General features: G+C 62.4%; 99 protein-coding genes and 1 riboswitch (2 of these 100 running past the window's edge). Of the genes, 65 read left to right on the forward strand and 34 right to left on the reverse strand.

The features are described from left to right. The 6 genes from CLU91_RS19875 to CLU91_RS19900 form a co-directional block, all read left to right on the forward strand. Positions 1–125, forward strand: partial view of a rod shape-determining protein gene (locus CLU91_RS19875; protein ID WP_010393186.1) — the 3' portion only. Its footprint begins 919 nt before the window's first position; only the last 125 of its 1,044 coding nucleotides appear in the window; its start codon lies beyond the left edge, outside the window; its stop codon occupies positions 123–125. A 111-nt stretch (positions 126–236) separates the two neighbouring features. Continuing rightward, positions 237–1,250, forward strand: coding sequence for a rod shape-determining protein MreC (gene mreC, locus CLU91_RS19880; protein WP_100875506.1), 1,014 nt, complete (start codon positions 237–239; stop codon positions 1,248–1,250). Beyond that, positions 1,247–1,759, forward strand: coding sequence for a rod shape-determining protein MreD (mreD, locus tag CLU91_RS19885; RefSeq protein WP_100875507.1), 513 nt, complete (start codon positions 1,247–1,249; stop codon positions 1,757–1,759). Before mreC ends, mreD begins: the two co-directional genes overlap by 4 nt. Before the next feature lie 12 nt (positions 1,760–1,771). Beyond that, complete coding sequence (gene mrdA, locus CLU91_RS19890; protein WP_100875508.1) at positions 1,772–3,742, forward strand: penicillin-binding protein 2; 1,971 nt, start codon at positions 1,772–1,774, stop codon at positions 3,740–3,742. Between the two features lie 8 nt (positions 3,743–3,750). Continuing rightward, complete coding sequence (gene rodA / locus CLU91_RS19895) at positions 3,751–4,866, forward strand: rod shape-determining protein RodA (RefSeq protein WP_100875509.1); 1,116 nt, start codon at positions 3,751–3,753, stop codon at positions 4,864–4,866. Further along, the gene (locus CLU91_RS19900; protein ID WP_100875510.1) at positions 4,866–5,909 is read left to right on the forward strand and encodes a septal ring lytic transglycosylase RlpA family protein; all 1,044 of its coding nucleotides are present in this window, start codon (positions 4,866–4,868) and stop codon (positions 5,907–5,909) included. Before rodA ends, CLU91_RS19900 begins: the two co-directional genes overlap by 1 nt. A 52-nt stretch (positions 5,910–5,961) precedes the next feature. Here the strand turns inward: CLU91_RS19900 and CLU91_RS19905 are convergent, their stop codons facing one another. Genes CLU91_RS19905 through argS form a run of 7 tightly spaced genes read right to left on the reverse strand, consistent with a single transcriptional unit; the run spans position 5,962 to position 12,154 of the window. Continuing rightward, positions 5,962–6,657 carry an SPOR domain-containing protein gene (locus CLU91_RS19905; protein WP_100875511.1) on the reverse strand — a complete coding sequence of 232 codons (696 nt, stop codon included), beginning with the start codon at positions 6,655–6,657 and terminating at the stop codon, positions 5,962–5,964. Continuing rightward, positions 6,651–7,409 (reverse strand): type III pantothenate kinase, encoded by a 759-nt coding sequence (locus CLU91_RS19910; RefSeq protein ID WP_100875512.1) that lies wholly within the window; start codon positions 7,407–7,409, stop codon positions 6,651–6,653. The genes CLU91_RS19905 and CLU91_RS19910 overlap by 7 nt, the downstream gene beginning before the upstream one ends. A gap of 4 nt (positions 7,410–7,413) precedes the next feature. Then, positions 7,414–8,211, reverse strand: coding sequence for a biotin--[acetyl-CoA-carboxylase] ligase (locus tag CLU91_RS19915; RefSeq protein WP_100875513.1), 798 nt, complete (start codon positions 8,209–8,211; stop codon positions 7,414–7,416). A 10-nt stretch (positions 8,212–8,221) separates the two neighbouring features. After that, positions 8,222–8,983, reverse strand: a complete 762-nt coding sequence (locus CLU91_RS19920) for an SDR family oxidoreductase (protein WP_100875514.1) — start codon at positions 8,981–8,983, stop codon at positions 8,222–8,224. Positions 8,984–9,020: 37 nt separating this feature from the next. Next, entirely contained in the window at positions 9,021–9,692 is a 672-nt protein-coding gene (locus CLU91_RS19925) for a thiol:disulfide interchange protein DsbA/DsbL (RefSeq protein WP_100875515.1), read from the reverse strand. A 9-nt stretch (positions 9,693–9,701) separates the two neighbouring features. Continuing rightward, positions 9,702–10,424, reverse strand: a complete 723-nt coding sequence (locus CLU91_RS19930; protein WP_100875516.1) for an SPOR domain-containing protein — start codon at positions 10,422–10,424, stop codon at positions 9,702–9,704. A 20-nt stretch (positions 10,425–10,444) separates the two neighbouring features. Continuing rightward, positions 10,445–12,154, reverse strand: coding sequence for an arginine--tRNA ligase (argS, locus tag CLU91_RS19935; RefSeq protein WP_100875517.1), 1,710 nt, complete (start codon positions 12,152–12,154; stop codon positions 10,445–10,447). Positions 12,155–12,530: 376 nt separating this feature from the next. Here argS and rsmB point away from each other — a divergent pair, with 376 nt between their 5' ends. The 8 genes from rsmB (at position 12,531) to CLU91_RS19975 (ending at position 20,757) form a co-directional block, all read left to right on the forward strand. Then, positions 12,531–13,952 carry a 16S rRNA (cytosine(967)-C(5))-methyltransferase RsmB gene (gene rsmB, locus CLU91_RS19940; RefSeq protein WP_100875518.1) on the forward strand — a complete coding sequence of 474 codons (1,422 nt, stop codon included), beginning with the start codon at positions 12,531–12,533 and terminating at the stop codon, positions 13,950–13,952. Between the two features lie 97 nt (positions 13,953–14,049). Continuing rightward, complete coding sequence (locus tag CLU91_RS19945; RefSeq protein ID WP_232730809.1) at positions 14,050–14,556, forward strand: DUF4390 domain-containing protein; 507 nt, start codon at positions 14,050–14,052, stop codon at positions 14,554–14,556. Continuing rightward, complete coding sequence (locus CLU91_RS19950) at positions 14,556–16,853, forward strand: sensor histidine kinase (protein ID WP_100875520.1); 2,298 nt, start codon at positions 14,556–14,558, stop codon at positions 16,851–16,853. Before CLU91_RS19945 ends, CLU91_RS19950 begins: the two co-directional genes overlap by 1 nt. Before the next feature lie 98 nt (positions 16,854–16,951). Then, positions 16,952–17,671 (forward strand): response regulator, encoded by a 720-nt coding sequence (locus CLU91_RS19955; protein WP_100875521.1) that lies wholly within the window; start codon positions 16,952–16,954, stop codon positions 17,669–17,671. Then, positions 17,668–18,069: a GTPase gene (locus CLU91_RS19960; protein ID WP_100875522.1), complete on the forward strand. Its 402-nt coding sequence runs from the start codon at positions 17,668–17,670 to the stop codon at positions 18,067–18,069. The genes CLU91_RS19955 and CLU91_RS19960 overlap by 4 nt, the downstream gene beginning before the upstream one ends. A 155-nt stretch (positions 18,070–18,224) precedes the next feature. Then, positions 18,225–18,482, forward strand: coding sequence for a BTH_I0359 family protein (locus CLU91_RS19965; RefSeq protein ID WP_100875523.1), 258 nt, complete (start codon positions 18,225–18,227; stop codon positions 18,480–18,482). 77 nt (positions 18,483–18,559) lie between these two features. After that, positions 18,560–19,339 carry a class II glutamine amidotransferase gene (locus CLU91_RS19970; protein ID WP_100876821.1) on the forward strand — a complete coding sequence of 260 codons (780 nt, stop codon included), beginning with the start codon at positions 18,560–18,562 and terminating at the stop codon, positions 19,337–19,339. Positions 19,340–19,476: 137 nt separating this feature from the next. Then, positions 19,477–20,757, forward strand: a complete 1,281-nt coding sequence (locus CLU91_RS19975; protein ID WP_100875524.1) for an EAL and HDOD domain-containing protein — start codon at positions 19,477–19,479, stop codon at positions 20,755–20,757. Between the two features lie 97 nt (positions 20,758–20,854). On the opposite strand, the gene CLU91_RS19980 is transcribed toward CLU91_RS19975, so the two are convergent. Beyond that, positions 20,855–21,226: an SPW repeat protein gene (locus tag CLU91_RS19980; protein ID WP_100875525.1), complete on the reverse strand. Its 372-nt coding sequence runs from the start codon at positions 21,224–21,226 to the stop codon at positions 20,855–20,857. Between the two features lie 112 nt (positions 21,227–21,338). After that, the gene (gene metH, locus CLU91_RS19985; protein WP_198521369.1) at positions 21,339–25,133 is read right to left on the reverse strand and encodes a methionine synthase; all 3,795 of its coding nucleotides are present in this window, start codon (positions 25,131–25,133) and stop codon (positions 21,339–21,341) included. Between the two features lie 515 nt (positions 25,134–25,648). Between metH and CLU91_RS19990 the strand changes: the two genes are divergently transcribed. Further along, the gene (locus tag CLU91_RS19990) at positions 25,649–28,120 is read left to right on the forward strand and encodes an IPT/TIG domain-containing protein (protein WP_157814743.1); all 2,472 of its coding nucleotides are present in this window, start codon (positions 25,649–25,651) and stop codon (positions 28,118–28,120) included. Positions 28,121–28,257: 137 nt separating this feature from the next. Continuing rightward, complete coding sequence (locus CLU91_RS19995; RefSeq protein ID WP_100875527.1) at positions 28,258–28,665, forward strand: tautomerase family protein; 408 nt, start codon at positions 28,258–28,260, stop codon at positions 28,663–28,665. On the opposite strand, the gene CLU91_RS20000 is transcribed toward CLU91_RS19995, so the two are convergent. The 3 genes from CLU91_RS20000 to def all read right to left on the reverse strand — a co-directional run bounded on the left by CLU91_RS20000 (position 28,666) and on the right by def (position 31,193). After that, positions 28,666–29,568, reverse strand: a complete 903-nt coding sequence (locus tag CLU91_RS20000; RefSeq protein WP_100875528.1) for a LysR family transcriptional regulator — start codon at positions 29,566–29,568, stop codon at positions 28,666–28,668. It abuts the gene before it with no gap. Positions 29,569–29,598: 30 nt separating this feature from the next. Further along, a complete protein-coding gene (fmt, locus tag CLU91_RS20005; protein WP_100875529.1) occupies positions 29,599–30,555 on the reverse strand; it encodes a methionyl-tRNA formyltransferase in 957 nt (318 codons plus the stop codon). Between the two features lie 95 nt (positions 30,556–30,650). Further along, a complete protein-coding gene (gene def, locus CLU91_RS20010) occupies positions 30,651–31,193 on the reverse strand; it encodes a peptide deformylase (protein ID WP_100875530.1) in 543 nt (180 codons plus the stop codon). A gap of 304 nt (positions 31,194–31,497) precedes the next feature. Between def and dprA the strand changes: the two genes are divergently transcribed. The 3 genes from dprA to CLU91_RS20025 all read left to right on the forward strand — a co-directional run bounded on the left by dprA (position 31,498) and on the right by CLU91_RS20025 (position 36,087). Further along, on the forward strand, positions 31,498–32,601 hold the full coding sequence (gene dprA, locus CLU91_RS20015) for a DNA-processing protein DprA (protein WP_100875531.1): 1,104 nt from the start codon (positions 31,498–31,500) through the stop codon (positions 32,599–32,601). Between the two features lie 94 nt (positions 32,602–32,695). Continuing rightward, positions 32,696–33,160, forward strand: a complete 465-nt coding sequence (locus CLU91_RS20020; protein WP_096233791.1) for a DUF494 family protein — start codon at positions 32,696–32,698, stop codon at positions 33,158–33,160. Positions 33,161–33,423: 263 nt separating this feature from the next. Then, positions 33,424–36,087, forward strand: coding sequence for a DNA topoisomerase III (locus CLU91_RS20025; RefSeq protein ID WP_100875532.1), 2,664 nt, complete (start codon positions 33,424–33,426; stop codon positions 36,085–36,087). A gap of 67 nt (positions 36,088–36,154) precedes the next feature. Here CLU91_RS20025 and CLU91_RS20030 read toward each other — a convergent pair whose 3' ends face one another. From CLU91_RS20030 to CLU91_RS20040, 3 genes are all read right to left on the reverse strand, one after another. Further along, a complete protein-coding gene (locus CLU91_RS20030; RefSeq protein WP_100875533.1) occupies positions 36,155–36,880 on the reverse strand; it encodes a hypothetical protein in 726 nt (241 codons plus the stop codon). Positions 36,881–36,956: 76 nt separating this feature from the next. Continuing rightward, on the reverse strand, positions 36,957–38,369 hold the full coding sequence (locus tag CLU91_RS20035) for an alkaline phosphatase (protein WP_100875534.1): 1,413 nt from the start codon (positions 38,367–38,369) through the stop codon (positions 36,957–36,959). 29 nt (positions 38,370–38,398) lie between these two features. Then, the gene (locus CLU91_RS20040; protein WP_100875535.1) at positions 38,399–39,850 is read right to left on the reverse strand and encodes an alkaline phosphatase; all 1,452 of its coding nucleotides are present in this window, start codon (positions 39,848–39,850) and stop codon (positions 38,399–38,401) included. 200 nt (positions 39,851–40,050) lie between these two features. Here CLU91_RS20040 and CLU91_RS20045 point away from each other — a divergent pair, with 200 nt between their 5' ends. The 4 genes from CLU91_RS20045 to CLU91_RS20060 all read left to right on the forward strand — a co-directional run bounded on the left by CLU91_RS20045 (position 40,051) and on the right by CLU91_RS20060 (position 43,709). Next, a complete protein-coding gene (locus CLU91_RS20045; RefSeq protein ID WP_198521370.1) occupies positions 40,051–40,920 on the forward strand; it encodes an MBL fold metallo-hydrolase in 870 nt (289 codons plus the stop codon). Between the two features lie 20 nt (positions 40,921–40,940). Further along, positions 40,941–41,597, forward strand: a complete 657-nt coding sequence (locus CLU91_RS20050) for a DsbA family protein (protein ID WP_100875536.1) — start codon at positions 40,941–40,943, stop codon at positions 41,595–41,597. Between the two features lie 93 nt (positions 41,598–41,690). Then, the gene (locus tag CLU91_RS20055; RefSeq protein WP_100875537.1) at positions 41,691–43,151 is read left to right on the forward strand and encodes a catalase; all 1,461 of its coding nucleotides are present in this window, start codon (positions 41,691–41,693) and stop codon (positions 43,149–43,151) included. Between the two features lie 171 nt (positions 43,152–43,322). Next, positions 43,323–43,709 carry a hypothetical protein gene (locus tag CLU91_RS20060; protein WP_157814744.1) on the forward strand — a complete coding sequence of 129 codons (387 nt, stop codon included), beginning with the start codon at positions 43,323–43,325 and terminating at the stop codon, positions 43,707–43,709. A gap of 54 nt (positions 43,710–43,763) precedes the next feature. On the opposite strand, the gene CLU91_RS20065 is transcribed toward CLU91_RS20060, so the two are convergent. The 4 genes from CLU91_RS20065 to CLU91_RS20080 form a co-directional block, all read right to left on the reverse strand. Beyond that, positions 43,764–47,342, reverse strand: a complete 3,579-nt coding sequence (locus tag CLU91_RS20065; RefSeq protein ID WP_100876824.1) for an ABC transporter permease/M1 family aminopeptidase — start codon at positions 47,340–47,342, stop codon at positions 43,764–43,766. A gap of 10 nt (positions 47,343–47,352) precedes the next feature. Continuing rightward, positions 47,353–48,246, reverse strand: a complete 894-nt coding sequence (locus CLU91_RS20070) for an ABC transporter ATP-binding protein (protein WP_100875539.1) — start codon at positions 48,244–48,246, stop codon at positions 47,353–47,355. Between the two features lie 169 nt (positions 48,247–48,415). After that, complete coding sequence (locus CLU91_RS20075; protein WP_100875540.1) at positions 48,416–49,612, reverse strand: ABC transporter permease; 1,197 nt, start codon at positions 49,610–49,612, stop codon at positions 48,416–48,418. Between the two features lie 3 nt (positions 49,613–49,615). Beyond that, positions 49,616–50,395, reverse strand: a complete 780-nt coding sequence (locus CLU91_RS20080) for an ATP-binding cassette domain-containing protein (RefSeq protein WP_100876825.1) — start codon at positions 50,393–50,395, stop codon at positions 49,616–49,618. A gap of 148 nt (positions 50,396–50,543) precedes the next feature. On the opposite strand from CLU91_RS20080, the gene CLU91_RS20085 reads away from it, so the two are divergent. Beyond that, complete coding sequence (locus tag CLU91_RS20085) at positions 50,544–50,975, forward strand: hypothetical protein (RefSeq protein WP_100875541.1); 432 nt, start codon at positions 50,544–50,546, stop codon at positions 50,973–50,975. Positions 50,976–51,062: 87 nt separating this feature from the next. Continuing rightward, positions 51,063–51,707 (forward strand): 2-polyprenyl-3-methyl-6-methoxy-1,4-benzoquinone monooxygenase, encoded by a 645-nt coding sequence (coq7, locus tag CLU91_RS20090; protein WP_100875542.1) that lies wholly within the window; start codon positions 51,063–51,065, stop codon positions 51,705–51,707. Between the two features lie 102 nt (positions 51,708–51,809). On the opposite strand, the gene CLU91_RS20095 is transcribed toward coq7, so the two are convergent. After that, on the reverse strand, positions 51,810–52,232 hold the full coding sequence (locus tag CLU91_RS20095; protein WP_071079492.1) for an OsmC family protein: 423 nt from the start codon (positions 52,230–52,232) through the stop codon (positions 51,810–51,812). A 225-nt stretch (positions 52,233–52,457) separates the two neighbouring features. Here CLU91_RS20095 and rplM point away from each other — a divergent pair, with 225 nt between their 5' ends. The 5 genes from rplM to erpA all read left to right on the forward strand — a co-directional run bounded on the left by rplM (position 52,458) and on the right by erpA (position 55,440). Further along, positions 52,458–52,886, forward strand: a complete 429-nt coding sequence (gene rplM / locus CLU91_RS20100) for a 50S ribosomal protein L13 (RefSeq protein WP_010393282.1) — start codon at positions 52,458–52,460, stop codon at positions 52,884–52,886. 9 nt (positions 52,887–52,895) lie between these two features. Further along, on the forward strand, positions 52,896–53,288 hold the full coding sequence (rpsI, locus tag CLU91_RS20105; protein ID WP_010393285.1) for a 30S ribosomal protein S9: 393 nt from the start codon (positions 52,896–52,898) through the stop codon (positions 53,286–53,288). Positions 53,289–53,463: 175 nt separating this feature from the next. Then, positions 53,464–54,501 (forward strand): N-acetyl-gamma-glutamyl-phosphate reductase, encoded by a 1,038-nt coding sequence (gene argC, locus CLU91_RS20110; protein WP_100875543.1) that lies wholly within the window; start codon positions 53,464–53,466, stop codon positions 54,499–54,501. Between the two features lie 90 nt (positions 54,502–54,591). After that, positions 54,592–54,981, forward strand: a complete 390-nt coding sequence (locus CLU91_RS20115; RefSeq protein ID WP_100876826.1) for a bactofilin family protein — start codon at positions 54,592–54,594, stop codon at positions 54,979–54,981. A gap of 96 nt (positions 54,982–55,077) precedes the next feature. Continuing rightward, positions 55,078–55,440, forward strand: a complete 363-nt coding sequence (gene erpA / locus CLU91_RS20120; RefSeq protein WP_029496047.1) for an iron-sulfur cluster insertion protein ErpA — start codon at positions 55,078–55,080, stop codon at positions 55,438–55,440. A 168-nt stretch (positions 55,441–55,608) separates the two neighbouring features. Here erpA and CLU91_RS20125 read toward each other — a convergent pair whose 3' ends face one another. After that, a complete protein-coding gene (locus CLU91_RS20125; RefSeq protein WP_232730811.1) occupies positions 55,609–56,739 on the reverse strand; it encodes an anhydro-N-acetylmuramic acid kinase in 1,131 nt (376 codons plus the stop codon). Positions 56,740–56,827: 88 nt separating this feature from the next. Continuing rightward, positions 56,828–58,195, reverse strand: coding sequence for a M23 family metallopeptidase (locus CLU91_RS20130; RefSeq protein WP_100875544.1), 1,368 nt, complete (start codon positions 58,193–58,195; stop codon positions 56,828–56,830). Positions 58,196–58,349: 154 nt separating this feature from the next. Here CLU91_RS20130 and tyrS point away from each other — a divergent pair, with 154 nt between their 5' ends. From tyrS to CLU91_RS20185, 11 genes are all read left to right on the forward strand, one after another. Beyond that, positions 58,350–59,615 carry a tyrosine--tRNA ligase gene (gene tyrS / locus CLU91_RS20135; protein ID WP_100875545.1) on the forward strand — a complete coding sequence of 422 codons (1,266 nt, stop codon included), beginning with the start codon at positions 58,350–58,352 and terminating at the stop codon, positions 59,613–59,615. Further along, positions 59,612–60,061 carry a D-aminoacyl-tRNA deacylase gene (gene dtd / locus CLU91_RS20140; RefSeq protein WP_100875546.1) on the forward strand — a complete coding sequence of 150 codons (450 nt, stop codon included), beginning with the start codon at positions 59,612–59,614 and terminating at the stop codon, positions 60,059–60,061. The genes tyrS and dtd overlap by 4 nt, the downstream gene beginning before the upstream one ends. A 19-nt stretch (positions 60,062–60,080) precedes the next feature. Next, the gene (locus CLU91_RS20145; RefSeq protein WP_100875547.1) at positions 60,081–60,719 is read left to right on the forward strand and encodes a YbhB/YbcL family Raf kinase inhibitor-like protein; all 639 of its coding nucleotides are present in this window, start codon (positions 60,081–60,083) and stop codon (positions 60,717–60,719) included. A 3-nt stretch (positions 60,720–60,722) separates the two neighbouring features. Continuing rightward, the gene (locus CLU91_RS20150; RefSeq protein ID WP_100875548.1) at positions 60,723–61,367 is read left to right on the forward strand and encodes a histidine phosphatase family protein; all 645 of its coding nucleotides are present in this window, start codon (positions 60,723–60,725) and stop codon (positions 61,365–61,367) included. A gap of 119 nt (positions 61,368–61,486) precedes the next feature. Beyond that, positions 61,487–62,539 carry a tRNA dihydrouridine synthase DusB gene (gene dusB, locus CLU91_RS20155; protein ID WP_100875549.1) on the forward strand — a complete coding sequence of 351 codons (1,053 nt, stop codon included), beginning with the start codon at positions 61,487–61,489 and terminating at the stop codon, positions 62,537–62,539. 169 nt (positions 62,540–62,708) lie between these two features. Next, a complete protein-coding gene (locus CLU91_RS20160; protein ID WP_008445162.1) occupies positions 62,709–62,942 on the forward strand; it encodes a helix-turn-helix domain-containing protein in 234 nt (77 codons plus the stop codon). Between the two features lie 107 nt (positions 62,943–63,049). Beyond that, positions 63,050–64,636: a bifunctional phosphoribosylaminoimidazolecarboxamide formyltransferase/IMP cyclohydrolase gene (purH, locus tag CLU91_RS20165; protein WP_100875550.1), complete on the forward strand. Its 1,587-nt coding sequence runs from the start codon at positions 63,050–63,052 to the stop codon at positions 64,634–64,636. Between the two features lie 190 nt (positions 64,637–64,826). Next, a complete protein-coding gene (gene ruvC, locus CLU91_RS20170; protein WP_100875551.1) occupies positions 64,827–65,366 on the forward strand; it encodes a crossover junction endodeoxyribonuclease RuvC in 540 nt (179 codons plus the stop codon). Positions 65,367–65,397: 31 nt separating this feature from the next. Further along, the gene (gene ruvA / locus CLU91_RS20175; RefSeq protein WP_034784779.1) at positions 65,398–65,976 is read left to right on the forward strand and encodes a Holliday junction branch migration protein RuvA; all 579 of its coding nucleotides are present in this window, start codon (positions 65,398–65,400) and stop codon (positions 65,974–65,976) included. A 6-nt stretch (positions 65,977–65,982) separates the two neighbouring features. Further along, positions 65,983–67,038, forward strand: coding sequence for a Holliday junction branch migration DNA helicase RuvB (gene ruvB / locus CLU91_RS20180; RefSeq protein WP_100875552.1), 1,056 nt, complete (start codon positions 65,983–65,985; stop codon positions 67,036–67,038). Between the two features lie 14 nt (positions 67,039–67,052). Beyond that, positions 67,053–67,520 (forward strand): YaiI/YqxD family protein, encoded by a 468-nt coding sequence (locus CLU91_RS20185; RefSeq protein ID WP_092613064.1) that lies wholly within the window; start codon positions 67,053–67,055, stop codon positions 67,518–67,520. 51 nt (positions 67,521–67,571) lie between these two features. Here CLU91_RS20185 and CLU91_RS20190 read toward each other — a convergent pair whose 3' ends face one another. The 4 genes from CLU91_RS20190 to CLU91_RS20205 all read right to left on the reverse strand — a co-directional run bounded on the left by CLU91_RS20190 (position 67,572) and on the right by CLU91_RS20205 (position 74,152). Further along, positions 67,572–68,711 (reverse strand): OmpA family protein, encoded by a 1,140-nt coding sequence (locus CLU91_RS20190; RefSeq protein ID WP_100876828.1) that lies wholly within the window; start codon positions 68,709–68,711, stop codon positions 67,572–67,574. 13 nt (positions 68,712–68,724) lie between these two features. Then, positions 68,725–70,500 (reverse strand): Ig-like domain-containing protein, encoded by a 1,776-nt coding sequence (locus tag CLU91_RS20195; RefSeq protein WP_232730812.1) that lies wholly within the window; start codon positions 70,498–70,500, stop codon positions 68,725–68,727. Between the two features lie 275 nt (positions 70,501–70,775). Continuing rightward, on the reverse strand, positions 70,776–71,204 hold the full coding sequence (locus CLU91_RS20200) for a DUF2147 domain-containing protein (RefSeq protein WP_442906609.1): 429 nt from the start codon (positions 71,202–71,204) through the stop codon (positions 70,776–70,778). Positions 71,205–71,344: 140 nt separating this feature from the next. Further along, complete coding sequence (locus tag CLU91_RS20205; protein ID WP_100875554.1) at positions 71,345–74,152, reverse strand: valine--tRNA ligase; 2,808 nt, start codon at positions 74,150–74,152, stop codon at positions 71,345–71,347. A 170-nt stretch (positions 74,153–74,322) separates the two neighbouring features. Between CLU91_RS20205 and CLU91_RS20210 the strand changes: the two genes are divergently transcribed. Together CLU91_RS20210 and CLU91_RS20215 are read left to right on the forward strand one after the other, a co-directional pair. Then, positions 74,323–76,707: an ankyrin repeat domain-containing protein gene (locus tag CLU91_RS20210; RefSeq protein WP_100875555.1), complete on the forward strand. Its 2,385-nt coding sequence runs from the start codon at positions 74,323–74,325 to the stop codon at positions 76,705–76,707. A 468-nt stretch (positions 76,708–77,175) separates the two neighbouring features. Continuing rightward, positions 77,176–78,225, forward strand: a complete 1,050-nt coding sequence (locus tag CLU91_RS20215) for a porin (protein WP_100875556.1) — start codon at positions 77,176–77,178, stop codon at positions 78,223–78,225. On the opposite strand, the gene CLU91_RS20220 is transcribed toward CLU91_RS20215, so the two are convergent. After that, positions 78,222–80,303, reverse strand: a complete 2,082-nt coding sequence (locus tag CLU91_RS20220) for a putative bifunctional diguanylate cyclase/phosphodiesterase (protein ID WP_232730813.1) — start codon at positions 80,301–80,303, stop codon at positions 78,222–78,224. The genes CLU91_RS20215 and CLU91_RS20220 overlap by 4 nt on opposite strands. Before the next feature lie 238 nt (positions 80,304–80,541). On the opposite strand from CLU91_RS20220, the gene CLU91_RS20225 reads away from it, so the two are divergent. From CLU91_RS20225 to CLU91_RS20280, 12 genes are all read left to right on the forward strand, one after another. Then, complete coding sequence (locus CLU91_RS20225; protein WP_100875558.1) at positions 80,542–81,273, forward strand: Crp/Fnr family transcriptional regulator; 732 nt, start codon at positions 80,542–80,544, stop codon at positions 81,271–81,273. Between the two features lie 53 nt (positions 81,274–81,326). Then, positions 81,327–83,231 (forward strand): PAS domain-containing hybrid sensor histidine kinase/response regulator, encoded by a 1,905-nt coding sequence (locus tag CLU91_RS20230; protein WP_232730814.1) that lies wholly within the window; start codon positions 81,327–81,329, stop codon positions 83,229–83,231. Positions 83,232–83,259: 28 nt separating this feature from the next. Next, on the forward strand, positions 83,260–84,066 hold the full coding sequence (locus CLU91_RS20235) for a response regulator (protein WP_100875560.1): 807 nt from the start codon (positions 83,260–83,262) through the stop codon (positions 84,064–84,066). Between the two features lie 39 nt (positions 84,067–84,105). After that, the gene (locus CLU91_RS20240) at positions 84,106–84,360 is read left to right on the forward strand and encodes a hypothetical protein (RefSeq protein ID WP_099760686.1); all 255 of its coding nucleotides are present in this window, start codon (positions 84,106–84,108) and stop codon (positions 84,358–84,360) included. Positions 84,361–84,443: 83 nt separating this feature from the next. Beyond that, positions 84,444–84,559, forward strand: a riboswitch (TPP riboswitch). A 79-nt stretch (positions 84,560–84,638) separates the two neighbouring features. Then, positions 84,639–86,552, forward strand: coding sequence for a phosphomethylpyrimidine synthase ThiC (gene thiC / locus CLU91_RS20245; RefSeq protein ID WP_100875561.1), 1,914 nt, complete (start codon positions 84,639–84,641; stop codon positions 86,550–86,552). 20 nt (positions 86,553–86,572) lie between these two features. Further along, positions 86,573–86,776 (forward strand): sulfur carrier protein ThiS, encoded by a 204-nt coding sequence (thiS, locus tag CLU91_RS20250; RefSeq protein ID WP_070222852.1) that lies wholly within the window; start codon positions 86,573–86,575, stop codon positions 86,774–86,776. A gap of 15 nt (positions 86,777–86,791) precedes the next feature. Then, positions 86,792–87,583, forward strand: a complete 792-nt coding sequence (locus tag CLU91_RS20255; RefSeq protein WP_100875562.1) for a thiazole synthase — start codon at positions 86,792–86,794, stop codon at positions 87,581–87,583. Continuing rightward, positions 87,583–88,359 carry a bifunctional hydroxymethylpyrimidine kinase/phosphomethylpyrimidine kinase gene (gene thiD / locus CLU91_RS20260; protein WP_232730815.1) on the forward strand — a complete coding sequence of 259 codons (777 nt, stop codon included), beginning with the start codon at positions 87,583–87,585 and terminating at the stop codon, positions 88,357–88,359. The genes CLU91_RS20255 and thiD overlap by 1 nt, the downstream gene beginning before the upstream one ends. Positions 88,360–88,369: 10 nt before the next feature. Continuing rightward, on the forward strand, positions 88,370–89,014 hold the full coding sequence (thiE, locus tag CLU91_RS20265) for a thiamine phosphate synthase (RefSeq protein ID WP_100875563.1): 645 nt from the start codon (positions 88,370–88,372) through the stop codon (positions 89,012–89,014). A 45-nt stretch (positions 89,015–89,059) separates the two neighbouring features. Next, positions 89,060–89,692, forward strand: coding sequence for an ANTAR domain-containing response regulator (locus tag CLU91_RS20270; RefSeq protein ID WP_100875564.1), 633 nt, complete (start codon positions 89,060–89,062; stop codon positions 89,690–89,692). Positions 89,693–89,718: 26 nt separating this feature from the next. Next, the gene (locus CLU91_RS20275; protein ID WP_100875565.1) at positions 89,719–90,825 is read left to right on the forward strand and encodes an S-(hydroxymethyl)glutathione dehydrogenase/class III alcohol dehydrogenase; all 1,107 of its coding nucleotides are present in this window, start codon (positions 89,719–89,721) and stop codon (positions 90,823–90,825) included. A gap of 185 nt (positions 90,826–91,010) precedes the next feature. Then, positions 91,011–91,856 (forward strand): hypothetical protein, encoded by an 846-nt coding sequence (locus CLU91_RS20280; RefSeq protein ID WP_157814745.1) that lies wholly within the window; start codon positions 91,011–91,013, stop codon positions 91,854–91,856. On the opposite strand, the gene CLU91_RS20285 is transcribed toward CLU91_RS20280, so the two are convergent. After that, positions 91,853–92,128 (reverse strand): hypothetical protein, encoded by a 276-nt coding sequence (locus tag CLU91_RS20285; RefSeq protein WP_100875567.1) that lies wholly within the window; start codon positions 92,126–92,128, stop codon positions 91,853–91,855. The two genes, CLU91_RS20280 and CLU91_RS20285, sit on opposite strands and share 4 nt — an antisense overlap. 109 nt (positions 92,129–92,237) lie before the next feature. On the opposite strand from CLU91_RS20285, the gene CLU91_RS20290 reads away from it, so the two are divergent. Further along, positions 92,238–94,547 carry a UvrD-helicase domain-containing protein gene (locus tag CLU91_RS20290; RefSeq protein ID WP_100875568.1) on the forward strand — a complete coding sequence of 770 codons (2,310 nt, stop codon included), beginning with the start codon at positions 92,238–92,240 and terminating at the stop codon, positions 94,545–94,547. A gap of 85 nt (positions 94,548–94,632) precedes the next feature. On the opposite strand, the gene CLU91_RS20295 is transcribed toward CLU91_RS20290, so the two are convergent. From CLU91_RS20295 to CLU91_RS20305, 3 genes are all read right to left on the reverse strand, one after another. Beyond that, positions 94,633–95,418: a BPSS1780 family membrane protein gene (locus tag CLU91_RS20295; RefSeq protein ID WP_100875569.1), complete on the reverse strand. Its 786-nt coding sequence runs from the start codon at positions 95,416–95,418 to the stop codon at positions 94,633–94,635. A 2-nt stretch (positions 95,419–95,420) separates the two neighbouring features. Continuing rightward, on the reverse strand, positions 95,421–96,377 hold the full coding sequence (locus CLU91_RS20300) for a homoserine kinase (protein WP_100875570.1): 957 nt from the start codon (positions 96,375–96,377) through the stop codon (positions 95,421–95,423). 76 nt (positions 96,378–96,453) lie between these two features. Beyond that, positions 96,454–96,849: a hypothetical protein gene (locus CLU91_RS20305; RefSeq protein WP_100875571.1), complete on the reverse strand. Its 396-nt coding sequence runs from the start codon at positions 96,847–96,849 to the stop codon at positions 96,454–96,456. Positions 96,850–97,142: 293 nt separating this feature from the next. On the opposite strand from CLU91_RS20305, the gene polA reads away from it, so the two are divergent. From polA to CLU91_RS20325, 4 genes are all read left to right on the forward strand, one after another. Beyond that, positions 97,143–99,893: a DNA polymerase I gene (gene polA, locus CLU91_RS20310; protein ID WP_100875572.1), complete on the forward strand. Its 2,751-nt coding sequence runs from the start codon at positions 97,143–97,145 to the stop codon at positions 99,891–99,893. Between the two features lie 141 nt (positions 99,894–100,034). Then, positions 100,035–100,919, forward strand: coding sequence for a dienelactone hydrolase family protein (locus CLU91_RS20315; RefSeq protein WP_100875573.1), 885 nt, complete (start codon positions 100,035–100,037; stop codon positions 100,917–100,919). Positions 100,920–101,162: 243 nt separating this feature from the next. Next, on the forward strand, positions 101,163–101,921 hold the full coding sequence (locus tag CLU91_RS20320; protein WP_100875574.1) for a ZIP family metal transporter: 759 nt from the start codon (positions 101,163–101,165) through the stop codon (positions 101,919–101,921). Positions 101,922–102,172: 251 nt separating this feature from the next. Further along, complete coding sequence (locus CLU91_RS20325; protein ID WP_100875575.1) at positions 102,173–103,909, forward strand: ABC-F family ATP-binding cassette domain-containing protein; 1,737 nt, start codon at positions 102,173–102,175, stop codon at positions 103,907–103,909. 45 nt (positions 103,910–103,954) lie between these two features. Here CLU91_RS20325 and CLU91_RS20330 read toward each other — a convergent pair whose 3' ends face one another. From CLU91_RS20330 to CLU91_RS20340, 3 genes are read right to left on the reverse strand one after another with little or no spacing between them, the layout of a single operon-like run. Further along, entirely contained in the window at positions 103,955–104,806 is an 852-nt protein-coding gene (locus tag CLU91_RS20330; RefSeq protein ID WP_100875576.1) for a sulfurtransferase, read from the reverse strand. A 13-nt stretch (positions 104,807–104,819) separates the two neighbouring features. Then, positions 104,820–105,743, reverse strand: coding sequence for a DMT family transporter (locus CLU91_RS20335; protein WP_100875577.1), 924 nt, complete (start codon positions 105,741–105,743; stop codon positions 104,820–104,822). 56 nt (positions 105,744–105,799) lie between these two features. Continuing rightward, entirely contained in the window at positions 105,800–106,900 is a 1,101-nt protein-coding gene (locus CLU91_RS20340; RefSeq protein ID WP_100875578.1) for an aromatic ring-hydroxylating oxygenase subunit alpha, read from the reverse strand. 407 nt (positions 106,901–107,307) lie between these two features. Between CLU91_RS20340 and CLU91_RS20345 the strand changes: the two genes are divergently transcribed. The 5 genes from CLU91_RS20345 to CLU91_RS20365 all read left to right on the forward strand — a co-directional run. Continuing rightward, positions 107,308–107,559 carry an exodeoxyribonuclease VII small subunit gene (locus tag CLU91_RS20345; protein WP_010394784.1) on the forward strand — a complete coding sequence of 84 codons (252 nt, stop codon included), beginning with the start codon at positions 107,308–107,310 and terminating at the stop codon, positions 107,557–107,559. Next, positions 107,556–108,467, forward strand: coding sequence for a polyprenyl synthetase family protein (locus CLU91_RS20350; protein WP_442906571.1), 912 nt, complete (start codon positions 107,556–107,558; stop codon positions 108,465–108,467). Before CLU91_RS20345 ends, CLU91_RS20350 begins: the two co-directional genes overlap by 4 nt. Continuing rightward, positions 108,468–110,336: a 1-deoxy-D-xylulose-5-phosphate synthase gene (dxs, locus tag CLU91_RS20355; RefSeq protein WP_100875579.1), complete on the forward strand. Its 1,869-nt coding sequence runs from the start codon at positions 108,468–108,470 to the stop codon at positions 110,334–110,336. A gap of 184 nt (positions 110,337–110,520) precedes the next feature. Then, positions 110,521–112,587: an FUSC family protein gene (locus tag CLU91_RS20360; protein WP_100876832.1), complete on the forward strand. Its 2,067-nt coding sequence runs from the start codon at positions 110,521–110,523 to the stop codon at positions 112,585–112,587. 206 nt (positions 112,588–112,793) lie between these two features. Further along, positions 112,794–115,343 carry the 5' portion of a TonB-dependent receptor plug domain-containing protein gene (locus CLU91_RS20365; RefSeq protein WP_100875580.1) on the forward strand. 3 nt of this gene lie beyond the right edge of the window, so 2,550 of the gene's 2,553 nt are visible here — the first part of the coding sequence; its start codon is at positions 112,794–112,796; the stop codon falls past the right edge of the window.

The raw sequence follows: 115,343 nt of genomic DNA on the forward strand, positions 1-115,343 counted from the left end.
TGCTGATGGAGGAAACCGGCCTGCCGGTGCTGGTGGCCGAGGACCCGCTCACCTGCGTGGTGCGCGGTTCCGGGATGGCACTGGAACGTATGGACAAGCTCGGCTCGATCTTCTCCTACGAATAATCTGACAGAAGGGCCGGAAACCAATCCGGCCTTTTTTTTCTGGTTTTGGCGCCGGCGTTTGACCGGGGCCTGTACGTTGGCGCACTGCGCCTGGCCTGATCATTGGAAGTCATGGAATACAGTCCTCCGCCACTTTTCAAACAAGGCGCCTCCGCCCGCGTCAAGATGATGGTGTTCGCCGGCATTTCTATCGCCCTGTTACTGGTCGATTCGCGCATGCACGCCTTGACGGCCGTGCGCCAGGCAGTCGGCACCGTGCTGTATCCGGTGCAGATGGCGGCCCTGGTGCCGCGCGATGTGGCGCTGGGCGTCGGCAACTATTTTTCGTCGCTGTCCTCCCTGGAAAAACAGGTGCGCGACCTGAAGCACGAGCAGATCGCCTCGGCGCAGATCATGCAGCAGGCGCAGCTCAATATCGTTGAGAACAACCATTTGCGCAAGCTGATGGAAGCGCGCGAGCGCGTTCCCGTCAAGACCATGATGGCTGAAGTCCTGTATGACACGCGCGATTCGGCCACGCGCAAGATCGTGCTGGACCGGGGCATCCAGAATGGCGTCGAACTGGGCCGCCCCGTGATCGACAACCTCGGCGTGGTGGGACAAGTCACGCGCGTGTTCCCGTTCACCTCCGAAGTGACCTTGCTGACCGATGAAGAACAGGCCATTCCCGTGCAGCTGCTGCGCAATGGCGTGCGCAGCGTGGCCATCGGCCGCGGCAAGTCCGGCACCATGGAGCTGCGCTTTACGGCCCCCACCGCCGACATCCAGATCGGCGACATCGTCATTACCTCGGGCCTCGACGGCCTGTACCCGGCCGGCCTGGCCGTGGCGCGCGTGACCCTGGTCGAGCGCAATGCGCATGGCCCGTTCGGCCGCGTCGTGTGCCAGCCGCTGGCCGGCATCGAACGCAACACCCAACTGCTCATCCTGATGACGTCACCGGAGATTCCGCCGCGTCCGCCAGTCGAAGACGTCAAGACGGGCCGCAAGATCGCCGGCAAGATGGCGCCGATCAAGGACCCGGCGGCCGCAGCGACCCCGCCCGCCGCCGCGACACCCGCGACACCTGCGGCAAAACCGCCAGCCGCGCCTGCCGCCGTGCCACCGAAGGAAGCGACACGATGAACCGCCCGCATTACATCCTGCTGCCGGTCAGCCCCCTGTTCATCGGCTTTTCCCTGCTGTGCGCTTTTTTGCTGAATTTGCTGCCATGGGGGCAGTTCGTCGGCGTGCCCGATTTCGTCGCCCTGGTGCTGGTCTTCTGGGGCATCCACCAGCCGCGCAAGGTCGGCATCGGCGTGGCCTTCTTCATGGGCTTGATGATGGACGTGCACGACTCGACCCTGCTCGGCGAAAATGCGCTGGCCTACACCTTGCTGTCGTACTTCGCCATCATGATGCACCGCCGCGTGCTGTGGTTCCCCATCCTGACGCAGGCACTGCACGTGCTGCCGCTGCTGCTGCTGACGCAGGCGCTGCAATTGCTGACGCGCCTGATCGTCTCGGGCCGTTTCCCCGGCTGGCTCAATTTCATCGAGAGCTTCGTCGCCGTGGCCCTGTGGCCCTTGGTCACGTGGGTCTTGCTGGCGCCGCAGCGCCGCGCCGTGGACCGCGACCATAACCGGCCGATCTGACGAGCGCCTGCCATGACTGAACTGAAAAATACCGAGCGCGAGCTGCATTTTTTCCGCATGCGCCTGACCATCCTGGGCGCGCTCGTCTTCGTCTGCTTTTCGCTGCTGCTGGCGCGCTTCATCTGGTTGCAGGTGATCAAGCACGAAGATTATGCGACCAAGGCCGAGGACAACCGCATCGCCGTGGTGCCCATCGTGCCCACGCGGGGACTGATCCTCGACCGCAACGGCGTGGTGCTGGCGCGCAATTACTCGGCCTATACGCTGGAAATCACGCCGTCGAAATTGAGCGCCAGCCTCGATTCGGTGATCGACGAGTTGTCGACCCTGGTGCAGATCGACGTCAAGGACCGCCGCCGCTTCAAGAAGCTGCTGGAAGAATCGAAGAACTTCGTCAGCGTGCCGCTGCGTACGCGCTTGACGGACGAAGAAGTGGCGCGCTTCACGGCGCAGCGTTTTCGCTTCCCCGGCGTGGAGGTGCAGGCGCGCTTGTTCCGCCAGTATCCGATGGGCGAGGTGGCCTCGCACGTGGTGGGCTTCATCGGCCGCATCAACCGCAATGAAGCCAAGGCGCTGGAAGAGGGCGATGACGCGGCCAACTACAACGGCACCGACCATATCGGCAAGGAAGGCCTGGAAAAAAGCTACGAGAAGCAGCTGCATGGCACCACCGGCTACGAAGAAGTGGAAGTGTCGGCAGGCGGACGCGCCATGCGCACCCTGTCGCGCACGGCGGCCACCCCTGGCAACAATCTGATCCTGTCGATCGACATCGAACTGCAGAAGGTGGTCGAGGAAGCGTTCGGCGAATGGCGCGGCGCGGCCGTGGCGATCGACCCGGCCACCGGCGACATCCTCGCCTACGTCTCCAAGCCCGGCTACGACCCGAACCTGTTCGTCGACGGCATCGACCAGCAAAGCTGGAATGAACTCAATACCTCGCTGGACCGGCCGATGGTCAACCGGCCCCTGTCCGGCACCTACGCGCCCGGCTCCACCTTCAAGCCCTTCATGGCGCTGGCCGCACTCGAACTGGGCAAGCGCACGCCGAGCCAGGCGATTTCCGATCCCGGTTTCTTCATCCTCGGCGGCCACACCTTCCGCGACGACAAGGTGGGCGGCCATGGCACGGTGGACATGCACAAATCCATCGTCGTCTCGTGCAACACCTATTACTATCAGCTGGGCCGCGACATGGGCATCGACGCCATCCACGACTTCATGAAGCCGTTCGGTTTCGGCCAGCTGACGGGTATCGACCTGAATAACGAAAAGACGGGCGTGCTGCCGTCGACGGAATGGAAGCGCAACCGCTTCAAGACGCCGCAGCAGAAAAAATGGGTGGGCGGCGACACGATTTCGGTGAGTAACGGCTCCGGCTACAACTCGTATACGCCGCTGCAGATCGCTCATGCGACGGCCAATCTGGCCAACAACGGCGTGGTGATGAAGCCGCATCTGGTGAAGATCATCGAAGACGCGGCCACGCGCGCGCGCACCCTGACGGTACCGAAGGAAAGCTACCGCATTCCGCTCAAGCAGGAAAACATCGACACCATCAAGCGCGCCATGGTGGGCGTGACCAGCGAGCAGGGCGGCACGGCCGCGCGCATCTTCACCGGCGTGCAGTACACGGTGGGCGGTAAGACGGGGACGGCGCAGGTGGTGGGCATCAAGAAAAACGAGAAGTACAATGCCAAGCTGCTGGCCGAACGCCTGCGCGACAATGCCTTGTTTACGGCCTTCGCGCCGGCCGACAAGCCGCGCATCGCCATTGCCATCGTGGTGGAAAACGCGGGCTTCGGCGCCGGCGTGGCTGCGCCGATTGCGCGCAAGGCGCTCGACTACTACCTGCTGGGCAAGCGTCCGAGCGACAAGGAAAAGGACACCACCAAGGTGCCCAAGGAAGATGCCGACGAAGTGCGCACCCTGGAAGAAATCACTGACGAGCAGGCCGCCCCGGCGGCACCTGCCAGGCAATAAGGAAGCACATGCCCATTAACGAAAGGCGCTCGCTGTGGCGGCGTGCCAAACCCTATCTGGCGGTGTTCGATCCGCCGCTGATGATCATCATCCTGCTGCTGCTCAGCACCAGTCTGCTGACCCTGTATTCGGCCAGCATCGGCATCCCCGGCAAGATCGAGGACCACCTGCGCAACATCCTGCTGTGCTTTTTCGTCATGTGGGTGGCGGCCAACATCACGCCGCAGATGATGATGCGCATCGCCGTGCCCGCGTACACGGTGTCGGTGATCTTGCTGGTGGCCGTGGCGCTGTTCGGCACCATCAAGCTCGGCGCGCGGCGCTGGCTGCATATCGGCGTGATCGACATCCAGCCGTCCGAATTCCTGAAGATCGCCACGCCGCTGATGCTGGCCTGGTTCTTCCAGCACAATGCGGGCGCGCTGCGCTGGAAATCGTTCCTGATGGCGGCCGTGCTGTTGCTGGCGCCCGTCTACCTGATCGCACGCCAGCCCGACCTGGGCACGGCGCTGCTGGTAGTGGCGGCCGGCTTCACCGTCATCTTCCTGGCCGGCCTGTCGTGGAAGGTGCTGGCCGGTTTGCTGATCACCTTTGTTTCCTGCCTGCCGATCGCCTGGTCGCACCTGCATGATTACCAGCGCGACCGCGTGATGATGCTGATCGATCCGACCAAGGACCCGCTGGGCAAGGGCTTCCATATCATCCAGTCCATCATCGCCATCGGTTCGGGTGGCATGACGGGCAAGGGCTGGACGCACGGCACCCAGGCCCACCTGGAATTCGTGCCGGAGCGCACCACCGACTTCATCTTCGCTGTATATTCCGAGGAATTCGGCCTGGTCGGTAACTTGATCCTGATGCTGATGTATTTGCTGCTGGTGGGACGGGGGATGATGATCGCCGCCAACGCCCCCAGTTTTTTCACTCGCCTGCTGGCAGGAGCGATAACAATGATTTTCTTTACGTATGCGTTTGTCAACATGGGCATGGTCAGCGGCATCGTGCCGGTGGTCGGCGTTCCCCTGCCTTTCCTCAGCTATGGCGGCACCGCGCTGCTGACCCTGGGCGTGGCCACCGGTATCCTGATGAGCATTCAGCGCCACCGCAAGCTGGTGCAGACCTGATGCGGGCGCCTTTCGATACCTTCGCCATGCGCGGACTGAGCCTTACGGTCTTGCTGACCCTGGCCGCTTGCGGCACCACGCCGCAAAAACCCGCATCGAACAACGTGCCGCTGCCGTCAGGCGGCAAGGTCAAGTCCCCTGTGCGCCAGGACCCCACCTTGCCGGCGTTGCCGGCGGCCGGCTCCGGGCGCGGCGGCTACTACAAGGATGACGGCCCGGGCGACAATCCGCCGGCCAACCTGCGCGACGTGCCCGACGCGGAAGTGCGCAACGAGCCGTATTCGACACGCTCGAACCGCCCGTATGTCGTCTTCGGCAAGACGTACACGCCGATCACCGACAACGAACCGTTCAAGCAGAAGGGCACGGGCACCTGGTATGGCAAGAAATTCCATGGCCAGCGCACTTCGTCGGGCGAAATCTACGATATGTACAAGATGACGGCGGCCCATCCCACCTTGCCCATTCCGTCGTATGCGCGCGTGACGAGCATCGACAGCGGTGAACAGGTGATCGTGCGCGTCAATGATCGTGGTCCGTTCCACGCCACGCGCGTGATCGACGTGTCCTACACGGCTGCGCTGAAACTGGGCTTCCTGGGCAAGGGCAGCCACCAGGTGGTCGTCGAGCGGCTGCTGCCGGCCGATATCGATGCCATCCTGGCTGCCCGCGCGGCGCCCAAGCCGGTACCGTCGGTGGTGGCCATCTCCATCGATACGCCGGTGGAAACGGGCGCCGTGGTGCAGCCGGAAGTGTCGACCCAGATGCTGCCAGTCGACGCGACGGTCGCCATGCCGGCACCGGCGGTGCTGGCCAGCGGCTTTTATTTGCAACTGGGAGCGTATTCGCGCGCCGACAATGCGGAAACGGGGCGCTCGCGCCTGGCGCCATATGCGGCAGCCTTGGGTACCTTGGGCGTGGTGCAGGCGGGGAATTTGTTCCGCCTGTACGGCGGACCATTCTCCAGCCGTGCCGAGGCGGCGCGGGCGGCGGCGAATTTGCCGGAATCGACAGGCATCAAGCCCATCGTCATCGAAAGATAAACGTAGGTCGGATTAGGCGCAAAGCGCCGTAATCCGACGCGATTGTCAGCAGTCATTTACAGGCGCGCAGTTCCTGTTCCGGGAACTGCGCCTTGATCTTCTCCAGGCGCGCGCGCGTGGCGGCGTCGAGGTCGCGGAACTGGTAAGCGAACTGCTTGCTGGCGCTGTAGCGCGGTGCGACGCGGGCGCTGTGCACGCCCTGTTTGTTCAGCGATGCCAGCTGGCTTTGCGCGCTGTTTTCCGACTTGAATACGCCCAGTGAAATGCCCCAGCGCAGCGGACTGCCTTCGTTGATGATGAAGTAATTCGTCACGCCCAGCTGCTTCAATTCGCCGGCCTTGCGGTCGGCGCCTTCCTTGCTGCCCTGCGGCGGGATGTACACCATGTAGCTGGAAATGTCCTGGCCTGCCACGTTGCGGCGCGACTGGCGGTCGCCCAGGTCCAGCGCCGCCACTTGCGCTTCGAAGCGGCGGCCATCGGCCAGCAGAAAATTGCCCACTTCCGTGCACGCATACGATGTCGGCGGCGCCGGTGCCGCCGCCGCTGGCGCGGCTTCTTCGGCAGCAGGCGGCGCGGCGGGCGCCGTGGCCTGCTCCTGCGTCAGCAAGCTGAGTTTATTCGCTTGCAGCTGGTTTTTCAGGCGCGCCGGTTCGCGCGTCTCCGTGCGAAAACTGCCCAGATAACCCTGGCCGATGGCCAGCACCAGCAGGTTGACGCCGGCCAGCAGCCAGAAGACGAATTTCAGCATACGTGGTTTCCTTGTGTTCCCGTGGCCCCGGCGCGCGCGGCCGCCTGCAGGCCGAGCATGACGATATTGTCGACCAGGTGCAGCGGCACCGCCAGCGTCAGGGCTGGCGCGATGCGCGGCGCGGCGCCGCCCGACAGCAGGCAGGCGCTGGCGCCGTGCATGCGCACGGCCCGTTCGATGGCGCCCGCCTGGGCCGCCAGGCATCCACTCAAAATCGCGTCGTCCGTGTTGTCGGCAAAGCCGGCCGGCAGCGCGGCGTTACCGGCGATTTGCGGCAGCTGCGCCGTGTTGCGCGCCAGCGAGCTGGCCATCAATCCCAGTCCCGGCAAGATCATCCCGCCGAGGAAAACGCCATCGGCCGTGATGGCGTCGATGGTGGTGGCGGTGCCGCAATTGGCGACGATGACGGCCTGGCCAGGCGCCAGCGCGTGCGCGCCGATGGCGGCGGCAAAGCGGTCGCAGCCCAGCTGCGAGGGCGTGCGGTAGCCATTCGTCAGTCCCGCCAGCTGCGGCAGCGAGGCAAAGTCGCGGGCCGCGACGGGCAGCATGGCGCGCAGGCGCATGCCGATGACGCTGCCCGCCACGTTCGACAGCAGCGCCTCATGGATGGCGAGTTTTTTCCATTGCGCCGCCAGGGTGTCGAGCTGCGCATGCGCGACGGCGCCGCTGGCCAGCCAGCCGCCGGCGGCACTGTCGGCTGCCACGAGTGCCCATTTGATGCGCGTATTGCCGGCGTCGATCAGCAGCAGCATGCGCTTACTCCCCCAGCAGGCGCAAGGACACGTCGCCTGACATGACTTCCTGCAGGCCGCCATCGGTACGCAGCAGCAGGCGCCCCAGCTGATCCACGCCAGCCGCCACGCCTTGCTGCAGCAACTGGCCGTTGTCGAGGATTTTCACGTGCTGGCCCTGCCACGCGTGCAGTGCGTTCCAGCGTTCGGCAAACGGCGTAAAACCCGTGTCGTCGAATTCGGCCAGCACGCCGGCCAGGCGGCTGAGCAAGGCTGCCACCAGGGTATTGCGTTCCATCTGCGCCAGCCAGGGCACGGCCGAGACGCTGCGGCCGATCTGCCGTTCCAGCGCGTCGGGCATCAGCAGATTGATGCCGCAGCCGATCACGGCCCACACGCCATTGCCATCGGTTGCCTGCTGCGTCTCGACGAGGATGCCGGCCAGTTTATGGCCATCCTTGAGCAGGTCGTTCGGCCACTTCAGCTGCACCGGCACGCCCAGCGCCGTCATGGTCTCGGCCAGCGCCACGCCGACGGCCAGCGGCAAGCCGACCAGCTGATGCAGCGGTCCCTTGAAGCGCCAGGCCAGCGAGAACATCAGGCTGGCGTCCGCCTGCGACACCCACGGCCGTCCGGCGCGCCCGCGCCCGGCCGTCTGCTGGCCCGCGATGCGCAGGGTGGGGCCGGCCAGAGTGGCGCAGCGCGCCAGCAGGTCGGCGTTGGTCGATCCCGTTTCGTCGACCACTTCGATGGCCACGTGGGCGGCGCCCGTGGCGCAATGGGCGGCGATGGCCGCGCTGTTCAAGTCTGAGTGCTTCGTCATGGTAATTGGATCAGTTGCGCGCCTTGTGCGGCGCGTTCGCGAAGGCCCGGTCATAGACTGCATTGGGCAGCGCGCGCAGCAGCTTGGCGACGACGCCCATCTGCCACGGGATCACGCGGTAGCTGTCGCCGTCGGCGATGGCGCGCGCGGCGCGCACGGCGAATTTTTCGGCCGGCATTAAAAAGGGCATGCGATAGGCGTTGTGGCGCGTCATCGGCGTGTCGATGTAGCCGGGCGTGATGGTGACGACCTTGATGCCGGCCGGTTTCAATTCCAGGCGCAGCGATTCGCAGTAGCTGATGACGGCCGCCTTCGAGGCGCTGTAGGCTTCGGCGCCGGGCAGGCCGCGGATGCCGGCCACGCTGCCGATGCCCACCAGGCGTCCGCTGCCCTGGCTTTTCATGGCGGCGATGAAGGGGGCAAAGGTGGCGACGGTGGCCGTGACGTTGATGGCCATCAAACGCGCGAAGGCGTCCAGGTCTTCCGCGTGTTCGCTCAAGGTGCCGTAGGAGACGCCGGCGCTGGCGATGACGACGTCGATATGCCCGGCATGGGCGATGAAATCCTGCGCCGCGCTTTTCAGGGCGGCATGGTCGCACACGTCGACGGCGTAGGCGCGGTGGCGTTCAGGGTGGGGCAGGGAAGCGATCAGTTGCTGCAGGGTCTCGCCGCGGCGCGCCAGCAAGCCCAGATGGGCGCCCTGGCGCGCGTACTGCAGCGCCAGGGCGGCGCCCAGGCCGCTCGACGCACCCGTGATGAAAACGCTGTGCATCAGGCGATGCCCGGGCGCGCCAGGGAAGTGGCCATGCTTATTTCTTTTCCGCTTTGGCTTTCGCGACCAGCACGTCCATCACGGTGAGCGCCTGGGCGTTCAGCTGCTCTTCGTTCTTGGCCGACTTGCTGCCCTGATCGGCTTGCGAAGGCGAGGTGATGTAGCGGCCATCGATGGCGATCATGGGCCAGAACGTCACGTTATAGCCCTGCATCATGGCGTCCGCGCGGCGCACGCGGGCCGAGATACCCATCGAGCGGTAGGTGTCGATGAACTTCTGGCGGTCCACGCCCTGTTTGGCGACGAAGTCGAATACGGCGTCGTCGGTGTTCAGGCGGTTGCGCTCCACGTGCATGGCGTGGAAGACGCCGGTGTGCAGCTTGTCGAGCAGGCCCATGGCTTGCAGGGTGAAGAACAAGCGCTGTTGCGGCGCCACGCTGTCATCGCGCGACACGTGCACGCGCTTGAAGACGATGTTGTCGCCCTGTTTCTTGACCCAGGCCGCCAGTTGCGGTTCGAGCACGTTGCAATGCGGGCAGTAATAGGCGAAAAATTCTGTCACTTCGATTTTTTTGCCTGACTCCGTCGCCTGCGGCGTGGCCAGGGTGTCGTATTCGACGCCGTTTTTCGGGTCTGCCGGCGAGGCCGACGCGCCCATGGCGGCCGTGCACAGGGCGGCGGCGATCAGGATGTTCTTCAGAAAACGCATGCTGGTTCCTTATTTCTGGTTGCGGACGACGGCGACATCGATGCCGTTTTCAGACAGTTTGGTGCGCGCGCGGTTCATCGCTTCGAGCTGGTTGAACGGTCCGACGCGCACGCGGTGCAGCACGCCGGCGTCAGTGCTGCGGTCGCTGATGGCCGCTTCGAAGCCCAGCAGCGCCAGTTTGCCGCGCGTGCTTTCGGCGTCCGACATGTCATGGAAGGCGCCGGCCTGCAGATAATAAATCCATTTGTCGCTGGCCGCATCGGCTTTGGCTTCTTTCACGTCGGCCTTGGCTTGCGGCGCTGGCGCTGCTGGTGCTGCCGCCGGCGTTTTCGGCGCCGGCTTGTCCTTCAACGTACCGATCAATTCCTGCAGCGCGTCCGGCGGCGGTGCCTTCGGCTGCTGCGCGGTGGTGGGCGCCGGCGCTGGTGCAGGGGCAGCCGGCTGCGTCGGCGTGACGATCTCGCGCGGCTCCTTGGAGAAGTCGCGCGCCGCTTCCTTGGCCGCTTCCTTGTTGCCGTACATCGGCTTGTTCGGGTCGGCGATCTGGCCGGCCGTCGGTTCGGCCGACTTGCCGGCCTTGCCCGACTTGTCGGTGAAGGGCGAGGCGCCCTTGGTGATCACCAGGGCGACCACCACGGCGATGCCCAGGCCGATGACCAGGCCGATGATGATGCCGACCAGGGTATTGCCCTGCTGGCGGCGGGCGGAAGAAAAGCGGGAAGCGTGACTCATGTACGGTTTGACCTTCGCGATTACATTTTGTTTGGCGCGGATACGCCGATCAGTGCCAGGCCGTTGCGCAGCACCTGGCGCGCGGCGATGACGAGGGCCAGGCGGGCCATCTTGACGGCGTCGTCCTCGACCAGCACTTTTTCGGCGAAGTAGAAGCTGTGCAGGTTGGCGGCCAGGTCGCGCAGGTAGAAGGCGACTTGATGCGGTCCCAGTTCGGCTTGCGCGCGCGCCAGCGTTTCCGGGTAGGCGGCCAGGGTCGCCAGCAGGGTCGCTTCGGTCGGTGCCGTCAAAGGAGACAAATCGACGCCGGCAACCGTGCTGGCATCGCCGCCCCAGTTTTCCAGGATGCGGCAGATGCGCGCATGCGCGTACTGCACGTAATACACGGGGTTTTCATCGGTGGTTTTCAGCGCCACGTCGACGTCGAAGACGAATTCCGTGTCGGCCTTGCGCGAGATCAGGAAGAAGCGCACGGCGTCGCGGCCCTTGGCGATGTCGCCGCCGCCCGACCATTCGATCAGGTCGCGCACGGTCACGTAGGAGCCGGCGCGCTTCGAGATCTTGACTTCTTCGCCGTCCTTCATGACGGTGACCATCTTGTGCAGCACGTAGTCGGGGTAGCCTTGCGGGATGCCCATGTCGACGGCCTGCAGGCCGGCGCGCACGCGCGCGATGGTGCCGTGGTGGTCGCTGCCCTGGATATTGATGGCCTGCACGAAGCCGCGCTGCCATTTCACCAGGTGATACGCCACGTCCGGCACGAAATACGTGTAGCTGCCGTCCGTCTTGCGCATGACGCGGTCCTTGTCGTCGCCGAAGTCGGTGGTGCGCAGCCACAGCGCGCCATCCTGCTCGTAGGTGTGGCCCGCCTTGACCAAGGTTTCCACGGCGCTGTTGACCTTGCCGTCCGCGTACAGCGACGATTCCAGGTAGTAATTGTCGAACTTCACGCCGAAGGCCTGCAAGTCGATATCCTGCTCGTTGCGCAGGTAAGTCACGGCGAAAGGGCGGATCGAATCGATGTCGTCGATGTTGCCGTTGGCCGTGGCGGGCAAGCCATCGCTGGCCGACACGGTCTTGCCGGCCTTGAAATCGTTGGCGATATCGGCGATGTAGTCGCCGTTGTAGGCTGGCTCGGGCCATTCGGCGTCGCCCGGCTTGAAGCCGCGCGCGCGCGCCTGCACGGAATTGGCCAGGGTCTGGATCTGCACGCCCGCGTCGTTATAGTAGAACTCGCGCGTCACCTGATAGCCTTGCGCGTCGAACAGCGAGGACAGGGCGTCGCCCAGCGCCGCCTGGCGGCCATGGCCCACGTGCAGGGGGCCGGTCGGGTTGGCCGAGACGAATTCCAGGATGACCTGCTTGCCGGCACCGGCCGTGCTGCGGCCATAGCTGTCGGCCTCGCTCAAGATGCTTTTCACCACGGCCTGCTTGGCGGCGTTTGAGACGCGCACGTTGATGAAGCCGGGACCGGCGATTTCCACTGCCTCGATCAGGCCCTTGCCAGCCGGGTTGGCCAGCACGGCCGTGACGATGGTTTGCGCCAGTTCGCGCGGATTCTGTTTCAGCTGCTTGGCCAGTTGCATGGCGATGTTGCAGGCGACGTCGCCATGCGATGCATCGCGTGGTCGCTCGAGCACCACGGCAGGCGCTAGCGAAGTGCCGGCCAGGACGGGAGCGAGGGCGGCCTGGAACAGGGCGATGATTTCTTGTTTCTGTTGGGCGAGCATGAGCAGGATGGCGGTGGAACCGCGTTAAGAATGAATAGAATGAATCAAAAAGCAAAACGGACGGCAAGTACCCAAGCCGCCCACACTGCGTCAATTATACTGGTTTGCCGGCGGGAACAATACGCTTGCCGGCAAGCTTCCCGTGCCGGCGCATTTCACGATATTATCAGGACAACATGCCCATGTTGGTGCATGAAAACATCAGCATGGTGCATTCTGCTTGTATATATGCAGTTTTTTGCCGCAATTTACAGCAATCGCTGCAATCGCTTGGGCCAGAGGGCGCCACAAACGCTACAATCGACCCTTTATTGATAACGCGCGGCCGCGGCTTTGCCACCATGCAGCCCACCGCGCGCAGCCACACCGGATAACTATGAACAAGCGCCCCACGCTGAAATTGAAAACCAAGCCGGCGCCAGGCCAGGCGCCTGCCGCACCGAAATTGCGTCCGAGCTACCATCCCGACCTGAAACCGGTCTTGCAGCCAGGCTTCCAACCCGATTTGCGCGCCGACTCGCTGGCGTTTTGCCTGCTGGGCGCCGCGAATGCCGTGGCGCAAGTGCGCACGGGCACGGCCCTGCCGCAGGCGCTGGCCAAGGTGTTTGCGCAATCGAATGCCAGCCCGCAGGCGCGCGGCGCCATCCAGGATATTTCCTACCGTACCATGCGCCAGCTGGGCCGCAGCGAAACCCTGGTCGGCCTGATGACGTCGAAGGCGCCCGAGCCGCCGATGCTGGCCGCGCTGCTGTGCTGCGCGCTGTCCTTGATGTCGGCCGAGCCGGGCGAGCAGCCGTACGAGGAGTTCACGGTGGTCGACCAGGCTGTCACGGTGGCCACTTCGCACCCTGACCTGGCGCACGCCAAGGGCATGGTGAATGCCGTGCTGCGGCGTTTCTTGCGCGAGCGCAAATCCTTGCTGGAAGCGGCCCTGCAGCAACCGTTGGCGCAATGGAATTATCCGCAATGGTGGATCGATTCGCTGCGCCTGGCTTATCCGCGCGACTGGCAAGCCATTTTGACGGCCGGCAATGCCGTGCCGCCGTTGACCTTGCGCGTGAATCGCCGCAAGAGCACGGTCGAAGCGTATCTGGCCGTGCTGTCTGATGCGGGCATTGCCGCGCGCCAGGTGGGACCGTTCGCCGTGCGCCTGGACAAGCCGATCGGCGTGGCCTTGATTCCCGGCTTCGAGCAGGGCGTCGTCTCCGTGCAAGATGCCGGTGCGCAACTGGCCGCACCGCTGCTGGACTTGCAAGACGGCATGCGCGTACTCGATGCCTGCGCGGCGCCGGGCGGCAAGACGTGCCACATCCTGGAACTGGCCGACGTGCACGTGACGGCCATCGATGCGGACGCCAAGCGCTTGCCGCGCATCGCGGAAAACCTCGAGCGCCTGGGCCTGGACGCGACCCTGAAGGCGCAGGATGCGCAGTCGAGCGCGTGGTGGGACGGCCAGCAATACGACCGCATCCTGGCCGACGTGCCGTGCACGGCCTCGGGCATCGTGCGTCGCCATCCCGACATTCGCTGGTTGCGCCGCAAGGGCGACGCGTTCCAACTTGCAACACTTTCGTCCAAAATTCTGGACAACCTGTGGCAGATGCTGCGCCCCGATGGTAAATTGCTGTTCGTGACATGTTCACTGTGGCCGCAAGAGTCCGAGGCACAGGCGGCGGCATTTGCGGTGCGCAATAATGCGACCCGATTGACAGCGCCTGGCCAGCTGTTGCCGACTGGCAGCGCGGAGCAGGACCATGACGGTTTGTTCTATGCGCTATTCCAAAAAAATGCGGCTTGAGCGATTCGTCGAACCTTTTCCTACGGACACCATCGGCACACTTGTGACAACACGACTCTTCCGACTCCTGGCCTTGCTGCTGATGCTGGCATGTACCATGCCGCGCGCGCAAGCCGCCGACATGGTCGAGATCACCCGTGCCTACATCGAGGCTAGCGAAGAGGGCTACAAGCTGGCCGCCACCTACTCCTTCGATCTCAATCACGACCTCGATGATGCCGTGCAGCACGGCGTGCCGCTGTTTTTCACGACAGAAATCGAACTGACCCGGCCCCGCTGGTACTGGTTCGATGAAAAGGCCATCGTGGCGCGCCAGACCAGCCGGCTGTCGTACAACGTGCTCACGCGCCAGTATCATGTGTCGGGCGGCGGCTTGCAGCAAAGCTTTCCCACGCTCGACGACGCACTGTTCCTGATCCGCCGGCCCAGCCGCTGGCTGGTGGCGCCGCGCGGCGCGCTGAAAGTGGGGCAGACGTATAACGTCACCTTGCGCATGGGCATGGACCGCGACTACCTGCCCAAGCCGATACAGGTCAATGCCTTCAATAACAGCGACTGGCGCCTGGCTTCGAATAAAAAAACCTTCTTGTATACGGCGGAGTAGTGAGTCAAGCATTGCGCTATCTGCTGGTGGTGGGCGGCGGCATTGTCAGTATCCTGCTGTTCCTGCTGGCGTCGGCTTCCGACAATTCCGGCTTTTTCGACCGTTATTACACCTGGCTGCTGGGGCTGAACGCCGCCGTGGCCGTGTCGCTGCTGGCGCTGGTGGGCATTTCCCTGGGCCGTCTGTACGTGCGCTACAAGAGCGGCAAGTTCGGCTCCAAGCTGATGACACGTTTGGTGATGCTGTTCGCCGCCGTCGGCATCTTACCGGGCCTGGTGATTTTTCTTGTTTCTGTGCAATTCGTGTCCCACTCCATCGAATCCTGGTTCAACGTCAAGATCGAAGCGGCGCTGGAATCGGGGATTGAGCTGGGCCGCGCCGGCCTCGATGCGGCCCTGGTCGAGCTGGACCACAGGGGTCACCAGGCGGTCGCGGAACTGGGGACCGACCCGGTGGTCGGTCCGGCCGTGCTGACCAGCCTGTTGCGCGAAGAAGGCATGCAAAATGTCATGGTTGTCAGCGGCGACGGCGTGCTGCTGGCCAGCGCCGGGCCGCACAGCGCGGCCGACTTGCCCACGCCGGCCATGCTGGTGCAGGCCGCCTCGCCGGCCGGCTATGCCTCGGCCGAAGGGGGGCTGGAGTTGCACGACGATGGCACGGAGTCGGGCGGCGGCGGTTTCCGCGCGGGCACGCCGGCATCGCTGGAAACGGCGGCCAGCCTGCGTTTGCGCGTGCTGGTGGCCGTGCCGGGCCCCTCGGTCTCGCCCCGCTATTTGCAACTGCTGCAGGCGGTGCCGCCCAAGCTGGCGACCAACGGCGAGGTGCTGCGCGCCGCTTACAGCGAATACAAGGAACGTTTCGTCGCGCGCGTGGGCTTGCGCAAGATGTACATGGAAATCCTCACCTTGACCTTGCTGCTGGCCATCTTTGGCGCCATCGGCAGCGCTTTCCTGATCGCGGGCAACCTGGCCCAGCCCCTGCTGCTGCTGGCAGAAGGCACGCGCGCCGTGGCCGAGGGCGACCTGTCGCCGCGCCCCATCGTTGCCACCAAGGATGAACTGGGCACCTTGACGCAGTCGTTCAACATCATGACGCGCCAGTTGCTCGACGCGCGCACGGCCGTGGAAAGCAACCGCGCCGCGCTGCAAAACGCCAAGGCCCACCTGGAATCGGTGCTGGCGAACATGTCGGCCGGCGTGATGGTGCTCGACGGCGACTTCAAGCTGGTGACGTGCAACGAGTCGGTCGAGCGCATCTTGCAGCATTCGGGCATGAGCATGGTGGGGCAGCCGCTCGCGCATATTGCTGGAATGGAAGAGTTTGGGTCCGCCATCATCAGCGCCTTCACGGCGCAAAGCGCGCAATCGGCGTCGGGCCGCAACCAGCAGCGCCTGCACTGGCAGCGCCAGATCGAGATTCCGCGCCGCCTGGGCAGCAGTGCCGACGAGCATGACATCACCCTGCTGGCGCGCGGTTCGCGCTTGCCGCTGGAGTCCGGCAGCGGCTACATCGTCGTCTTCGATGATATTTCCGACGTGATTTCCGCGCAGCGCTCGATCGCCTGGGGCGAGGTGGCGCGCCGCCTGGCGCATGAAATCAAGAATCCGCTCACGCCGATCCAGCTGTCGGCCGAGCGCCTGCAGATGAAGCTCGAAGGCAAGCTGGAGCAGCCCGATGCGGACTTGCTCAGCCGCGCCACCAGCACCATCGTCAAGCAGGTCGATGCGATGAAGCGCATGGTCGACGACTTCCGCGACTATGCGCGCACGCCGCCGGCCGTGCTTACGCCCTTGCGCCTGAACGAACTGATCGAAGAGATCCTGAACCTGTACCTGCGCGGCGATGATGGCGACATCATCCACCCGCAACTGGCGCCGAATCTGCCGATGGTGATGGGCGATCCGACCCAGTTGCGCCAGGTGATCCATAACTTGCTGCAGAACGCGCAGGACGCCATGGCCGACCTGCCGCCGGACTCGCCGCATCCGCGGATTGACGTAAGGACGGAAGCAATTCATTATCGCAGTGCGGACGGCGGCGTGAATATCGCCGTGCGGCTGGCCATCACCGACAATGGCCCTGGCTTCGCGCCAAAAATCCTGGCGCGTGCCTTCGAACCCTATGTGACCTCGAAGGCGCGCGGGACGGGATTGGGCCTGGCGATGGTCAAGAAAATTATCGATGAACATGGCGGCCGCATCGATATCGAGAACCGGGTCGACGGCAATGGCGCTTCGGTGGTCATTTTGCTGTTAAAGTTAGCTCCCGACACTCCTGCCCAGGATTTCCTGGCGTGAGGGTCTGGTTTAGTATTTAAAACACTAATAAAATCATAGTTGTCCGCCGTGTGCATCTTGTGCGCGACGGCCGGCGAAATGAGGAAGGCAAGACACGAATGGCAAACATACTCGTAGTGGATGATGAAATGGGTATCCGTGAGTTGCTCTCGGAAATTCTGGGCGATGAAGGACATGCTATCCAGCTGGCTGAAAATGCGCAGCAGGCGCGTGAAGCGCGTGCCGCCGGTGCGCCGGATCTGGTATTGCTCGATATCTGGATGCCCGACACGGACGGCGTGACCTTGCTCAAGGAATGGCAGCGCGACGGCTTGCTGACCATGCCGGTGATCATGATGTCGGGCCACGCTACCATCGATACGGCGGTCGAGGCGACGCGCATCGGTGCCATGAATTTCCTGGAAAAACCGATTGCCCTGCAAAAACTGCTGAAAGCAGTCCAGCAAGGCTTGACGCGGGCACAGGAAACCGTGCGCGCGCCGAGCGTGGCAGCGCGTCCCGTGGCACCCGTGGTGGCCGAGGAAAGCAGCCATCCCGTGCCCAGCTTTGGCGGCAGCGCACCGCAACAGCTGATGGTGCGCCCGGGCATCGCCGTACCGGCAGTGGCCGAAGGCCATGGCTACAACCTGTCGTTCGACTTGCCGCTGCGCGAGGCGCGCGACGCGTTCGAACGCATGTATTTCGAACACCACCTGGGCCGCGAAGGCGGCAGCATGACCCGCGTGGCGGAAAAAACAGGCCTGGAACGTACCCATTTGTACCGCAAGCTGAAACAGCTGGGCGTCGAACCGGGCAAGCTGGCCAAGAAAAACCTGTGACGGCAGCCGTGCGGCGTCCGACGCCGCTGACCCTGGTCAGCGGTGGACGCGCCGCCGAGCGCGAGGCAGCCATCGCGCAAGCCTTGGCGCCTGGCGAGCCGGCCGCCGTGATCCTCGAAGGATTGGCTGACGGCAACGCCATCCTGGCCGACCTGGCCGGGCAAGTTTCCCCTTCCTCATCATTTCCATTGCAACTGTTGCGCATCGCGCCCGGTTGCCTGTGCTGCAGCGGCAATCTCGTATTGCGTGTAACATTGAATCGTCTGCTGCGCCATCCTCCCGCGCGCTTGTTCATCAGCCTGGCTGACGCCACGCACATTGAACAATTGCGCACCTGGCTGAGGGCCAGTCCCTACGATGTCTTGCTGGCGCTGGAACCGGATCTGCCTGTTTCCTGAACGTAGATCCTGATCGGCTTACCGCAGTCGCAGTTTGCATCTCGTTACAACTCTGTAGCCCGCAGGGTGGCCTGGCCGCTTGAAATGGCGGCGTGGGAGCCCCACCTCTGTCCTGAAACCGCAAGAGTTTCTCTTGCTTGAGCGAAGGATGCAAAATGAACCTGATCTATAACAGCGAACAATACAGCGTCGTGGAATTCGGCGTCGATGGCGATCTGGAAGCCTTGCGCTTTGGCGGCTATGAAATCGTCGACAAGGGCGGCAAACGCGAGACTTTCATTGCAGGAGTCTTGGCGCAACACTTCCGCCGCGACGTCACGGAATTGATCGCCAGCGAACCCAGCATGGAAGAGATCGATGAATTTTTGGGCAGCTATGATTCCCTCATGAGCCAGCCCGTGCTGTTGCACTGACCGGATGGCCATCGCCGCCATACCAATCCGCCAGATGGCGTGGTATGGTGGCCGTGTTATCCCGCTGCAAACAGACCATGTGCCAACTTCTCGGAATGAATTGCAATGTCCCTACGGACATTGTCTTTAGTTTTACCGGCTTCGCCATGCGCGGCGGCCATACCGATACCCACCATGACGGCTGGGGCATCGCCTTTTTCGAGGGTGCTGGCGTGCGCCATTTCGTCGACCACCAGGCAGCCATCGCCTCGCCCGTGGCCGAACTGATCAAACGCTACCCCATCAAGTCGCGCAATGTCATCGCACATATCCGCAAGGCCACGCAAGGCCAGGTGGCGCTGGAAAATTGCCACCCGTTCGTGCGCGAACTGTGGGGCCGCTACTGGGTGTTTGCCCACAATGGCGATTTGAAGCAATTTCATCCCGTGCTGACGGGCAGTTACCGCCCCGTCGGCTGCACGGACAGCGAACGGGCTTTCTGCTATCTGCTGCAGCAATTGCATGCGCGCTTTGGCGATGCTGCGCCGGCCTTGCCGCAACTGCATGCCGCGCTGGCGGAATTGTTGCCCAGCATTGCGGCCCACGGCACGTTCAACATGATGCTGTCGAGCGGCGAGGCGCTGTTTGCCCATTGCTCGACCAGCTTGCACTATCTGGTGCGACAACATCCGTTTCCAACTGCTAAACTCTCCGATGAAGACCTGAGCGTGGACTTTTCCCAGGTGACGACGCCCCAGGACCGCGTGGCCGTGATCGTTACCCAGCCACTGACGACGAATGAGCAGTGGACGGCGTTTGCGCCCGGCGAATTGAAATTATTTGTCGACGGGATGGTGCAAGACACGCCAGCGGCTTAATTTGTTGACGACAATACGCTTGATTGCTGCCAAAATACCCACAGCGCGGGCGAAATTCAGCTAAAGTATTGTCAATAGTGAACCTTGATGCGGGCACCGCGCGGCCGGTGTCACTCGACCTGATTGATGAAGACTTAATGATCGATATTTCCAGCAACGACATCACCCCGAAACCCTTGCGCGTGCGCGAGTTCTATCTGGGTCGACAACCTATCCTCGACCGCAACCAGGCCCTGTTCGGCTATGAGTTGCTATTCCGCAACGCTCCAGTCGGCCCCGCCAACATTACCAGCGACCTGTCCGCCACGGCGTCCGTGATCGCCCACGCTTCCCAGCTGGGGATGGAAAAGGTCATCGGCGACGCGCTCGGTTTCGTCAACGTCGATGCCGACGTCATCATGAGCGACATCTTCGTTTTCCTGCCGCGTGAAAAAGTCGTGCTGGAAATCGTCGAATCGATGCCCGTCACGCCGGAAGTGCGCGCGCGCATCAGCGAACTGGTGGGCCATGGTTTTACTTTCGCGCTGGAAAACGTGGTGGCCGATACGGCGCAAGTGCAGGAGTTGTTGCCGCTGGTGCAGTACGTCAAGATGGACATGAGCACGGTCGACCCGAAAGTGCTGGCAGCGCTGGCGCCCCGTTTCAAGCGGGAACACAAGAAACTGGTGGCGGAAAAGGTCGAGACGCGCGAAGAATTCAAGTCGGGCCTGGACCTGGGCTTCGATTACTTCCAGGGTTATTATTTCGCCAAGCCCGCCATCATGACGGGCAAGAAGCTGTCGCCGTCGCAACTGGCCGTCATGGAACTGATGACCCTGGTCACCTCCGACGCCGACAACATGGATATCGAGCGCGCCATCAAACGCGACGTGTCGCTGGCCTTGAACCTGTTGCGTTTGGTGAATACACCAGCCGTGGGCGCGCGCCAGCGCATCGATTCGCTGAGCCAGGCCGTGACCGTGCTGGGCCGCCGCCAGCTGCAGCGCTGGCTGCAGATCATGCTGTATGCGGAGCCAAGCAAGCGCGGCCATAGCATGACGCCGCTGCTGATGCTGGCCACCACGCGCGGCCGTTTGCTCGAATTGTTCGCCCATAAACTGCGCCCGAACCAGGCCCATTCGGCCGACATCGCCTTTACGGTCGGCATCATGTCCTTGATGGATACCTTGTTCGGCGTGCCGATGTCGGAAATCCTCAGCCAGATCGAAGTGATCGACGAAGTGGCCGAAGCGCTGCTGTCGCGCGAAGGCTTCTACGGCGACCTGCTGCGCCTGGCCGAATGCATCGAGCGCATCGAAGACATGGAAGGCGAGATCGTGCCCACCTTGCGCGACCTGGCCATGTCGCCGGACGAGCTGGTGGAGCTGGAAATGGCGGCCTACGAATGGAGCGATAACGTCGTCCGCTACGCGCTGTAGGTCGGATTAGGCCCAACGGGCCGTAATCCGACAACATTGTTGGCGCGTTCTTCAAAAGCCCTGCACGGCGCCGCCGTGACAGGGCTTTCTTACGCCGCTACGCTGCCGCGCCGGGCCAGTGCTTGTGCAGCTCGGGGTCGGTGCGCAATTCCCACAGGGCCAGCACGACGACGGCGATGCCGACAATCAACTCGTTCCACAGGACGACGCGCTGTTCGGCGATGCGCAGCACCCATGGCGAGACGGCGACCCAGACGCCCACCAGCAGATTGACGACGACGGCCCAGAAATACGTCTTGTACAGATCGAAGGCGGCCAGCACGGCGATCACCAGACCCGAGATAAAGGCATTGAGCATCTGCGGCGAGCCTTCGGGATAGGAAAAGGCCCAGGGCGAAACGAGCAGCCACAGGCCCAGCAACAGGATCACTTGATCTTGCCAGCGTTTCAGTTTGAAATTGCTTGCCATATATCCTCCTTCGCCAGTTAGGAACGGGCCGGAGCAGGCATGCAGCATGCCGACCGGCATACTGCGTTAGTGCGCTTGGGCGCGCGAAAAGTTCCGCGCGCCTTGCTACCGCTTATGACAGGTTCGGCGACAGCCAGCGTTCCACGTCTTCGATGCTGGCGCCACGCCGCTTGGCCATGTCTTCCACCTGGTCCATGCCGATCTTGCCGACGACGAAGTATTTCGACTCCGGGTGGGCAAAATAGAAGCCGGAGACGGCCGCGCCGGGGAACATGGCATACGATTCCGTCAACATCATGCCGATTTCCTCGGCCTGCATGACCTCGAACATCTGTTTCTTGACCGTGTGCTCGGGGCAGGCAGGGTAGCCGGGCGCGGGGCGGATGCCAACGTATTTTTCGCCGATCATGTCGTCGTTGCTCAAGTGCTCGTCCGGCACATAGCCCCACAAATCCTTGCGCACGCGCTCATGCAGGTATTCGGCAAACGCCTCGGCCAGGCGGTCGGCCAGCGATTTGAGCATGATGGACGAGTAATCGTCGTGCGCATCCTCGAAGCGTTTTTCATACTTTTCGATGCCCAGGCCGGACGTGACGGCGAACATGCCGATGTAATCCTTCACGCCCGATGCCTTCGGCGCAATGAAATCGGCCAGGCACTGGTTCGGACGCTGCACGCCGTCGACCACGGGTTTGACGCCCTGCTGGCGCATGCCGTAGTAGGTGAACGCCACGGTACTGCGCGTATCGTCCGTGTACACCTCGATATCGTCGTCATTGACGCTGTTGGCCGGCAGCAAGGACACGACGCCATTGGCCGTCAGCCAGCGTCCGTCGATGAGTTTTTTCAGCAAGGCCTGGCCTTCCGCGTACACCTTGGTGGCCGCGTCGCCCACCACTTCATCCGTCAAAATGGCGGGGAAGGGGCCGGCCAGGTCCCAGGTCTGGAAGAACGGGCCCCAGTCGATGTAGTTGGCCAGGGCGGCCAGGTCGACATTTTTAAACACGCGCCGGCCGATGAACTTCGGTTTCACGGGCGTGCAGGCGCCGTCGAAGGGCACGACCATCTTGTTGGCGCGCGCCTGCGCCAGCGGCAGGATGGGCAGCGCCTTCTTGTTGGCGTGCTGTTCGCGGATGCGCGCATAGTCGAGTTCGATGTCTTCCACGTACTTGTCGCGCTGCTCCGGCGTCAACAGCGATTGCGCCACGGACACGGAACGCGAGGCGTCCGGCACGTAGATCACGGGGCCTTCGTAGTTGTGCGCGATTTTCACGGCAGTGTGGGCGCGGCTGGTGGTGGCGCCGCCGATCAGCAGGGGAATTTTCAGCATGCGGAAGTGTTCGTCGCGCTGCATTTCCTTGGCGACATACGCCATTTCTTCCAGCGACGGCGTGATCAGGCCGGACAGGCCGATGATGTCCGCGTTTTCCACCTTGGCGCGCGCCAGGATTTCCGAGCACGGCACCATCACGCCCATGTTCACCACTTCGAAGTTATTGCATTGCAGAACGACGGTGACGATGTTCTTGCCGATGTCATGCACGTCGCCTTTCACGGTCGCCATGATGATCTTGCCCTTCGGCTTGGCGACGATGCCCGTGCGCTTTTCTTCCAGCAGCTTTTCTTCCTCGATGAACGGGATCAGATGGGCCACCGCCTGTTTCATCACCCGCGCCGATTTCACCACTTGCGGCAGGAACATTTTGCCTTGGCCAAACAGGTCGCCGACCACGTCCATGCCCGCCATCAGCGGTCCCTCGATCACGTGGATCGGGCGCCCGCCATTGTGCAGCAGTTCCTGGCGCGCTTCTTCCGTGTCTTCGACGATGAATTGCGTGATGCCGTGCACCAGCGCGTGCGACAGGCGCGCCTGCACCGTGCCTTCGCGCCAGGCCAGGGTTTGCGCCTCGGCCTTGCCGCCCGCCTTCAGGGTGCCGGCAAATTCGATCATGCGCTCGGTGGAGTCTTCGCGGCGGTTCAGCACCACGTCTTCCACGCGCTCGCGCAATTCCGGGTCGAGGTTGTCGTACACGCCCACCATGCCGGCGTTGACGATGCCCATGGTCATGCCGGCCTTGATGGCGTGGTACAGGAAGACGGTATGGATGGCTTCGCGGGCGGGATCGTTGCCGCGGAAACTGAACGACACGTTCGACACGCCGCCCGAGATCTTCGCGTACGGCAAGTTTTCCTTGATCCAGCGCGTGGCGTTGATGAAGTCGACGGCGTAATTATTGTGCTCTTCGATGCCGGTGGCGACGGCAAAGATGTTCGGGTCGAAAATGATGTCTTCCGGCGGGAAGTCCAGCGCATCGATCAGCAAGTGATACGCGCGCGCGCAAATCTCGATCTTGCGCTCGAAGGTGTCGGCCTGGCCCTTCTCATCGAAAGCCATGACGATGACGGCCGCGCCATAGCGGCGGCACAGTTTCGCCTGGCGCAGGAATTCTTCCTCGCCTTCCTTCATGGAAATCGAGTTGACGATGGCCTTGCCCTGCACGCATTTGAGGCCCGCTTCGATGACCGACCATTTCGACGAGTCGACCATGATGGGCACGCGCGAAATATCGGGTTCGGACGCGATCAGGTTCAAAAAGCGCGTCATGGCGGCCAGCGAATCGAGCATCGCTTCATCCATGTTGATGTCGATCACTTGCGCGCCGTTTTCCACTTGCTGGCGCGCCACTGACAATGCTTCGTCGTATTGCTCGTTGAGGATCATGCGCGCGAACGCTTTCGAGCCCGTGACGTTGGTGCGCTCGCCCACGTTGACGAACAACGATTCGTCATTGACGACGAACGGCTCCAGGCCCGCCAGGCGCAAGTCGTGCGATGGGGCGGGCACGCTGCGCGGGGTGTTTTTCGACAGCAACTCGCCGATGGCGGCGATGTGCTCGGGCGTGGTGCCGCAGCAGCCGCCCGCCATGTTCAAAAAGCCTGCGTCGGCAAATTCGCGCAGCAGGGCGGACGTGTCGGCCGGCAACTCGTCAAAGCCCGTGTCGCTCATGGGGTTGGGCAAGCCAGCGTTTGGGTAGATGCACACAAAAGTGTCGGCGATCTTGGCCAGCTCTTCCGCGTACGGACGCATCAGGGCGGCGCCCAGCGCGCAGTTCAGGCCGATGGTCAGCGGTTTCGCGTGGCGCACGGAATTCCAGAAGGCGGGCACGGTCTGGCCCGACAAGATGCGTCCCGACGCGTCCGTAACGGTGCCGGAAATCATCAAGGGCAGGCGCACGACGGTCGGATTTTGCTCGTAGAACAGGTCGATGGCGAACAGGGCCGCCTTGCAGTTCAAGGTATCGAAAATGGTTTCCACCAGCAGCACGTCGGCGCCGCCTTCCACCAGGCCCTGCGTCTGCTGCAGGTAGGCGGCCACCAGCTGGTCGAAACTGACGTTGCGCGCGGCCGGGTCGTTGACGTCGGGCGAGATCGAGGCTGTCTTCGGCGTGGGGCCCAGGGCCCCGGCGACGAAGCGCGGCTTGTCCGGCGTGGAATATTTGTCGCAGGCGGCGCGCGCCAGTTTTGCCGCCTGCACGTTCATTTCATAGGCCAGGTGGGCCATGTGGTAATCGTCTTGCGCGATGGTCGTGGCGCCGAAGGTATTCGTTTCGATCAGGTCGGCGCCTGCCGCCAGGTAGCGCTCATGGATTTCCTGGATGATGTGCGGCTGGGTGAGCGTGAGCAGCTCATTGTTGCCCTTCACGAACAGTTCGCGCGCGCCGCTGTCGGCCGGCGCGGCGAAGTCGATGAAGCGGCCGGCGGGGCCGCCACGGTACGCTTCTTCGTCGAGCTTGTATTGCTGGATGATCGTGCCCATGGCGCCGTCGAGGATCATGATCCGCTGCGCCAGAATGGCGCGCAAGGTGGCTTCGGTCGGGGACATGGCGGGGATCACGGTATCGTTCATTTCATGCTTTCAATAGGCAAACGGGCGGCGGCGCGGCGACAAGACAGGTACGGGGCGGTTGCGGGCCAGCAGGATCCGCTGACGGAGAGTGCCGGCCGGGTAGGGCAGGCAGAAGGTGGCAATCGCCTGAATCACCGGGTCTAAAATTATACGGCATCAGGCTGCTTTGGTTTTAAGCAAAAGCGGCCGTTCACCGCACGGCAAGCTTTCTTGCAACACATTGCCTTGCGCCTGGCCTGTTTCTGAAAATGACATCCCTGAAAATCTTGCTCAAAATGTCAATTTTTCAGCCAATGCAGGGCGAAAGGAAGAGGGTTCTACATAAAGTGTGCCAGGGAGATATTTCAATCATGGTCAAAATTAATTGAATCAACAGCAGCATTAGTTGTCTTTAGGAATCCAATTAACCGATAATATTAGTTCCTCGAAAGTAAATTCTCACCAAAAGTCACCCATATGTCACATTTCTCTCGCCGCCTCCCCTGCATCGCGCTGCATCAGCATGGGTGCCAGCCATGAAAAACCATTTGCTTGTTGCATTGTTTGTCATGCTGGGCCTGTCCGCTTGCGGCGGCGGTGGCGGTGGTGGCGACACGGCGGTGACGACCACCTCGGGCAATCCCGTCGTGATTCCTGCCGTGACGGCCGTCTCGGCGGCGAATGTCGCCGTGGGTGGCAGCCTGGTGGTCAAGGGCACGAATTTGAGCCGCGTGACGGCCTTCCAGGTGGGCGGCGTGACGCTTGCCAGCAGCGCCGCCAGCGACACCAGCGTGACCCTGGCCATGCCGGGCGCGCCCGTATCGGGCGCCTTGAGCCTGGTCAGCGCCAGCGGCACGGCCACCACCAGCTATAACGTCAATGTGTACCTGCCGTTGAGCGTGGGCAGCATCGCGCCAGCGACGGGCGGCGTCGGTTCCAGCGTGACGATCGCGGGCGGCGGCATGGGAGCCGTGACGGCGGTGCAGTTTGGCAATGGCGCGGCGGCGACGCCGCAAAGCCAGACGGCCGGCAGCGTGACCGTGGTGGTGCCCTTGGGCGCGGCAACGGGGGCGCTGACGGTGCGCGGTCCTTACAACGATGCCATCAGCAGCGATGCATACAAGGTTTTGGCGAGCGTGGCCGTGACGTCGATCACGTCGGCCGTCAACAACGGGACCTTGTCGGTGACGCTGCAGGGCAGCAATCTCGACCAGGTCAGCTCGGCTTCGGTGGGCACTACGCCGGCCGTCATCGTCAGCGCCAGTGCCAGTCAGCTGCTGTTGTCTGCACCAGGCTCGGCAACGGGTAACGTGATGCTGTCGGCCGCGTCGCGCATCGCCGTCAATGCGGGCACGGTGTCGGCCTTTACCTTGGGCAGCATTGATTTCGCGCAGGTACTGAACCTGAACGCCAGCAATGCGGCTTTGCGCCTGACGCGCGGCAAGCAGGCCGCCGTGCGCGTGTCCGTGCTGGCCGCGCAAGCGGGCCAGGCCAGCCCCGCCGTGACCTTGATTGCAACCGCCGCCAATGGCAGCAACCTGGGCAGCATCAGCATGAGCGGTCCCCTGGTCTTGCCGATGGCGAAAAGCGATGACAGTTTCAATGGCAATTTCAGTGCCGTCCTGCCTGCAGGCTGGATCTTGCCCGGCGTGCGCGTGCGCGTGACGGCCGTGGGCAATGATGGCGTGCAAGTGAGCCAGGAAGCGGCGCCGGCCGTGTCCAGCGCAGCGCGCATCCGCCTGGTACTCGTACCCTTGAGCACCGATGATGGCGTGGCACAAGTGCCTGACGCCAGGGATATCCGCGCCGCGCTGCTGCGCGTGTATCCGTATGCGACGGAAAACATCAGCATCACCACGCGCGCTGCACTGAGCATGCCTGGCAGCAGCACGGCCGATAGCTGGTGGAGCAACGCCCTGGGGACGTTGGAGGACCGGCGGGTGCAGGAAGACAGCGGCGCCTATTATTATGGTTTCGTACCGAAAATGTCCGTCACCCGTGCCGCCGGCCTGGCCTACATCAACGGCCGCAGCAGCGGCAGCGACAGCACCTCGGCCATCGGCCTGGACGCCCGTGCCATCAATGTCGCGGCGTTCGATCCCTTCGGCAATGGCTGGCCTGAATGGCTGACCACGCTCGTGCATGAACTGGGCCACAATCACTCGCTGCAGCACGTTCCCTGCGGCAGCCCGGCTGGTGCGGTGACCGACTACCCGTATACGGATGGCAATCTGGGCCCGCAACCGCTGTACAACAGCGACTATGCGGGTAGCATCGGCCAGCTGAGCAAGGCCGTCTATGGCGGCACGCCGATGAAGGACGTGATGAGCTATTGCAGCGGTGCCTGGTTCTCCGACTACAGCTATGCGCGGGTGCAGCAATTCCTGGAAAAACGCAGCACGCAAATGACGGGCAGCAATGTGCTGGCGGCCAGCATGGCCGTGGCAGAAAATGGCTACCTGACCATTTCCGGCAGCATCACGCCGGCCGGCGTAACCTTGCGTCCAGCCGTTGCCTCGTCCACGCGTGTGGGCGCAGCGGCCAGCGGCAGCGGCCAGGCGTACACCCTGCGGGTTCTGACGGCATCGGGAACGACGATCGACTGGCCTTTCGATGCGGTAACCGTGGCCGACCACGGCGGCAGCGCCATGCGCCACTTCCGCGTCAGTTTCGCCAACCCGGGCGATATCAGCGACGTGGAAGTATTGTCAAATGGTAAGCCATTGACCCGGCTGGAACGTTCGGCGCGCCGCAGCAAGGCCGCCAACGATGGCAGCTTTGAGGTAACGCAAAGCGCTGGCAAGCTGGCGCTGGTCTGGGATGCCCAGGCGGAGCCGTATGCAGCCGTGCTGCACGTGGCAGCCGATGGCCGCAAGACGGTGGTCGCCAGCGGCTTGACCGGTGGTAACGCCAGCGTCGATGTGAGCGCCTTGCCGGCCGGCGGACGTTTCGAGGTCAGCCTGTCGTCGTCCGTGGGAGGACGTTTGATGAAGGTGCAGCGCCGCTAGGCAAGGGCGCTGGATGCAAGAAGGGCTTGCCGCGGCAAGCCCTGTGTGGAATATGCACAGATCCTGTGCCTGGCGCAGGCTGCCATTTCCCGGCTCGCCTGCCTAGAATGGGGCTTCATCCACTTGCGGAGCATCCCATGCCCATTCTGAACCTGCGTTTATCCACGCCACCCGATGCGCGCCAGTCGGCCGCCATCGCCGCCACCCTGAGCGGCCTGACGGCGCGCCTGCTGCACAAGGCGCCCGAACTGACGTCGGTGGCCATCAGCCATCTTGATGCGGCGCACTGGTTTGTCGGCGGCCCCTCGCTGCAAGCGCAAGGCAAGAGCAGTTTTTTCCTCGATATCCTGATCAGCGATGAAACGAATACGGCGGCGGAAAAAGCGGCGTATATCGCCGCCGTGTTCGCTGCCATGCGGGAGTATCTCGGCGACTTGCACGACGTCAGCTACATCCACGTGCATGACGCGCGCCAATCGGCCTGGGGCTATGGCGGCTTGACGCAGCAGTTCCGCGCCGTGCGCAAGGCGCTGCAGCAGCCGTGATCAATCCCAGCGGCGATCCCGATAGTGTTGCACGGCAAAATCGACGAAGACCCTGACCTTGGGCGACAGCTGGCGGCTGTGCGGATACAGCGCGTACAAGGTGCGTGGGCGCAAGGTGTAGTCGGGCAAGACTTCCACCAGCTGGCCGCTGCGCAGCGCGTCGCGCACGATGAAGGCGGCCGCGCCGGCAATCCCCATGCCGCCCACGGCCGCTTCGCGCAGGGCGATGCTGGTATTGGCTTGCAGGCTGCCGCGCACGGCCACCTTGTGCGCGGCGCCGTCGCTATCCGTGAACGACCACTCCGCCGGCTTGTCGCCGGAGCTGTACATCAGGCAATTGTGCTGCGCCAGCTCTTGCGGCGTGGCCGGATGGCCATGGCGGTCCAGGTAGGCGGGCGAGGCGACGGCCACCGTGCGGCTGCTGGCCAGCTGGCGCGCCACCAGGGTGGAGTCGGGCAAGCCGCGCGCCAGGCGCAGCGCCACGTCGAAGCCATCGTCGATCAGGTCGACGATGCGGTCATTGCAGACCAGGTCGATGTGGATATGCGGATATTGGCGCGTAAATTCGGGCAGCCAGGCGGCCAGTTCCAGGGTGCCGAAGGCCATCGGCGCATTGATGCGCAGGCTGCCGGACGGCTGCGCCTGGTGCATGGCGACGGCGCGGTCGGCCGCGTCAAGGGCGTCGAGGATGTCGCGGCTGGCCAGGTAATATTCCTGGCCGGCGGCCGTCAGGGCGAAGCGGCGCGTGGTGCGGTTGAGTAATTGGGCGCCCAGCTGGCTTTCCAGCTGGCGCACCTGGCGCGAGACGATGGAGTGGGAGATGCCCAGCGCGTTGCCGGCGGCCGTGAAACTGCCCAGTTCCACGACGCGGCGCAGGGCGCGCAGGGCGGTCAGCTGATCCATGGGCGCGTGTTGCGGGTATCGATGACTTAATTAAACGAAGCGCTTGCCTTCGAGGGGGAAGCCCTTGATGAACTCGGCCGCTGGCAGGCGCTTGCCGCCCGGTTTTTGCAGTTCCGTCAGGCGCAGCGAGCCATTGCCGCAGGCCACGACGATGCCGTGCTGGGCGTCGGCCGCCAGCACCTGGCCCGGCGCTTCCTTGCTGTCCGCTTCGAGTACCTCGGCGGCCCAGATCTTGATGGTGGTGCCATCGACCTGGCCGCAGGCGCCGGGAAACGGATTGAAGGCGCGGATTTTCAGGCCCAGTTCCAGCGCAGGCTGGCTGAAATCGAGCGCCGCTTCTTCCTTGGCGATTTTTGCCGCGTAGGTGACGCCCGCTTCCGGCTGCGGCACTGCTTCGAGCGGCTGCTGCTGCATCTTGCGCAGGGTCTCGACGATCATCTTGCCGCCCAGCGTGGCCAGCTTGTCGTGCAGGCTGGCGGTGGAGTCGCCCGCTTCGATGGGCGTGCGCTCGATGGACAGCATGGGGCCTGTATCGAGGCCTTCTTCCATTTGCATGATGGTCACGCCCGTTTCATCGTCACCGGCCTCGATGGCGCGGTGGATCGGGGCGGCACCGCGCCAGCGCGGCAGCAATGAACCGTGGATATTGATGCAAGGTTTGATGTCGAGCGTGCTGCGCGGCAAGATCAAGCCATAGGCCGCCACCACCATCACGTCGTAATCGGTGGCCAGCAGGCGCTCGTGGGCCGCTTTTGCCTCGGCGGCGCGCTGCGGGTCCTTGCTGTCCATGCGCAGGGACAGCGGCTGCAGCACTTCGATGCCATGCTGCTGCGCATATTGCTTGACGGCCGAGGCGTGCAGCTGCATGCCGCGTCCGGCAGGGCGGTCGGGCTGGGTCAGCACCAGCGGAATGTCGAATCCCGCTTCGTGCAAGTCTTTCAGGGCCGTGGCGGCGAATTCAGGCGTGCCTGCGAAGATCACTTTCATATGGTTCCTTGACGTGAGGTGCGCAGGCCCGCGCCGGAGGCGCCAGGCTGGCATGGTGTAACGACGACTGTTGCTGCTTAGTCTACAGCAGTGACTCAGAAACGGCGGTTCTGTGCGCGCAGATTGGCTTCGCGCTCGAGACCGCGGACTTCCTTGATCATCTTTGCCTTGATGCGGTTGCGCTTGAGCGGCGACAGGTATTCGACGAATACCTTGCCCAGCAAATGATCCATCTCATGCTGGATGCAGACGGCCAGCAAGCCATCGGCTTCCAGCTCGAACTGCTTGCCGTGACGGTCCAGGGCGCGCACCTTGATGCGGGCCGGGCGCTCGACGCCATCGTACACGCCAGGCACGGACAGACAGCCTTCGTCGTAGACCTGCTTTTCTTCGCTGGCCCAGGTGATTTCCGGGTTGATGAACACTTGCAGCTGGTTCTTCTCTTCGGTGATGTCGATCACCATCATCTGGATATGCGCGTCCACTTGCGACGCGGCCAGGCCGACGCCTGGGGCGTCGTACATGGTTTCGGCCATGTCGTCGATCAGGGTTTGCAGGCGCTCGCCAAATTCGGTGACGGGCTTGGCGATCGTGTGCAGGCGAGGATCGGGGTAACGCAGGATATTTAATATGGACATACGGATTCGACTGGTTAAGGTGGGCGCCGGTGCGCCTGATTATTCATGCCTGGGCCATGCGGACGATGGCAGGGCTATTTTATGTGAATGCGCTACGGTGGGGCGCGTATGGCGCAACGGCGCGGCAGATGCGTTTGCCAATGCGCTATTCGTTTGCTGCAAAGGGAAATTTTATCACAGACGCCCATGGCGCTGTGGATGCGGGGCTGTTTTGCGGCGCCATTGCACACATTGTTGCGCGCGTCGGTATCGCGTGTCTGCCAGGGCGCTAGCATGGGAAGGCACGGTACACAGCGAGGTTGTCATGCATGCAATTGCAACGACGGCGGAGACGGCCACGGAACTGGCGGGCTGGCTGCGCCTGCAGCATCTGCCCGGCGTGGGTCCGGTGGTGGCGCGCGCCTTGCTGGCCCGCTTCGGCTTGCCACCGGCCATCTTCGCCGCATCATTCGAGGCCTTGCGCGAGGTGGTGCCGGCCAGCGTGGCGCGCGCCATCGTGCAGCCGCCCAAACCGGTGGCCAACAGCCAGCTCGAACTCACCCTGCAGTGGCTGCAGCGGCCCGGCAATGCCGTGCTGACCGTGGCCGATGCCGCGTATCCGCCCCTGCTGCTGGAAATCGCCGATCCGCCGCTGTTGTTATATGTGCGGGGGCGGGCGGAACTGCTGTCGCGTCCCGGCGTGGCCATCATCGGCAGCCGCAATGCCAGCGCACAGGGCATGCAGAATGCGGCCGCTTTTGCGCACGCCCTCAGCGCGGCGGGCCTGACCATCATTTCCGGGCTGGCGCTGGGCATCGACACGCACGCGCACGAGGGCGGCTTGCGCGGCGCCGGCGCCACGGTGGCCGTGATCGGCACGGGTGCCGATTTGGTGTATCCGCGACGTAACCTTGATCTGGCGCAAAGGATTGCCGAACAAGGCTGCATCGTCAGCGAGTACGCGCTGGGTTTACCGGCCATGCCAGCTAACTTTCCGCGTCGCAATCGGCTGATCAGTGGTCTGGCGCGCGGCGTGCTGGTGATCGAGGCGGCCGCGCAATCGGGTTCATTGATCACGGCGCGCCTGGCCGGCGAGCAGGGGCGCGACGTGTACGCCTTGCCCGGCTCCATCCATGCGACGTTGGCCAAGGGCTGTCATGCGCTCATCAAGCAGGGCGCCAAGCTGGTCGAGTCGGCCGATGACGTGCTGCAAGAGCTGCAGTGGCTGGGCGGCATCCCCAGCGCGCCGGCCGTGGCGCAAGACGAGCCGCCGCTGCTGGCCGCGCTGGGCCACGATCCGCTCGATGCCGACACCCTGGCCGCGCGCAGCGGCCTGGCCATGGGAGAATTGATGGGTGAATTGCTGGCACTGGAGCTGGCGGGCTTGCTTGAACGCTTGCCGGGAGGACTATTTCAACGCTGCAAATGACAGCTAGGCACTTGTGTGGCGGCCTTGCCGCACAGGGGGGCTTTGTCGGCGCGCACCCTTGTGTCGTAGCGAACTTAGCTGATAGAGTAGAGCCATGTTCGATATCCTGGTGTACCTCTACGAGACTTACTATCGCCCCGATGCCTGCCCTGAGCCGGCCGTCCTGGCGCGCAAACTGTCGGCCGTCGGTTTCGACGACGTGGAGATTTCCGAAGCGCTCGTCTGGCTGACGGACTTGAACGCCATGGCCGGCGTCGAACAAACCCTGACGGCCAGCTCCACGGGCACGCGCTTCTATGTCAAGCAGGAAAGCGACGTGCTGGGCACGGCCGCCATCGGTTTCATCCAGTTCCTCGAAAGCGCCAAGGTGCTCTCGCCGCTGCAGCGCGAAATCGTCATCGAACGGGCGCTGGCGCTCGACGAGGCACCCGTGTCGCTGGGCAAGCTGAAAGTCATCGTGCTGATGCTGCTGTGGAGCCAGGGCAAGGAACCGGACGCGCTGATGTTCGACGACCTGTTTGTTGACGACGAAGACCTGCCTCCCCGCTTGTTGCACTAATATAGTGTCATCACTGGCGCCGCCGTCCCGCCATCCCCTTTACTATGTGCCGCACCTGCGCCCACGCCAGCCCATTGTGTTTGCGCTGGCGCATTCTTGCTTGCAGATAACTTGCCGAATTCTTCAATAGGCGCTTATCATTGGCCGCTTGACAAGACCACAAGTCACAAGGCATTGCGCAGACAAAAGCGTCGATGCCTGGCAATGCACTGTATGATGCGCATGCTGAAACTATCCTAGAGCATTTTTCGAGACCACAAAATATGACAAAAACCCTCATCATCGCCGAGAAGCCTTCTGTCGCGAACGATATCGCGAAGACGCTTGGCGGCTTCACCAAGCACGATGAGTACTTTGAATCGGATGAATACGTCCTGTCGTCGGCGGTCGGCCACTTGCTGGAGATCGCCGTACCGGAAGAATTCGACGTGAAGCGCGGCAAATGGAGTTTCGCGCACTTGCCGATGATTCCACCGTATTTCGCGCTGAACCCGATCGCCAAGACGGAAGCGCGCCTCAAAGTATTAAACAAGCTGATCAAACGCAAAGACGTCACCACCCTCATCAACGCATGCGATGCGGGGCGCGAAGGCGAGCTGATTTTCCGCCTGATCGCGCAAAACGCGAAAGCCAAGCAACCGGTCAAGCGCCTGTGGCTGCAGTCGATGACGCCGGGCGCCATCCGCGACGGTTTCTCGCACCTGCGCAGCGATGAAGAAATGCTGCCGCTGGCGGACGCGGCCCGCTGCCGTTCGGAAGCCGATTGGCTGATCGGCATCAATGGCACGCGTGCCATGACGGCGTTCAATTCGAAAGAAGGCGGCTTCTATCTGACCACCGTGGGCCGCGTGCAGACGCCAACGCTCTCGATCGTCGTCGAACGCGAAGATAAAATTAAGAAATTCGTGCCGCGCGACTTCTGGGAAGTGCGCGCCGAATTCGTCTGCGCGGCCGGCATCTATGAAGGCCGCTGGCTCGACACGAAATTCAAGAAGGACGAGAACGATCCCGAGAAGCGCGCCGAGCGCCTGTGGAGCAAGACGGCTGCCGACTCGATCGCCACCGCCTGCCGCGGCCGCCAAGGCATCGTCACGGAAGAATCGAAACCGACCACCTCGATGGCGCCGGGCCTGTTCGACCTGACCAGCCTGCAGCGTGAAGCGAACTCGCGTTTCGGCTTCTCGGCCAAGAACACCCTGGGCCTGGCCCAGGCGCTGTACGAAAAGCACAAGGTATTGACGTATCCGCGTACCGATTCGCGCCACTTGCCGGAAGACTACATGCCGACCGTGCTGCAGGCGCTCGAAACGGTCAAGGACAACAGCAACTACCACCAGTTCGCCAAGCAGATCATCGACAAGGGCTGGGTCAAGCCGAACAAGCGCATCTTCGACAACACGAAGATCTCGGATCACTTCGCGATTATCCCGACGACGATCGCGCCCAAGAATTTGTCCGAGCCGGAACAAAAATTGTACGACCTGGTCACGCGCCGCTTCATGGCCGTGTTCTTCCCGCCTGCGGAATTCCAGGTCACCACGCGCTACACGGAAGTGTCGGGTCATCAGTTCAAGACTGAAGGCAAGGTCATGACCAATCCGGGCTGGCTGGCCATCTACGGCAAGGAAGCATCGACGGACGCCGACAAGGAAAGCAATGGCAACGGCAATCTGGTGCCGGTCGCCAAGGGCGAGAAAGTGCAGACGGAAAGCGTCAGCGCCAACGGCCTGGTGACTAAGCCGCCAGCGCGCTATACCGAGGCGACGTTGCTGTCGGCCATGGAAGGCGCCGGCAAGCTGATCGACGACGACGAGCTGCGCGATGCGATGGCTGGCAAGGGTCTGGGCACGCCAGCGACGCGCGCGGCCACCATCGAGGGCTTGCTGACGGAACGCTACCTGATCCGCGAAGGCCGCGAACTGATCCCGACGGCCAAGGCGTCGCAGCTGATGACCTTGTTGAAAGGCCTGGGCGTCAATGAATTGACGGCGCCGGAGCTGACGGGCGAGTGGGAATACAAGCTGTCGCAGATGGAAAAAGGCAAGATTTCGCGCGAAGAATTCATGCGTGAAATCGCGCAGATGACGCAAATCATCGTCAAGCGCGCCAAGGAATACGACAACGACACGATCCCTGGCGACTACGCTACTTTGGAAACGCCGTGCCCGAATTGCAGCGGCGTGGTGAAGGAAAATTACCGTCGTTTCGCCTGCACCAAGTGCGAATTCTCGATGAGCAAGACGCCGGGTTCGCGCCAGTTCGAAATCGCCGAAGTGGAGCAGTTGCTCAAGGACCGCACCATCGGCCCGCTGCAAGGATTCCGCTCGAAGATGGGCCGTCCGTTCGCCGCCATCCTGCGCATCGTGCGCGATGAAGAGATCAAGAACTTCAAGCTGGAATTTGATTTCGGCCAGAACGACGAGAGCGAAGATGGCGAAGGCGTCGATTTCACGGGCCAGACGCCCGTGGGACCTTGCCCCAAGTGCAACGCCGGCGTGTACGAAATGGGCCTGGCCTATGTGTGCGAACACAGCATGGCCAAGCCGAAGACGTGCGACTTCCGCAGCGGCCGCATCATTTTGCAGCAGGAAATCTTGCCGGAACAAATGGCGAAACTGCTCAACGATGGCAAGACGGACTTGCTGCCGGGCTTTGTATCGCAGCGTACCCGTCGCCCGTTCAAGGCTTTCCTCGTGCGTGGCAAGGATGGCAAGGTGAGCTTCGAGTTTGAAGAGCGCAAGGCCAAGCCGGGCGCGAAGACGAAGGCGGCGGCCGTTGAGGCCGAAGGCGAAGAAGGCGCGGCGCCAGCGAAGAAAACGGCGGTCAAAAAGGCTGCCGTGAAGAAAGCGCCAGCGAAGAAAGCTGCGGCCGCGAAAAAGCCGGCCGCCAAAAAAGCGCCGGCGAAGAAAGCGGCAGCGGCCGAGTAATCGGGCGCCAGCCACAAAAAAGCCAGGGATGTCCCTGGCTTTTTTACGTCCCGATGTTAGTTGGCTCTTAGTCCAGGTAGTCCGAGTATTCGCGCTGCGCGTAGTTCTGCAAATTCGCCCATGGCTGCGCCTTGCTGACGCTCGCTTGCAGCTTGACGTCGACCCGGCGATAGAAGGTATTTGCGCGGTCGCCGCTTTCGATGACCAGGGGAATCTGCTTTTGCTCATCCCACAGGATGCGCTGGAACACGCCATTCTTTTCCACTTCGCGCCAGCGCGCGCCCGTCACGTTCGATGCCTGTTTCGACAGCGGCATGGCGGCCACCAGTTTCGGGTCCAGCAGGTAAAAACTGTTTTCCCAGGAACCGTCGAAATTGACGTTTTCGTACTCGGCCTTGGGAATCGAGACGACGATCTTGTCGTGTGCATCGATGTATTCCACGCGCACGGTATTCTTTTCCAGCATCACATGGCGCGGGATCAGCACGGGATTGAAGTGCTTGTGTTCATGTTGCGTGGCCTTCAGCGCGACTTTGGTGTTGTCGCCATGCTTGTGGCCCGCATGCGCGTCCGTCGACGGCGCCAGCACGCGCTCGACCCACACGTGGCCGGGGCGGCGCAGCATTTTTTCTTCGTAGCGGCTCTCGCGCGTCACGCCTTCCGGCGTCAGCACGCGGCTGTAATAGGTGATGCCCAGGTCCAGGTCGGCGGGTGCGGCAGGGGTTGCAGGAGCGGCTTGCGCGGTGCCCGCGAAGCCGGCGGCCAGGAGGACGGCGATCAGGGTCGATTTCATGGTGTTGCCTTTACGTGCAGAGGGGCGGAGGGCAACGCTGCCATCCGCCCCGGTGGGGTTACCGTGTTGATGCAGATCAGAAGCCGAATGCCGCCTTCAGCAAGTCGAATACCTTGGTGTTGTCCAGCGTGCCCTTGAAGGCCTTGGCGCCGGCACCCGTGGCCAGCAGCTTGACGTCGCCGCCGCCGTGGGTTTCGCTGGCCAGGCGTACGCCTGTTTCTTGCAGGTAGTTGTCGGACAGGGCCGTGGCGCTGTCGACGTTGGTGCGCAGGTCAGGGCGGTTCGGGCCGTTGCCGAACACCAGGGTGGTGTAGGTATTGCCGTCTTCATCCTTGCTAGGCTGGTTATCCTTGTAGCCGCGGTTGATGTCGAGGATAGGATTGCCGCGCTTGCCGTAGCCGTTGAACGCCAGGGTGTGGTCGTGGTCGGCCGTGACGACGATCAGGGTGTTTTCCAGCTTCGGATCGGTTTCCCTGACCTTGTCGATGGCCGCCTTGATGGCGTCGTCGAAGGCGATGGTGTCGACCAGCGCGCGCTTGGCATTGATGCCGTGCAAGGCGTGGTCGATGCGGCCGCCTTCGACCATCAGGAAGTAGCCAGCGTTGTTTTTCGACAGCAGGTCGATGGCTTTCAGCGTCATTTCCGACAGGCTAGGCTGGTTGGCGCCGTCGGCCGATGGCTTGGACGAGGTGCGGTCCAGTTCATAGTCGAGGTGGCTCTTCGCGCTGTACAGGCCGATGAATTTCTTGTTGCTCGGCGCGGCAGCCATTTCCGCCTTGTTGGCGGCCACGGTGTAGCCCTTGGCCGCGAATTCGGCCAGCAGGTCGCGCCCGTCGGCGCGGCCGGCCTTGTTGCTGGCCGACCATGGCGTGAAGTGGTTGCGTCCGCCACCCATCAGCACGTCCACGCCGTCGCCCAGGGCGGCGTTATAGCCGGCGCCGCCAGGCGCCGTTTGCGCGGCGATCGCGTATTGCGCATTGCGGTTGCAGATGTGCGAGAAGGTCGTCGCCGGCGTGGCATGCGTCAATTCCGTGGTGGTGATGGCGCCCACGGCCTTGCCCTTGGCTTTTGCCAGTTCCAGGATGGTCGGCACGCTCTTGCCGCCGGCGGGGCAGTTGTCCACGCCCAGGTTGCCGTTGGCGTCGCGGCCCGGTTCCTTGGCGATGGTGTCCTGCGCCATCGAGATGACTTCATTGTTCATTTTGACGCCGGTCATGTAGGCGGCCATCGATGGGGCGCTGTCCGTCGTTTGTGCATCGTGCGAGAACGTCTTGATGCGCGCCGTGCGTTCCAGCTTGTCCATGTTCAGGCTGCCTTCTTCCTTGTACTTGAAGATGCGCGCTGCCGTCACGACGGAAGGACCCATGCCGTCGCCGAGGAAGAAGATGACGTTCTTGGCGTCGGCGGCGTAGGCGCCGTTGGCAACGCTGGCGGCCACGAGCGTGGTCAGCAGCGACAGTTTCAAGGCGGATTTCAATGCTGGTTTCATATGCTTGTCCAATTCTTGTCTCTTGGGGATTACAGACCGCCGGCGGTCTTGACCAGGCCGAATACTGTGGTGTTGTCGATGGTGCCCAGGAAGGTTTCCGAACCCTTGCCGATGGCGCCCAGGAAGACGTCGGTGCCGCCGTGGGTTTCATTGCCGACCGCAGTGCGGATCACCGCTTCCTGATGGTAAGTGTTGGCGCTGGTGACGGTTTCATCGAGGCTGGCCATGGCGGCGCGGCTCGATTGCGTGCGCTTTTCGCCATTGCCGAAGCCGATGATCGAGTACGGTGCGCCGTCCAGGTCTTTCTCGACCGCGCCGGTGACGTAGTTCTTCACCACGCCCAGCACGCCAGCGTTGCCGGCAGCCGTCTTGCCGGTGCGCTTGGCGTAGCCGTTCAGCACCAGGGTGTGGTCATGGTCGGCCGTGACGACGATCAGGGTATTGGCCAGGGTCGGGTCGGTGAGCTTGGCTTTTTCGATGGCGGCCTTGATGGCGTTGTCGAACGCGACCGTGTCTTGCAGGGCCTTCTTGGCCGTCGTTTCGTGCAGCGCATGGTCGATGCGGCCGCCTTCGACCATCAGGAAATAGCCCTTCTTGTTCTTGGCCAATACATCCATGGCCTTGGTGGTCATTTCCGCCAGGCTAGGTTCCTTGGCCGCATCGCGGTCCAGGTCATAGCTCATGTGGCTGGAGGTAAACACGCCGAACAAACGCTCCGTCTTGGCCGCATCGACGGCCTTGAAGTCGGTGGCGTTGTTGGCGATGGTGTAGCTCTTCGCTTTCAGCTCGGCCACCAGGTCGCGGTCGTCGGAACGCTTGCCGCCGTTCTTGAATGGCGTAAAGAATTGCGCGCCGCCGCCGAGCACCACTTCCAGGCCCGTGGTACCCAGGGCGCTGTTGTAGCCCGTGCCGCCTGGCACGAGGGCTGCGGCGATATCGTTTTCCAGGTCGCGGTGGCAGATGTGCGAGTAGGTCGCTGCCGGCGTGGCGTGCGTCACGCGCGCCGTGCTGACGACGCCGGCCGCGTAGCCCTTGGCCTTGGCCAGTTCCAGCAAGGTGGTGGCGGGCGTGCCGTTGCCGGTGCCGCATTTGTTGACCAGCTTGTTGCCGTTGGCATCCTTGCCCGGATCGATGGCGAGCGTGTTGGCCGACATGGAAATGACTTCATTGTTCATTTTGATGCCCGTCATGTAGGCGGCCATCGATGGCGCGCTGTCGGTGACTTGCGCATCGTTCGAGAAGGTCTTGACGAAGGCCGTTTCCGGCAAGGTATCCATGGTCAGTTCGCCTTCTTCGCCTACCGAGTAGATGCGCGCGGCCGTCATGGTGGTCAGGCCCATGCCATCGCCGAGGAAGAAGATGACGTTTTTCGGTGCTGCTTCGGGCGCCACATCTTCTTTTTTGGCGTCGCTGCCGCAGGCGGCCAGCATCAGGGTGATGGCGACGCTGCAGCCAGCGACGGAAATTTTTCTGCGTGTCATGTGGTTCATCCGGCTAGGTTTGAAAGAGCTAGCAAGATAACAATCCAATGTGACACCCTCATGACGTTGTGACACATTTGGCATTCAATGGCCGTCGATTGCGCCGAAAAATGCAACAAACTATTGCATTTTTACGGGTTTTTCTACCGGATTGAGCAACGTAAGATGCATGCATCCCAATCATCTTGTGAAGGCGCATCATGTTCTCCAAATCCATCAGCAGCGTTCTTGTTTCCACCCTGTTTGCCGCCGGCGCCGCCTCGGCCGCCGCCAGCGCTCCCCTGACCCTGGAAGTGTTCAACCCGGGCGAAGCGGCCATCTTCCCCGTCGCTTCCGTATTGGTCGCGGGCAAGCATGACGCCGTGCTGATCGATGCACAGTTTTCCCGCGCCGAAGCGCAAAAGCTGGTGGAAAAGATCCGCGCCAGCGGCAAGAATCTGACGACGGTATACATCAGCCACAGCGATCCCGATTTTTACTTTGGCCTCGACGTGATCAAGGCAGCTTTCCCGCAGGCAAAAATCGTTGCCACGCCGGAAACCGTGGCCGAGATCCGCCGCAAGGCTGACGCCAAGGTTGCCTACTGGGGCCCGATCCTGAAAGACAATGCGCCGAAAAGCATCGTCATTCCGGAAGCGTTGAAAGGCAAGCACATCGCCCTGGAAGGCCAGTCGCTCGATATCGCCGGCCCGACGCCAGCGCGCACTTATGTATGGATTCCGTCGATCAAGGCCGTCGTTGGCGGCGTGGCGCTGTTTGGCAACTTGCACGTGTGGACGGCCGATACGCAAAGCCTGCAATCGCGCCAGGACTGGCTCAAGACACTGGACGGCATTGCCGCTTTGAAACCCGTCACCGTCGTGCCCGGCCACTTCAAGGTCGGCTCGCCCCTGACGCCGGACAGCATCGGTTTTACGCGCGACTACCTGGTGACGTTTGAAGCGGAAACGGCCAAGGCCGCCAATTCGGCCGCCCTGATCGAGGCGATGAAAATGCGCTATCCGAAGCTGGGTCTCGATGGCGCTTTAGAGACCAGCGCCAAGGTAGCCAAAGGCGAAATGAAATGGTAAGCGGCAACAAGGAGGCTCTCATGCCCACACTGCACTACATTTTCGATCCGCTGTGCGGCTGGTGCTACGGCGCCGCGCCGCTGGTCGAGGCGGCGCGCGCCGTGCCGGGACTGACGGTGGCGTTTCACGGCGGCGGCATGATGACGGGCAGCAATCGCCGCCAGATCACGCCCGCATGGCGCGGCTATGTGCTGCCGCATGACCGGCGCATCGAGCAATTGTCGGGCCAGCCGTTCGGCGACGCCTACGTCAACGGCTTGCTGAACGACACCACGGCCATGATGGATTCCGAGCCGCCGATCACGGCCATCCTGGCGGCGGAAGTGCTGGCTGGCAAGGGCCTGGACATGCTGCAGCGCGTGCAGCGCGCCCATTACGTGGATGGCTTGCGCATCGCCGACCTGCCCGTGCTGGTGGCGCTGGCGCAAGAGCTGGGCCTCGATGGCGCCGCCTTCCAGACGGAATATGCGCGGCAGGCGGGCGCTGCCACGCAGCAGCATATCGACGCCAGCCGCGCCTTGCTGGCGCAGGTGGGCGGACAGGGCTTTCCCACGTTCGTGCTCGACGATGGCAGCGGCAAGCTGTCCGTGATCGATATCGGGGGCTTTTTGGGCCAGCCCGCGAAGTTGCAGGCGCAACTGGGCGGCGTGTGCGATGCGCAAGGGTGTGCATTGTAAATAGCTATCAACTCGATAAAATCAATTAACTTTTCCTTTGTTGTTGATCTCGTTACACTGATTCCATCAGTCAACAACGAAGGAAAAGCAGTCATGAGTCAACAGCCGCCATTCAGCACCGCCTCGGGCATTCCCGTCGCCGACAACCAGAATTCCATCAGCGCCGGCCCCCGTGGCCCCCTGCTGCTGCAAGACTTTCACCTGATCGAAAAACTCCAGCATTTCAACCGCGAGCGCATCCCCGAGCGCGTGGTGCACGCAAAAGGCTCGGGCGCCTATGGCACCTTTACCGTCACGCACGACATTTCGCGCTACACCAAGGCCAAATTGTTTGCTGAAGTGGGCAAGCAGACGGCCACTTTCGCGCGCTTTTCCACCGTCGGCGGCGAACGCGGCAGTGCCGATACGGAACGCGATCCCCGCGGTTTCGCCGTGCGTTTCTATACGGAAGAGGGCAACTGGGATTTGGTTGGCAACAACACGCCGATGTTCTTCATCAAGGACCCGATCAAGTTTCCCGATTTCGTCCACACGCAAAAGCGCGATCCGCAAAGCAATTTGAAATCGGCCGAGATGATGTTCGATTTCTGGAGCCATGCGCCGGAAAGCCTGCACCAGGTCACCATGCTGTTTTCGGACCGGGGCACGCCGGACGGCTACCGTCACATGGATGGCTTCGGCAGCCACACGTATAGCCTGATCAATGCGGACGGCCAGCGCGTGTACGTAAAATGGCACTTCAAGACGCGCCAGGGTATCAAGAACCTGCCTGCGGCGGAAGCGGGCCGCCTGGCCGGTGCCGACCCCGATTACGCCCAGCGCGACCTGTTCGGCGCCATCGCGCGCGGCGACTTCCCGCAGTGGGAAGTCAAGCTGCAGGTGGCCACGCAGGAGCAACTCGATGCATGGGAGCAGCGCACGGGCTGGAACCCGTTTGACCTGACGAAAGTGTGGCCGCACGCGGACTTCCCGCTGCTGCCGGTGGGTATTTTCGAGCTGAACCGCAACCCGGACAATTATCACGCGGAAGTCGAGCAAGCGGCCTTTTCGCCGGCCAATGCCGTGCCGGGCATGGGGTATTCGCCGGACAAGATGCTGCAAGGCCGGCTGTTCGCCTACCACGACGCCCAGCTGTACCGGGTCGGCACGAATCACCAGCATCTTCCCGTGAATGCGGCGCGCTGCCCCTTCCACAACCAGCAGCGCGACGGCGGCATGGCCATCCACAATGGCAGCTCGGCGCAGAACTACGCCAATGTGGCGGCGGCAGGCACGCAGCCGCAAGGCCTGGGCCATGGTGAACCGGTGCTGGCGCTTGACGGCGGCGCGGCGCGCTACGATGGACGCGGCGTGGAAGACGATTACACGCAGGCCGGCAATCTGTTCCGTCTGATGTCTGGCCAGGCGCAGCAAAACCTGTTCGACAATCTGGCAGGACCGTTGAGTCTGGTACGGCCGGAAACCTTGCAGCGTCAGCTGGCCCACTTCGACCAGGCGGATGCCGCCTACGGCGCTGGCGTGCGGGCCGCCTTGCAGGCGCGCGGCGTGGCCTGATAATCGTGTGTTGCAGGCGGAACAGATTTGTTCCGCCTGTTTGATGCAGCACAAATTCGTGCTTGATATAAAATATTGCCGTATGGACATATTTGCCGTCCATGCGTAGACTTGTCGGTCTGATGATTGCGCCGTCTTCCTGGCGGCATCCTGACTAGAAAGTCTTGCAATATGAATATGGTGAAGCTGTCGGTGCATGGGGACGACCCCACGCTCAAATCCATTCTCGAAGTCTTGCCCACGGATCCGGAACGGCAATGGCGCAAGGGCGAGGCGAAGGGCGCGGCAGGTCGCGTGCATCTCGATTCCGGCTTCGAAGTGCTGATCGCGCAGGCGCCCAAAGCGCAAGTATTGCCCTCGCGCATACGCAGCTACCTGGCCGAATGCCGCTCGCGCGGCGTCAGCTTTACGATGCCGCGCATCGTGGCCGAGCTGCAACTGGAATTGAGCGGCGACGACACGGTCGATGCGCCGCTGGACCTGACCCTGGCCGACATGCAGCACCTGACGGAGATGGGCATCAGCCTGAGCCTGGTGACGCGCTGCGCCGAGGCTTGATTCCCGTGTGACACTTGAAAAAAATGGCCACCTGTCCAGGGTGGCCATTTTTCGTCATGGTTCGTCGAGCTCGACGGTGACCATATTGTCATCGGGCTTGCGGTCGATCAGCTTGTTGTCGGGATCGATGCCCGCCTTGCCGGGCCGGCTGCCGACGATGACGGTGTAGCTCGCTTCTCGTGCCGTCATGCGCAGGCGTTCGCGCAGCAGCGGATGGCCATTCGCGTCGTCGACGCCGATCTCGATCCAGTCATGCAGGGGCGCATCGTGTTCCTCTCCCTGTTCGCCGGCCGTCAATTTCCCCGCCTGCACCTTGAGGGTGACGGCGTACTTGCCATCGCCGCGTTTGGTGGCCGTGGCCGACAGGGCGCGATTGTCGAACAGCACGATTTTCTCGAACAGGTCATCGATCAGATAAGCCTGCTCGGGCGGCGTGACCTGGCGCAAGCCCTGCACCAGCGCCGTCACGCTCGCATACGGCGGCCCCTTCTGTCCATAGGTCTTGAGCAAGTCGCGCAGCACGCCGTTGACCTTGTCTTCGCCGATGATATCTTGCAGCAAATACATGGCCAGGCTGCCCTTGTGGTAGTGAATATAGGCCTGGTTTTCATTCTCGGCCAGCGGCAGCTCCTTCTTGCGCTCTTCGCTGCGCCCCAACAGGTATTGATTCAGGTCATAGCGCAGGAAGCGGCGCATCTTGGCCGGCCCCGTGGTTTTTTTCATCACCATCAGCGCCGAATATTCGGCCAGGGTTTCGCTGAGCACGGTGGCGCCGCGCGTGTTGCCGCCCACCAATTGATGCGCCCACCACTGGTGCGCCACTTCATGCGCCGTGACGTAGAACGGATAGTCGAGGTCCTTCGGATTCTTGTCGTCCACCTTGGCGATGAAGCCCAGGCCTTCCGAGTATGGAATCGTGTTCGGGAACGATTGCGCAAACGTGGCGTAGCGGGGAAATTCCACGATGCGCAAGACCTTGTGCTGGTAGGGGCCGAAGTTTTTCGTGTAGTAGTCGAGCGCTTCCTTGCTGCCACGCACGAAACGATCGAGGTTGTATTCATGGCCAGGATGGTAATACACGTCGATGGCCACATCCTGCCAGCGCTCGTGCCTGACGGCGTAGCGGGCCGACTGGAAGGCGTAGAAATTCAGGATAGGCTGGTCCATCGTGTAATGGAAGTAATGGCGGCCCTTGGCGATCCAGTCATTGTCCAGCATGCCCGGCGCGATGGCCGTCTGGCCGTCGACGGTACTGACGGTGGCGTCAAAGTTGATGCGGTCGGCGTCCATGCTGACGTAATTGTCAGCCAATCCCCGTACATCGTCGCGCGGCAAGGCCCGTTCGCGCGCGGGCAAGCCGTGTTTCTTGCGGTCGCGCGGATCCGTCAACTCCTGCTGTGGCTGGTAGCCGATGTGCGGCAGGACGGCATTCGTGAAGAAGGTGCCGTTGGCCACCACGGGCGTGTCCTGGCCCAGGCCGAAGATGCCGCGCGGCGCATAAGCAATGTCGAAATCGAGGCCCAGGCTGGCGCCCGGCGCCAGCGGCGCGGCCAGGCGGTAGCTGTAAAAGCCCAGCTTGCCGTCATCGAGGCCGGGGTGCACGCGCGCATCAAAGCGCAGGCGCATGGTGGCGGTCGGGTCTTGCTGCACAAAAATGTGGCTGATCGGCAAGCTGGTCTTGTTTTGCAGCACATAGCGGCCCGTGACGGCCAGGGTACGCTGCGCCGGGTAGATGGCCACGTCGAGTTTCACGTCGGTGATTTTCGGCTGCGGCGTGGCGGCAAACTTGCGGTACTGGCGTTCGACGCTGGCGCGGTCCGCATCGCGGGAAAATTCAGACTTGTAATCGTTGGCCACGTGAAAGACGTAGAACAGCACGCCGCCGGCGAAGACGAAGATCAGGGCGCCGCCGGCAAAGCTGGCCAGCACGCCTTGCGTCAGGCCGTGGCGCGCCAGGCGCAATCGGATGCGCCAGCTATCGTGTGCGCCGCGGGGCCAGAGCAGCAGCGACAGCACCGTCAGCATGATGGCCGCGCCGCTCCAGTACAGCAAGTACCAGCGCTCGCGCAACACATAGTGGCCGGCGCCGTTCATGGCCGAATAGATGAAGTCCGGCGTGCTGGCGTACAGCAGCAGCGGGTCGCCCAGGCCCAGCGAGGCAAAGCTGATGCTGGCGATGTGGTACAGAATCATGGCGAAATACGCCAGGTACTTGTGATTGATCACTACCTGCAAACAGATGGCCAGCACGGCGATCAGTGCGTAGTAGGGCAGGTGCGACAGGAACAGCGATTCCAGGTACAGGCCGGGGTCGAGGCGGTAATAGCCCTTGAAGACCTGGATCGACATGCCGCACAGCATGATGACCAGGCTCAGCAATGCTTGCAGGCCGATCAGGGCGAACAGTTTCGACAGCAGGGGCAGCCAGTTCGGCACGGGCAGGGCGTCGAGCATCAGGTGGATGCTGGTCTCGCGTTCGCGCCACACCAGTTCGCCCGCATAGAAGGTGGTAATGATCAGCATGAACAGGGCAAACGAGGCGCTGACCATGTCCAGCACTTTTTCCGTCACCGGATAGGTATTCGTGCCGTACATGGAACCCATGTCGAGCGCGCCTGCGTACATGGTCAGCACGCCAGCGAGCACGATGACGACAAAATAGATGTTCTTGATGGTTTCGCGCAGGTTCAGCCAGCTCATCTTGACGAGCAGGGCGGCCAGGTTGCGCTGCGCAAAATCAGGCGCTTCCTGCGTGGACAGCGAAGCGCTCGACAGGCGCAGCGGTACATCGCCGTCGCTGCGGCGCTTGCTGGCGCCCGCGTCCGTCGTGGCGTGGAACTGGAAGCGCCAGTAGCCGAGCAGCAAGGCCACCAGGGCGAAGCCGGACCAGATGGCGCGGTTCAGCAAATACACGCCCTCCAGGGTCACCAGGCGCGTGTTGCGCTCCGCATTCGGCCAGTATTCCGTCAGGCGTATCAGCGCCGTGGTGCCGAAGGGGTCGATCAGGGCGGCCAGGGTCTTGTAGTCGAGGTCGCGCGCCAGCGAGGGCGCCACCAGGTAGCCGATCAGCATGACCACCGAGCTGATGTACACAGGCAGCATGCGCCGCGTCAGGGCCGCGATGACGAAGAAGATGGCGCCGAAGATGAACAGGTTCGGCAGCAGCGTAAAGACGTAGGGCATCAGATAGGCCAGCGCGCGCTGCGGCCCCAGCCGTTCGGGATCGATGCCGGGCAGCCATGCGCCCAGCCACGCGCCGATGACGATGCTGGAAAATACCACGGCCAGTACCAGATAGGCGCCGAGGAAGCGGCCAAAGACATACTGGTATTTTTTGATCGGCGCGCTGAAGAAGAAATGCTGCATGCCGTACTCGAAATCCTGCTGCACCGAGCGGCCCATCATGGCGGCCACCACCACGGCGCCGAAGCAGCCCAGCAGGCTGCACGTGAACGCCAGCGAGCGCGGCGCGTTGATCAGGAACTTGCCGCCGAAACTGATGCTCGCTTCCTTGAAGACGCCGCCGGCGGCCGCCATCCACAGCATGGCCAGGGCCAGGAACATGGCAAAATACACCCAGGTGGACAGCAGCTTGAGCCGCTGTCGCGCTTCAAAGCGGGCGATGGCAAACATGGCCGGCCCCTCAGTCGCATTGCGGGGCAACGCGGTGGCGCCCGGCAATGGTGGCGAAATACAGGTCTTCCAGGTCGCCGATGGCTTCCTCGAAGCCGTCGCCCGGGTCGTCGTCGCTGTAGACGTGGATCAGGGTGCGGCCCGACAGCAAGCGCGTGGAAATGACGGCGTGGCGCTGCTGGAAGCTGGCCAGCTCTTTCTTGTCGACAAAGCGCGCCCAGATCTTGCAGCTGACTTCGTCGATCAGTTCCTGGGTCTTGCCGCACAGTAGCAAATGGCCCTTGTTGATGATGGCCATGTTGGCGCACAGGTCGGCCACGTCGGACACGATATGGGTCGACAGGATCACCGTCTTGTCTTCGCCGATATCGGATAGCAGATTGTGGAAGCGCACGCGCTCCTGCGGGTCGAGGCCGGCCGTCGGCTCGTCGACGATGATCAGTTTCGGGTCGCCCAGCAGCGCTTGCGCGATGCCGAAGCGCTGGCGCATGCCGCCGGAAAAGCTGCCCAGGCGCTGGTGGCGCACGTCGAACAGATTGGTTTGCTGCAACAGGCCATCGACGACCTCGCGCCGGCGCGCCCGCTGTGACAACCCTTTGAGCATGGCGAAGTGGTCGAGCAGTTCGTAGGCAGTCACCTTCGGATACAGGCCGAAGTCTTGCGGCAGGTAACCGAGCATGCGGCGGATCTCGTCCTTGTCGTCGAGCACGTCGTAGTCGCCGAAGAAGATGGCGCCGGAATCGCACTCCTGCAAGGTGGCCAGGGTGCGCATCAGGGTCGACTTGCCGGCGCCATTCGGACCCAGCAAGCCAAACATTCCGGGCGGTATCGTCAGCGACACGTTATCCAGCGCCACCACGCCATTCGCGTAGGTCTTCGACAATTTGCGAATCTGCAATTCCATACAACTCCTAAGTCATGCGTTGCTGCCCGATACGACAGGGCTACTCTATGCTGGCATTGTATTGAATTTAAGACGTACTGGGCAGTTGCATGCGATACACGGCATTTTCGCGTGTCCAGAGTGCGGATGGGCGGGGTGGATGGCACCCCGCCGCAAGCCATTTGCAAGATTAATTTCGAAAAAGTACCGATTCGCGGTTAAACCACCAGCGGCACAGCATCAGCAGCGCGCCCGCGATCACCGTGGTCGAGGCCAGGATCACGCCGAACATGCGGTAATCCATGGTGCCCTTGACCAGCTCCTTCATGGCCAGCGACACATTCGTCAGCGGCACCATGGCCCAGATCCAGTTCAGCTCGACGCCGGGCAGCATCGCCGCCACCGTGGGCAGGATGACGAACATCATCAATGGCGTGATCATACCGGCCGCTTCCTTGTAGCTTTTTGCGTAGATCGAGATCGACAGCAGCAGCGAGGCAAAGATGGCGGCCGTCGGCACCAGCATCAGGGCCACCATGGCCAGGTCGGGCAAGCCGATGCTGCGCACCATGACGGCCATGTTGCCTTCGAGCGAACTGCCGAAGATGGCCAGCAGGGCGCCTATGCTGCCCACCATCAGCACGGCCGACGTCATGCCCACCGTAAACAGCACGAGGAACTTGGCCACCACGATGGCGCTGCGCGGCACGGGCGCCAGCAGCAGGGTTTCCAGGGTGCCGCGCTCCTTTTCGCCGGCGCCCAGGTCGATGGCCGGATACATGGCCGCCGTCAGGCACACCATCAGCAGCAGATAGGGCAGCATGCCGCCGACGATGGCACCCATCTGCTCGCGCTCGTTGGCCGTCGACTGCTTGTCGAGCACGATGGGGTGCAGGGCGAAGGCCAGTTGGGCCGGACTCAGGTTCAGGGCCGACAGCGCGCTTTCGCGCAGGCTGGCGTTGTAGGCCTCGATGATCTCGCGCACCCGCTGCTGGGTCATGTCGACCGTGCTGGCGCTGTTGTAGTGCAGCACCACCTTGGCTTGCTGGTGTTGTTGCAGCGCTTCTTCAAAGCGGGGCGGAATGACGACGGCGAACTTGATGCTGTCGTCGCCGATGGCGCGGCGGATGTCGCCCTCGCTGGCCAGCGGCACTTCGCGCAGATTGTGCTGCTGCGCAAAACGCGCGCTCAGGCCCGGCGAATGGTCCTTGCCGAACAGCGCGTAGCGCATTTCCGCCGTCTTGGCGTTCTTGAACATATTGCTTGAAACATAAGCGAAGCCGCCAAAGATCAGCGGCATGGCAAAGATGGGGATGAGGATGGTGAAAATCAGCGTCTTGCGGTCGCGCGTGAGCTCCAGCAACTCTTTCAGATAAATGGTCCACATGGCTCAGGCTCCCTGGTTGATGACGCTGACAAAGGCGTCGTACAAGTCTGCGCTGCCGCCCAGGTGGCGCAGTTCGTCGACCGTGCCATTGAAGGCGGTGGTGCCGCGGTTGATGATGCAGACGCGGTCGCACAGCTTTTCCACTTCGTGCAGATGGTGCGTGGAAAAGATCAGCGGCACGCGCAGCGCCTTGTAGCTGGCGATGAAGTCGAGCAGGATCTTGGCCGACATCACGTCCAGGCCCGTGGTCGGCTCGTCGAGGATCACCACGTGCGGCTCATGCACGACGGTGCGGGCGATCGCGCACTTCTGTTTCATGCCCGTCGACAACTGATCGGCCCGCTTGCCGCCGTATTCTTCCATCTGCAGCAGGGAAAACAGCTCGTCGCAGCGGCGTTTCAGCTTGTCGGCCGGCATGCCGTGCAGGCGGCCGAAATACTCCACGTTCTCGCGCGCCGTCAGGCGCCCATACAAGCCCGTCGAGCCGGACAGGAAACCGATGCTCTGGCGCGCCACCAGGGGTTGGCGCAGCACATCGACGCCGTTGACGAGGGCGCTGCCCGCGTCCGCCTGCAAGGCCGTCGACAGCAGGCGCAAGGTGGTGGTCTTGCCGGCGCCATTCGGGCCCAGCAGGCCCAGCACTTCGCCCGGGGCGCAGCTGAAACTGACGTCGCGCACGGCGTGAAACCAGCCCTCATGTTCGCGCGGATCGCTGACGTGCACGCCCTTGCCCTTGTGGGGCGGCATGCGGAAACGTTTTGCCAGGTGCTTGACCTCTATCATGTGCTTCATCCATTTGACGGTGAAGAACGAGAGTAGCATGCAAAAAATGTAACTTGCAAGGTGGAAATATCGTTTGGTCTATTGAAAAAAGCAGCATCTTCATGCAAGCTGGCCCGGTGGGCGCCGGCGGACGGCGCGGGAGAGCGTAATGCGAACGATCGATCAGGCGATGCAGGACAAGGTATTGGCCGTGGCGCGCGCCGGCATGACCAGTGCCGAAGCCATCGGTTTCTTCCGCGTCAGCCTGGGCTTGTACTACCTGGCCGGCCTGATGACGGAGGAAGCGCTCGACTTCAAAGAGATAGACGCGAAGTACAACCGTTTCATTTACCACTCGCTCGGTGGCGGCCACAGCATCGCCAGCGTGCTGCAATTCATGAGCGGCGAGAAAGTCTTGCGCGTACTGCAATCGGAGCGTTTTCGCGCCGCGTTTGCCGAGCATTGCGCGGACATTCCCGTCGACAGCATTTCCTTCCTGATTTCACTGAACCTGGGCGTGGCGAAAAGCCTGTCCGGCCTCGATGCCGTCGGCCCCGTGGTCGATTGGATCGAGCAGGAAAAAGCGCGCACAAGTCAATAAAGCCCCGTTCACCCTGCGCGCGGCGTGGGTACGGCTGGCCCTGATCGTCCTATAATTCATGCTTTACTACTCATGAGCATAGCCACGATGACCGCGAACCGCCATTTTGACCCCCTGGATCGTTTGATTGTTGGCGCCGACAAGGCCTTGCGCGTCATTGCGGGCGTGGCTTCGGCCTCGCGCCCCACGCCGGCCGCGCATGCGCCCGATGCGGAGCTGAGCCCGGCCGAACAGCGCCACAGCGCCGGCTTGATGCGCGTCAACCACGTGGGCGAAGTGTGCGCCCAGGCCCTGTACAACTCGCAGGCGCGCTATGCGCACAGCCCGGCCATCCGCGCCCAGTTCGACGAAGCGGGACGCGAAGAGGAAGATCACCTGGCCTGGACGGCGCAGCGCCTGACGGAGCTGGGCTCGCGTCTGAGCTTGCTCAATCCTCTGTGGTATGCGGGTTCGTTTGCGCTGGGCACCATCGCCGCGCGCATGGGCGACGGCCGCAGCCTGGGATTCGTGGTGGAAACGGAACGCCAGGTGGAAGCGCACCTGGCCAGCCACTTGCAGCAATTGCCTCCGCAGGACGCCAAGTCGCGCGCCATCGTCAAGCAGATGGCCATCGACGAAGTGGAACACGGCGCCGCCGCCCAGCGACTGGGCGCCATCGACACCCCGGCGCCCGTGAAGGCGCTGATGGGCATCATGGGGAAAGTGATGACAAAAACCGCGTATTACATTTGACAGGTCGGGTAGGTCGGATTAGGCCGCAGGCCGTAATCCGACAACACTGTTGGCGCTACCGGTGTCGTCGGATTACGCGGGGCCTTGCCCCGCTAATCCGACCTACTCCTCGATGATTTCGAACGAGTGCGTGATCTCGGCAGTTTTCGCCAGCATGATCGACGCCGAGCAATATTTGTCGTGCGACAAAGTCACGGCCCGTTCCACGGCCGTCGGTTTCAGGGCCTTGCCCCGCACGGTGAAATGGAAGTGGATCTTGGTGAATACTTTCGGATCGGTGTCGGCGCGCTCGGCCTTCAGGGTCACTTCGCAGCCACTGACGGCTTCGCGCCCCCGTTTCAGGATCAGCACCACGTCATAGGCGGTGCAGCCGCCCGTGCCCAGCAAGACCATTTCCATGGGGCGTGGCGCCAGGTTGTGGCCGCCGCCATCGGGCGCGCCATCCATGGTTACCAGGTGGCCGGAGCCGGTTTCTGCCCGAAAACTCATGCCCGACGGGCCATTCCAGCTGACTTTGCATTCCATCGTACTCTCCGAAAATTGTAAGCGTTTTGTATTGTAATAGAGGAATGCTCATCCATGTGCCGGCCGCCGGCCCGCAGCCGGTCTGCATCGTGGCTTGACGCGGCAAGGCAAAGCCGCTTATACTTGTCGGCTTTCCGTTCGCTCAGGAAAAGTAAATAAGGCAGAGTCCGCATAGCAGCATCGGCGGAACCACCATTTGAGCGTGTAATCTATTAGGAAGTCAACATGAAAACATTTTCCGCTAAAGGACATGAAGTCCAGCGCGATTGGTTCGTGGTTGACGCGACGGACAAAGTCCTCGGACGTGTTGCCAGCGAAGTGGCACTCCGACTGCGCGGCAAACACAAACCAGAATTTACTCCTCACGTCGATACCGGCGACTTTATCGTCGTCATCAACGCAGGCAAACTGCGTGTGACCGGTACCAAAGCTACTGAGAAAATTTACTACCGTCACTCTGGCTATCCAGGCGGCATCTACGAAACCAACTTCCAGAAAATGCAACAGCGTTTTCCAGGTCGCGCGCTTGAGAAAGCGGTCAAGGGCATGTTGCCTAAAGGCCCACTCGGCTACGCAATGATCAAGAAGCTGAAAGTGTACGCGGAAGGTTCCCATCCGCACGCTGCTCAGCAACCTAAAGCACTTGTTCTCTAAGGAACTGACATGATCGGTAATTACAATTATGGAACCGGCCGTCGCAAAAGTGCAGTGGCTCGGGTTTTTATCAAAGTTGGCACAGGCTTGATCGTTGTTAACGGCAAACCAGCAAACGAATACTTTTCGCGCGAAACGGGTCTGATGGTCATCCGTCAACCACTGGAACTGACCGGCAATGTCGAGCGTTTCGACATCAAAGTCAACGTCCATGGCGGCGGTGAGTCGGGTCAGGCTGGTGCAGTTCGTCACGGCATCACCCGCGCTCTGATCGACTACGATGCAGCGTTGAAACCGGAACTGGCGAAAGCCGGCTTCGTAACCCGCGATGCACGTGAAGTCGAGCGTAAAAAAGTTGGTCTGCGCAAAGCACGTCGCGCAAAGCAATTCTCGAAGCGTTAATTTCTACGCTACAGCACCTTCCGGGGTGCTGGTCGAAAAGCCGCTGGACTTCGGTCCCGCGGCTTTTTTGCATTTCAGCGTGACTCTGCGTTGCGCTGTAAAATACGCGGAAAACCGCAAGGGCAGCGTTTCCCTTCATCTTTATGCAATCTCAATCTATACACAAGGAAAGAACATGATCAAAGTTGGCATCGTCGGCGGCACTGGATACACGGGCGTGGAATTGCTGCGCTTGCTCGCTACCCATCCAGATGTCGAGTTGACGGCGATTACCTCGCGCAAGGAAGATGGCTTGCCCGTTGCTGACATGTATCCTTCCCTGCGCGGCCACGTGAGCTTGGCGTTTACCTCGCCGGACAAGGCGAATCTGGAACAGTGCGACGTGGTCTTCTTTGCCACCCCGCATGGCGTTGCCATGGCGCAAGCCCCGGCCTTGCTGGCCGCCGGCGTGAAAGTCATCGACCTGGCCGCCGACTTCCGCCTGAAAGACCAGGCCAAGTTCGAGCAATGGTACAAGATTGCCCACACGGCGCCCGAGCTGATCGAACAGGCCGTGTATGGCTTGCCGGAACTGAACCGCGAAGACATCAAGCAAGCCAAGCTGATCGCCAACCCCGGTTGCTACCCGACCACCATGCAGCTGGGCTTTTACCCGCTGCTGAAAGCCGGCCTGGTCAACGCGGGCGGTCTCATCGCGGACTGCAAGTCGGGCGTGTCCGGCGCCGGCCGCAAGGCGGAAATCGGCATCCTGTTCTCGGAAAGCAGCGACAGTTTCAAGGCCTACGGCGTGGCTGGCCACCGCCACTTGCCGGAAACGACGGCGCAATTGCAGCGCTTCACGGACGAGAAAGTGGCGCTGACCTTCACGCCGCACCTGGTGCCGATGATACGCGGCATGCATTCGACCCTGTACGCACAGCTGAACAAGGATGTCAGCAATGAAGAATTGCAATCTTTGTTCGAAGCGCAATACAAGGACGAGCCTTTCGTCGACGTCATGCCATTCGGCTCGCACCCGGAAACCCGCTCCACGCGCGGCTCGAACATGCTGCGCCTGGCCTTGCACCGTCCTGAAGGCGGCAATACAGTCATCGTGCTGGTGGTGCAGGACAATCTGGTCAAGGGCGCGTCGGGCCAGGCCGTGCAATGCATGAACTTGATGTTTGGTTTGAAAGAAACGGCCGGTTTGCAACACATCGCCGTGATGCCGTAACGATAGGTGACGGTGCTTGCGCGGGTCCGGCGCCTTTTTGCCGGACCTGTGATAAATTGGATTGCCACGTACCCCGACAGGATGACGTTCATGTTCGAGCGCAACGCGAAAAACCCCATCGACACTTTGATCGGCGCTGCCACGCGGATCGAGGGCGACTTGCTGTTTTGCGGCGGCTTGCGCATCGATGGTCATGTGCGCGGCAACGTCACGGGCGAGCCGGGCGAGCCCACGCATGTGGTGCTGGGCGAGGCTGGCCGCATCGATGGCGAAGTGCGCTGCTCGAGCCTGGTCGTCAGCGGCGAGATCAATGGCCCCGTGTATGTGTCCGAAATGCTTGAAATCCAGCCCAAAGCCCGCATTGTAGGAGAGGTCTATTACAAGGTGCTGGAAATGCACAGCGGTGCATTGGTGCAAGGCAAGCTCAGCCGCCACGACAGCGCCGACCCCGTGCTGCACCTGGCCGTATCGGAAATGTGAGCAGGAACAACACCGTCCAGCCGCATCTGCGGCGGCCGCAGCGCGACTTGCGCCAACAGTCTATAATGACTTAATGTTTTCTGAGGAGTGCCTGATATGAATGCCGTCGCTGAAATGCAAGATGTGATCCCTTCCCCTATTATCTTTACCGATAGCGCCGCTGAAAAAGTCGCGCAGCTGATCGAAGAAGAAGGCAATCCCGACCTGAAATTGCGCGTCTTCGTGCAGGGCGGCGGCTGCTCCGGTTTCCAGTATGGCTTTACCTTCGATGAAATCGTCAACGAAGATGACACCACCATGGTCAAGAACGGCGTCCAGCTGTTGATCGATTCCATGAGCTACCAGTACCTGGTCGGCGCGGAAATCGACTACAAGGATGACCTGGAAGGCGCGCAGTTCGTGATTAAAAACCCGACAGCAACGTCGACCTGCGGTTGCGGTTCGTCTTTCTCGGTATAAGCAGCACACCTGAGAAAACGCCCATGGCGGCGTTGCATTGCCTCGCCATACTATTCGTACTGTCTTCGGCAATGCGCCTTGCCCTGAACGTTTTTCAGGCGCGCCGGTTTGCCGGCGCAGCATAAAAATAGCGGATCGATGATCCGCTATTTGTGTTTCTACATCTGCTCAACGCGGATACAGCGCACCGAGCACGCGTAAGCCCGCCGCGCCCGTCACGGCCGGCAAATTGCCTGGTTTGCGCTGCGTAAAGCGCCAGGCCAGCCAGGCGAACGCCAGCGCCTCGACCTGGCTGGGCGCCACGCCCAGCGCTTGCGTGGACTCCACCGCCATGCCCGGCAATGCATGGGCCAGGGCCGCCATCAGGCTGGCGTTCTGCGCGCCCCCGCCGCATACATACACGTTTTCCGCCTGCGCCCCGTCGCGCGCGATAGCCTGCGCCAGGCTGGCGGCCGTCAGCTGCGTCAGGGTCGCCTGCACGTCGGCAGGCAGGGCGGCTGGATAGCTGGCCAGCTTGCTATTCAGCCACTCGGCATGGAACAGGTCGCGGCCCGTGCTTTTCGGCGCCGGCAAGTCAAAGTACGGATCGTTGAGCAATTCCGCCAGCAGGGCAGGGATGACCTGGCCTGTCGCTGCCCAGGCGCCATTGGCGTCGTAGGGCTGGCCCAGGTGTTGCAAAACCCAGCCATCCATCAGCGCATTGCCAGGCCCCGTGTCGTAGCCCGCCACCGTGCCGTCCGCGTGCAGCACGCTGATATTGCTGATGCCGCCGATATTGGCCAGCACGCGCGTGTGGCCGGGCACATTGAAAATGGCCTGGTGAAAAGCGGGCACCAGCGGTGCGCCCTGGCCGCCGGCCGCCACGTCGCGGCTGCGCAAGTCGGCGATGACGTCGATGCCCGTCAGTTCAGCCAGCAGGGCCGGGTTGTTCAACTGGCGCGTAAAGCCCAGTTCGGGGCGGTGGCGGATGGTCTGGCCATGCGCGCCGATGGCGGCGACGGCATCCGGGCCGATACCTGCGTTGCTCAGGAGCATGGCGACGCAGTCCGCGTAATGGCGCACCAGTTGATTGGCCGCCAGCGCTTCGCGTTCGATTTCATTCTGGCCGGCACTTTGCAATGCCATCAGGTCGGCGCGCAGGCTGGCCGGAAAGGGAATATACGCGTCCCCCAGGCTGCGCACGCCGCCATCGTCGGCAAAGTCGACCAGGGCGCCGTCGACGCCGTCCAGGCTGGTGCCTGACATCAAACCGATATACAGCATGGGTATTTCCTTGAAGGCGACAGTGATGGTGTGCATTGTGCCGCATTTTCCTGTGCACATAAAACAAAGGCACCGGCCATCTGCATGGGCGGTGCCTTTGATTATTGCCTGAAGGCAGTGTTGCTTAGCGCGAAGCCAGTGCCGTGTCGTTCGGACGCAGCAGGGTGAAGCGGTGCATCATGTCGGCCGACACCATGCGGAAGCGGCTCAGCTCAGCGGCCGTCAATGGCGCCTGGGCTTGTACGTTCAGCTTGCTTGGGTCTTGTGCCACGCCGCCAACGCGGAATTCATAGTGCAAATGGGCACCCGTGGACCAGCCGGTGGTGCCGACGTAGCCGATCACATCGCCCTGGCTGACTTTTTGACCTTTTTTCAGGCCCGAAGCGAAGCGGCTCATGTGCGCATAGGCGGTGGTGTAGTTGGCCCAGTGTTTCAGGACAACAACATTGCCATAGCCGTTTTGGCTGCCGACGGAATCGACCACGCCGTCGCCCGAAGCGCGGATAGGGGTGCCCGTTGCTGCAGCGAAATCGATGCCCTTGTGCGCTTTCCAGTTGCCGGAAATCGGGTGCACGCGCATGGAGAAGCCGGACGAGATGCGGGAGAATTCGAGGGGGGATTTCAGGAAGGCTTTTTTGAGGGACTTGCCGTCGAAACTGTAGTAACCGCCGCCTTGCTTGCTGGCTGGGTCTTCGAACCAAACGGACTGGTAAGTCGTGCCGCGGTTGGTGAATTCACCGGCCAGGATGCGGCCCGCTCGGACGAATTCGCCATCTTGCCAGAACGTTTCGTAGACGACATTGAATGCGTCGCCGCGTTTCAGGTCGGAGCGGAAGTCGATATTGGTGGAGAACATTTCCACGATTTGCGCGGAAATCGAGTCTGGCAGGCGGGTGCCGTCCAGGCTGGAGTCGGTGGCGGCGAACAGGGTGGAGGTAATCTTGCGCGCGTGCATTTCAACGCGGCGTTCCAGCTGGGCTGCCACTTCCGTGGCCACGAACTTGTCGCCCTTGCGGGTGATCAGGATGTTTTTGACCGATTTGTCCGTGCCATCGACGAGCGTGGCGCGCATCCAGTTGAGGTCGCCGTTTTCGGACGTTTGCGCTTGCACGCGCTTGCCCGATTTCAGCAACATCACGCCGCGCGCGATCTTGTCGGTTTTGATGAAATTGGCAGCGGCCGGATCATCCACGCCAAGACGGGTCAGCAGGGTGGCGAGGGTATCGCCAGCGCGGACTTTTTCTTCGTGGGTGAAATTCTGGTCGACCTGTTCCATCGCGGAAATTTGCGAGGCGAGATCAGGCATTTCCAGGTTCTGTGCGATGGACGTGACCGGCAAGTCGGATGCGTCGGGTGCCATGGGCGACACAGCGACCGCGCCGAAGGCGGCCACGGCGAGCAGCACTGCCGACGCGCCGATAATGCGTGCCTTGCGTGTCGTCGTCAGCTGTGTGTACAAGCGTGAGCCTGTGATTTTATGTATAGGGTTCATGCAATCAGTTAAAATTTGCCCTTGAACGTGACCTGAACTAATGCTCTTTGTTATTGTTATTTTGGTTCGTTTTCATACGGCAAGATTGATGGGATCGAGCATTATAGCAAACTCCGCAAACCTACTACCATTTTGAGATTTATAGTCAAATTTTATGGAAATCAACACCACCGCATCGCCTGCCAAGGCTAACGCCGCTCAGACCGCACTTCCACTGTCGGACAGAGTACAAGAAGCCCTCGCGATTACCAAGCGTGGCGTCGACGAACTCTTGATCGAAAGCGAATTTGCGCAAAAATTAGCGCGCTCCGAGAAAACCGGTGTTCCACTGCGTATCAAACTGGGCCTGGACCCGACTGCACCCGACTTGCATCTGGGCCACACTGTCGTGCTGAACAAGATGCGCCAGCTGCAAAACCTCGGCCATCAAGTCATTTTCCTCATCGGCGACTTCACTTCCATGATCGGCGACCCTTCGGGCCGCAACGTCACGCGTCCGCCGTTGACCAAAGAACAGATCGAGATTAACGCGATGACGTATTTCGCGCAAGCATCTTTAGTGCTGGACGCCAGCAAGACGGAAATCCGCTATAACTCCGAGTGGTGCGATCCGCTGGGCGCGCGCGGCATCATCCAGCTCGCTTCCCACTACACGGTGGCGCGCATGATCGAGCGCGACGACTTCACCAAGCGCTTCCAGGGCGGCATTCCTATTTCCGTGCATGAATTCCTGTACCCGCTGATGCAAGGTTACGACTCGGTGGCCCTGAAATCGGACCTGGAACTGGGCGGCACGGACCAGAAGTTCAACCTGCTGGTGGGCCGCGAACTGCAAAAGCAGTATGGACAGGAGCAGCAGTGTATTTTGACCATGCCGCTGCTGGAAGGTTTGGACGGCGTGGAAAAAATGTCCAAGTCGAAGAATAACTACATCGGCATCACGGAAGCGGGCAACACCATGTTCGCCAAGCTGATGAGCATTTCCGACGTCATGATGTGGCGCTACTACGAGCTGCTGTCGTGGCGCTCGATCGCCGAACTGGCCCAGCTGAAGCGCGAAGTCGCGGAAGGCCGCAATCCGCGCGATGCCAAGGTTGCGCTGGCGCAAGAGATCGTCGCCCGCTTCCACTCGCAGCAGGCGGCCGAAGATGCGCTGGCCGACTTCGTCAACCGCTCGAAGGGCGGCATTCCCGACGATATCCCGGCAGTGACCCTGGCCGGCGCACCGCTGGGCATTCCGCAATTGCTGAAACAGGCTGGCCTGTGTCCGTCGACGTCGGAAGCCATGCGCAAGATCGACCAGGGCGGCGTGCGCATCGACGGCACCGTCATCAGCGACAAGGGCTTGCAAGTGGCAGCAGGCGAATTTGTGTTGCAAGTCGGCAAGCGCAGTTTCGCGCGCGTCACCCTGACGGCATGATCGCGCTGCTGCAGAGAGTCACGCAGGCGAAAGTCGACGTTGCCGGCGCCACCATCGGCGCCATCGACGCCGGCCTGATGGTGCTGGTGTGCGCGGAGCGGGGCGATACGGAGAAGGAAGCGGACGCCCTGCTGAGCAAGCTGCTCGGTTACCGCGTGTTTGCCGACGAGGCGGGCAAGATGAACCGCAGCGTGACGGACGTGGCCGGCGGCTTGCTGCTGGTGCCCCAGTTTACCCTGGCGGCCGACACCAAGTCTGGCACGCGCCCGTCATTCACGCCGGCCGCCGCGCCGCAGGATGGCTTGCGCCTGTTCACGCATTTCGTGGACCAGGCGCGCAGCCGCCATGCGACCGTGCAAACGGGGCAGTTCGGCGCCGACATGCAGGTGTCGCTCACCAATGACGGCCCCGTCACGTTCTGGCTACAAGTGAACGTAAAACAATAACGATAAAAAGGAGCAAGCGATGAAATTGTGGAGCGAGACGTTTCGTGATGGCGGCCTGATGCCGGCCGAGAATGCCTTTGCCGAGATCGATCCGGCCAGCCGCGTCCGCCTCGCCGGCAACCGCAATCCCCATCTGGCCTGGGACGAGGTGCCCAACGGCACCGAGTCGCTGGCTCTGTTCTGCATCGACCCCGATGCGCCGCAGGACGCCAGCCTGGCCAATGTTGAAGGCCAGGCCTTGCCGCTGACGGCGCTGCGCGGCGATTTTTATCACTGGAGCTTGCTCGATATTCCCCTGGCCATGCGGGTGACTGCCGCCGGAGAATTTTCCAGCGGCATCACGCCACGCGGCAAGGCTGCCGGCACTGGTACTGGGCTGCGCCAGGGCCTCAACGACTACACGGCCTGGTTTGCCGGCGATGCCGCCATGGCCGGCGATTACTACGGCTACGATGGCCCATGCCCGCCGTGGAATGACGAGCGCATCCACCACTACATTTTCCGCCTGTATGCGCTCGACGTGCCGCAACTGGCTTTGCCCGAGCGTTTCACGGGGCAGCAAGCGCATGCCGCCTTGTACGGCCACATCCTCGACGAAGCCCAGCTCGTCGTTGCCTACTCGCTCAACCCCGAGCTGGCACTTACCCTGAAGAAATAAAGCATGAGCACCACGATCTTACTGATACGCCATGGCGAAACGGCCTGGAATGCGGGCCGCCGCCTGCAGGGTCATATCGACATCGCCCTGAACGAGGCGGGCCTGGCGCAAGCTTGCGCGCTGGGGCAGGCGCTGGCCGGTGAGCCGCTGGCCGCCATCCTCGCCAGCGATCTGCAGCGCGCGCAGCAAACGGCGCAAGCCGTGGCTGATGTGAAAGACTTACCCGTGCAAACGGACCCCTTGCTGCGCGAGCGCTGCTATGGCGCGTTCGAAGGCTTGCTGTATGCCGATATTGCCGCGCGCTATCCGCATGAATATGCGCAATGGCAATCGCGGCAGATCGATGCGGTGATGCCGTCCGGCGAGCGCGACGCCGAGAGCTTCCGCCAGTTTTATGCACGCGCGAACGGCGCCATCGCCCGCTGGGCCGAACGCTATGACGGCCAGACGATTGCCATCGTGGCGCATGGCGGCGTGCTCGAATGCGCCTACCGCGAGGCGGTCGGCATGACGCTCGACAGTCCGCGCGACTTCCAGGTCAAAAATGCCAGCGTCAACCGTTTTTCTTACGCGGATGGCAAGCTGCATTTGGTGCACTGGGGAAATATCGAGCACCTGAGCGCGCCCGCGATGGACGAGCTGGGCTAAGAGCGCTCCAAGCGGCCCCGTCGCCGCTCTGACGCACTGATCCAAAAAAAATAGTGCTTATTAATTAGGCAGGGAATCGGTTAAAATAGCAGGTTCCTCCGTCCATTCCAGGTTCTTCAGTGCAAATCGGCCCTCACATTCTGCGCAACAACGTTTTCGTCGCTCCCATGGCGGGCGTGACGGATCGGCCTTTCCGCCAGTTGTGCAAGCAGTTGGGTGCTGGCTACGCCGTGTCGGAGATGGCGGCGTCGAATCCGCGCCTGTGGGCAACGGAAAAAAGCACGCGCCGCACGGACCACGAAGGCGAAATGGAGCCGAAGGCCGTGCAGATCGCTGGCGCCGATCCGCAAGACCTGGCCGACTGCGCCAGGTTCAACGTGGACCGGGGCGCGCAGATCATCGACATCAACATGGGTTGCCCCGTCAAAAAGGTGTGCAACAGCTGGTGCGGTTCGGCCCTGCTGCAAAACGTAAGCCTGGTGGAAAAGATCTTGCACGCCGTTGTCAACGCCGTCGACGTGCCCGTCACCCTGAAGTTTCGCACGGGCTGGAACCGCGAAAACAAGAATGCCCTGACCATCGCCCGCATCGCCGAGCAAGCCGGCATCCAGATGCTGACCTTGCACGGCCGCACGCGCGCCGATGGCTACAAGGGCGATGCCGAATATGAAACCATTGCCGCCGTGAAAGCATCGGTGGGCATTCCCGTGGTGGCCAATGGCGACATTACCAGTCCGGAAAAGGCCCGCTTTGTGCTCGATCAAACGGGTGCCGATGCCGTCATGATCGGCCGCGCGGCGCAGGGCCGGCCGTGGATTTGCCGTGAAATCGACCATTTTTTGCGCACCGGCACCTTGCTGCCGGCGCCGTACGTGGATGAAGTGCGCACCTTGATGGATGAGCATTTGCGCGCCCATTACGCGTTTTATGGAGAATTTCTCGGCGTGCGCACGGCGCGCAAGCACATCGGCTGGTATGTGAAGGATCTGGAAGGCGGCGAGGCGTTCCGCCAGCAAATGAACTTGCTGGAGTCGACGGATGCGCAGTTGCTGGCCGTGGATCAATTTTTTGAGTCGCAATGGAAATTTGGCGAACGGTTACAATACCGCCTCTCCGAATCCAGTGAAAGTGGCCTGATCGATGTGATCAAACCGATGGCCACGGCAGCATGAGCAGATAGCAACAAGCAGGGTAATCAGTTGTCGGCAGTACAAGGGCGAGCGCCTATATACAGAGCGTCATGCAATATTAATTACAACACCGAGGCAAGAGGGCAGCACGCGGACCGCATGAGCGGCGCGGCGCCCGATGGCCAGGTGTTCAGCCGGTTGAAGCATACAAATGAGCAAAGAAAGCATTCAGGAAGTCGTACAGAAAAGTCTAGAAGATTACTTCAATGACCTGGGCGAACAGCAAGCATCGAATATCTATGACATGGTCGTGCTGACCGTGGAAAAGCCCATCCTGGAAGTCGTGATGACACGCGCCGATGGCAACCAGTCGCACGCCGCGCAGATGCTGGGCATCAACCGCAATACCCTGCGCAAGAAATTGCAGGAGCACGGTTTGCTGTAATGCCGGCATGCAAGTGACGCCAAGATTTGAATCCGCCGCAGCGGGCCCAGCCTGATAGCTGACCGCTGTGCCATTCGCCAAGAACACTTAACCACCTAGCCACAGCCATGATCAAACAAGCTCTCCTCTCCGTTTCCGACAAGACCGGCGTTCTCGAATTCGCCCGCGCCCTGTCCGCCCTCGGCGTCAACCTCCTGTCCACCGGCGGCACCGCCAAATTGCTGGCAGACAACGGTGTTCCTGTGACGGAAGTTGCCGATTACACCGGTTTCCCGGAGATGCTCGATGGCCGTGTGAAGACCCTGCACCCGAAAGTGCACGGCGGTATCCTGGCGCGCCGCGATTTCCCTGAGCACATGTCGAAACTGGTCGAGCACGACATGCCGACCATCGACATGGTGGTGGTCAACCTGTACCCGTTCCAGGGCACGGTCGCCAAGGCCGATTGCACCCTGGAAGACGCGATCGAAAACATCGATATCGGCGGCCCGACCATGCTGCGTTCGGCGGCCAAGAACCACAAGGACGTGGTTGTCATCTGCGATCCGACCGACTACGACGCCGTGCTGGCGGAGCTGCGCTCGGCCGACGGCACGGCCGGCACGGTCAGCTACGACACCAAATTCATGCTGGCGAAAAAAGTCTTTGCGCACACGGCGCAATACGATGGCGCCATCACCAACTACCTGACCAGCCTGGGCCCGACAAAAGTGCACGCCGAGCGCGGCGCTTATCCGCAAGTGTTGAATGTTGCATTTGAGAAAGTGCAAGACATGCGCTACGGTGAGAATCCACACCAGAGCGCCGCCTTCTACCGCGACCTGGTCACCATCGATGGTGCGCTGGCCAACTACCGCCAGCTGCAAGGCAAAGAATTGTCGTACAACAACATCGCCGATGCTGATGCGGCCTGGGAATGCGTGAAGAGCCTGGGCGGTTTCGAGCAAAGCGCCGCTTGCGTCATCGTCAAGCATGCGAACCCATGCGGCGTAGCCCTGGGCAAGAATGCGGCCGAAGCGTATGCGCGCGCCCTGCAGACGGACCCGACCTCGGCATTCGGCGGCATCATTGCTTTTAATACCGAACTGGACGGCGCCACGGCCGGCGAAATCGCCAAGCTGTTCGTGGAAGTGCTGATCGCCCCGTCGTTCTCCGCCGAAGCGAAACAGATTCTGTCGAGCAAACAAAACGTACGCATGCTGGAAATCCCGCTGGGGGCCGGCGTCAACGCCATGGACTTCAAGCGCGTCGGTGGCGGCTTGCTGGTGCAATCGCCGGACGCGAAAAACGTCGGTATCGGCGACTTGCGCGTGGTCAGCAAGCTGCAGCCGACGCCGCAGCAATTGTCCGACCTGATGTTCGCCTGGAAAGTGGCGAAATTCGTCAAGTCGAACGCCATCGTCTTCTGCGGCAATAACATGACCCTGGGCGTGGGCGCAGGCCAGATGAGCCGTATCGATTCGGCCCGCATCGCTTCCATCAAGGCGCAAAACGCCGGCCTGTCGCTGACCGGTTCGGTGGTGGCGTCGGACGCCTTCTTCCCGTTCCGCGACGGCCTCGACGTCGTCGTCGACGCGGGCGCGACCTGCGTCATCCACCCGGGCGGCTCCATGCGCGACCAGGAAGTGATCGATGCGGCGGACGAGCGCGGCGTGGTGATGCTGTACACGGGTACGCGTCATTTCCGTCATTAATAAGGCGGCCTAAACCTACTGCGCGGCGCGGGGCGCGGCCTGCGATGCTCACTGTGCTCTAGCACAGTTGCGCTTCTCGGCCACGCCGCATCGCCGCTCGCTACGGTTTATCCCACCTTATTGAAAGGTGGTCAAACGGCAGGCACCGGTTATTCACCGGTGCCTGCCGTATTCATTATAGAATCTGGCGATGATTATTCTTGGCATCGATCCTGGCCTGCGCACGACCGGCTTTGGGGTCATTGAAAAACTTGGCAACAAGCTGCGCTATATCGCGTCGGGGACCGTCAAGACGGCTTCCGACGGGGAATTGCCGCCGCGACTGAAGATCATTTTGCAGGGCGTGAGCGAAATCGTCGGCACCTATCAGCCCGACTGCGCGGCCATCGAAAAAGTGTTTGTCAACGTCAATCCCCAATCGACCTTGCTGCTGGGCCAGGCGCGTGGCGCGGCCATTTGCGCGTTGGTCCACGCCGATTTGTCGGTGGCCGAGTACACGGCGCTGCAAGTGAAACAGGCCGTCACGGGCCACGGCAAGGCGGCCAAGGAGCAGGTGCAGGACATGGTGTCGCGGCTGCTGTCATTGCCCGGCTTGCCCGGCACGGATGCGGCCGATGCACTGGGCGTGGCCATTTGCCATGCCAACAGCATCGACGCGCTGGCCATGCTCGGCGCGCTGGCGCCACAACTGCAGGGTCTGCGTATGAAACGCGGCCGTTTAGTTGGATAATCACTCTCAAATTTAACATTAGGAACACGCGATGATAGGCCGTCTATCCGGTATTTTGCTTGAAAAAAATCCGCCACAATTGCTGGTCGATTGCCAGGGCGTCGGCTATGAAGTCGACGTGCCGATGAGCACCTTTTACAACCTGCCCCACGTGGGCGAAAAAGTCGTGCTGTTTACGCACCAGGCCATCCGCGAAGATGCGCATCTGCTGTTTGGCTTCGGCAATGCGGCCGAGCGGGCCGTATTCCGCCAGTTGATCAAGATCACGGGCGTGGGCGCGCGCATGGCCTTGTCGATTCTCTCCGGCATGACGATCGCCGACCTGGCGCAGGCGATCACCTTGCAGGATTCCGGCCGTTTGGTCAAAGTGCCCGGCATCGGCAAGAAGACGGCCGAGCGGCTGTTGCTGGAATTGAAGGGCAAGATCGGTGCCGATCTTGGCCCGCTGGGCGCGCATGCGGCGCCGGACGCGCAATCGGATATTTTGAACGCACTGGTCGCGCTCGGCTATTCGGACAAGGAAGCGCTGGCGGCCGTGAAAAACGTGCCGGCCGGCAGCGGCGTGTCTGACGGCATCAAATTGGCGCTGAAAGCGCTGTCGAAAGGCTGATAGGGCATGAGCATCCAGACCGACATCTTCACGGAACAGCGCATCATCGACGCGGCGCCCATCTCGCACAACGAGGAGGCGATCGAACGGGCCTTGCGGCCCAAGCAGCTCGACGAGTATGTGGGACAGGAAAAGATCCGCGACCAGCTCGAAATTTTCATCACGGCCGCGCGCCAGCGCAAGGAAGCGCTCGACCATACTTTGCTGTTCGGCCCGCCGGGCCTGGGCAAGACGACCCTGGCGCACATCATCGCGCGCGAAATGGGCGTCAACTTGCGCCAGACCTCCGGCCCCGTGCTGGAGCGCCCGGGCGACCTGGCCGCGATTTTGACGAACCTGGAAGCGAACGACGTCCTGTTCATCGATGAAATCCACCGGCTGTCGCCGGTCGTCGAGGAAATTTTGTATCCGGCGCTTGAGGATTATCAGATCGACATCATGATCGGCGAAGGCCCGGCCGCCCGTTCCGTGAAACTCGATCTGCAACCGTTTACATTGGTCGGCGCCACCACGCGCGCCGGCATGCTGACCAATCCGCTGCGCGACCGCTTCGGCATCGTCGCGCGCCTCGAGTTTTACAACACGGGCGAACTGACGAAGATCGTCACGCGCAGCGCCGCCTTGCTGAAAGCGCCCATCGACCCGGAAGGCGCGCATGAAATCGCCCAGCGCGCGCGCGGCACGCCCCGCATCGCCAACCGTCTGTTGCGCCGCGTGCGCGATTTCGCGGAAGTCAAAAGCAATGGCGACATCACCAAGGTGGTGGCCGACCGCGCGCTGGCCATGCTCGACGTCGATTCCGCCGGTTTCGACGTGATGGACCGCAAGCTGCTCGAAGCCGTGCTGTTCAAGTTCGGCGGCGGCCCCGTCGGCATAGGGAACCTGGCGGCCGCCATCGGCGAAGCGGCCGATACCATCGAAGACGTGCTGGAGCCATATTTGATCCAGCAAGGTTTCCTGCAGCGCACGCCGCGTGGCCGGGTCGCCACGCCGGCCGCCTATCTGCACTTCGGCGTCAGCGCGCCGCGCATGGGTCCGGGCGGCGAAGCGTGGGAGCTGTGATGGCGCAAGAAGGAATGCAAATCTGGATCGATGCGGACGCCTGTCCCGTCGTCATCAAGGAAATCCTGTACAGAGTCGCCGACCGCCTGGAGTTGCCGCTCACCCTGGTCGCCAACCAGGGCTTGCGCGTGCCGCCCTCGCGTTTCATTCGTACCGTGCAAGTGCCGTCCGGTGCCGATGTGGCCGACCAGGAAATCGTGCGGCTGTTGAATCCGGGCGACCTGGTCATCACGGGCGACATTCCGCTGGCCGCCGACGTGCTGACCAAGGGTGGTTTTGCGCTGAACCCGCGCGGCGAGTTTTACACGAAGGACAATATCGCCCAGCAACTGACGATGCGCGCCTTCATGGAAGAATTGCGCAGCGGCGGTGTCGACACGGGCGGCCCGGCCGCCTTCAGCCAGTCCGACCGGCAACAGTTCGCCAACAGCCTGGACCGGCATTTGAGCAAGCATCACCGCAAGCCGGCGCCAGCGCAGTAATCTGTGGACGAAAAAAAACCGGCGCAAGCCGGTTTTTTACGTGCATCTAACTTAGCGTGCAACTTTTTTCGTGCCCACCACTTCCACCGTGACGCGGCGGTTCTTGGCGCGGCCGGCGGCACTCGTGTTGTCGGCCACGGGCTGGGTTTCTCCCTTGCCTTCCGTGTAGACGCGGTTCGTTTCCACGCCTTGCGCCACCAGATAGGCCTTGACGGCTTCGGCGCGGCGCTGCGACAGTTTCTGGTTGTAGGCGTCCGGGCCGACGGCATCCGTATGGCCGACCGTGACGATGACTTCCAGATCCATGCCTGACAACTGGCCCAGCAACTGGTCCAGCGCCGCCTTGCCTTGCGGCTTGAGCGTCGATTGATCAAAATCAAACAGCGCTTCGGAAGCAAACGACACTTTTTCGGACACGGGTGCCGGTGCCGGTGCGGCCACGACGACTGGCGCCGGCATGGCGACGACAGGGGCGACGTCGGGCGCCGGCTGGTAGGCAGGTGTGGCGCTGGCCGGGCGGCCCAGTTTATACACGAGGCTGACGGAATACAGGTCCGCATCGCCGCGGTTGCCCACGGCGTCGTTCAGGCGATAGCGCTCGACTTCGCCGCGCAAGGCCAGCGCTTCGCTGAACTTGTATTCCAGGCCCAGGCCCAGCTTGGCGTTGAGCTTGCGCTCGCTGGCATGCGTATTGGCCGAACCCAGCAGGCGGTTGCCGCTGAACTCCGTGTTGGTCTTGGTGTAGTGCATGCCGACACGGCCCAGCAGGGACAGGCGCTGCGACAGCGGCAGCTGGCCCAGCAAGTCCAGGTTCACGCCGCGAAAGCCCGCTTGCCCGTTCAGTACGCCGTTGCCGCTGGTACTCGACTTGAAGTCGAACTTGCCCAGGTCAAAGTAGCCCGCTTCCACGGCGAAATACTGGTTCAGCTGGCGGCCGACAAACAGTTTATAGCCCGTGTCGCGCTGGTCCTTGGTAAAACCGGTGACGGTCTCGCCGTTGGCGGCCAGGCTGGCGCGCAGACGCGGCTCGTCGATGGTGGCGCGCGACTGGCCCACGCCCGCGCCGATATACCAGGCACTGTTGGCCCAGTCCGGGTTGATGAAGGTATTGTCCTGCGCCTGCGCCGATTGCGCCGCCAGCAAGGCGCCGGTCATGACGCTCAGTGCGCCCAATGTGTGTGCGATAGTCATCGTCATGTCCCGGTTATTTGGTGATCTGGTTATTGCGCAGGGTAACGGCAGCAGCCGTCAGCACGCGGCCATTGAGCAGGGTCGTGTTGTCGCCCACCGTGATGGCAGCCGACTGGCCCAGGATATTGCCCTTGAAGACGCTGTTCGCCGCCAGGGTGGTGGGGCCGACTGGCAGCCAGCTGACGTTGTCGGCCGTGGCGCCATTGTTCAGGGCCACCACCGAGTTGACGGTCGAGTTCAAGGTCAGCGCCGTGCGGAAGATGTACACGCCAGGACCGTTCAGTGTCAGGGTGCCCGTGATGCTGATGGCGCCCGCATAGCAATACACGCCGGGACCGAAGGTCTGGCCGCCAAGGTCGATGCCGCCGGCAAAGCTGACGTCGCAGCTACGGCTGTTACCGTCCGTGATCGCCGCTTGCAGATCCGTCATGGCGCCGGCCAGGATGGCGCCCGACTTGTAGTTGGTAAAACCTGCCGCCTGGGTCGGATCGACCGTTTGCGACGGCGCACCGACATCGCCCGTGACCAGGGTGGTGCCGCCCGAATTGTTGGTGATCGAGGTGCCTGCCAGCACGCCGAACGGTGCCGCGCGGCCCAGGATGATCGGGTTCAGGACGGGCGGGATGGCGACGGCCGTGACGGTCAGCAGCGCGCTGCCCGACTGGCCACCGGCTGTGGCGGTAATGTTGCTGGTGCCGACAGCGATGCCAGTGGCGATGCCCGTATTCAGTACCGTGGCATTGGCAACGGTGCCCGAAGTCCAGGCGGCGCTGTTGGTGATGATGGCGTTCGAGCTGTCCGAATACGTTGCCGTGGCAACGAATTGCTGCTGGGTACCGACGGCGATGCTGGCGGTGGCTGGCGTGACGGCGATGCTGACCAGGGTGGCGGCAGGCACGGTGACGGTGGTGCTGGCCGTCTGGCCGTTGAAGCTGGCGTTCATGACGCTGCTACCAAAGGCAACGCCGGTGACGCGGCCGCTGCTGGCGACCGTGGCCGCCGCTGGCGTGACTGACACGAAGCTGCTGCCGGCCGTGACGTCAGCCGTGCTGTTGTCCGAGTAGGTGGCAATGACGGCCAACTGGCGCGTCGCGGCCACCGGCACGATGGGGCTTTGCGGCGTGACGGCGATCGACAGCAAGGTGGCCGGGTTGACGGTCAAGACCGTGCTGGCCGTGAGCGTGCCCGTGGTGGCCGTGATCTGCGTCGTGCCGGCAACTTTGCCCAGCGCCAGTCCGCCAGCGGCGATGCTCGCCGTGGCGGGGGTGGCGGAGGCAAAGGCCGATACGGCTGTGACGTCGCGCGTGGCGCCGTCGCTGAAGCTGCCCGTCACCGCAAATTGCTGCGTGGCGCCGATGGCGATCGATGGCGTGAGCGGCGTGATGGCAATGGCCGTCAAGGTGGCTGGTGAGACGGTCAACTGGGCCGCTGCGCTCTTGCCGCCGAACGCGGCGCTGATGTTGCTGTTGCCGGCAGCGATGCCGGTGCTCAAGCCAGTGGCGGCATTGACGGTCGCGCTGGCCGGCGTGGCCGACGTCCAGGCTGCCTTGGCGCTGACGTCTTGCGCGGAACCGTCGCTATACGTGGCGATGGCCGTAAATTGCTGGCCCGCGCCGATGGCGACCGTCGCCGTGGCTGGCGTGACGGCCAGGCTGGACAAGGTAGCGGCCGGCAAGCCGAGGATGGGATCGCGTCCCTGGTCGCCGCCGCCGCAACCGGCCAGGGTGGCCATGGCCAGCAGCCCTGCCGAGACGAGCAGCGGGTTCAGATATCGTTTGAAGAGATTCATAGTGTTCCTTTGTGCATGGCATTCACTGCCGGGCATCCGCGGATGAGGTCATCCGGCAGAGCCATGCCGCCTGTCGCTACAGGGCGATGGCGTCACAGACATGCACTATTTCATTTAGGAAACTTGAAGTATGTTCGGTGGCGCGCATAGGCCCCTGGCGTTCGTCGATAGGTTCAAAAAAACGCGATTCGGCCTGGAAAACAACGGCAAGGCGGACTTGCGGACGCAAAAAAGCCGGCGCTTGGCCGGCTTCGGTCGGGCAGGGCGTGCGATGTTTATTCTTCGCGCACCCACGTTTGCGAGCGGCCAAACATCGGCACGCCGACATAGCCGCGCACTTGCAGCTTGGTGCCGCCTTCAATCAGTTCGGCCTTGCTCTTGTAGACCTTGCCGCTGGCCGGGTCCGTGATTTCGCCGCCCGTCCATTCCTTGCCGTCATATTTCAGGCCGGACAGGATCACCAGGCCGATGATGGGCTGGTCCTTGTTGGCACCCGTGCACTTGTCGCACTTGGGATTTTGATCTTCATTCGGGGCGCGGAACAGCTTGTCGATCTTGCCTTGCAAGACGCCATTGCTTTCCGTGATGACAACGAGGGATTTCGGCTTGCCGCTGGCATCGTCGATGGTTTTCCACGTACCGACGGGGGTGTAGTTGCCGTCGCGCGCGGTGGCGCTGCCGGCGATGGCCAGGGCGGCCACCATGATGCTTGCTTTGAATATTGTATGCATTGCCTGTCTCCAATGGTTTTTTTGATCGGGGCACGAACAGTTATATACCAAGGCAAGACCAAGAGTGCTGCGCGGCGTCACTGGGACGACCGCGCAATCCTTCCAAACTTGCCTTATGCGCTGGCTAGTTTAGCAAACTGTTCGCGCAATTTTTCAATTGTGGCCGAAAAACTGAGCAAACGCTCGTTTTCTTGCGCAACGATGGCGGCCGGGGCGCGCGCGACGAAGCTTTCATTGCCTAATTTGCTATTCACTTTGGCAATTTCCGCTTCGATGCGGGCGATTTCCTTGCCCAGGCGCTCGCGTTCGGCAGCCACGTCGATTTCCACTTTCAGCATCAGCTTGGTGGTGCCGACGATGGCGACGGCCGCTGGAGAGTCCGGCAACGCATCGACGATCTGCACTTCCGCCAGTTTGCCCAGCGACTGGATGTACGGTGCGTACGACGCCAGCGCGGCCTTTTCAGTGGCATTGCCCGCTTCGACGATCAGCGGCACGCGCACGGAAGGCGAGATCTGCATTTCGCCGCGCAGGTTGCGCGTCGCATCCGTCAAGGCTTTCAGCTGCTGCATCCACGCTTCCGCGCTTTCATCGATCTTGTCGGTGTTGGCGATCGGATACGGCTGCATCATGATCGAATCACCTTCCGCCTTCAAGGTCTTGCCGGCCAAAGGCGCCACCGTCTGCCACAGGGCTTCCGTAACGAACGGAATGATCGGATGGGCCAGGCGCAGCACCACTTCCAGCACGCGCAGCAGGGTGTGGCGGGTGGCGCGCTGCTGGCCTTCCGTGCCTTGCTGTACTTGCACCTTGGCTACTTCCAGGTACCAGTCGCAATACTCGTCCCACACGAATTTGTAGATCGATGCGGCGATATTGTCGAAACGGAAGTCTTCAAAGCCCTTGGCCACGTCCAGTTCCGCGCGTTGCAGCAAGGAGATGATCCACTTGTCCGCCTGCGACAGGTCGGCGTCATTTGGCGTGCAATCCTTGCCTTCCGTATTCATCATGACGAAACGGGTGGCGTTCCACATCTTGTTGCAGAAGTTGCGGTAGCCTTCGCAGCGGCCCAGGTCGAAATTGATGTTGCGGCCCAGCGAGGCATAGCTGGCCATGGTGAAGCGCACGGCGTCCGTGCCGTAGGCCGAAATGCCGTCCGGGAATTCCTTGCGCGTCGCCTTGGTGATTTTTTCCGCGTCGCGCGGGTTCATCAGGCCCGTGGTGCGCTTGACGATCAAGCCTTCCAGGTCGATGCCGTCGATCAGGTCGATCGGGTCCAGGGTGTTGCCTTTCGACTTGGACATTTTCTGTCCCGTCGAATCGCGCACCAGGCCGTGCACGTAGACGGTTTCAAACGGCACCTTGCCCGTGAAGTGCGCCGTCATCATGACCATGCGCGCGACCCAGAAGAAGATGATGTCGAAACCCGTCACCAGCACGGACGATGGCAGGAAGGCCTTCATGTCCGGCGTTTCTTCCGGCCAACCCATGGTCGAGAACGGCACCAGGGCGGACGAGAACCACGTGTCGAGCACGTCGTCGTCGCGTTTCAAGGGGCCCGTGCTGCCGGCCGCCTGGGCCTTGGCGATGGCTTCCGCTTCCGTCTTGGCAACGAAGATATTGCCGGCGTCGTCGTACCACGCCGGGATTTGATGGCCCCACCACAGTTGGCGCGAGATGCACCAGTCCTGGATGTTGTTGAGCCATTGGTTGTAGGTGGTGCTCCAGTTTTCCGGCACGAACTTGATTTCGCCGTTGGCGACCTTGTCCAGCGCCGTTTCGGCGATCGATTTGCCTGGGAAGAACGTGCCTTCCGGGGCTGGTTTGCTCATGGCGACAAACCACTGGTCCGTCAGCATCGGCTCGATGACGACGCCCGTGCGGTCGCCGCGCGGCACCATCAGTTTGTGCGGCTTGACCTGTTCCAGCAAGCCTTGCGCGTCGAGGTCGGCGACGATCTGCTTGCGCGCGGCGAAGCGGTCCATGCCGCGGTAGGCTGCCGGCGCGTCGTCGGTGATCTTCGCGTCCAGCGTCAAAATGACGATCTGCGCCAGTTTGTGGCGTTGGCCGACGGCGTAATCGTTCATGTCGTGCGCAGGAGTAATCTTGACGCAGCCGGTGCCGAATTCCTTGTCGACGTATTCGTCGGCGATGATGGGGATTTCGCGGTCGCTCAAAGGCAGTTTGAGCATCTTGCCCACCAGCGGAAGGTAGCGCTCGTCCGTCGGATCGACGGCCACGGCCACGTCGCCCAGCATGGTTTCAGGACGGGTCGTCGCCACCGTCAGGAAGCCGCTGCCGTCGGCCAGCGGGTACTTGATGTACCACATGGAACCGTCTTCTTCTTCGGACACCACTTCCAGGTCGGACACCGCCGTGCCCAGCACGGGGTCCCAGTTGACCAGGCGCTTGCCGCGGTAGATCAGGCCTTGCTCGAACAGGCGCACGAAGACGTCGGTGACGACTTTCGAGCGCGGCTCGTCCATCGTGAAGTATTCGCGCTGCCAGTCGGCCGAGGCGCCCAGGCGGCGCATCTGGCCGGTGATGATGGAACCGGATTTTTCTTTCCATTCCCACACTTTTTCCACGAATTTCTCGCGGCCCAGGTCATGGCGCGAAATCTTTTGCGCATCCAGCTGGCGTTGCACGACGATTTGCGTGGCGATGCCCGCGTGGTCGGTGCCCGGTATCCAGGCCGTGTTGTGGCCCAGCATGCGGTGGTAGCGGGTCAGGCCATCCATGATGGTCTGGTTGAACGCATGGCCCATGTGCAGGGTGCCGGTGACGTTCGGCGGCGGCAACTGGATGCTGAAGGAAGGTTTTCCGGCATCGAGGGTGGCGGTGAAGTAACCGCGTTGTTCCCACTCGGTGCGCCAGAATTGTTCAATGTCGGCGGGCTCGAAAGACTTGGCTAATTCCATGATTTGGCGTGTGATTGGCAAAAGGAACCATTATAAGGGGTGCATAAAGCATGCGCAGCAAATAGCGGGCCTGGATGAGCCGAAAAGCCGCGCACGATTGAGCAATATTGCTGCATTGTATTTTTTCTAAGCTATCATCTTTGCAACATTATTTGAAAACTCAGGCAATCATGAAAAAATTGTGGCAATTGGCCGTGCTCGGCGCTGGATGGGTTGCCGGTGGCGCGTGCGCCGGCGTTCCGGAGGGAATGGCGGCTCTGCAGGATGGGCGCTGCAGCAAGGCCGTTGCGCAATTGCGCGGACCGGCGCAAGGTGGCAATGTCGAGGCGCAAAAGGTCCTCGCCGATATCTACATGGGCGAGAAAGGATGCCGGGACGTGGAGCGCAGCGAGGTCGAAGCGGAGCGCTGGTATCTGCTGGCGGCCAAGGGCGGCGATCGCGCCGCGCAGGAGGCGCTGGTTTTCATGTATGCATACGCGCCGGGCCGCATGCTCAATCCATCGCGCGCGCGGCCCTGGTTGGGCGTCATGGCCGTGCAGGGTGAGGGCAAGCCGCTGCAGGACCTGGCACAAATGTATGAGCGGGGCGAAGGCGGGCCGGTCGACCGGGTGCTGTCGTATGCGCTCAACCTGCTGGCGCTGCAAGACAAGGAGTGGAGCGGTGCGGCCGCGATGGAGAAGTCCCTGCCGGCGCGCCGTGGCAGGATGTCGCCGGACCAGGTCGACGAGGCCGTGCGCCTGGCCGGCCTTTGGCAGCGCGGCGCGCCTCTTCCGACGACGTCGCAGACGGGACAGCGTTCGCCGCAGGATTGGTACCGCCGCGCCGCCGAGGGGGGCGACATGGAAGCCGCTTACCAGCTGGGTTTGCTGTGCTGGAAAGGCACGGGCGGCCTGGATGAAAAGCAGGCTGCCCGCTGGCTGCGCAAGGCCGCCGAAAGCGGCATTGCCAAGGCCCAGCTGCAGCTGGCCGTGCTGTATGGCGAGGAGGCGGGCGTGCCGCAGGACTATGTGCTCGCTTCCATGCTGAGCCAGTTGGCGGCGGCGGGCGGCGCGGCGGACGCCGGCGACGCCGTGGCCCGCTGGACAAAGAAACTGAATGCTGCGCAACAGGCCGAGGCGCAGCAGCTGGCGCGGGCATGGAAAGTGGGCATGCCGTTGCCGCAGGTCTCGGTGCATGGCATGGAACGCTTGATCAATTATGTGCGCGAGGCACGCAACAAGCTGCCGCCGACGCCAGAGGTGACGGCGCTGTTCAAGGCTGCCAAAGAGGGCGACGAAGCTGCCTTTGGCAAGCTGCTGGCCGGCGTCGCCGAGCCGGGCGCCTATGCGCTCGACAGGAGTCCCTTGCTGAACTATTTGATTTCGCCTCCATCGAGCATGTACAAAGCCGAAGCGGCATGGCTGAATGCGCAAACCCGGCAGGACGACGATCAGCAGCGACTGGCGCAGGCGCCGCTGCAGGCGCGCCGCCAGGCGCTGCGTGAGCAGTACGCCGCGCTGTTGCCCGCCAAGCTGCGCATGATGACGCTGCTGTTGCAACGCGGCGTGCCGCTCGGCGAAGGCGATACGCTTTACCACGCCGCACCGCTGCATCTGGCTGCCCTGTACGGCAATGCCGCAATGGTGCGCCTGTTGCTGGCGCATGGCGCCGATGTGCGGCAATACGGCGGCGAAAACCACACGCAGGCGCCGCTGGAATACGCCTTGCAGCAGGAGGATGCGGACATCTTGCCGGAATTGATCGACGCGAAAGAACGTACGGCCAGCATGATCGCCATGCTCGACGCAGGCGCGGGCCGGCCCTATTTGCTGGTAGACCAGTACCTGGCAGAGAAAAAGGCCAAGAAAGGCGGGGCTGCGCAGCCAGCGGAACGGCCGCTGGCCGATTCTTTGCTATGGGGGCCCTTGCTGCGCCTGACGCGCGGCACCGAAGTGCTCGATAAAATGCTGGCCACCGGCACCACGCCAAATACTGATGAGCAGGAAAAGTCGCTGTACGCCTATGCCGCCGAAGCGGGCAACGCCGGCGCGCTGGACTGGCTCAAGCAGCGCGTGCCCCGGCATGACGCGAAGGGAAATGACCGCTGGCTCGACGCTGCGATGCGCGCCATGTACAACTACCAGCCGACGTCCGAGGACGTGCTGCGCCAACTGGTGGTGCCCGGCATGCCATGGCAGCAAGTCGGACCCGCCGCCGAAGTTTCTTACAAGGGACAGCAGGCGGCGCTCGATTCGCGGCGTCTGGAAAAGGAGACGCTGCTGTGGCATGCGGTGCGCAGCCAGCGGCACGACTGGGTCGCCCGCCTGGCCGCGATGGGCGCGCCCATCGTCACCGGCGGTTATCTGCCGCCCTTGCTGGCGGCCGTCGAAAATAGCGACGCGGCGATGGTCAAGCTGCTGCTGAGCCTGGGCGCCGATCCGCTGGGCGGGGAATTCCCCGTATTGAAGATGGCGCAGCAACGGGCGTCGACGCCGGAAAGTAAAGCGGTGCTGAGCTTGCTGAAGGCGGCCGCCGCGGCGCGCAAGCCTGCGGCCGCCGCACCGTTGCCGCAATAGCATTTGCCTGGTCGGCATGCGTCATCTTGCCCGGCGACAACGCCGGGTTTTAGCGGCCTGGCGAGTCGTTTTCCTGCAACAGAGCGGGGATCAAGGCGCTGCCGATGCTATAATTCTGGCCCCGGCGCCTCCTGCCCCATCCTTGCGGACGGCGCCAGCAGACGCGGTTGTATTTAAGTTTCATATCCAGCACTCGTCCGCGTCTCAAGGCCAGCGCATCCGCGATGCCAGCCACTTTCAGAGCGTCCCCTTCGGGCTGGGCGCCTGAGCCACGCGCACCGCCAGCGGTGCACCATTCACGGCGGAATCAACGCGGCTCATTGCACGCCGCTGCCGCCACAGCGTAGCCAGGAATCTTGCTGCCTGGCCAGTCGTCTTTCGATACGGCACTCCTCAGCGCGCTTTTGGCGCCTGTGGCCGCGCCATGGCCGCGCGCTTTCCTGGTTTCGCCTATACAAGGAAACCAGCATGAAAAAAATCTCGATCACCGTCGGCCTCGTTTCGACCATCGCCACCGTGGCCGCCTTGCCTGCGGCCCACGCCCAATCATCCGTTGATGTGTATGGCTTGATGGACGCTGGCCTGGTGCAGGAAGGCGGCGTCAGCAAGCTCACCAGCGGTATCTCGGCCGGCTCGCGCCTGGGCTTGCGCGGCACGGAGTCGCTGGGCAATGGCTTGCAAGCCGTGTTCACGCTGGAAGCGGGCGTGCAGAGCGACACGGGCCGCTCGGACCAGGCGGGCCAGTTGTTCGGCCGCCAGGCCTTTGTCGGCCTCAATAGCCCGCTGGGCATGCTGACCATGGGCCGCCAGTACAACCTGCAAAGCCAGGCACTGACGGACGTGGCCGACCCATTCGAGGGCGGCTTTGCCGGCGCGGCAACCAACCTGGCCGGCTATTCGGCCACGCGCATCGACAATACCGTGCGCTACACCTCGCCCGAGCTGCGCGGCGTGACCGCCACCGTCATGTATGGCTTTGGCGAACATACGGGTGTTGTGGCAGATCAGCGCTCGCTGGGCCTGGCCCTGGGCTATGTCAACGGTCCATTGACCCTGCGCCTGGCGCGCCAGAGCCGTGCCGGCGAGCCGGGCAAGGCCGACGTGAACAACACCATTCTGGCAGGTAACTACAACTTCGGCGTGGCCACGGCGTTTGCCGGTTATGGCCGCAACACGGGCGATGGCAGCACCATGTTCTTTGGGGAAAACCCATACGGCGCAGCGCAGGCACCGGCCCAGTCGATGGACAGCCGCGACGCCATCGTCGGCGTGTCCGTGCCGCTCGGCGCGACCACCGTGCTGGCCTCGTACGTGCACAAGGATGACCGCGACGCAGCCAACCGCGACGCGCGGCAGCTGGCCATCGGCGCCACGTATGCCTTGTCCAAGCGCAGCAAGGTATATGTGGCCTACGCGCACATCCGCAACCGCAACGACGCCGCCTACATGGTGGGCAATGCAACGGAAGTGGGCACGGGCAACCGCGCCTTCAACGTCGGCCTGCGCCACGCTTTTTAAGCGGGCAGCATTTTCCCTTGCAGCAATAGTTCCTCGAAGGCGGACGCGGTCAGCGGGCGGCTGAACAGATAGCCCTGCATCTGGTCGCAGCCGTGCTGGCGCAGGAAAGCCAGCTGCTGCTCCGTTTCCACGCCTTCGGCGATGACTTTCAGGCGCAGGCTGTGTGCCAGCGAAATGATGGCGCGCACGATGGCTGCGTCGTCGCCGTGCGTGATGTCGCTGACGAAGGTCTTGTCGATCTTGAGTACGTCGATGGGGAAGTGGCGCAGGTAGGCCAGGCTGGAATAGCCGGTGCCGAAGTCGTCGATGGACAGTTGCACGCCCAGCGCCTTCAGCTTGGTCATGATGGCCGTAGCTTGTTCCACGTCATGCATGACCATGCTTTCGGTCAATTCCAATTCCAGATGGGCGGCCGTCAGCCCCGTCTCAGCCAGCGCTTGCGCCACCGCATGCAGCAGATTCCTTTGCTTGAATTGCCGCGCCGACAGGTTAACAGCCAAGCGTAGCGGGCCGTGGCCGGCCAGCTGCCAGGCGCGCGCCTGGGCGCATGCGGTGTGCAGCACCCAGTCACCGATGGGGATGATCAAGCCCATTTCCTCGGCCAGGCCGATAAAGCTGACCGGTGCAATGCGCCCCAGTTGCGGATGTTGCCAGCGCAGCAGCGCTTCCATGCCCACCACCTTGCCGCTGGCCAAATCCAGCTGGGGCTGGTATTCGAGGTGGAACTGCCCCCGTTCCAGGGCATGGCGCAACTCGCTCTCCAGTCCCAGCCGCTCCAGGGTGCCCGCATTCATGCTGGAGGCATAGAATTGCCAGTGGCCCCGTCCCTGTTCCTTGGCGCGGTACATGGCGATGTCGGCGTGCTTGATCAGGGTGTCGGCATCGTCGCCATCGTCGGGATACACGGCCACGCCCATGCAGCAGCTGAGAAAAAATTCATATTCACCCAGTTGCAGCGGCTGCGCCACGGCGTCCAGGATGCGCTGCAGGATGGCGGCGCCCGGTTCGCCATTGCCATGCTGGGGCAGCAGCAGCACGAATTCGTCGCCGCCCAGGCGCGCCACCGTGTCGACTTCGCGCGTGGCGTCACGCAGGCGCTCGGCGACGCTTTTCAGCACCAGGTCGCCCGCGTCGTGGCCCAGGGTGTCGTTGACGAATTTAAAGCGGTCGAGGTCGATGAACACCACCCACAAGGGCAGGCCGCTGCGCCGCGTCACGGCCATCGCCTGCTCCAGCCGTTCGCGCAGCAGGGCCCGGTTGGCCAGGCCCGTGAGGATGTCGTGCCTGGCCTGGAATTCCAGTTCCTGTTCGAAGCGCATGACGCTGCTGATGTCGTATTGCGCCACCACAAAGTGGCTGACGGGGCCATTGCCATCGTCGCGCACGGGAGCGACGAACAGCTCGCTCCAGTAGCTGCTGCCATCCTTGCGAAAATTGCGCACGATGGCCTTGCCTTCGCGCTGTTCGCGCAGGGCGGCTGTAATCTCATGCATGTCTTGCCGCCCTTGCTCGGGACCTTGCAAGTCTTCCAGGCGCTGGCCGATGACGTCGCCAGCCGCATAGCCGGTGATGCGCTCGAAGGCGGGATTGACGTATTCGATCAGGTAGCCCGGCGCGTCGGCGCTGCACAGGATGATGGCATTGGCCGATACTTCGATGATGCGTTCGCGCAAACGCAGCGACTTTTCAGTGTGCATGCGCGCGGCGATGTCTTCGGACAGGCGCAAATTGGCAAACTGCAGCGCCGCCGTGCGCTCGCCCGTGATGCGGGTAATCACGGAATTGCGCGACACGAGCTGATACACATAGGCGGCTGCCAGCAGGCTCGACAGCAGGCCACCCAGCAGCACATACAGCGAGCCGCGATGGTTCGCATCCAGGCCCATGCCTTTGGCCGGCAGCAGGGCAGCGCCCAAGGTGTGACCGCTGGCGTGATACTGCAGCAGCAGCCGGGTGCTTTCCGACTCGATCTGGCGCGCCGAGGCGTAGCACAGGGCCGTCAGGCACAGCCCGACCGCCAGCGTGATCAGGGCCGAGGTGGAAACGGAAATGGAGATGCGTCTGAAAAATGATTGCATGATGGCGTCCGGTAAGCAGCGCCGGCGCCGATCCGTGATCCGGCAGCCCTGGCAGTGATTGACTGTAGGGCGTGCGGCAGATTGCCGTCCGTTCGCTACCGAACGGACGGCAATGCCAGAAAGAAATATAGTCGGGTCACTGTGCCAGCGCTGTGTTACGCTCCAGCATATGGCGCCCCTCGTTCGGACGTCTTTCATCGATCCCCTAGCTGACGACTGGAAAACAGGAAAACTGCCCATGTCGAGTCCGCATGCCCAGCTGCACAACCCGAATCAAAACCATTTGCTTGCCGCCATGCTCGACGCCGATTTCGCGCGCCTGGCCCCCCACCTGGAGCAAGTCTCCATGTTGCTCGGTGACGTGATCTACGATTCGGGCGACAAGCTGCAGCATGTGTATTTCCCCACCACCGCCATCGTGTCCATCCACTACCTGCTGGAAAACGGCGGCTCGTCGGAAATTGCCGGCGTCGGCAATGAAGGCGTCGTGGGCGTGTCGCTGTTCATGGGCGGGAATTCGACGCCGAGCCGCGCTGTGGTGCAGACGGGCGGCGTCGGCTACCGGCTCAAGGCCCACCTGCTGATGGAAGAATTCGACCGCGCCGGTCCCGTCATGCGCTTGCTGCTGCGCTATACGCAAGCGCTGATCACGCAAATGTCGCAGACGGCCGTGTGCAACCGCCACCATACGGTGGAGCAACAATTGTGCCGCTGGCTGCTGCTGACCATGGACCGTCTGCCGAACCGCGAGCTGACGATGACCCAGGAGTTGATTGCCAACATGCTGGGCGTGCGCCGCGAAGGCGTGACGGAAGCGGCCGGGCGTTTGCAGACGCGCGGCTTCATCAGCTACCGTCGCGGCCATATCTCCGTGCTGGACCGCGCCGGCCTCGAAGGCCATGTGTGCGAATGCTATGGCGTGGTCAAGAAGGAATTCGCGCGCCTGCTGTCGGACGTGCGCCAGCGCTAGGGTTCCTGATCTCCGCATTTCCCTCTTATCGTTGTCACAGCCCAGGCTACCTCATGCAATCTGTTGAAAACATTCCCCCGCGCGCACCGTCGCGCTGGCCCATGGCGCTGGCGTTTTCGTTCAGCGCCATCGTGCTGCTGGCCATCGGCCTGCTGGCCTGGCGCGCGCCGTTCGAGACGGCCTGCGTCATCGATGCGCTGGTCTTCTTGCTGCTGATGCTGCTCGTGGCGCTGTACCGGCGCACCTTGGCGGCCAGCCTGCCGCGCCAGCTGCTCAAGGCGGGCGCCTTGCAGGATGCGATTTTCAACAGCGCCAATTTCTCGTGCATCGCCACCGATGCGCAGGGCGTGATCCAGATTTTCAACGTGGGCGCCGAACGCATGCTGGGCTATGCGGCGAGCGACGTGGTCGACAAGCTGACGCCGGCCGGCATTTCCGACGCGCAAGAAATTGTCGCGCGCGCGGCCGCCCTCAGTGCCGAACTCGATACCGTCATCACGCCTGGCGTGGAGACGCTCGTGTTCAAGGCCACGCGCGGTATCGAAGACATCTACGAATTGACGTATATCCGCAAGGATGGCAGCCGCTTCCCTGCCATCGTCTCCGTGACGGCCTTGCGCGATGCGCAAAGCAAGGTCATCGGCTACTTGTTGATCGGCACGGACAACACGGCGCGCAAGCAGGTCGAGGCGGAACAGGCCTTGCTGGACCAGCGCCTGCAGGAGCAGCAGGCGTACACGCGTTCGCTGGTCGAGACCAACAATGCCGAGCTGAAAAAGGCGCGCCAGGTGGCGGAAAAGGCCAACCGCGCCAAGTCGGAATTCCTGTCGAGCATGAGCCATGAGTTGCGCACGCCGCTCAATGCCGTGCTGGGCTTTGCGCAGCTGATGGCCTCCGACGTGCCGCCACCCACCGTGCCGCAGCAGCGCTCGATTGAACAAATCCTCAAGGGTGGCTGGTATCTCTTGCGTTTGATTAATGAAATTCTCGACCTGGCCATGATCGAATCGGGCAAGGTCACCTTGTCGCAGGAAGCCATGTCGCTGCTCGACGTGCTGCAGGATTGCCAGGCGATGATCGCGCCGCAGGCGGAAAAGCGCGGCATCCGCATGCAATTTCCCCGCTGCGGCGAAGCTTACTTCGTGCATGCGGACCGCACGCGTGTGAAACAGGTGATGGTCAACCTGTTGTCGAACGCCATCAAGTACAACCAGAGCGGCGGCGCCGTCACCGTCGACTGCAGCCAGCGTGGCGGCAAGGTGCGGGTCAGCGTGCGCGACAGTGGCGCCGGTCTCGACGCGGGCCAGGTGGCCCAGTTGTTCCAGCCATTTAATCGCCTGGGACAGGAAAACAGCACGGAAGAGGGCACGGGCATCGGCCTCGTCGTCACCAAGCAATTGGTCGAATTGATGGGCGGCACCATCGGCGTCGACAGCACGGTCGGCGTGGGCACCACGTTCTGGTTCGAGCTGGCCGCCAGCAGCGCACCGGAACTGGTGCTGGGCGACGGCGATGCGCTGCCGCAGGTGCAGGTGCCGCAGGAAAGCCAGCGCACCTTGCTGTACGTGGAAGACAATCCCGCCAACCTGGCGCTGGTGGAGCAATTGATCGCCCGCCGCAGCGATTTGAAGTTGCTCACGGCCATAGATGCGCACCTGGGCATCGACCTGGCGCGCACGTATCAGCCGGACGTGATCTTGATGGATATCAACCTGCCCGGCATCAGCGGCTATGGTGCCCTGAATATCCTGCATGATGACCCGCTCACCAGTCACATTCCCGTCATGGCCCTGTCCGCCAACGCCGTGCCGCGCGACATCGAGAAGGGCCTGGAAGCGGGCTTCTTCCGCTATCTGACCAAGCCCATCAAGGTCGTCGAATTCATGGAGGCGCTCGACGTGGCCCTGCATCATGCAGCCGCGCACGGCCTGGCCGACGACACTCACACAGTACGCTAATTCAGCATTTAATTTTAGGAATACCGCCATGCTTCAAGCCACCGAGATCCTGAACGCCAGCATCCTCATCGTCGATGACCAGGAGGCCAACGTCATGCTGCTCGAACAGGTGCTGCGCAACGCCGGCTATACGCGCATCACCTCCACCATGGACCCGCAAGCCGTGCGCGCGCTGCACCAGCAGCACCGCTACGACCTGATCCTGCTCGACTTGCAGATGCCGGAAATGGATGGCTTCGAAGTCATGGAAGGCTTGCGCGACATCGAGGCGGGCAGCTATCTGCCCGTGCTGGTGATCACGGCCCAGCCGGGCCACAAGCTGCGCGCGCTGCAAGCGGGCGCCAAGGACTTCGTCAGCAAGCCCTTCGACCTGGTGGAAGTCAAAACACGCATCCACAACATGCTGGAAGTGCGATTGCTGTACCAGAAACTGGCCGAATACAACAAGTCGCTGGAGCAGATGGTGGAAGAACGCACGGCGGAGCTGCGCGAAAGCGAAGCGCGCTTCCAGCGCTTCACGGAACTGTCGTCCGACTGGTACTGGGAACAGGATGCGCAGGGCAACCTGACGCGCTTTTCCGGTCCCGTGGCTGAAATGCTGGGCATCGGCAGCGAAGAGGAGCCGCAGCGCTGGAACGCGGCCGAACGTGCCTTGCTCGACGCAAAAATTGCCGCGCGCGAACCGTTCCTCGACTTCATCTACAGCCGCGCCAACCTCGACGGCAGCACGCAGTATCTGCAGGTCAGCGGCGAACCGATGTTCGACAATGGCAGCCGCTTCATCGGCTATCGCGGCATCGGCCTCGATGTCACGGAGCGCTTGCGGGGAGCGTGATTTATACTTGGTGTCATCGACATCGACAAGGAAAGCATCATGGCTGACAAATCTCCCTCCTACTGGTTTCCCGCCAAGACCTATGGCTGGGGCTGGGGTTTGCCCATCACCTGGCAAGGCTGGCTGGTATTCCTGGCCGCGCTGGCGCTGTTCGCCTGCGGCGCCTTCCTGTTCCCGCCGCAAACCATGTTCGTAGGCTACATCGTGTATGAAGTGGCCATCGTTGCCGCGCTCATTTTCATCTGCCAGCTGAAGGGCGAACCGACCGCCTGGCGCTGGGGCAAGAAGAAGTAGGTCGATGCACAAAGACGACAGCTGCAAGAAATCATCTGGCCACGCGGCGTGAACCGCGTATAATTGGCTCGCTGCCGCAAGGCGGCAAACGCTAGGGGTCCTGCCTTTCGCTGTGGAAACACGGTGCAAGCGCGGGTGAGAAATACCCTCCGAACCTGATCTGGATAATGCCAGCGAAGGGAAGCTTTAGGATGAACGCACCCCGCTTTTCCGCGTGCGCGCAGCCGAACCTCCTTAGCTGGCTCCAGGCTTAAAAATAGTCTAGCCAAGGAGCCAAAATGAACGCCAACCCGAAATTCCTCTCCGCCACCGCCACGGTCGACGAAGCCGCCATCGCGCCGCTGCCCAATTCGCGCAAGATCTATGTCGAAGGCAGCCGCCCCGACATCCGCGTGCCCATGCGCGAAATCAGCCAGTCCGATACGGAAGCGTCGTTCGGCGGCGAAAAGAATCCGCCGATCTACGTCTACGACACCTCCGGCCCGTACACGGATCCGGACGTGAACATCGACATCCGCTCGGGTCTCGATACGCCGCGCCTGCCGTGGATCATGGAACGTGCCGACACGGAAGAATTGCCCGGCCCGACCTCCGATTACGGCATCGCCCGCCTGGCGGACCCGAAGCTGGCCGAGCTGCGTTTTAATTTGCACCGCAAGCCGCGCCGCGCCATGGCCGGCAAGAACGTGACGCAAATGCATTACGCGAGGCGCGGCATCATCACGCCGGAAATGGAATTCGTCGCCATCCGCGAAAACATGCGCCGGCAAGAGTATTTGCGCGAACTGCAAGCCTCCGGCCCCATGGGTGAGCGCCTGGCCGAGCTGATGGGCCGCCAGCATCCGGGCCAGTCGTTTGGCGCCAGCATCCCGCAAGAAATTACGCCTGAATTCGTGCGCGAGGAAATCGCCCGCGGCCGCGCCATCATTCCCGCCAACATCAACCATCCGGAAGTCGAACCGATGATTATCGGCCGCAATTTCCTCGTGAAAATCAACGCCAACATCGGCAATTCCGCCGTCACCTCGTCGATCGGCGAGGAAGTGGAAAAGATGACCTGGGCCATCCGCTGGGGCGGCGACAACGTGATGGATCTGTCCACAGGTAAACATATCCACGAAACGCGCGAATGGATCGTGCGCAACAGCCCTGTGCCGATCGGCACCGTGCCCATTTACCAGGCGCTGGAAAAGGTCAATGGCAAGGCCGAAGATTTAACTTGGGAAATTTTCCGCGATACCCTGATCGAGCAGGCCGAGCAGGGCGTCGACTACTTCACCATCCATGCAGGCGTGCTGCTGCGCTATGTGCCGATGACGGCCAAACGCTTGACGGGCATCGTGTCGCGCGGTGGCTCCATCATGGCGAAATGGTGCCTGGCGCATCACCAGGAATCGTTCCTGTACACGCATTTCGAAGACATCTGCGAAATCATGAAAGCGTATGACGTCTCGTTTTCACTGGGCGACGGCTTGCGCCCCGGTTCCATCTACGACGCCAACGACGAAGCGCAGCTGGGCGAACTGAAAACCCTGGGCGAGCTGACGCAAGTGGCATGGAAGCACGACGTGCAAGTGATGATCGAAGGCCCCGGCCATGTGCCCATGCAGCTGATCAAGGAAAACATGGACTTGCAGCTGGAACAGTGCGGCGAAGCGCCGTTCTACACGCTGGGACCGTTGACCACCGATATCGCGCCCGGCTACGACCACATCACCTCCGGCATCGGCGCGGCCATGATCGGCTGGTATGGCACGGCCATGCTGTGCTACGTGACGCCGAAGGAACACCTGGGCCTGCCCAACAAGGCCGATGTGAAAGACGGCATCATCACCTACAAGATTGCGGCGCACGCGGCCGACCTGGCGAAAGGCCATCCGGGCGCGCAAATCCGCGACAACGCGCTGTCGAAAGCGCGCTTTGAATTTCGCTGGGACGACCAGTTCAACATCGGCCTGGACCCGGACAAGGCGCGCGAATTCCACGATGAAACCCTGCCCAAGGATTCGGCCAAGGTGGCGCATTTCTGCTCCATGTGCGGCCCGCATTTCTGCTCGATGAAGATCACGCAGGAAGTGCGCGAATACGCGGCCGGCATGGGCATCGCGGAAGACAAGGCGCTCAAGCAGGGCATGGAAATCAAGGCCATCGAATTCATCAAGAACGGCGCCGAGCTGTACCGCAAGGTCTGAAGGAGGGCGTGATGACTGCATTGATATCCATCACGCTCAACGGCGCACCGCACCAGGTGCCGCCCGGGCAAACCCTGGACCAACTGATCGCCGCGCTGTCGCTGGAAAACCAGGCGCTGGCGCTGGCCGTCAACCGCAATGTGGTGCCGCGCAAGGCGTGGCCGGGGCAGGTTTTGCAAACCCAGGATCAAGTGGAAATAGTCCGCGCCATCGGCGGCGGCTGAACTAAGGAAAAAGCAATGAACAGTAATAACAACGACCTGCTGACCATCGCAGGCAAACAGTATCAATCACGCTTGCTGGTCGGTAGCGGCAAGTACAAGGACTTGCCGCAGACGCGCGAAGCGACGGACGCGGCCGAGGCGCAGATCATCACGGTGGCGATCCGGCGCGTGAATATCGGGCAAGACCCGAACGCGCCCAGCTTGCTCGACGTCGTGCCGCCGGACCAGTACACGATACTCCCGAACACGGCCGGCTGCTACAACGCGAAAGACGCCGTCTACACCCTGCAGCTGGCGCGGGAGCTCCTGGGCGGGCGCAATCTGGTGAAGCTGGAAGTGCTCGGTGATGAAAAGACCCTGTTTCCGCACATGCCGGAAACCTTGATTGCGGCCGAAGCGCTGGTTAAGGATGGCTTTGACGTGATGGTTTACTGCAGCGACGACCCCATCCAGGCGAAGATTTTGGAAGACATCGGCTGCGTGGCCGTCATGCCGCTCGCTTCCCTGATCGGCTCGGGCATGGGCATTTTGAATCCGTGGAATCTGTCGCTGATTATCGACCAGGCGAAAGTGCCCGTGCTCGTCGATGCCGGCGTGGGCACGGCGTCGGATGCGGCCATCGCCATGGAACTCGGTTGCGATGGCGTGCTGATGAATACGGCCATTGCCGGCGCGCGCGACCCCGTGCGCATGGCGCGCGCGATGAAGCTGGCCGTGCGGGCCGGGCGCGAAGCATTTTTGGCGGGCCGCATGCCGCGTAAATTTGCCGCCTCGCCGTCGTCGCCGATGGCGGGCCGGCTGGCGTGATGGCGCCGATGCGTCTGCCGTGTCGTCCGGTTGTGCTGGTGTTTGCCGGCCTCGACCCTTCCGGCGGCGCCGGCCTGGCCGCCGATATTCTGGCCATTGCCGCGCAGGGCGCGCATGCCTTGCCCGTCATCACGGCGCTGACGGTGCAGGACAACGACAGGGTTTTTGGCGTGCAGGCGGTGGCGCCGGAATTGCTGCGCCGCCAGGCGCTGGCCCTGATCGACAAGATGGCCATTCACGCCGTCAAGATCGGCATCCCCGGCAGTGCTGCGAATGCGGCCGTCATTGCGCAACTGATCGCGCAATTGAAGCTACTCCAGCCCGATTTGCCTGTCGTGCTGGACCCCGTGCTGGCCAGCGGCCATGGCGACGTGCTCAGCCGGGACGATGCCGTGCTGGCGCTGGCGCCCTTGCTGCCGGTGACGACCGTCATCGTGCCGAACGGGCCGGAAGCGCTGGCCCTCGGTGGCGCAGAAAACTTGCGCACGCAAGGTTGCGCCAATGTGCTGGTGACGGGCGGCCATGGCGACGGTGAGGAAGTGCTCAACCGTTGGTTTGATGCCGAGGGCGGCGAGCGCGAGTGGCGCTGGCTGCGCTTGCCCGGCGAATTTCACGGCAGCGGCTGCACCCTGGCGTCGGCCATCGCGGCGCGCCTGGCGCAAGGCGTGCCGGTGCAAGAGGCGCTCGATGGCGCGCAAGCCTATTGCCACGCGGCCCTGGCCGGCGCGTATGCGATAGCGCCAGGCCAGCTGATGCCGCAACGATTTTTTACCTAAGGAAAACATCATGCGTGGACTGTATCTGGTCACCCCGAACTGGGACGACACCGACCGCCTGCTCGACGTCAGCGAGCAAGCCCTGCAGGAAGGCGTGGCCCTGCTGCAATACCGTCACAAGAGCGCCGAGGCGGAGCAGCGGCGCGAGCAGGCGGGCGCCTTGCTGGCCCTGGCCCGCAAGTATGGCGTGCCTTTCATCATCAATGACTTCATCGAGCTGTGCGAAGAGCTCGATGCGGACGGCGTGCACGTGGGGGGCACGGATGCGTCCGTGGCGCAGGTGCGCGCGCGCCTGGGCAAGGACAAGATCGTCGGCGCCTCGTGTTATGGCGACATGGCCCTGGCCCGCACGGCCGAGGCGGGCGGCGCCAGCTACGTGGCCTTCGGCGGATTTTATCCTTCGCTGGTGAAAAAGTATCCGGTGACCACGCCTCTCGATATCGTGCTGCAAGCCAAACGCGAGATCGCCTTGCCCTGCGTGGTGATCGGCGGCATGACGCCGGAGAACGCGGCGCCGCTGGCCGCGCGCGGCGCCGACATGGTGGCGGCCATCACCAGCGTCTACCAGGCGGACGATGTGGATATCGCAGTGCAGCAATTCAATCGATTATTTGCAGCATGCGCAGGGGAATGGAAGGCTGATTTGGGCGAATAATCGGCATATAATAAGAGCATCATTCATTACCGAGGTCCCCCACCCATGAGTCAGCCAGCCGCCGCGAAACGCCTTATCCTGATCGTTGACGATGACCAGCTCCTGTTGGAATTCCTCGGCGAAGTCCTGCGCCATGCCGGCTACGAGACGGCCCTGGCCCATTCGGCCGAAGTGGCGCTGCAGCTGATCGCCCAGCGCGAGCCCGACCTGGCCTTGCTCGACATCCACATGCCGGGCATGTCCGGGCTGGAACTGGCCAAACGCCTGCATGGCGAAACGGCCGTGCCATTCATGTTCCTGTCGGGCAGCGGCGACAGCGAATCGGGCAAGCAGGCGGCCGCCTACGGCGCCGTCGGTTACGTGGTCAAACCCGTCGACGAAGGCCGTTTGATGCCTGCCTTCGAAGCCGGTCTGGCGCGTGCCGATGAAATCCGCCAGCTGCGCCGCACCGAACTGAACCTGAACGCGGCCCTGGCCGCCGGGCGCGAAACGAGCCTGGCCGTGGGCCTCTTGATGGGCAAGTTCCAGACGGACCGCAACACGGCTTTCGAAGTGCTGCGCGACCATGCCCGCTCCAGCCGCCGCAAGATCAATGAAATCGCCAGCCAGCTGCTGCTGGCCGAGGAAACCCTGAACGGCTTGCACGGCGCCTTCCTCAACCGCGCGAAAGCCAAGTAAACGTTTCAACCATACACAGGACACACATGAAAACCAAAGCAGCGATTGCATGGAAGGCGGGCGCGCCTTTGACCATCGAGGAAGTCGACCTGGCCGGCCCGCGCGAGGGCGAGGTACTGGTCGAAATCAAGGCCACGGGCATTTGCCATACCGATTACTACACCCTGTCGGGCGCCGATCCGGAAGGCATCTTCCCGTCCATCCTCGGCCATGAAGGCGCCGGCGTCGTCGTTGACGTGGGCCCGGGCGTGAAAAGCCTGAAAAAGGATGACCACGTCATCCCCCTGTACACGCCGGAATGCCGCCAGTGCAAATTCTGCCTGTCGCAAAAAACGAACCTGTGCCAGTCGATCCGCTCGACCCAGGGCCGCGGCCTGATGCCGGACGCCACGTCGCGCTTTTCCATCGACGGCAAGCCCATCTTCCACTACATGGGCACCTCGACCTTTTCGAACTACATCGTCGTGCCGGAAATTGCCCTGGCCAAGATCCGCGAAGACGCGCCCTTCGACAAGGTGTGCTACATCGGCTGCGGCGTCACCACCGGCGTGGGTGCCGTGCTGTTTACGGCCAAGGTCGAGGCGGGCGCCAACGTGGTCGTGTTCGGCCTGGGCGGCATCGGCTTGAACGTGATCCAGGCTGCGAAAATGGTTGGTGCCGATAAAATCATCGGCGTCGACATCAACCCGGCCCGACAAGCCATCGCGCGCAAGTTCGGCATGACGCATTTTGTCAACGCCAACGAAGTGGAGAACGTGGTCGACACCATCGTGCAACTGACGGACGGCGGCGCCGATTATTCGTTTGAATGCATCGGCAACACCACCACCATGCGCCAGTCGCTTGAATGTTGCCACAAGGGCTGGGGCCAGTCCATCATCATCGGCGTGGCGGCGGCCGGCCAGGAAATTTCCACCCGTCCATTCCAGCTGGTGACGGGGCGCGTGTGGAAAGGTTCCGCCTTCGGCGGCGCACGGGGACGCACGGACGTGCCGAAGATCGTCGACTGGTATATGGAAGGCAAGCTCAATATCGACGATTTGATCACGCACCGTTTGAAGCTGGACGATATCAACCAGGGTTTCGACCTGATGAAGAGCGGCGAATCGATCCGCTCCGTCGTGCTGTATTAATTGAAATGCGCCGTACCACGGCGTTTTTGCGGAGGCTGCGGCCTCCGTTTTTTTTGCTCCGCGTTCCATCCATCGTCCATGCTTGCCGTCCAGGCAGGGTTTTTTGCGGCCTGTCGCAGCGTGCTGGAGACCAGGTTCGTTTGCCGCTAGAGTCAACGCTCCACTACTTTTGCGACGAGGCAGCCATGTCCACTTCCCACCGTTTGATCCTCAGCCTGGCCGGTATCTTGCTTGGCGGCAGCGCACTGGCCGTGCAGCCGCCCGCGCCGCCCGCGCCACCAGCCGCGCCCAGCAAGAAAATCAATATTTCCATGGGCAGCGGCGATGGCTATGCGCTCGTCGACAGTAGCGAGGATAGCGTCACCATGGCAGGCACCGATGTCGATGGCCAGCAGATTAAACAGCTGCAGCGTTCGCTCAAGGGGCATTTCCTGTGGTTCCGTGACCAGGGCAAGGGCTATGTGACGCAGGATGCCGCGCTGTTGGCCCGCGTGCGCGACGCCTGGAAGCCATCGCAGCAACTGGGCTTGCAGATGAGCGGCCTGGGCAAGCAGATGAGCGAACATGGCAAGGCCATGGGCGAAATGGGCCGCAAGATGGGCGCCCATGGCGCAGCGCAGGCGAATGGCGGTACGCGCGATGCGGAGCAGCTGCAAACGCTGGGCCGCCAGCAGCAGGAACTGGGCCGCAAGATGGGCGAGGCGGCGCGCCGCCAGGCGCAAGCGACCACGGAGACGGCGCGCCGAGCGGCAGGGCGCGAGGTGGAACGCCTGCAGCAGCAAATGGAAGATGCGCAGGATGCGATGGAAGAGGCCAACGACCGCATTGTCGCCAAGCAAGATGTCGAAGCGGCCAAGGCAGACGCGCTGTCGCGCCAGATGGATCAGCGTGGCAAGCCGATGGAAACCCTGGGCAAGCAAATGGAAGCGCTGGGACGCCAGCAGGAAAAGGCATCGAAAGCAGCCGACAAGACCACGCGCCAGGTGATCGCCCAGGCGCTCAGCGAAGGCAAGGCAAAACTGGTGCGCTAAGCAAGATGCCAGGTGGCGGCCACGGCGCGGTATTGCGCCGGCAACTGCCCCCTGGCCTCGTCTTCGCTGGCATACACGGCATCCTGTACGGTTTCCCAGCGCGCGTCGCAACTGAAACGGTAGACTTGCGCTTCGCCCCCGTAGCGGCACACGGCCAGGCCGTGGATGGCGGTGGGGGCGCCACCATGCTCATCGGTGACGTGGCCGAAGGGCCGGTCGGACCAGGCCCAGGCCAGTACGCGGGCGCCGTCGAGGTGAGTCGGTGGTGTCATGGGGATGCAGGCTGCGGTGTCGGGATGGCGATTGTAGCGCGCGTGGGCAAAATGCCGCGACCGCTGGACAAATGCACAGTATTTTTAGCCATGCCGGTATAATCACGGCATGCAAAATCTTCTTCACAACCTCAATCCCGAACAATTGGCTGCCGTGACGTTGCCGGCCCAGCATGCCCTGATACTGGCCGGTGCCGGTTCGGGCAAGACCCGCGTGCTGACCACCCGCATCGCGTGGCTGATCCAGACCCAGCAGGTGTCGCCGCCCGGCATCCTGGCCGTGACGTTTACGAATAAAGCCGCCAAGGAAATGCTCACGCGATTGTCGGCCATGCTGCCAATCAATACGCGCGGCATGTGGATCGGCACCTTCCACGGCCTGTGCAACCGCTTGCTGCGCACGCATTACCGCGACGCGGCCTTGCCGCAAACGTTCCAGATCCTCGACTCGCAGGATCAATTGTCCGTGATCAAGCGCTTGTTGAAGGCGAACAATATTGACGATGAAAAATTCCCGCCGAAGACGGTGATGTATTTCATCAACAATGCCAAGGACCAGGGCTTGCGCGCCACGGATGTGGAAGCGTACGACGCGCACGAGCGCAAGATGGTCGAGCTGTACCAGCTGTACGACGACCAGTGCCAGCGCGAAGGCGTCGTCGATTTTGCGGAACTGCTGCTGCGCACGTATGAATTGCTGAGCCGCAACCAGCCCCTGCGCGAGCATTACCAGGCGCGCTTCCGCCACATTCTGGTCGACGAGTTCCAGGATACGAATAATCTGCAATACAACTGGTTGAAATTGCTGGCCGGCCACGGCAGCCGCGATGGCGGCGCCCTGTTTGCCGTCGGCGACGATGACCAGAGCATCTACGCGTTTCGTGGCGCGAATGTCGGCAACATGAGCGCCTTCGAGCACGAGTTCCAGGTCAAGAACTTGATCAAGCTGGAGCAGAACTACCGCTCGCACGGCCACATCCTCGACAGCGCCAACGTGTTGATCGCGAACAATAGCAAGCGCCTGGGCAAGAATCTGCGCACGGACGCGGGCCATGGCGAGCAGGTGCGCGTGTATGAAGCCAGTTCCGACTTGCAGGAAGCGCAGTGGATCATCGAAGAGGCGAAAAGCCTGATCGCCGATGGCGCCTCGCGCAGCGAAATTGCGATTCTGTACCGATCGAATGCGCAGTCGCGCGTGATCGAACATGCGCTGTTTTCAGCCAGCATTCCGTATCACGTGTACGGCGGCCAGCGCTACTTCCAGCGCGCCGAGGTCAAGCACGCGATTGCCTATTTGCAGTTGATGGACAATCCGCACAATGATTCCGCTTTCTTGCGCGTGGTCAATTTCCCCACGCGTGGCATCGGCATGCGCTCGATCGAGCAATTGCAGGCAGCGTCGGAGCAGTACGGCATTTCGCTGTACGCCGCCGTGCCCTACGTGGCGGGCAAGGCGGGCAGCGTGCTGGCCGGCTTCGTCAAGCTGATCGAAGGCGTGCGCTTTGAAACGCAGCAGTTGTCTCTGCCGGAAATGGTCAGAGTCGTGCTGGAAGCGAGTACCTTGCTGCAGCATTACCAGAATGAAAAGGAAGGCGCCGACCGCATCGAGAACCTGGAGCAGATGGTCAGCGCGGCCAGCCAGTTCGTTTCCGAGGAAGGCTTTGGCCAGGCAGCACCGGCCCATCTGGGCCCTGCCGCCCAGGCGCAATCGGGCGCGCCCGTCGTCAACCAGGATGGCATCGACATCCTCGATGCCGACGCGCCGCTGCCGGCCGTCATGTCGCCGCTCTCCGCCTTCCTCTCGCATGCGTCCTTGGAAGCGGGCGACAACCAGGCGCAGGCGGGCCAGGATGCGCTGCAGATGATGACGGTGCACTCGGCCAAGGGCCTGGAATTTGACAACGTGTTCATCACGGGCCTGGAAGAGGGCTTGTTCCCGCACGAAAGCAGTTCGAAGGAAGACAATGGCGTGGAAGAGGAGCGCCGCTTGATGTACGTGGCCATCACGCGCGCGCGCAAACGCTTATATATGAGCTTTGCGCAGACGCGCATGCTGCACGGCCAGACGCGCTACAACATGAAGTCGCGCTTCTTTGACGAGTTGCCGGAAGAATCGCTGAAATGGCTGTCGCCGAAGGTGCAGGCGAACTGGTTCGGCAACCGCAAGTCGGCCTGGGACGAGGCGCCCAAGGTGGTCAGTCTGGGTTCGGATAATGCGATTGCACAAAAGATCGCGCAAAAAGCCACGGGCGGCGGCTGGCGCATCGGCGAATCGGTGGCGCACGCCAAGTTCGGCGAAGGCGTGATCGTCAATATCGAAGGCGGCGGCGGCAATGCGCGCGCGCAAATCAACTTCGGACAGCATGGCATGAAGGTGCTGGACCTGGGGATTGCGAAGCTGGAACGACTGGGACGCTAAATACCGGGGTCAGACCCGCCTGGGGGAATGCCTTCCAATGGAAGGCATTCCAATCCGTCAGGACTGACCCCAGCTGACCCCAGCTTTAATTTTTGTCCAGCGACACCGTCTTGCTGTCATCGACGGGCAAGCCGAAGATCTGGCGGTAGGCGGCGTAGAACGAGCAATGCATGATGATGGTCAAGATCATCGACAGGGGCATCATCAGTTGCATCATCAGCGGCGTGCGGCCAAAGATGACGGCCAGTAACTGGCTGGTGACGACGCTGATGGCGAACCAGGTGGCGGCGAAGACGATGAAGGCCGACAGCGAGCGCCAGACGGCGAAAAAGCTGAAGAACAGCGCCTTGCCCAGGCTGATGCGTTGCCAGTAGATCAGCGGCGCTGCAAAGCAGAAGGCCATCGCCGCCGGCACGTACATCGCGATGGCCAGCAGGATGCCCAGGCCCAGGCGCGATCCCGGAATGATGGCGCGCGCCTCTTCTTCCGACAGCTGTCCCGTGACCAGTTGCCACAGCAAGCCATCGTCGACCAGGGTCGAGGCGCCGATGGCAACGATGGCCATCAGGATATACAGCACGCCCAAGCCCAGCAGGGACGCCAGCGCGGGTTTGCGGAAGCCCGAGATCAACAGGCTGGGCAGGACGCGCTTGCCCTGGTCGATATGCAGGCAGCCTTGCACGAAGGCGATGGAAAATACGGGCACCAGGATGACGGGCAGCATTTGGCCGAGCACGGGCACGATGCTGACGGCCAGCATGCAGAACATATAGCCGAGAAACAGCATCGACATGCCGCCAGGTTGCTGGCGAAACAGGGAGAAGCCCTGTTTCACCCATTGCCAACCTGTACTTGCAGGTAATTTTTCCATGTTTAAAACAGTTCCGGGGCAGGTGTGGCGATACGTTCGCGCAGAATGCGTTCGAAATGCGCGGGATCGTGCGGGGTCAGCATTTCCGCTTCGCGCGGCTGGTAGTAATCGTACAGACGCGACAGCCAGAAGCGCAGCGCGGCAGCGCGCAGCATCGCTTGCCATGCCGTCTGTTCTTCACGCGTGAACGGACGCACGGCCTGGTAGGCGTCGAGCAGGGCGCGCACTCTCGCCTTGTCGAGCACGCCCGTGGCCAGGTCCACGCACCAGTCGTTGACGGTGACGGCCACGTCGAACAGCCACGTGTCGCAACCGGCAAAATAAAAGTCGAAAAAGCCCGTCAGTTGCTCGCCGTCAAACATGACGTTGTTGCGGAACAAGTCGGCATGCACGGGGCCGCGCGGGATGGCTTTATACGTATCGCAGGCAGCAAAGGCGTCCTGGAAATGAATTTCCGCGCGCAGCAAGTGCGCCCTGGCATCGTCGAGGTGGTGCAAGACCAGCGGCGTGGTGGCGTTCCACCACTGCAGTCCCCGCAAATTCGGCTGCTGCAGGGGGAAGTCCTGCGCCGCCAAATGCATTTTCGCCAGCATGGTGCCGACGGCCGCGCAATGCACAGCTTGCGGCGCCATCTGCGAGCTGCCGTCGAGTTTGCTGACGATGGCGGCCGGCTTGCCTTGCAAGGCCGTCACCAGCTCGCCATCGGCGTTGGCGATCGGCGCGGGCACCAGCACGCCCCGGTCCGCCAAATGGCGCATCAGTTGCAGATAGAACGGCAATTGCTCGAAGCTGAGGTTTTCAAAGATCGTCAGCACATACTCGCCGCGCTCCGTGCTCAGGAAAAAGTTGCTGTTTTCGATGCCGGACGCGATGCCCTTGAGCGCCAGAGGTTTGCCGAGTGGAAACTGCGTGAGCCACTGGCCGATATCGTCCAGGTGTAGCGCGGTAAAAACTGCCATGGGAAAAGGGGATGATCTAAATGGTCAAAAAAAGCCGGCTGCCCCGCAGGTGGCCGGGGCAGGGCAGAGTGGCTGCTTACTTCGTTGCTGCGGGCGGTGCTGGCGCGTCCGCTGCCTCTTCATCGCGTTGTTTCTGTTTCTTCTTGCCCAGATCAAATTCCAGCACTTTCCATTGCGGGCCGCGCAGGGCGCCGCCGTGGGCCTGGTCGGCGCCAGCGGCTGGCTTCATGTAATACGTGCTGCCGCCGCTGGTGACTTTCACTTCGCTGGTGACGCCCGCTTCGCGTTTTTCGGTGATCTGCTGCTTGGCGGCGGCCGGCGCCACGGTGATGGGCGCTTCGCCCATTTCCTCGATACGTTCGAGCTGTGGCGGCGCTTCGCTCGGTTTGGCCGGCGTCTGGGCGCTGGCGATGGCCGAACATGCCAGCAGGGGCAGGGCGAGGAATGTCCAGAGTGTCGATGTACGCATCATGATGGGTTCGCTTCCATGTGTGGGACTGCAGCGCGTGCAGTGCTGTATTGCCGTCAATTTATCTATAAGGCATTGTAACAAACTGGTAGGCAATGCTGTTTAATTGCGGCGAAATGGCTGGCAGCGGCAGCCCGCGCGCCCGCACGGGGCCGCCAGCTTGCTAAAAAACGCCAGGGACGGCACGCATTGCGGCCATTGGCGCGGCCCTAAACTCTGCGATAATTGGGCGATATTCCACCCGCCCGCCGCTGTGTCTTCCCGGCTGGCGCGGCTCACCTTATTTTATTGGCATTATGCAAAACACCCTGCTGTTAGTCGACGGTTCCAGTTACCTCTATCGTGCCTTCCATGCGCTGCCTGACCTGCGCAGCCCGGATGGCTATCCCACGGGCGCCATGCACGGCATGGTCAACATGCTGCGCCGCCTGCGCGCCGATTACCCGGCCGCCTACATCGCCTGCGTGTTCGACGCCAAGGGTAAAACTTTCCGCGATGATATGTATCCCGAGTACAAGGCGACGCGCGCCTCGATGCCGGACGACCTGCGCCTGCAGATCGAACCGATCCACGAAGCCGTGCGCGCCATGGGCTGGCCCATTTTGATGGTCGACGGCGTGGAAGCCGATGACGTGATCGGGACGTTGGCCGTGCAGGCGGCCAGCGCCGGCATGAACGTGGTGGTGTCGACGGGCGACAAGGACTTGGCGCAGCTGGTCAACAGCCAGGTCACCCTGATCAATACCATGAGCAACGAAAAGCTCGACGAGGCGGCCGTGCTGGCCAAGTTCGGCGTGCCGCCGAACCGCATCATCGATTACCTGTCGCTGATCGGCGATACGGTCGACAACGTGCCGGGCGTGTCGAAATGCGGCCCGAAGACGGCCGTCAAATGGCTGACCTTGTACGACAGCCTGGAAGGCGTGATGGAAAACGCGGCCAGTGTGGGCGGCGCCGTCGGTGAACACCTGCGCACGGCCCTGCCATGGCTGCCGCAGGCGCGCGCCTTGATCACTGTCAAGACCGATTGCGATTTGTCGCAACACATGACAACCATCGCCGACTCGCTCGTGGCAAAACACGAAGACAAGGAAGCGCTGCTGGCCTTCTTCAACCGCTACGGCTTCAAGGCCCTGCTGCGCGAACTGGGCGCCACGCCGCCGCCGATGTCGCCCGTTGGCGCACCGATAGCGACGAGCAATACGACCGGCGACATGTTCGCCGATGCCGTGCCAGCAGTCGAGGCCGTGTATGAAACCGTGCTGACGGACGAGCAGCTGGACAAATGGATCGCGCTGATCGATGCGGCTGCCCTGACGGCTGTCGACACGGAAACCACGTCGCTGGAACCGATGACTGCGCAAATGGTCGGCATTTCCCTCTCGGTGGCCGAACACGCCGCCTGCTACATCCCGCTGGCGCACGACTACGCGGGCGCGCCGGAGCAGTTGACGCGCGAGCACGTGCTGGCGAAACTGCGCCCGTGGCTGGAAGATGCCAACAAGCCCAAGCTGGGCCAGAACCTGAAATACGACAGCCATATCTTCGCCAACCATGGCGTGACGTTGCGCGGCATCGCCCACGATACCCTGCTGGAATCGTATGTGTTTGAATCGCACAAGAAGCACGACATGGACAGCTTGGCCCTGCGCCACCTGAACTACACGACGATCCCGTTCGAGGATGTGTGCGGCAAGGGCGTCAAGCAGATCACGTTCAATCAAGTCGAGGTGGAGCAGGCGGCGAAGTATGCGGCCGAGGATGCCGACGTCACCTTGCGCTTGCACAATGCCATGTGGGGCAATGTGGCGAATGATGAAAAACTCACCTACATCTATGAAAAGATCGAGATGCCGACGGCCGTGGTCTTGCAAAAGATCGAGCGCAACGGCGTGCTGATCGACGATGAATTGCTCAACATCCAGTCGGCCGAACTGGCCGTGAAGATTTTAGAATTGGAAAAGAAGGCGTATGAACTGGCCGAGCAGCCGTTCAACCTGGGTTCGCCCAAGCAGATCGGCGAAATCTTCTTTGAAAAGCTGAAACTGCCGGTGGTCAAGAAAACCCCGACGGGCGCGCCTTCGACGGATGAAGAAGTGCTGCAAAAGCTGGCCGAGGATTATCCGCTGCCGAAAGTGCTGCTCGAATACCGCGGCATGGCCAAGCTGAAATCGACCTACACGGACAAATTGCCGAAGATGATCAACGTCACGACGGGTCGGGTGCATACGAACTATGCGCAAGCCGTGGCCGTGACGGGTCGCTTGGCGTCGAACGACCCGAACTTGCAGAATATTCCCATCCGTAGCGCGGAAGGGCGCCGCATCCGCGAAGCCTTTATTGCGCCGCCGGGCAGCCATATCGTCTCGGCCGACTATTCGCAGATCGAATTGCGCATCATGGCGCACATCTCTGGCGACGAAGCCATGTTGCGCGCATTTGCCGACGGCATCGACATTCACCGCGCCACGGCCGCTGAAATCTTTGGCGTGCCGGCCGCGGAAGTGCAGAGCGAACAGCGCCGCTATGCCAAGGTCATCAATTTCGGCTTGATCTACGGCATGAGCGCATTCGGCCTGGCCGGTAACCTGGGCGTGGACCGCACGGCCGCGCAAAGCTATATCGACCGATATTTCGCCCGTTTTTCCGGCGTGAAACAGTATATGGAAGACACGCGCCAGCAAGCCAAGGCGCGCGGCTACGTGGAAACCGTGTTCGGCCGCCGCCTGTGGCTGCCGGAAATCAATTCGCCAAACGGCCCGCGCCGCCAGGGTGCGGAACGGGCGGCGATCAATGCGCCGATGCAGGGCACGGCCGCCGACCTGATCAAGCTGGCCATGATCGCCGTGCAAGGCTGGCTGGAAACGGACGGCTTGCAAACGAAGATGATCATGCAGGTGCACGATGAACTGGTGCTGGAAGTGCCGGACGCGGAACTGGAACTGGTCAAGCGCAAGCTGCCGGAACTGATGGCCAGCGTGGCCGCGCTGAAGGTGCCGCTGACGGCGGAAGTGGGCGTTGGGCGCAATTGGGACGAAGCGCATTGATGCTGCGTCGGCTTACGCGGGGCATGCCCCGCTAAGCCGACCTACGTGCCGATCAAGAGTGACGAGCAGTGACCGTAGGTCGGCTTAGCGCGCAGCGCGTAAGCCGACATTTTTTGTTAACACACCCTTCAGGAGAAACGCATGAGCGACATGATCACCGATTGTGAAAGTTTGCTGGGCCAGAGCAGCCTGTCCGGGCCGGATGGCCGTCGTGATTTCCTGAAGGTGGCGCTGGGCGCGGGTTTTGCCGTGGCCGTGCTGCCCGTGGCGGCGCAAAACGTCATCAAGACGGATTCCGCCGGTCTCGTCACGGGCAGCATGTCGGTGATGGTCGATGGCCAGGCCGTGCCCGTGTATGCGGCCCAGCCGGAAGGCAAGACGGGTTTGCCCGTGGTCTTGGTCATTTCGGAAATCTTTGGCGTGCATGAACATATCGCCGACATGGCGCGCCGTTTCGCCAAGCAAGGCTATCTGGCCCTGGCGCCCGATCTGTTCGTGCGCCAGGGCGATCCGACCAAGGTGTCCAGCATCCCGGAATTAATGAAAGGCATCATCGCCAAGACGCCGGATGCGCAAGTGATGGCGGATCTCGATGCGGTGGTGGCGTGGGCGAAGCAGAATGGCGGCGACACGAGCCGCCTGGGTATCACGGGTTTCTGCTGGGGCGGCCGTATCACCTGGCTGTACGCGGCGCACAATCCGGCCGTCAAGGCGGGCGTGGCCTGGTATGGCCGCCTCGTGGGCGAGTCCAATCCCTTGCAGCCAAGCAACCCCATCGATATCGCCCCGACCTTGAAAGTCCCCGTGCTGGGCTTGTATGGCGGCAAGGATACGGGCATCAGCCAGGAATCGATCGGCAAAATGAAGGAGGCGCTGGCCAAGGGCGGCAACAAGTCGGAATTTGTCGTGTATCCCGATGCGGGCCACGCCTTCAATGCCGATTACCGCCCCAGCTACGTGGCGGCCGATGCGAAAGACGGCTATGCGCGTTGTTTAGCCTGGTTCAAGCGCCACGGCGTGGCCTGATCGGCAACAGAAAAACACCGCATTTCCCAGAAGTTAACGCGAAAGGCGCACCGGGCTGTAAAATGCCCGCTGCGCGCCAATGCAGTACAATTGCATCTTCATCGCGCGACGCTGCCGCCAGACGCGCAAATGTAAACAATAGATAACAACGCATTCATCAGGCCAGACGCCAGCATCGCGGGCGCCAGTGACCCGGCGCCATTTTGAGGTAAGAAAATCATCGATCCCGTCCTTATATCCATTTTGCTCGCGACCACGCTCGCGGGCGTGTTGAGCATTACCGCGGCGGCGATCTTTTCGTTTGCATTCCTGTCCAAGGTGGTCGAGCGCATGGTCAGCTTGTCCGTCGGCATCATGTTGTCGACGTCCTTGCTGCACGCCTTGCCCGAAGCGTTCGAGTCCCAGGCGGACCCGCGCAGCCTGTTCGCCACCCTGCTGGCGGGTTTGCTGGCCTTCTTCATGCTGGAAAAATTCGCCATCCTGCGCCATTCGCACCACCACGAAGGCGATGGCCACCACCATGCGCACGGCCACGACAAGCACGAGGCGGGCAAGGCCGGCTGGATGATCCTGGTCGGCGACGGCATGCACAACTTTACGGACGGCATCCTGATCGCCGCCGCCTTTCTGGCCGACCCGAAGCTGGGCCTGGTGACGGGCCTGGCCATCATCGCGCATGAAATCCCGCAGGAAATCGGCGATTTCATCGTACTTCTCAACGCCGGCTTCTCGCGCTTGCGTGCCTACATCTTCAATCTGCTGTGCAGCCTGATGGCGGTGGCGGGCGGCTTGCTTGGCTATTTCACCCTGGACCGCGCCAGCAATCTGATTCCCTACGTGCTCGTGTTCGCCTCGTCCGGTTTCATCTACATCGCCTTGAGCGACCTGATGCCGCAGATGCAGCGCCGCGCCACCTTGCGCGAAACCATCCCGCAAGTGCTGTTGATCGCGCTGGGCGTGTGCATCGTGCTGTTCCTGACGCATCAGCGCCACGGCGGTTGATGTACTGACTGTGTGGGTGTAGTATTGCCTTTCTGACTAACTTGCACAGAAAGGAGGAAAATATGGAAATTTTTATGCTCGCCCTATGGGATGCGCGTTCTTTAAGCACATTCGCCAGCTCTTGCCCACGTTCTATCGCGCTGCGATAACCGGGTCAGAGCAAAGACACTCCTCCCTCTACAGCCTTTCCCGGCTTGTCGTTAGCGCTCCTGTTAACGCGGATGCTTGCATCCCGAACAAAGACAAGAGCCATGACTACCCTTATCTCGACACAAGCTTTACAGCTGGATACCCACGACGGTTTCCTGTTCAACGAACTCGCCTTTACCTTGCGCCAGGGCGACCACATCGGCCTGATCGGCCACAATGGCTGCGGCAAATCCACCTTGCTGGGTCTGCTCAGCGGCACGCGCGAAGCCTCGTCCGGCACCATTCATGTCGCCCGTGCCTGCCGCTTGCAGCACGTGGAGCAGCATTTGCCAGCCGAACTTGCCAGCCTGAGCCTGTACGACGCCTTGCTGGCGCCCGTGCTGGAGCAGCCGGAACTGCATTGGCGGGTCGACAGCCTGCTGGCCGAACTCGGTTTTGACCTGGACACGGCGCAAGTGCCCGTGCACTCGCTGTCCGGCGGCCAGCACACGCGGCTGCTGCTGGGCCGTGCCCTGCTGCAGGAGCCGAACGTGCTGCTGCTCGACGAACCGAGCAATCACCTGGACTTGCCTTCGCTGCTGTGGCTGGAGCAATTCTTGCTGGCCTGGCGCGGCGCCTTCATCCTCGTCTCGCACGACCAGCGCCTGCTCGACAACGTGGCTACGCGCAGCTGGATCTTGCGCGACAGCCGCCTCTACGACTTCGACTTGCCGTGCGGCCCCGCGCTGGCGGCGCTTGCCGAAGCGGATATGGCCGCTGCCGCCCGCCATGCGGCCGAGCAAAAGGAAATCGACCGCCTGTCGGCCAGCAGCGCCCGCCTGGCCCTGTGGGGCCGCACCTATGACAATGAAGACCTGGCGCGCAAGGCCAAGACCATGCAGCGGCGCATCGACAAACTGAAGGATGAACAGTCGTTCGTCAGCGATGGCGCACCCTGGCTTTTGCGCCTGCGCGGCAAGGCGCTGGCGGCCGACCAGTTGCTGGCGCTGGACGAACTCGATGTGCGCGCCGTGCCGACGTCACCCGTGCTGTTCCACGTCGGCCAGCTGTGGCTCAAACCGGGCGACCGCATCGCCTTGCTGGGCGCCAACGGCAGTGGCAAGTCGTCGCTGTTGCGCCTGTGCTGGCAAGCGATCCAGGCGCAGGAGGAACGCAGCGACCTGCGCTACCACCACGCCGCCAACATCGGTTACTACGACCAGTCGCTCAAGCAGCTGGCCGACGATGCGGATTTGTCCGACGCCCTGTACCCGTTTGCCGTGCAAAACGAGGCTGCGCGCAGCCAGGTGGCGCGCAAGCAAGCCTTGATTGCGGCTGGTTTCCCGTATGCGCGCCATGGCCAGACGGTGGCGACCCTGAGCGGCGGCGAGCGGGCGCGGCTGCTATTCCTGGGCTTGTCGCTGGCCAGCTACCACTTGCTGCTGCTGGACGAACCGAGCAACCACCTGGACATGCAGGGCAAGGCGGAACTGGGGCAAGCCTTGCGCGGCTTTGCCGGCGGCTGTTTATTGGTGTCGCACGACCGCGACCTGATCGAGACGGCTTGCAACCGGTTTTGGGTGGTGGCCGATGGCCAGCTGGAAGAGTGGCCCGATGCGGCCAGCGCGTATGCACGGCTGAGCGCCGAGGATGGGCCGGCGTTGATACCTGCGCCAAGAGTGGAGCAGGCGACCGCGGTACTGGCGGACATCGACGTGCAGCTGGAGCGCTTGTGTGAACTGGAGCAATTGCTGGCGGAAGACCTGGCGAGAAAGCCACGCCACCAGAAGCCGGCCAGCCAGCAGGCGTGGCTGGCGGAACTGGAACAGTTGAATCAAGCGCTGGGGATAACGTCGTAGTTATCCACTGGTAAGAAAATGGCGGACCAGTTGGTCCGCCATTTTTTAATTTCCCGTCGCCACAGGCCGCGCCGGATCGGCGCACCATTCGCTCCACGAGCCCGGATACAGGGCCGCGCCAGGCAGACCTGCCACTTCCAGGGCCAGCAGGTTATGGCAAGCCGTCACGCCGGAGCCGCACTGCAGGATGGTAGATTCAGCCGTACTGATCAGGCCCGCGAATTCCTGCTCCAGTTCTTTCGCGGATTTGAAGCGGCCATCCGCCTGCAGGTTGTCCTTGAAGAAACGGTTTTTCGCGCCGGGGATATGGCCGCCCACGGGGTCGATGGTTTCGTTTTCGCCGCGATACCGGTCGGGCGCGCGCGCGTCGATGACGGTCAAGGCCTGGGCTTCCAGGTTGGCGATGACGTCCTGCACGCTGACCGTGCGCGTCAGGCTGGCTTTCTCCGTCAGGGTGCCGACAGGGCGGGGTGCCAGGGGCGTGACCAGCGGCAAGCCTTGCGCCTGCCAGGCGGCCAGACCTCCGTCGAGCACGGCGACGGCAGGATGGCCGACCCAGCGCAGCAACCACCACACACGGGCCGCGAACATGCCGCCCTGGCCGTCATAAGCGACCACTTGCGTGTCGTCATCGATGCCCCAGCCGCGCAAGGTGGCCAGCAGGACGTTGCGCTCGGGCAAGGGGTGGCGGCCCGTAAATGCCGCACCGCGCGCCGTCTTCGGGCCGGACAGGGCCGTGTCGATATCGGCGAACTGCGCGTTCTGGATGTGGCCGGCGGCAAACGCATCGCTGCCGGCCGTCGGCTTGAGCAAGTCGTGGCGGCAATCGAGGATGACCCAGTTGCTGTCATTCAGGTGGTCGGCCAGTTCGCTGGCCTGGATCAAGGTGGTGTACATCAGGAATGCTCCTTTACACTTCGCTGGCGATGGGATCCGTGCGCGCGATCGCCGCGCCACGGGCCGTGTTGCGGGTATTGTAATAGGTGGCGGCGATGCCGGAGGCGAGAATGACGCCGATGCCGGCCCAGCCATGCCAGTCGAACAGGTCGCCAAAGATCACCACGCCCCAGAAGCTGGAAAAGACGATGCCCGTGTATTGCAAATTGGCAACTACCAGTGTCTTGCCCAGGCGATAGGCGCGCGTCATGGCCATCTGCGCCATGGTGGCGCACAGGCCGATGGCGGCCAGCAAGCCGATGCCATAGGCGCTTGTGTGCGCATGCCAGACGACGGGGCCGCCGCCGGCGCTGGCCACGTGGCCGATCACGCCGGCGAGGAAATTGACGACCGAGAAATAAAACACGACCCGGTATTCGGGTTCGCCCAGCAAGCCCAGCTTGCGCACCTGCAAATAGGCGAGGGCCGACAGCATGCCGGAAATCAAGGCCGTGATGGCGCCGGCCGCCTGGTCCGTCTCGAACACGGGCTGCAGCAGCAGGGTCACGCCGACAAAGCTCATGGCAATGGCCGCCACCAGCGGCCACTCGACTTGTTTTGTTGCCTTCCACCAGCCGCCAGCGAGCAGGATCACGGCGATCCAGATGGGCGCCATGTAATTGAGCGTCATGGCCGTGGCCAGCGGCAGGATGGCGATCGCATAAAACCACAGCCACAGGGCGATCACGCCCACCACGCCGCGCCACAGATGCTGGCCCGGCATCGTGGTTTTAAAGCTGCCGCCCTGGTACAAAATCGTGCAGCTCATGACGGTCATGCCGATGATGCCGCGGTACATGACGATTTCGGACGTCGAATACATCTCCGACGCCAGCTTGACGCACACGCCCATGATGGCAAACATGAAACTGGCGAATAACATCCAAAGCGATTGCATGAGTAAATCCTGGTAATGAAAATGAAAAAGGCCGCGCGAGGCGGCCCTTGAGGGAATTACAGTTCGATATTGTTGCGGTACCACTCGTGGAAGTGCTGCATGCCGTCTTCCATCGGCGACTGGTAAGGGCCCACTTCGTTCTCGCCGCGCGCCATCAGGGCCTTGCGGCCCGCATCCATGCGCAGGGCGATTTCATCGTCCTCGACGCAGGTTTCCATGTAGGCGGCCCGTTCCGCGTCGACGAAGTCGCGCTCGAACAGCACGATTTCCTCTGGATAATAGAACTCGACCACGTTGCGCGTCTTTTGCGGACCGTCGGGCCACAGGGTCGAGACGATCAGCACGTGTGGATACCATTCGACCATGATGTTCGGATACAGGGTCAGCCAGATGGCGCCATACGGTGGCGCTTCGCCGCCACGGAATTGCAGCACCTGCTCTTGCCATTTTTTATAGGCAGGCGAACCGGCCTGCTGCAAGCCGCGGTGCACGCCCACCGTTTGCACGCTGTAATCCTTGCCGAATTCCCAGCGCAGATCGTCGCAGCTGACGAAGCTGCCCAGACCCGGATGGAACGGTTCCACGTGATAGTCTTCCAGATAGACTTCGATGAAGGTCTTCCAGTTGTAGTCGCATTCGTGGATTTCCACGTGGTCGAACATATAGCCGGAAAAATCGAGGTCTTTCGAGACGGACAAATCTTTCAATTTTTCCATCACGTTGTAGCCATTTTGCTCGAACAGCAAGCCATTCCAGCTTTGCAGCGGCGTTTTCGACAGGTTCAGGCACGGCGTTTCGGGGAAATGCGGCGCGCCGATCAATTCACCCTTGAGGTCGTAGGTCCAGCGGTGCAACGGGCAGACGATATGGTTCGCATTGCCGCGGCCATTGAACATCAGCGCCTGCCGGTGACGGCACACGTTGGACAGCACTTCGATGCCATTGGCGTTGCGCACGAGCATGCGCCCTTCGTTCTCAGACGCCAGGGTCGCAAAATCGCCGGTTTCCGGCACCATCAGCTCGTGCCCGACATAGCGCGGGCCAGCCTGGAACAATTGCTGCATTTCACGCTGCAACAGCGTTTCGTCAAAATAGACGTGGACCGGAAGTTGCGCGTTTGAGCGCGCCAGCTTGGCGTGAGTAGCCAGATCGGACATCCCAACCCCCCATAAATGTACAACGGTCAGCAGTGCCCCAGGCCATTCCCTGGGCAACCGCTACAGAGAGAAAGAATCCGCAAAGACCTGAATTCAAATTTGTTGAAACGGTATTTCGGACAGAACCGGCGATTATAGCGCGTATCGGCCTCGGCATTGCCAAACCCCTTCGGCAAATAGGCTACTTTAATGATAAACATTGTCATTTACCGTGCAATTTCCGGCCGATGGGGGTGATTGCGCTAAAATTGACTGCCAAGCTGGTAACGTCTTCCCCTTTGAGCACGCCGATTGCGCTTTAGTTTTCACTTAATAGTGTGGTTTGTTCTAAAATAACGCTTCTATGCTGGCCGGGAGTCCCCGGCGTCTCCCTACATACCCCTCGTGCCACGAAGAGATCTGAGTCTATGTCGAAGAAATTAACTGCCGCTGCCGCAGCGCCGGCCTCGTTTGAAGAGGCGATGGCGGAACTGGCGCAGCTGGTAACGCAAATGGAAGCGGGCCAGTTGCCGCTGGAAGCATCGGTCGCGGCCTACCAGCGCGGCTCGGAACTGGTCAAGTATTGCGCTACCCAGCTCGACAGTGTCGAAGCGCAGGTGAAAGTATTGGAAGGCGATATGCTGAAACCGTTCGTCGATGCCGGCGAGGCCGCACTATGATGGCCAGTGTATCGCAAGACGGCGTGACCTTCGGCGACTGGATGCAAGCGACCCAGTCCGGCGTGGAAAGCCGGCTCGACCAGTTTCTGCCTGCACTTGACGCCGTACCGCACAAGCTGCACGCGGCCATGCGCTATGCGCTGCTCGGTGGCGGCAAGCGCGTGCGTCCGCTGCTGGTGATGGCGGCCGGTGAATTGTTTGATGCCGATCAAGATACCCTCGCGCGCGCCGCTTGCGCGCTGGAAATGATTCACGTGTATTCGCTCGTGCATGACGACATGCCGTGCATGGATGATGATGCCTTGCGCCGTGGCAAACCCACCGTGCACATCGCCTACGATGAAGCGACGGCCCTGCTGGTCGGCGACGCGCTGCAATCGCAAGCGTTCATGCTGCTGGCCGACGGCGCGGCGATTCCGCCCGCGCGGCAAATGGCCATGATCAAGCTGCTGGCGCACGCGTCTGGCTCAGCCGGCATGTGCGGCGGCCAGGCGATCGACCTCGACAGCGTCGGCCTGGCCTTGACCTTGCCGCAGCTGGAACAGATGCATCAACTGAAAACGGGCGCCTTGCTGCGCGCGGCCGTGATCCTGGGCGCGCTGGCCGGCAAGGACCTGGCGCCAGACGAGATGACGGCGCTGAACGCGTATGCGCGCGCCGTCGGCCTGGCGTTCCAGGTGGTCGACGACGTGCTCGACGCCACGGCCGATTCGGCCACCCTGGGCAAGACGGCGGGCAAGGATGCGGCGGCCAACAAGCCGACCTACGTATCGATACTGGGGCTGGAACCATCGAGAGCCCTGGCAGAACAATTGCGGTGCGACGCCCATGCGGCGCTGGCGCCATTCGGGGACAAGGCACGCCGTCTGCGCGAGCTGGCAGACCTGGTCGTGCAGCGGAAGGCATAAATGAAACTGTTAGAAACCATCAATGAACCAGCGCAAGTGCGCAAGCTGGCCCGCTCGCAACTGGTGCCGCTGGCGCAGGAATTGCGCAGCTTCCTGCTCGATTCCGTTTCCAAGACGGGCGGCCATTTGTCGTCCAACCTGGGCACGGTCGAGCTGACCGTCGCGCTGCACTATGTGTTCAACACGCCGCACGACCGCATCGTGTGGGACGTGGGCCACCAGACCTATTCGCACAAGATTTTGACGGGCCGGCGCGAGCGCATGCATACCCTGCGCCAGAAGGATGGCATTTCCGGCTTCCCGAAACGCGACGAAAGCGAGTACGACACCTTCGGCACGGCGCACTCGTCGACGTCGATCTCGGCCGCCCTTGGCATGGCGCAGGCGGCCAAGATCAAGGGCGACCCGCTGCACGCGATCGCCGTGATCGGCGACGGTTCGATGACCGCCGGCATGGCCTTCGAGGCGATGAACAATGCGGGCGTGCAGGAAGACGTCAACCTGCTGGTGATTTTGAACGACAACGACATGTCGATCTCGCCGCCCGTGGGCGCGTTGAACCGCCATCTGGCGCGCTTGATGTCGGGCCAGTTCTATGCGGCGGCGAAAAATGTCGGCAAATCCGTCTTGCCCGGCCCCGTGCTGGAACTGGCGAAGCGCTTCGAAGAGCATGCCAAGGGCATGGTCGTGCCCGCCACCATGTTCGAGGAATTCGGTTTTAACTATATCGGCCCCATCGATGGCCACGACCTCGATTCGCTGATCCCGACCTTGCAAAATATCAAGCAATTGAAGGGGCCGCAATTCCTGCACGTGGTCACCAAGAAGGGGCAAGGCTACAAGCTGGCCGAGGCGGAACCGATTTTGTACCACGGCACGCCGAAGTTCAATCCACTGGAAGGCATCAAGCCGGCCACGGCGCCGGGCAAGATGACGTACACGGATGTGTTCGGCAACTGGCTGTGCGACATGGCCGCGCACGACAAGCGCCTGGTGGGCATCACGCCGGCCATGCGCGAAGGCTCGGGCATGGTCAAGTTCGAACAGCAATTCCCGAACCGCTATTTCGACGTCGGCATCGCCGAGCAGCATTCCGTGACCTTCGGCGCGGGCCTGGCCTGTGAAGGCTTGAAACCCGTCGTGGCCATCTATTCCACGTTCCTGCAGCGCGCCTACGATCAATTGATCCACGACGTGGCGTTGCAAAACCTGGACGTGACGTTTGCGCTGGACCGCGCCGGCCTGGTGGGTGCCGATGGCGCCACGCACGCGGGCAACTATGACATGGCGTTCCTGCGCTGCATCCCGAACATGGTCATCATGGCCGCGTCCGACGAAAACGAATGCCGCCAGATGCTCACCACGGGCTACCACTATCCTGGCCCGGCCGCCATCCGCTATCCGCGCGGCGCCGGTGCCGGCGCGGCCATCGTGCCGGAACTCACCAGCATCGAGATCGGCAAGGGCGAGCTCAAGCGCCACGGCAAGCGCATCGCCATCCTGGCCTTCGGTTCCATGGTGGCTCATAGCGTGGCGGCGGGCGAGAAGCTCGACGCGACTGTTGCCAACATGCGCTTCGTCAAGCCGCTCGATGTGGCGCTGGTGAAACAGCTTGCCGCAGAACACGATTACCTGGTGACGGTGGAAGAGGGCTGCATCATGGGCGGCGCCGGTTCGGCCGTGGCCGAAGCGCTGGCAGCGGAAGGGATCGTCAAGCCGATTTTGATGCTGGGCTTGCCGGACGTCTTCATCGACCATGGCGACCCTGTGCAACTGCTGAAAAGCGTGGGCCTCGACGCAGCCGGCATCGCCGCTTCGATCGAGCAGCGTTTCCCGTCCGCAGGGCCGCGCCTGGCGATGGTCAGCTAAAAGCTCAAGCAAGATAACAGCGGCACTGCGGTGCCGTTTCGCCCGCAGGAATTTTACGCTGCACTGCAACATTTTTCGCCCGGGAATGCTACGATGACGCTTTGATACTTCTTCAAAGTCCACCTTGCATTTCAGGAAACTTCACCGCCGTACACGCGCACTGGCCGGCCGCTGGCTGACGGGCATGCACGCCTATACCGACAAGCTCGCGCAGCGCCGCCCCCTGTGGATGGTCAGCCTGGCCATCGATGAAACGAATCTGTCCGAGGGTCTGCGGGCCGCGTGCGCATCGAGCGCCATGCTGCTGCTGGGCCTGCTGTTCGACCACCCCGATTTTTCCTGGGCCGCCATCGGCGCCTTCTGGACTTGCCTGGCCGACGCGGCCGGCACGCGGCGCATGCGTTTCGTCTCGATGCTGGGCTTCGGCCTGCTGTCGACCGTGGCCGGCGGCCTGACGGCGCTGGCGGCCGGGCATGGCGTGGCGACGGCCGCCATCGCCGTGCTGCTGTTTTCCTGGGCCGGCGCGCTGGCGCGCATCTGGGGCGCGGCCACGGCGCAAGTGGCCATTTTGGCGGCCACGGCTTGCGTGGTGATGGTCACGCACCCGTTGGAATCGATGACGCAGACGGCGCCTTTCCTGGGGCTGTACCTGTTCGGCTGCCTGTTTGCCACGGTGCTCAGTTTTACCGTCTGGCGCATCCACCCGTTCAGCCCTGCCAGGCGCGCCATCCGCGCCGCGTATTCGCGCCTGGCCGGCATCGCGCGCGACAATGCGCGCTTCCTCGAACATGATGCCGCGCAGGCGGACGCCGCCGCGCATGGCGCCAGCTACCGTTCGCAGGCGCGCGCCGCGCTGGAAGCGGCGCGCGTGGCGCTGGCCGCCGTGCCGCCTGCGCGCGCGGGACGCAGCGCCCTGTACGACAACCTGCTGCTGGCGCTCAGCGACGCCGAGCGCATCTTCGCCTATTTAATTGCCGTCACGCATACGTGCGAGCGCGAGCAGCAGCGCCTGCGCCAGGACCCGCGCGCGCGGCGCAGCCTGGAAGTGATGGCCGTGCTGCTGCGCCGCCTGGGGCAGGCCGTGCAGCGCCAGCCGGAAACGCCGCCCCTGGAATTGCAGCGCCGCCTGGCGGGCTGCGGACGGCGCCTGGAAGCGGCGCTGGGCGCCTTGCTGCCACTGCGTCTGAATGTCGACTTCATGGAACTGGGCTTGCCGCGCGCGGCGCAGCTGGCGTGGCGCGAGGCGGCTTTCCTGGCGCTGGGGCAGGCGTGGCAGACGGCAAAAGTCAACGCCACGCCGCAATCGCTGAGCTGGCGCCATGCGGCGCGCGTGTCGCTGGCGACGACGGCCGGCTTCCTGCTGGTCGAGGCCTTGCATATTCCGTTCGGCTACTGGGCCACCATGGCGACGTTATTGATATTGCAGCCGTCCGTGTCGACCACCTGGCCGCGCGGCATTGAACGGGTCGCTGGCAGCGTGCTGGGCGCCGTGCTGGCCGTGCTGATCGGCCTGGTCATTTACACGCCGCTGGGCATCTCGCTGGTGGTGTTTCCGTTGATCGTCGCCACCATGGCGTTGCGCAGGGTCAGCTACAGCCTGCACGTGCTGTTCATGACACCCGCCTTCGTGCTGGTGGCCGACTATGCGGCGCCCGCCAGCGAGATGGTGTATGCGGTGAGTCGCCTGGGCAACAATGTGCTCGGCTGCATGCTGGCCTTGCTGGCCACGTTTTATCTGTGGCCCGACCGCGAAGCGGACGACCTCGACCAGCGCCTGGCAAAAGCCGTGTCGGCCAACCTGAAATATTTGCTGGCCGTGCTGGCGGCGGGTGGACGCTGGGATAGTGCGATTGCGCGCCTGCGCCGTGAGGCGGGGCTGGCCAGCAATAACGCCGAACAAGTGCTGCAGCGCCTGCGCATCGAGCGCCGCCTCGACCGCAGCGCCGGCGTGGGCCTGGCGGCGCTGCGCACCTTGCCGCTGCTGCGCCGCGTGGCGGGCAGCACGGCGCGCATCAGCCTGAGTCCCCAGGCCGAGCCGGCGCCGCCCGAGCTGCAGCAGTGGATTGCCGAGGTCAGTGCTGAAATGGATGCCTTGCTGCGCGGTGATTCCGGCACCCCGGCGCCCGGCCCCTGCATCAGCGAGGTCCTGACGCCGTTGCAGGCCGATGCCGTGACGCAGGTGCAGTTGTTGCGTGGCTTGCTGCGCGAGCATGTGCATGCGCAGCCGCCCAAGGTGGCGGTGCCCGCATAAGCGAGCGGCGTGGCGCAGATGCCACAGGCTGGCCGAAATTTTTACGCATGTCAAAAAAACAGCGCGTTTTGATCTTTCTGTCTTGTAAATGCGAATAGTAATAGTTATCATTTACAACTGGCAGCATGAGAAGACGACACTGGAGGATCAAGTGAAGGGCGGCATCATGAGACTGCCCCTTTCCCATCCGCAGTTGAAGGTTCTTCATGTCTTCCATTCTTACCCTGCGCCAATCCGTCCTGGCCATCGGCCTGGCCTTTGGCGCCAGCGTCGCCTCGCCCCTTGTTCTTGCCGCCGAAGCGGACGCCGATGAACCGGCACCGCAGGTGCTGCCCGAAGTGCGCTTGCAAGCCGAACGTGTTTCCGTGGGCGAACAACGCCTGGACAGGCGCCAGATCGAAGCGATGAAGGGCATCGACGGCAATGTCACGAGCTTGTTGCGCATCAATCCCAGCGTGCAATTCGATAACAAGCAGCAAGCGTCCGCCACCCAGGGCGAGCTGGCGCCGGCCGACATCAGCATCAATGGCGCCAAGTTCTACGACAATCTGTACCAGATGGATGGCATGTCGCTCAACAACGATATCGGCCCCGTCAGTAGTAATCCCGCCAGCAATACCACGCCACCGTCGGCCAGCCAGGGTTTTGCCGTCGATACCAGCCTACTGTGCGACGTGACGGTGCTCGACTCGAACATCGGCGCCGAGTATGGCCGCTTCAAGGGCGGCGTGGTGAAGGCCAACACTTGCGCGCCCACGCGCAAGCTGTCCGGCCAGGTTTCCGTGGAAAGCACGCGCTCGTCGTGGATGCAATACAAGCTCAACGATAGCCAGAAGGAAAGCGCCACCACGTCGACGACGGCGGCCTTGCAGCCCGAATTCGAGAAATGGACGTACCGTGCCGCGCTGCAGGGCAAGGTGACGGAGAATTTCAGCCTGATCGGCAGTTTTATCCGCAAGACGTCGGACATTCCCCTGAATGGCTACGGCAACCGTTTGCAAAGTGAAAGCGATGCCAACCGCAAGGTACAAAAGCGCAGCAGCGACAACGCCTTCGTGCGCGGTTTCTGGACCATCGGCCACGGCGTGCTGGCCGATTTCTCGCTCATGCATGCACCGGCCAGTGGCGACTATTTCATTGCCAATGCAAAAAACAGCACGTATCACCTGAAAAGCGGCGGCACGGGTGTCAACCTGGGCCTGACGCATCCCGTGGGATTGCTGGGCAATGCCAAGGCGGAGCACCGATTGAGCTGGAACAAGATGGACAGCTCGCGCGATGCCGATGCCAGCGTCTGGAAAGCCTGGCGCTACTCGAGTGGCAAGAACTGGGGCGTCAAAACGGGCACGGGTGCGACGGGCTGGGCCAGTAACGAGGGCGGCTGGGGCGACGTCGACCAGGAACAGGAAAATATCGCGTACCAGGGCAAGCTGAAGTGGGAGCCGCTTGATTTGCTGGGCATGTCGCATACTTTCGAGGCCGGTGTGGAACTGGACTATCAACACAGCAGCTATGTGCGCCACACGCAGTATGAGCAATACCAGGCATCGCTCAATACCAACACTTGCAATATGCCGGGTGGCGCGGTGGACACGCAATACTGCTCGCTGTCCAAGCCCTGGAATGCGGCGTCGAACGTGCGCGGCCAGTACCTGGCGCAGCGCATTATCTACTACGCGGGCGCCTATGAGCTGAACAACAAGATGCGCGGCGCCTTCCTGCAGGACGACGTCAGGCTGGGCGATGTGCGCCTGCGCCTGGGCGTGCGCTACGACAGCGACGAGCTGTCGCCGAAGTCCAGTATCGCGCCGCGCCTGTCGGCCTTCTGGGATGTGGCAGGCAAGGGCACGACACTGATCGAGGCAGGCGCCAACCGCTACTATGGCCGCAATTTCTTCGATTTCTATGCGCGTTCGAAACGCCTGGCACTGCAGACCGCTCCGCAAAATCGTACCTTGACGGGTGGCTTGCTGAAGGATTGGGCGGCGCCCGAGATGGCCACCAACTGGGCCTGGTACAAGACGGGCGAGATGAAGGTGCCGTACACGGATGAAAAAATGCTGGGCATCAGCCAGCAGTGGGCGGGCGTGAAGTGGAGCGCCAAGCGCGTGCTGCGCGAAGGCCGCGACGAGATGGTGCAGCATTTGTTGTCGCCGGCTAATTTCTATTGGGATAACGTGGGCCGCACGGACAGCAAGGTCTGGACGTTTGCCGCCGAAACGGCGCGTCCCCTGCGCTGGGGCGATACGGCCACGCACGTGCAGTTCGGCTACGACCGCACGCGCATCCACTCGTCGCACGCCGATTACGCGGATAGCCTGAGCGATCTTGCGGGCGACTTGAAAGACTATATCTATTACCAGGGCAAGTTCATGCGCTGGGTCGATCGTCCGGCGAATAATTACAACCGTCCCTGGACGGCGCGCCTGCTGCTGTCGACGGATATCCCCGCGTACCGCCTGAAAGTGGACAACTTCTTGCGCGTGCGGGGGCCGGAAACGGGCATGGCGGCGACGGGTGAGTCCAAGCTGTTCGACGGCGAGGTGGCCACCGTCTTCAAGGATATTACGGTGGGCAAGTCGATCACCTGGGACATGCGCGTGCAGTATGCGCTGCCGAAGACGGGCCCGGGCGAGGGCTTTGTGAACCTGGGGATCGAGAACGTGAGCAACCGCAGCAATCCCCTGTTCCAGTCGACGACCGAGGTCGTGTATGAAAAAGGCCGCCAGTTTACGCTGGAACTCGGCTACCGTTTC

The sequence above is a fragment of the Janthinobacterium sp. 64 genome (assembly GCF_002813325.1).
Classification (GTDB): domain Bacteria; phylum Pseudomonadota; class Gammaproteobacteria; order Burkholderiales; family Burkholderiaceae_D; genus Janthinobacterium.

What these genes read in the sequence shown, in the direction of transcription:
- mreC (WP_100875506.1), top strand. Translation starts at nt 237, where the DNA reads ATGGAATACAGTCCTCCGCCACTTTTCAAACAAGGCGCCTCCGCCCGC.
- mreD (WP_100875507.1), top strand. Translation starts at nt 1,247, where the DNA reads ATGAACCGCCCGCATTACATCCTGCTGCCGGTCAGCCCCCTGTTCATC.
- mrdA (WP_100875508.1), top strand. Translation starts at nt 1,772, where the DNA reads ATGACTGAACTGAAAAATACCGAGCGCGAGCTGCATTTTTTCCGCATG.
- rodA (WP_100875509.1), top strand. Translation starts at nt 3,751, where the DNA reads ATGCCCATTAACGAAAGGCGCTCGCTGTGGCGGCGTGCCAAACCCTAT.
- CLU91_RS19900 (WP_100875510.1), top strand. Translation starts at nt 4,866, where the DNA reads ATGCGGGCGCCTTTCGATACCTTCGCCATGCGCGGACTGAGCCTTACG.
- CLU91_RS19905 (WP_100875511.1), bottom strand. Translation starts at nt 6,657, where the DNA reads ATGCTGAAATTCGTCTTCTGGCTGCTGGCCGGCGTCAACCTGCTGGTG.
- CLU91_RS19910 (WP_100875512.1), bottom strand. Translation starts at nt 7,409, where the DNA reads ATGCTGCTGCTGATCGACGCCGGCAATACGCGCATCAAATGGGCACTC.
- CLU91_RS19915 (WP_100875513.1), bottom strand. Translation starts at nt 8,211, where the DNA reads ATGACGAAGCACTCAGACTTGAACAGCGCGGCCATCGCCGCCCATTGC.
- CLU91_RS19920 (WP_100875514.1), bottom strand. Translation starts at nt 8,983, where the DNA reads ATGCACAGCGTTTTCATCACGGGTGCGTCGAGCGGCCTGGGCGCCGCC.
- CLU91_RS19925 (WP_100875515.1), bottom strand. Translation starts at nt 9,692, where the DNA reads ATGCGTTTTCTGAAGAACATCCTGATCGCCGCCGCCCTGTGCACGGCC.
- CLU91_RS19930 (WP_100875516.1), bottom strand. Translation starts at nt 10,424, where the DNA reads ATGAGTCACGCTTCCCGCTTTTCTTCCGCCCGCCGCCAGCAGGGCAAT.
- argS (WP_100875517.1), bottom strand. Translation starts at nt 12,154, where the DNA reads ATGCTCGCCCAACAGAAACAAGAAATCATCGCCCTGTTCCAGGCCGCC.
- rsmB (WP_100875518.1), top strand. Translation starts at nt 12,531, where the DNA reads ATGAACAAGCGCCCCACGCTGAAATTGAAAACCAAGCCGGCGCCAGGC.
- CLU91_RS19945 (WP_232730809.1), top strand. Translation starts at nt 14,050, where the DNA reads ATGCCGCGCGCGCAAGCCGCCGACATGGTCGAGATCACCCGTGCCTAC.
- CLU91_RS19955 (WP_100875521.1), top strand. Translation starts at nt 16,952, where the DNA reads ATGGCAAACATACTCGTAGTGGATGATGAAATGGGTATCCGTGAGTTG.
- CLU91_RS19965 (WP_100875523.1), top strand. Translation starts at nt 18,225, where the DNA reads ATGAACCTGATCTATAACAGCGAACAATACAGCGTCGTGGAATTCGGC.
- CLU91_RS19970 (WP_100876821.1), top strand. Translation starts at nt 18,560, where the DNA reads ATGTGCCAACTTCTCGGAATGAATTGCAATGTCCCTACGGACATTGTC.
- CLU91_RS19975 (WP_100875524.1), top strand. Translation starts at nt 19,477, where the DNA reads ATGATCGATATTTCCAGCAACGACATCACCCCGAAACCCTTGCGCGTG.
- CLU91_RS19980 (WP_100875525.1), bottom strand. Translation starts at nt 21,226, where the DNA reads ATGGCAAGCAATTTCAAACTGAAACGCTGGCAAGATCAAGTGATCCTG.
- metH (WP_198521369.1), bottom strand. Translation starts at nt 25,133, where the DNA reads ATGAACGATACCGTGATCCCCGCCATGTCCCCGACCGAAGCCACCTTG.
- CLU91_RS19990 (WP_157814743.1), top strand. Translation starts at nt 25,649, where the DNA reads ATGAAAAACCATTTGCTTGTTGCATTGTTTGTCATGCTGGGCCTGTCC.
- CLU91_RS19995 (WP_100875527.1), top strand. Translation starts at nt 28,258, where the DNA reads ATGCCCATTCTGAACCTGCGTTTATCCACGCCACCCGATGCGCGCCAG.
- CLU91_RS20000 (WP_100875528.1), bottom strand. Translation starts at nt 29,568, where the DNA reads ATGGATCAGCTGACCGCCCTGCGCGCCCTGCGCCGCGTCGTGGAACTG.
- fmt (WP_100875529.1), bottom strand. Translation starts at nt 30,555, where the DNA reads ATGAAAGTGATCTTCGCAGGCACGCCTGAATTCGCCGCCACGGCCCTG.
- def (WP_100875530.1), bottom strand. Translation starts at nt 31,193, where the DNA reads ATGTCCATATTAAATATCCTGCGTTACCCCGATCCTCGCCTGCACACG.
- dprA (WP_100875531.1), top strand. Translation starts at nt 31,498, where the DNA reads ATGCATGCAATTGCAACGACGGCGGAGACGGCCACGGAACTGGCGGGC.
- CLU91_RS20020 (WP_096233791.1), top strand. Translation starts at nt 32,696, where the DNA reads ATGTTCGATATCCTGGTGTACCTCTACGAGACTTACTATCGCCCCGAT.
- CLU91_RS20025 (WP_100875532.1), top strand. Translation starts at nt 33,424, where the DNA reads ATGACAAAAACCCTCATCATCGCCGAGAAGCCTTCTGTCGCGAACGAT.
- CLU91_RS20030 (WP_100875533.1), bottom strand. Translation starts at nt 36,880, where the DNA reads ATGAAATCGACCCTGATCGCCGTCCTCCTGGCCGCCGGCTTCGCGGGC.
- CLU91_RS20035 (WP_100875534.1), bottom strand. Translation starts at nt 38,369, where the DNA reads ATGAAACCAGCATTGAAATCCGCCTTGAAACTGTCGCTGCTGACCACG.
- CLU91_RS20040 (WP_100875535.1), bottom strand. Translation starts at nt 39,850, where the DNA reads ATGACACGCAGAAAAATTTCCGTCGCTGGCTGCAGCGTCGCCATCACC.
- CLU91_RS20045 (WP_198521370.1), top strand. Translation starts at nt 40,051, where the DNA reads ATGTTCTCCAAATCCATCAGCAGCGTTCTTGTTTCCACCCTGTTTGCC.
- CLU91_RS20050 (WP_100875536.1), top strand. Translation starts at nt 40,941, where the DNA reads ATGCCCACACTGCACTACATTTTCGATCCGCTGTGCGGCTGGTGCTAC.
- CLU91_RS20055 (WP_100875537.1), top strand. Translation starts at nt 41,691, where the DNA reads ATGAGTCAACAGCCGCCATTCAGCACCGCCTCGGGCATTCCCGTCGCC.
- CLU91_RS20060 (WP_157814744.1), top strand. Translation starts at nt 43,323, where the DNA reads ATGAATATGGTGAAGCTGTCGGTGCATGGGGACGACCCCACGCTCAAA.
- CLU91_RS20065 (WP_100876824.1), bottom strand. Translation starts at nt 47,342, where the DNA reads ATGTTTGCCATCGCCCGCTTTGAAGCGCGACAGCGGCTCAAGCTGCTG.
- CLU91_RS20070 (WP_100875539.1), bottom strand. Translation starts at nt 48,246, where the DNA reads ATGGAATTGCAGATTCGCAAATTGTCGAAGACCTACGCGAATGGCGTG.
- CLU91_RS20075 (WP_100875540.1), bottom strand. Translation starts at nt 49,612, where the DNA reads ATGTGGACCATTTATCTGAAAGAGTTGCTGGAGCTCACGCGCGACCGC.
- CLU91_RS20080 (WP_100876825.1), bottom strand. Translation starts at nt 50,395, where the DNA reads ATGATAGAGGTCAAGCACCTGGCAAAACGTTTCCGCATGCCGCCCCAC.
- CLU91_RS20085 (WP_100875541.1), top strand. Translation starts at nt 50,544, where the DNA reads ATGCGAACGATCGATCAGGCGATGCAGGACAAGGTATTGGCCGTGGCG.
- coq7 (WP_100875542.1), top strand. Translation starts at nt 51,063, where the DNA reads ATGACCGCGAACCGCCATTTTGACCCCCTGGATCGTTTGATTGTTGGC.
- CLU91_RS20095 (WP_071079492.1), bottom strand. Translation starts at nt 52,232, where the DNA reads ATGGAATGCAAAGTCAGCTGGAATGGCCCGTCGGGCATGAGTTTTCGG.
- rplM (WP_010393282.1), top strand. Translation starts at nt 52,458, where the DNA reads ATGAAAACATTTTCCGCTAAAGGACATGAAGTCCAGCGCGATTGGTTC.
- rpsI (WP_010393285.1), top strand. Translation starts at nt 52,896, where the DNA reads ATGATCGGTAATTACAATTATGGAACCGGCCGTCGCAAAAGTGCAGTG.
- argC (WP_100875543.1), top strand. Translation starts at nt 53,464, where the DNA reads ATGATCAAAGTTGGCATCGTCGGCGGCACTGGATACACGGGCGTGGAA.
- CLU91_RS20115 (WP_100876826.1), top strand. Translation starts at nt 54,592, where the DNA reads ATGTTCGAGCGCAACGCGAAAAACCCCATCGACACTTTGATCGGCGCT.
- erpA (WP_029496047.1), top strand. Translation starts at nt 55,078, where the DNA reads ATGAATGCCGTCGCTGAAATGCAAGATGTGATCCCTTCCCCTATTATC.
- CLU91_RS20125 (WP_232730811.1), bottom strand. Translation starts at nt 56,739, where the DNA reads ATGCACACCATCACTGTCGCCTTCAAGGAAATACCCATGCTGTATATC.
- CLU91_RS20130 (WP_100875544.1), bottom strand. Translation starts at nt 58,195, where the DNA reads ATGAACCCTATACATAAAATCACAGGCTCACGCTTGTACACACAGCTG.
- tyrS (WP_100875545.1), top strand. Translation starts at nt 58,350, where the DNA reads ATGGAAATCAACACCACCGCATCGCCTGCCAAGGCTAACGCCGCTCAG.
- dtd (WP_100875546.1), top strand. Translation starts at nt 59,612, where the DNA reads ATGATCGCGCTGCTGCAGAGAGTCACGCAGGCGAAAGTCGACGTTGCC.
- CLU91_RS20145 (WP_100875547.1), top strand. Translation starts at nt 60,081, where the DNA reads ATGAAATTGTGGAGCGAGACGTTTCGTGATGGCGGCCTGATGCCGGCC.
- CLU91_RS20150 (WP_100875548.1), top strand. Translation starts at nt 60,723, where the DNA reads ATGAGCACCACGATCTTACTGATACGCCATGGCGAAACGGCCTGGAAT.
- CLU91_RS20160 (WP_008445162.1), top strand. Translation starts at nt 62,709, where the DNA reads ATGAGCAAAGAAAGCATTCAGGAAGTCGTACAGAAAAGTCTAGAAGAT.
- purH (WP_100875550.1), top strand. Translation starts at nt 63,050, where the DNA reads ATGATCAAACAAGCTCTCCTCTCCGTTTCCGACAAGACCGGCGTTCTC.
- ruvC (WP_100875551.1), top strand. Translation starts at nt 64,827, where the DNA reads ATGATTATTCTTGGCATCGATCCTGGCCTGCGCACGACCGGCTTTGGG.
- ruvA (WP_034784779.1), top strand. Translation starts at nt 65,398, where the DNA reads ATGATAGGCCGTCTATCCGGTATTTTGCTTGAAAAAAATCCGCCACAA.
- ruvB (WP_100875552.1), top strand. Translation starts at nt 65,983, where the DNA reads ATGAGCATCCAGACCGACATCTTCACGGAACAGCGCATCATCGACGCG.
- CLU91_RS20185 (WP_092613064.1), top strand. Translation starts at nt 67,053, where the DNA reads ATGCAAATCTGGATCGATGCGGACGCCTGTCCCGTCGTCATCAAGGAA.
- CLU91_RS20190 (WP_100876828.1), bottom strand. Translation starts at nt 68,711, where the DNA reads ATGACTATCGCACACACATTGGGCGCACTGAGCGTCATGACCGGCGCC.
- CLU91_RS20195 (WP_232730812.1), bottom strand. Translation starts at nt 70,500, where the DNA reads ATGAATCTCTTCAAACGATATCTGAACCCGCTGCTCGTCTCGGCAGGG.
- CLU91_RS20200 (WP_442906609.1), bottom strand. Translation starts at nt 71,204, where the DNA reads ATGGTGGCCGCCCTGGCCATCGCCGGCAGCGCCACCGCGCGCGACGGC.
- CLU91_RS20205 (WP_100875554.1), bottom strand. Translation starts at nt 74,152, where the DNA reads ATGGAATTAGCCAAGTCTTTCGAGCCCGCCGACATTGAACAATTCTGG.
- CLU91_RS20210 (WP_100875555.1), top strand. Translation starts at nt 74,323, where the DNA reads ATGAAAAAATTGTGGCAATTGGCCGTGCTCGGCGCTGGATGGGTTGCC.
- CLU91_RS20215 (WP_100875556.1), top strand. Translation starts at nt 77,176, where the DNA reads ATGAAAAAAATCTCGATCACCGTCGGCCTCGTTTCGACCATCGCCACC.
- CLU91_RS20220 (WP_232730813.1), bottom strand. Translation starts at nt 80,303, where the DNA reads ATGCAATCATTTTTCAGACGCATCTCCATTTCCGTTTCCACCTCGGCC.
- CLU91_RS20225 (WP_100875558.1), top strand. Translation starts at nt 80,542, where the DNA reads ATGTCGAGTCCGCATGCCCAGCTGCACAACCCGAATCAAAACCATTTG.
- CLU91_RS20230 (WP_232730814.1), top strand. Translation starts at nt 81,327, where the DNA reads ATGCAATCTGTTGAAAACATTCCCCCGCGCGCACCGTCGCGCTGGCCC.
- CLU91_RS20235 (WP_100875560.1), top strand. Translation starts at nt 83,260, where the DNA reads ATGCTTCAAGCCACCGAGATCCTGAACGCCAGCATCCTCATCGTCGAT.
- CLU91_RS20240 (WP_099760686.1), top strand. Translation starts at nt 84,106, where the DNA reads ATGGCTGACAAATCTCCCTCCTACTGGTTTCCCGCCAAGACCTATGGC.
- thiC (WP_100875561.1), top strand. Translation starts at nt 84,639, where the DNA reads ATGAACGCCAACCCGAAATTCCTCTCCGCCACCGCCACGGTCGACGAA.
- CLU91_RS20255 (WP_100875562.1), top strand. Translation starts at nt 86,792, where the DNA reads ATGAACAGTAATAACAACGACCTGCTGACCATCGCAGGCAAACAGTAT.
- thiD (WP_232730815.1), top strand. Translation starts at nt 87,583, where the DNA reads ATGGCGCCGATGCGTCTGCCGTGTCGTCCGGTTGTGCTGGTGTTTGCC.
- thiE (WP_100875563.1), top strand. Translation starts at nt 88,370, where the DNA reads ATGCGTGGACTGTATCTGGTCACCCCGAACTGGGACGACACCGACCGC.
- CLU91_RS20270 (WP_100875564.1), top strand. Translation starts at nt 89,060, where the DNA reads ATGAGTCAGCCAGCCGCCGCGAAACGCCTTATCCTGATCGTTGACGAT.
- CLU91_RS20275 (WP_100875565.1), top strand. Translation starts at nt 89,719, where the DNA reads ATGAAAACCAAAGCAGCGATTGCATGGAAGGCGGGCGCGCCTTTGACC.
- CLU91_RS20280 (WP_157814745.1), top strand. Translation starts at nt 91,011, where the DNA reads ATGTCCACTTCCCACCGTTTGATCCTCAGCCTGGCCGGTATCTTGCTT.
- CLU91_RS20285 (WP_100875567.1), bottom strand. Translation starts at nt 92,128, where the DNA reads ATGACACCACCGACTCACCTCGACGGCGCCCGCGTACTGGCCTGGGCC.
- CLU91_RS20290 (WP_100875568.1), top strand. Translation starts at nt 92,238, where the DNA reads ATGCAAAATCTTCTTCACAACCTCAATCCCGAACAATTGGCTGCCGTG.
- CLU91_RS20295 (WP_100875569.1), bottom strand. Translation starts at nt 95,418, where the DNA reads ATGGAAAAATTACCTGCAAGTACAGGTTGGCAATGGGTGAAACAGGGC.
- CLU91_RS20300 (WP_100875570.1), bottom strand. Translation starts at nt 96,377, where the DNA reads ATGGCAGTTTTTACCGCGCTACACCTGGACGATATCGGCCAGTGGCTC.
- CLU91_RS20305 (WP_100875571.1), bottom strand. Translation starts at nt 96,849, where the DNA reads ATGATGCGTACATCGACACTCTGGACATTCCTCGCCCTGCCCCTGCTG.
- polA (WP_100875572.1), top strand. Translation starts at nt 97,143, where the DNA reads ATGCAAAACACCCTGCTGTTAGTCGACGGTTCCAGTTACCTCTATCGT.
- CLU91_RS20315 (WP_100875573.1), top strand. Translation starts at nt 100,035, where the DNA reads ATGAGCGACATGATCACCGATTGTGAAAGTTTGCTGGGCCAGAGCAGC.
- CLU91_RS20325 (WP_100875575.1), top strand. Translation starts at nt 102,173, where the DNA reads ATGACTACCCTTATCTCGACACAAGCTTTACAGCTGGATACCCACGAC.
- CLU91_RS20330 (WP_100875576.1), bottom strand. Translation starts at nt 104,806, where the DNA reads ATGTACACCACCTTGATCCAGGCCAGCGAACTGGCCGACCACCTGAAT.
- CLU91_RS20335 (WP_100875577.1), bottom strand. Translation starts at nt 105,743, where the DNA reads ATGCAATCGCTTTGGATGTTATTCGCCAGTTTCATGTTTGCCATCATG.
- CLU91_RS20340 (WP_100875578.1), bottom strand. Translation starts at nt 106,900, where the DNA reads ATGTCCGATCTGGCTACTCACGCCAAGCTGGCGCGCTCAAACGCGCAA.
- CLU91_RS20345 (WP_010394784.1), top strand. Translation starts at nt 107,308, where the DNA reads ATGTCGAAGAAATTAACTGCCGCTGCCGCAGCGCCGGCCTCGTTTGAA.
- CLU91_RS20350 (WP_442906571.1), top strand. Translation starts at nt 107,556, where the DNA reads ATGATGGCCAGTGTATCGCAAGACGGCGTGACCTTCGGCGACTGGATG.
- dxs (WP_100875579.1), top strand. Translation starts at nt 108,468, where the DNA reads ATGAAACTGTTAGAAACCATCAATGAACCAGCGCAAGTGCGCAAGCTG.
- CLU91_RS20360 (WP_100876832.1), top strand. Translation starts at nt 110,521, where the DNA reads ATGCACGCCTATACCGACAAGCTCGCGCAGCGCCGCCCCCTGTGGATG.